Consider the following 111,174-nt stretch of genomic DNA (forward strand, 5'->3'; position numbering starts at 1 on the left):
TCGATCCGGCCGCCCCTCGTCGCCCTACGGGCGGCGCCTTACCGCTCGAGCGCTACGGCTTGGGCGTGGCGTGCGGTGCGCAGGTCACGTCCGACCGGTCCAGCTTGCCGGTGAGGAGGTAGGCGTCGACACGGCTGTTGATGCAGGTGTTCACCAGGCTGGTGACACCGTGCGAGCCCGCGCCCTTCTCGGTGATCAGGCGGGAGCCCTGGAAACGCTTGTGCAGCTCCACGGCGCCCTCGTACGGGGTGGCCGCGTCGTTCGTGGACTGCACGATCAGCACCTGCGGCAGCCCCTTGTGCGTGGTGACGTGCACCGGAGTCTGCTGCTTGACCGGCCAGGTGGCGCAGGGCAGGTTCATCCAGGCGTTGGCCCACGTCATGAACGGGTGGTTCTTGTGCAGCGCCGTGTTGTCCCGGTCCCACTTCTTCCAGCTGGTGGGCCACTTGGCGTCGGTGCACTCGACGGCCGTGTAGACGGCGTTGCCGTTCTCCGAGGAGATGTTGCCGGCGGTGTCCGTCAGGTCGGGGGACGCAGCGTCGACGAGGGCCTTGGTGTCCCCGGCGAAGTACGCGCTGAAGACGGTGGCGACCGGCACCCACGAGGAGTCGTAGTACGGGGCGCTCTGGAAGAAGGAGATGAGCTCGGCGGGGCCGACGACGCCGCCGATGGGACTCTTCTTCGCGGTGGCGCGCAGCTCGAGCCACTTCGCCTGGACGGCGGCGCGGGTGGTGCCGAGGTGGAAGGTCGCGTCGTTGGCGGCGACCCAGTCCTGCCAGTCCTTCCAACGGCCCTCGAACGCGACGTCCTGGTCGAGGTTGGCCTCGTACCAGACCTTCTCGCGGGAGGGGTTGACGACGCTGTCGACGACCATGCGGCGCAGGTGCCCCGGGAACATCGTGCCGTACACGGCGCCGAGGTAGGTGCCGTAGGAGACGCCGAGGAAGTTGAGCCCCCGCTCGCCGAGCGCGGCGCGGATGACGTCCAGGTCGCGCACGGTGTTCGGCGTGGTCATCTGCTGGAGCATGGCCTTGCCGGTGCGCTCGGCGCAGCCCTGCGCGTACTCACGGGCGAGCTTGCGCTGGGCGTACTTGTCGGCCGTGGTGTCCGGGACCGGGTCGGCCTTGGGCGCCTTGACGAACTCCTGCGGGTCCATGCAGGAGATGGGCGCGGAGTGGCCCACGCCGCGCGGGTCGAAGCCGACGAAGTCGTAGGCCTTGGCCACGTTGGCCCAGACGGGCGCCTTGGTGGTGACGCGGCGGGGGAAGCGCAGGCCGGAGCCGCCGGGGCCGCCGGGGTTGTAGACGAGCGCGCCCTGGCGCTCCTTGGCCGTGCCCGTGTTGCCGATGCGGTCGACGGCGAGCTTGATCTGCTTGCCGTTCGGCCTGGCGTAGTCGACCGGAACAGTGACCCAGCCGCACTTGATCGGCTTCTCCAGGCCCCAGTCGGCCGGGCAGTCCTGCCAGTCGATGCCGGCCTTCGCGGCGCGCTCGGCGGCGATCGCCGCGCCCCGCGCCTCACGGTCCTGTCCCGGACGACTGCTGGTCGCGCTCGCCGTGGGCGCCGTGACGGCGCCGGCGAGCAGAGTCGCGGTGACGAGTATGCCCGCCGAGCCCAGCGCTGCGACGCGCTTGTTCGGTCGTATGTCCTTCAAGTGGGAACTCCCCTAGCTGGTTATGGCGGCAGGGGGGATCCTCGCTGCTGTGAGGCGTCTGAGAAAAGGTGTCGTTGACCTTCTTTGCCAATCCGATAACCGGAGAGGAAGGTACCGTTCACCGGATGCGCAGGTCGGCGAGGGCTTCGTCCAGTACGCGGCGCAGCCGCAGCCCGTCGGGCGCGAGGGCCGTGACGAGCGCGGCGGGCCCGGCCAACGGCATGACGCAGGCCTGTTCGCCGAACGTCCGGGCCGTCGCCGGCCGCTCCGCGAACTCCGGGCGCACGACGACGAGTTGTCCGACCGCGCGGTGTCCTGCGAGAACGGCGGGACCGTCCCAGCCGCCGGGCGCGCCCGGTCCGCACGCCAGCTCCTGATCGAGGACGGTCCGCCCGGCGACCTTCACGACCAGCCGGCTGGTCAGCCGGCCCGGCTCCTCCCCCACCCGCCCGAGCACCTGCTCCTCGCGCAGCACCAGACGGGCGCCGGCGCCGAGGTCGACGCGTGTGGAGACGGACAGGTCGCTGCCGCCGGCCGAGATCAACTGCTCGGGCAGCCAGTGCAGTTCGCCGTCGTCGGCAACGGTGAGCCGGACGTCGTAACGTGCCTCGTCCTTCGTCTGGCCGGGCAGGGCGATGGTGGCGGCGGCCGAGCCGACCCGCAGCCGGGCCCCCCTGCCCACGTCCGCCTCCACGGCGAACCGGTCACCGCCGAGGGGGCCGCTCATCGCCCCGACGAGCAGGACGCGCGCCTCGTCGCCGACGGCCCGGGTGCGCCGCAGGGCGAGCGGCCCGTCGCTTTCCAGCACGGGCAGGGAGGTGCCGCCGCGCCCGTCGGCGCTCGCCCTGATCCGTGCGGTGGCGCACACCCCGCTCATGTCACACCGTCCAGGCGGCGAGCAGCGAACGCACCCACTCGGCGACGTCCGCGACGCCGCTTCCGCCGCGCAGGGACTGGAAGACGACGGGCAGTTCGGCCCGTTGCGCCTTCGCGTCGGCGGCCATGCGGGCGAGGTCGGAGCCCACGTACGGCGCGAGATCGGTCTTGTTGACGACGAGCAGATCGGCCGTGGTGACGCCCGGGCCGCCCTTGCGCGGGATGTCGTCCCCACCCGCCACGTCGATGACGAAGATCTGGGCGTCCACGAGCCCCTTGGAGAAGGTGGCGGTGAGGTTGTCCCCGCCCGACTCGACCAGGATGAGATCCAGCGGCCCCACGGCGTCCTCAAGGTCCTCGACCGCTTCGAGGTTGGCGGAGATGTCGTCCCGGATCGCGGTGTGCGGGCAGGCGCCCGTCTCGACGGCCGTGATCCGCTCGGGCGGCAGCACGGCCTCCCGCAGCAGGAACTCGGCGTCCTCCCGCGTGTAGATGTCGTTGGTGACGACGGCCAGGGACAGTTCGTCCCGCAACGCCCGGCACAGCGCCGCGACGGTGGCGGTCTTGCCGGACCCGACGGGTCCGCCGAGCCCGATGCGCAGCGCACGCCGCGAGCCGTCGGGCCGCCGGGCGTCGGCACTCACGGCGGCGGGACCCTCATGGATGTGATCAAGATGCACGACGGCTCCGATTCAGCCGGGCCGGGCATCTCAGCCCGTCCGGCGTTCGAGGACGAGGCCCGTTCAGGGCCGAAGCGGGGGCACGGGGGCGGCAGCCCCCGGGGCCGGGAGGGGAAGGCGCGGCACGGGCGGGGAAACCCAAGAGGCACGAGCGGGGGAAGCAAGCAGGCACGGGCGGGGAGCCTCAGGAGGCGAACAGCCGCATGGGCCAGGCCGCATGCACCTCCGCCCCGATCTCCAGCAGCGGAGCGGACGCGGCGGGCAGCACGTCGACGCCCTCCGTCGGCGCCGCGGTCCCGCAGGCCACGGCCCGGTCGACCACCAGGTCCACTTCCGGCGCCAGCCGGGCCAGCACGGCGGTCGCCCGGAACGGGTCGAGGCTCAGCAACCGCACGACGGCGGTGGCCGGTCCGCTCACACTCTCGTAGACCGCGCAGTACGCCGCGTCCGTCGCCCCCAGTCCGGCCGCCCGCGCCGTCATCCCCCACACCACCGGCTGATGCGCGCCCTTGGGGAACTCCCGGGCCAGCGCGTCCAGTTCGGCGCTGGGCCAGGCCGTGCGGGCGGCCCGCAGCAGCTGCCGGCCGAGTCTGCGCGCGACCGCCCGCAGTGCCGGGGAGGGGGTGCGGGCGTCCGCCGCGGCGTCGAGCTGCGCCGGGTCCGCCCCGGCGGCGGCCGCCGCGGCCAGTGCCGCCGCCACGAGTCCGGCCGTGTGCAGCCTCCCGCGGCAGAAGGCCTCGAGGCTCGCCGCGTCGGTGATCCGTCCCGCCTTGACGGCCTCCTCCGCCCCGCCGGAGTGAGCGTGCCCGCCGGCGGGGAAACGGCCGTCGGCGAGGACGAGCAGTGCCGCTCTGGTCACGGTGTCCGTCCTCCGTCTCAGAACAGGAAGTAGCGCTGCGCCATGGGCAGTTCGGCGGCCGGAGCCGCCTCGACGAGCTCTCCGTCGATGTGCACGGCGAAGCTGTCGGGGTCGACCCGGACGCGCGGCCGGGCGTCGTTCTCCCGCATGTCGGCCTTGGTGACACCGCGCGTGGACTCGATGGCGACGAACCTCTTGCCCAGCTGCAGACGCTCGGGCAGTCCGTCCTCGATCGCCAGCGGCGCCACGAAGTTGAACGAGTTCGAGGCGGGCGCCCGGCCGATCGCGCCGTACATCGGACGCGGCAGGATCGGCTGCGGCGTCGGGATCGAGGCGTTGGCGTCGCCCATCTGGGCGTAGGCGATCTGCCCGCCCTTGATGACGAGGTGCGGCTTGACGCCGAAGAACGCCGGCTCCCACAGCACCAGGTCGGCGAGCTTGCCGCTCTCGACGGACCCGATCTCGCGGGCGAGTCCCTGCGCGAGGGCCGGGTTGATCGTGTACTTGGCGACGTACCGGCGGACGCGGTGGTTGTCCGCCCGTCCGTCCCCGGGGAGCGCGCCGCGCCGTCGCTTCATCACGTGCGCCGTCTGCCAGGTCCGCAGGATCACCTCGCCGACGCGGCCCATGGCCTGCGCGTCGGAGGAGATGATCGAGATCGCCCCGAGGTCGTGCAGGACGTCCTCGGCGCCGATCGTCGAGGGCCGGATCCGCGACTCGGCGAACGCCAGGTCCTCCGGGACGGCCGGGTTGAGGTGGTGACACACCATCAGCATGTCGAGGTGTTCCTCGGCCGTGTTCACCGTGTACGGCCGCGTCGGGTTCGTCGAGCTCGGCAGCACGTGCGGCTCGGAGACGACGGTCATGATGTCCGGCGCATGCCCGCCGCCCGCGCCCTCGGTGTGGTACGCGTGGATGCCGCGTCCGGCGATCGCGGCCAGTGTGTCGCCCACGAACCCGGCCTCGTTGAGCGTGTCGGTGTGGATCGCGACCTGGATGCCGGTGCGGTCGGCGACGGTCAGCGAGGCGTCGATGACGGCCGGGGTCGAGCCCCAGTCCTCGTGCAGCTTCAACCCCAGCGCCCCGCCGCGGATCTGCGAGAGCATCGCGTCCTGCGAGACGGTGTTGCCCTTGCCGAGGAACCCGATGTTCAGCGGGTACTGCTCCATCGCCTCCAGCATCCGCGCGAGGTGCCACGGGCCGGGCGTCACGGTGGTCGCCTTGGAGCCCTCTGCGGGTCCCGTTCCGCCGCCGACCAGCGTGGTGACGCCCGACGCGAGAGCCTCGTCGGCGATCTGCGGGCAGATGAAGTGGACGTGCGCGTCGACCGCGCCGGCCGTCAGGATCCGTCCGTTGCCGGCGATCACCTCGGTCTCCGGGCCGATGACCAGATCCGGGTGGACGCCGTCCATCGTGTCGGGGTTGCCGGCCTTGCCGATGCCGGTGATCCGCCCGTCCCTGATGCCGACGTCGGCCTTCACCACACCCCAGTGGTCCACGATGACCGCGCCCGTGACGACCGTGTCGGGCGTGCCCTCCGCGCGGGTGGCCCGCGACTGTCCCATGGACTCACGGATGACCTTGCCGCCGCCGAAGACCGCCTCGTCACCGGCGAGTCCGGGGCCGCCGCAGCGGTCCTCCTCGATCTCGATCAACAGATCGGTGTCGGCGAGCCGGATGCGGTCGCCGGTCGTCGGACCGAACAGGTCGGCGTACGCGGCACGTGAGATCTCAGGCATCGAGGGCACCTCCGGTCTCCCCGCGCAGGCCGGGCACGATCCGGTCGCCCGCCAGGGGCACGAGTTCGATCTCGACGGGAATCCCCGGCTCGAAGCGCACGGCGGTGCCGGCGGCGACGTTCAGCCGCCTGCCGCGCGCGGCGGCGCGGTCGAACTCCAGGCCCGGGTTGGCCTCGGCGAAGTGGTAGTGGGAACCGACCTGGACGGGCCGGTCGGCGGCGTTGAGCACGGTGAGCCGGGTGACCGCACGGCCCTCGTTGTACACGACCGGCTCGTCGGCGAAGAGGATCTCTCCGGGAATCATGGCGGCCTCCCCCGTCAGACGATTGGGTCGTGGACGGTGACGAGCTTGGTGCCGTCGGGGAAGGTGGCCTCGACCTGGACGTCGTGGATCATCTCGGGGATGCCCTCCATGACGTCGTCGCGGGTGAGCAGTTTGCGGCCCGAGGACATGAGCTCGGCGACCGTACGACCGTCCCGCGCCCCCTCGAGGATGTGCGAGGTGATGAGGGCCACCGCCTCGGGGTGGTTGAGCTTCAGCCCGCGGGCCCGGCGCCGCTCGGCGACGTCGGCCGCCACATGGATCAGCAGCCTCTCCTGCTCGTGCGGGGTCAGTTGCACGTCCCACCTCACATCCTCGCTCCGGACCGTGCGGGGCCCGTTTGCCGCGGCCACGGGGGAACGCCCCTGGTGGCATGGATCGGCAGGCTAGTTGGACCGCATTTCGAGCAAGTTAACCAAGCTGTGATCATTCAGGCCGACGGCGGCGGGGCGACACGCCCAGCGACGCGCGCAGCCCGTCACCGGGCACCTCCGCGGGCGTGGGGCCGGGCAGCGGCTGCCGTGCGACGAAACCCGCGAGGTCGGCGATCCCTCGCTGCGCGGCATCCCTCGCAAGCCTCGCGGACCTGCCCAGGACCTCGCCGACGACGGCGGCGGTGAGCTCCTTCTCTCCGCTGACGCAGCGGTGCACCGCCCGGGCCGACGGCTCGCACGGCACGGGGACGCCTTTGGGATACACCGTGACGACGACGGGACGGCGGCCCGTGACGCGATCGCGGACCGGACCGTATACGGCGCCGTCGTCGTCACCGCCGGCGGGCCCGAGCCGCTGACGGCGTCGGCCGCGGGAGCGGTCGTGGCGCGGCTGCCGCGGCAGGCCGTGGCGCAGCAGGCGGCCGCCGACGGCGCCCGGGTGGAGACGGTGACGTGGTTCCCAGGCCCTACGACGGGCCGGCCCCCCGGTGCTCCGCGGCGATCCCGAACCGCTGCTGTTCACGGGGCGCGGAGGCGACCTCGCGCACGGCGGAGACGGATCGGATCACCGGCTCCTCGGCCGGACGGTCCAGCTCGTCCAGTCGCTCCAGGTCGGCGGCGGAGACGAGGGCGACGAGGGGTTTGCCGTGCCGGGTCACGACGACGCGCTCACCGCCGTACACCACGCGGTTGATCAGGTCGGCGAGTTCAGCCCTGGCTTGCGTCACCGGAATCTCGTAGGCCATGAACCCATTCTAACGTCACGTACGTCCTGTACATTTCTTACAGACGTGCCAGACATAGAAGGAGGGGGCACCCATGCAGCGACCGTCCGCCCGCCATGTCCTGCCCGAGTTCACCGAACGGACGAGCTCGGGGCACCGCACCATGGATCCGTACGCGAAGTTGCTGGAGGAGCGGATCGTCTTCCTGGGCGCCCAGGTCGACGACGTCTCGGCGAACGACGTCATGGCCCAGTTCATGTACCTCGAGCACAAGGACCCGGACCGGGACATCGCGCTGTACATCAACTCCCCCGGCGGCTCGTTCAGCGCGATGACGGCGCTGTACGACACGATCCGGTTCGTCACCTGCGACGTGTCGACGACCTGCCTGGGGCAGGCGGGCTCGTCGGCGGCGGTCCTGCTGGCGGCGGGCACGCCGGGCAAGCGGTTCACCCTGCCGGGGGCGCGGATGACGATCCGCCAGCCCTCGCTGCCCGAGCCCGTCGAGGGGCAGGCCGGCGACCTGGCCATTCAGGCCGAGGAGCTGGCGCGCACCCGCGCCCGCCTGGAGGAGATGCTCGTGCGGCACACCGGGCGGACGCCGGAGCAGGTGACCGCGGACATCGAGCGGGACACGTTCCTCTCCGCCCCGCAGGCGGTGGAGTACGGCCTGGTGGACGGCATCGTCCCGAGCCGCAAGGCTTCCTCCGGGGCGCAGGGCGGGAGGTGAGCCGGCGATGGTGCCCGAACTGCCGCCGCTGCCCGCGTTGACCCGCGCGGAGGCCGAGCTGATCGACGGATACCTCGACGTGGTCGACATGCTCGGCCGCATCAATCCCGCCCACCACGGGGACACCTACCGCGGACTGCGCGCGGCCCAGGCGCTGGTGAGCAAGGCGACCGCGCTGCGCGACGCGCTGACGCTGATGCACCAGCGGGGTGAGAGCGAGCTGCACGCGCCGACGCTCGCGCGGGCGCTGCGCGTCCTGGACGGGGAGCGCCGCACCGCGCGCGTCACGCTGCCGCCGCTCTCCGAGAGTTGACCCGGGGCGGCTGCGGTCCGGACGGCTCGCGGCTCGGACGTGACGTCCGGACCGGAGTCGAAACGACCCAGAAGGCGTACCCCCGTTCGGCAGAACGTCTACTGTTCCCCCGGACGCCCAGAACTTGCGCACAAGGGCGCTCTTCGAGCGGAACGAGGGGCGTCGTCGCTGGTGGGAGCCCCTCAGGTGGTACGGCACCTGATCACCCGTCAGAGTGTTCACCCGAACGGGTGAGTGGTGAGTAACCCCACAAATCCCCGGTTCCGTTGGGATTTTCGGACATCCGTGAGCCAAGATCCCTGTCTGACGACAAGCCCCCGCCACAAGCGGCGGGGCGGTCCGGGTGGACGCCGAGTCCTGCCGCCTCCCGGATGACCGGTCGACAGGAGTGCATCGGCAGGAGTGGAGGACCCAAGCACGACGGGTCGCCGGAACGGTCACGCCATGGCCGGGCCGAGCAGCCCTTGGGGTGAAGCCGCTGACGCGGCCGGGCAACTTCGCCAGCCCGAATCCGACAGGTCATCCTTCACAGGCGGCTGACGAAGGGTTGCGCATGACTGCGCTCAATCGTGTCCCGTCGCTCATGGTCCGGGCCGGTACGGCCTCGGCGTTCGCCATCGCCGCCGTCGGCGGCACGGTCGTGGTCCCGGGGCTCGCTCCGGACGCCGCGGCCGCCACACCGGCGACGAAGGCGCTTCAGGTCGCGGCCTCCAAGAAGGGGGCGCCGTACAAGTACGGGGCCACCGGACCGAAGAGGTTCGACTGCTCGGGGCTCACGCTGTACTCGTTCAAGAAGGCGGGCAAGAGTCTGCCGCGGACGGCGGCCCAGCAGTACAACAAGACGAAGCACATTTCGGCGTCCAGCCGCAAGGCGGGCGACCTGGTGTTCTTCCACTCGGGGTCGAACGTGTACCACGTCGGGATCTACGCGGGTAAGGGCAAGATCTGGCACTCGCCGAAGACCGGGGACGTGGTGAAGCTGCAGAAGATCTGGACCAAGAGCGTCTGGTACGGCCGGGTCCGCTAGCGCCCGGAAGCCGATCCGCCGGGTCCTGCGGGGCCCGACGCCGATCTGCCGGGTCCGCCGAGCTTGTCGGGCCCGCTGGGACCTCCCGGGGCCGTGTACGGCGTCCTGACACGCCCTCATCGCCCCGGGAGCTCGCCTTCCGCCGGGACCGCCAGGACCGCGCCGGCCGGCTCCGCCGCCGGGACGGTCCACGGGAGCTCGACGATGACCGTCTTGCCGCCCTCCCGGGTGGGCCGCACTCTGAGTCTGCCGCCGGCCTCCGCGGTCAGCCAGCGAATGATCACCATGCCTCGGCCGTTGTCCTGCTGGACGGCGGCCGGCAGTCGTTGCGGGAAGCGCGGGTGACTGTCGGTGACGCCGATGCTCAGGCGTTCGTCGCGGTCGAGGACGAGGTCCACCGTGAAGGTCGGCGACTGGCCGAAGGTGTGCTGCACGGCGTTGGTGGCGAGCTCCGAGACGATCAGGCGGACGGTGTCGGCCGCCTCGACGTCCGCCGGCAGGCCCCACTCGCCGAGAATGCCGGCCACGAAGGCACGGGCCGTGGAGACCGAGGCGGGATCGCTCGGCAGAGTGACGGTTGCTTCCAGGTGATCTGCCATGGCGACGTCGTACCTTTCCCACGGGACCGGAGCCCGACACGGCGCGGATGGATTCGAGTACGGTCCCGGACTGGTGCTTCTTCGCCAGACTGCCATCACCACGCCGGTCACGGGTGGCGATCCACCAAGATGTGCATATATCTGTCGCCCGATGCGGTGAACTCTGCCACGACGGAGCGTATTTGGCCGGCCTGTCAGGAGTAAGGAGGAGCCCATGCAGCACGGACCGGCGGTGCGCCGCCGCAAGCTGGGCGCCGAACTGCGCACTTTACGCGCCCAGGCGGGCCTCACCAGTGGTGAGGCGGCCCGGCTCGTGGGGTGGCACCAGTCCAAGGTGAGCCGTATCGAGACCGGTACCAGTGGATCGAAACCGGCCGATGTGCGGTTACTCCTCGACGCGTACGGTGTGGCCGATCCGCAACTGCGGGAGCTGATGCTGGCGTTGGCCGGCGACGACACGGACGGCGGCCGGGACCACTGGTGGCACGCCTACCGCGGGGTGCTGCCGCCGGCCTACCGGGACTTCATCAGCCTGGAGTCCCAGGCCAGCGCGATGCGCACCCTGGAGACGACCGTGGTGCCGGGCCTGCTGCAGACGCCCGAGTACGCGCGCGCCGTGACCTGCGCGGCCGTCGAGGGCCTCGACGAGGAGCAGTTGGACACCCTGGTGGAGGTGCGGCTGGCCCGCCAGGACGTACTGCGTGCGCAGCCGCCGCTGGAGCTGAGCGCGGTGCTGGACGAGGCGGTGCTGCGCCGCGAGGTGGGCGGCCCCGAGGTGATGGCGCGCCAGCTGCGACGGCTGGCGGATGCCTCACGCATGCCGCAAGTGAGCCTTCAGGTACTGCCGTTTACCGCGGGTGCGCATATCGGGGTAACCGGCCCTTTCGTTATCTTTTCATTTGCGCGCACTTCTGATCTGGATGTGGTTGTTCTCGACCACTTGACGAGTAGCCTCTATCTCGAACGGAAAGAAGACCTCCAGGCCTACGCCCAGGCCTTCAACGCCCTTCGGGCGCACGCCCTTTCGCCCGGGGAATCATCGGATTACCTCGCCGCCATTGCCGGCGACACGTAAGGAGGCACCATGTCCGCAGTACCGCGGAACGTACCTTCCCGTACCGATCCCGACCGGCTCCCGCAGATGCGGTGGCTGCGCAGCAGCTACAGCACGGGAGCCAACAACTGCGTCGAGACCGCCCGGCCGGACCACGGCCCCTTGGCCGGTCTGCTCGCCGTACGGGACTCCAAGGTCCCGGCCGGTCCCGCCCTGCTCTTCTCCCCCGAGAGCTGGACGGGCTTCACCGCCGCGCTCAGCCGGCCACGCCGCACCTGACTGCGCCTCCAGGCGCCCCCGTCACCGCACCCGTCACAGGCGTCCCACGGCCGTGTCCCGCCGACTCATGGCCGTGTCCCGCCGATCACCCGCACAGCGCGTTCCAGCTCCGCCCCGGAGAGGTCCGCACGGGCGGTGAGCCTCAGGCGTGAGATTCCATCGGGAACGGAAGGAGGACGGAAGCAGCCCACGGCCAGGCCTGCCGTCCGGCAGTCCGCCGCCCAGTGCAGCGCCTCCTCCGGGGACGGCGCACGCACCGAGACGACCGCCGCGTCCGGACGCACCGCCTCCAGGCCCGCGGCCGTCAGCCGGGCGTGCAGTTGGCCCGCCACCGCACGCGCGCGTGCCGCGCGCTCCGGCTCCCTGCGCAGCAGTCGCAGGGCCGCCAGCGCGGCGCCCGCCGCCGCCGGGGCCAGACCCGTGTCGAAGATGAAGGTGCGGGCCGCGTTCACGAGATGCTCGATCACCCGCGCGGGCCCCAGCACGGCGCCCCCCTGGCTGCCGAGCGACTTGGACAGCGTGAGCGTCACGACGACGTCGGCGGCCCCGGCCAGACCGGCCGCGTGCGCGGTCCCCCGGCCGCCGTCCCCGAGCACGCCCAGTCCGTGGGCGTCGTCGACGACGAGTCCGGCGCCGCGCTCCCGGCAGGCGGCGGCGAGGCCGGCCAGCGGGGCCGCGTCGCCGTCGACCGAGAAGACCGCGTCGGAGACGGCCACGGCCGGGCCGTCGTGGGCGTCGAGCGCCTTGCGCACGGCTTCCGGGTCGGCGTGGCCGACGACCTGGACGGCGCCGCGGGCCAGCCGGCAGCCGTCGATGAGCGAGGCGTGGTTGCCCGCGTCGGAGACGATCAGCGAGCCGTGCGGGGCCAGCGCGGTGACGGCGGCGAGGTTGGCCGCGTAACCGGAGGAGAAGACCAGGGCCGCCTCGAAGCCGCAGAAGTCCGCCAGCTCCCGCTCCAGGTCGCCGTGCAGCTCGGTGGTGCCGGTGACGAGGCGGGAGCCGGTGGCGCCGCCGCCCCAGGTGCGGGCGGCGGCCGCGGCGCCCTCGACGACCTCGGGATGGCGGGCCAGACCCAGGTAGTCGTTGCTCGCGAGGTCGAGCAGCGGCGAGTCGGCCGGACGCGGCCGCAGCGTCCGTACGAGTCCGGCCCGGCGGCGCAGCTCCGCCTGCTCGTCGATCCAGCCGAACGCCATGGGTCCTCCGGGGCTTTTGTAGGTAGCGGACAGACACTAGCGGCAGGGCCGCCCACCCACGGTGTGGCAATACCCACACGTCGAACCGGGTGTGTTGTGTGATCCCTACCTTGGCCCGGGGCGGGTGCGTAGGACAGGATCGGCTCTCATGGACCTGCTGAACACGCTGGTGGACAAGGGGCTTCGGCGCGAGCTGCCGACCCGCGAGGAGGCTCTGGCCGTCCTCGCCACTTCCGACGACGACGTGATGGACGTGGTGGCCGCGGCCGGGAAGGTGCGCCGGCGCTGGTTCGGGCGACGGGTGAAGCTCAACTACCTCGTCAACCTCAAGTCGGGCCTGTGCCCCGAGGACTGTTCGTACTGCTCCCAGCGGCTGGGCTCGACGGCCGGCATCCTGAAGTACACCTGGCTCAAGCCCGACGAGGCCTCGCAGGCCGCCGCCGCCGGTCTGGCGGGCGGCGCCAAGCGGGTCTGCCTGGTGGCGTCCGGGCGAGGGCCGACGGACCGGGACGTCGACCGGGTCTCCGACACCATCAAGGCGATCAAGGAACAGAACGAGGGCGTCGAGGTGTGCGCCTGTCTGGGCCTGCTCTCCGACGGCCAGGCCGAGCGGCTGCGCGAGGCGGGCGCCGACGCCTACAACCACAACCTCAACACGTCGGAGTCCACGTACGGGGACATCACGACCACGCACACCTACGCCGACCGGGTGGACACCGTCACCAAGGCGCACGCGGCGGGCCTGTCGGCCTGCTCGGGTCTGATCGCCGGCATGGGCGAGACGGACGAGGACCTGGTGGACGTCGTCTACTCGCTGCGCGAGCTGGACCCGGACTCGGTGCCGGTCAACTTCCTCATCCCGGTCGAGGGCACCCCGCTGGCCAAGGAGTGGAACCTCACCCCGCAGCGCTGTCTGCGGATCCTGGCCATGGTGCGGTTCGTCTGCCCGGACGTCGAGGTCCGCATCGCGGGCGGGCGCGAGGTCCATCTGCGCACGATGCAGCCGCTCGCGCTGCACCTGGCCAACTCGATCTTCCTCGGCGACTACCTCACGACCGAGGGCCAGGCAGGCAAGGCCGACCTGGAGATGATCGCGGACGCCGGGTTCGAGGTGGAGGGCGCGGAGCAGGTCACCCTGCCCGAGCACCGGGCGACGGCGGGCGGCGGCTGCGGGTCCCACGCGGGCGGCGGCTGCGCCTCCGAGGAGTCCGCGGGGTGCGGCGCCCACGAGGGCTCCGGGTGCGGCTCGCACGAGGGCGGCGGCGTCTGCGGCTCCGGCCCTGCGGCGACTGCCGCCTCGGCTGCCCCCGCTGCCGCGGCGTCGGCCGGCGAGGCCCGCACCGACCTGGTCGCCGTGCGCCGCCGCGGCGCCGGCACCGATCTCGCGCCCAATGCCTGAGCCGTCCCCGCTCGCGGTGCCCGAGCTGCTGGAGCTCGACCGGCGGCATGTGTGGCATCCCTACGGTCCGATGCCCGGCCGGGCCGAACCGCTCGTCGTGGAGTCGGCGAGCGGGGTCCGGCTGCGGATGGCGGACGGCTCGGGCGAGCTGGTCGACGGCATGTCGTCCTGGTGGTCGGCGATCCACGGCTACCGCCACCCGGTGCTCGACGAGGCCGTGCGCGAGCAGCTGGGCCGGATGAGCCACGTGATGTTCGGCGGGCTCACCCACGAGCCCGCCGTTCGACTGGCGAAGCATCTTGTCGACATGTCGCCCGATGGTCTCGAGCATGTCTTCCTCGCCGACTCGGGTTCGGTGTCGGTCGAGGTCGCCGTGAAGATGTGCCTCCAGTACTGGCGTTCGCTGGGCCGTCCGGCGAAGCGCCGCCTGCTGACCTGGCGCGGGGGCTACCACGGCGACACCTGGCAGCCCATGTCGGTGTGCGACCCCGACGGCGGGATGCACGACCTGTGGACCGGGGTGCTGCCCCGGCAGGTCTTCGTGGACGCGCCCCCGGCGGAGTACGACGAGGCGTACGCGGATGAGCTGCGCGCGGCCGTCGAACGGCACGCCGACGAGCTGGCCGCGGTCATCGTGGAGCCGGTGGTGCAGGGCGCGGGCGGGATGCGGTTCCACTCCCCCGGCTATCTGCGGGTGCTGCGCGAGGCGTGCGACGCACACGACGTGCTGCTGGTGTTCGACGAGATCGCGACCGGATTCGGCCGTACGGGCGCGCTGTTCGCGGCGGAGCACGCCGCGGTCACGCCGGATGTGATGTGCGTCGGCAAGGCTCTGACCGGCGGCTATCTGACGATGGCGGCGACGCTGTGCACCTCCCGGGTGGCCGACGGGATCTCGCGGGGCGAGGTGCCGGTGCTGGCCCACGGCCCGACGTTCATGGGCAACCCCCTCGCCGCGGCCGTGGCCTGCGCCTCGATCGAGCTGCTGCTCGGACAGGACTGGCTCGCGGAGGTCAAGCGGATCGAGTCCGGGCTGCGGGAGGGCCTCGCGCCGGCCTCGCGGCTCCCGGGCGTGCGGGACGTGCGGGTTCTCGGCGCCATCGGCGTGGTCCAGCTCGATCATGAGGTGGACATGCGGGCCGCCACCGCGGCGGCCGTGCGCGAGGGCGTCTGGCTGCGTCCGTTCCGCGACCTCGTCTACACGATGCCGCCGTACGTCACCGCGGACGCGGACGTGGCACGGATCGCGCGCGCGGTGTGCGCCGCGGCGCGGGAGGGGTGAGCATGCCGATCCTGGTGATCACGGGGACGGGCACGGAGGTCGGCAAGACGGTCACGACGGCGGCGGTCGCCGCGACGGCGCTGGCGGCGGGCCGGTCGGTGGCCGTGCTGAAGGCGGCGCAGACCGGTGTGGCGCCGGACGAGCGGGGGGACGCCGAGGAGGTCGCACGGCTGGCGGGCGCGCTCACCGCGGTCGAAGTCGCCCGCTTCCCGGAGCCGTTGGCTCCCGCGACGGCGGCGCGGCGGGCGGGTCTCGCGCCCGTGCGCCCGAACGACGTGGCGGAGGCGGCGCGGAAACTGGCGGCGGAGCACGACCTGGTGCTGGTCGAGGGGGCGGGCGGGCTGCTCGTGCGGTTCGACGAGGCGGGCGGAACGCTGGCCGACGCCGCTCGGTTGCTGCGGGCGCCGGTGCTGGTGGTGTCCTCGGCGGGGCTGGGCACGCTGAACACGACGGAGCTGACGGCTCGTGAACTGCGCTTGCGCGAGCTGGAGTTGCTGGGCGTGGTCATCGGCGACTGGCCGGACTCGCCCGATCTGGCGATGCGTTGCAACGTCACCGACCTGCCGGATGTCGCCGGCGCACCGCTGCTGGGGGCGCTGCCGACGGGCGTGGGGGCGCTGGCGCCCGCCGCCTTCCGCGCGGCGGCACCGGGTTGGCTGGCGCCCCGCCTCGACGGGACGTGGGACGCCGACGCGTTCCGGGTGCGGGCCGCGGACTGAGTCAGGTCCACGAGGCTGCGCAGACCGTCTGCGGCGCGGGGCTCGATGGCATGACGGGGACTCGGCGCGAGCGTCGTCGGCCCGGGCGGTCGTGCGCGCGAGCTTGCGCCCCGCGCGGTCCTGCGCTCGTGCCTCGGGCACGGAGGTGGCGGCGCCCGTGCCCCGGGCACGGAGGTGGCGGCACCCGTGCCCCGGGCACGGGCGGGCCGGTGCCTCGGGCACGGGCGGGCCGGGCGACTCGAACCGGTGGGACTTCAGGGACCCCAGGGGTGGACGTCGTCCGGGACGCCTCGGTCCTGCGGTGGACCGGACGACGTCCCCGTCCCCTGGGCGTCGGCCTCGGCGATCAGCCGGACGAGTTCGATGCGGGAGCGGATTCCCAACCGGTTGAAGACACCGCGCAGATGATGGTCGATCGTGCGATGGCTGAGGGCCAGCCGGACGGCGATCTCCCGGTTCGTCGCGCCCTCGGCGGCCATCCGGGCGATCAGGAACTGCTGGGCCGTCAGCAGGACGGCCGGGCTGTCCGCACCGCGGGCCGGGGTCGCGGGGGCGCCGAGAGCGCGGAGTTCGGCCCGGGCCGCTTCGGCGCAGTGCGGGGCGCCGAAGGATTCGAACGCCTCCCGGGCGCTGTGCAGCCGGTCGCGGGCCTCCGCGCGGTGGCGGAGTCGGCGCAGTGCGCTGCCGAACAGCAGCTCCGTGCGGGCGTGCTCGAAGGGTCGGGCGCCCTCGGCGTGCAGCTCGAGCGCGGTGCGGTAGTGGTCCAGGGCGTCGGCTCCCGGGGTCAGCAGGGCGCGGCAGCGCGCGCTGAGGGCCAGTTCGTCGGCGCTGCGGACGGCGCGGGCCCACCGGTCGTAGTCGGCGTGCGCGGCGCGGGCGACGCGTGTGTCGCCGGTGCGCACGGCGGCCTCGACGTAGTGCGGGGTCGCCGAGTGGCGGACTGCGCGGTGGCCGTGTCCGGGTCCGAAGGCGGCGAGGGCGCGCAGCCGGGCCGCGGCGGGTCCGTAGCGTCCGGTGCCGAGGTCGAGGAAGGCGAGCGCCCATTGGGCGAGCGCGGCGGGCAGGCCCAGGCCGTGGGCGAGGGCGTGGGCCCTGGCCTCTGCGGCGCGCCTGCGGCACAGATCGCCGTCGCCGGTGAGCGCGGCGAACATGGCGAGGGCGGCCTGCAGATGACAGGCGCCGTTGTCCTGCCCGGTGGCGTGCGCCTGCCGTAGCGCGTCCAGCGCGGCGGCTTCGGCGGCGCGCGGTCGGCCGGTCCAGAAGTCGGCGTAGGCGCGGAACTCCAGCGCCTGCGGGACGAGGGAGGTGAGACCGCGCGTCCGGGCCGCGGCCGCCGCCCTGACAGTGGCGGTCGCGGCCCGGGGATGGTCGCCGAGCATCAGGGCGGCGACGCCGGCGTGCAGCAGATCGGTGGGGTCTCCGCCGGGGCCGCATCTGCCCGCGGTCGCCTCCAGCAGGTCACGGGCGTCCTCGTAGCGTCCGTCGACGGCGGCGGCGATCCCGCCCAGCACCCCCGGTGGCGCGACGCCCAGCTGCCGTGCCGCCGCCACCGCCTCCCGGCAGCGCCGAAGGTCGCCGGTGTAGACGGCGGCCTCGGTGGCGCGGGCCAGCAGGGGCGCCGGGTCCGCGCCTGCCGCGGCGCCCGTCAGCAGCGCGTCGAACGCCTCGGCGGCGTGGCCGGTGCGCAGGGCGAGGACGCCGGTGAGTGCGTCGGCGTCGGTGCGGGCGGCCAAGGTGCGGGAGCGGTCGGCGTCGCCGGCGTTCCAGGCGTCGGCCGCCGCGTGGGCGAGCAGACGCGAGCGTTCCCGGGGGGCCGGGCACAGCACGGCGGCGCGTTCGGCGAGGGCGGCGGCCAGGGCGGGGTCGGCGGCGGCGCGGGCCCGGTCGGCCGCGGTGGCCAGTTCCGCGGCGAGCCGTCCGGAGGGGCCCAGCGCGGCGGCTCCCCGGTGCCAGGAGCGGCGGGGCAGTTCGGCGTCGTCGTGCAGGACGCGGGCCAGCAGCCGGTGCACGTCGCGCCGGTCGTCCGGGGCGGCCGTCTCGTAGGCGGCGATACGGGTCCAGGCGTCGCGGAAGCCGACGCCGCCCGCCGTGGCGTACGCCAGGCCGGCCGTCTCGGCGGCCTCCAGCGGCCGGGTGTCGAGCCGGGCGGCGGCGACGGCGCGCAGGAAGGCGTGGGTGGCCACCGGGTACTGGTCGGCGGCGGCGAGCAGGAGCAGCAGCCGGGTGTCGTCGGGCAGGGCGCGGACCTCCCGGCGGTGGGCGCGCAGGACGTCCGGGGCCTGCTCGGCCGGGTCGGTGGGCAGGGGGTCGAGGCCGGCCGCCTGGCGCTCGGTGAGCCGGGCCGCGAGTTCGGCGGCGGCGCGCGGGTCGCCGTGCACGAGGCGCAGGGCACGCACCCGGACGCCTTCGGGCAGCGCGGCGACCGGGCGCGGACCCGCGTCCGGCGGCCTCGGTGGCGAAGTGCGGTCCAGAGGTGGGGGGTTCACCGGAGTCACCACACACATGACGTTACTGGCGGGTTACTTGAACCGTAAAGACCGGCGATATCACCGATGCGGCGCGCGTAGACCCGACCGGACACTCCTGGCAACCCCACCCGTTTCAGGAGGCATCATGCAGCGCCACAAGCGTCGCATCGCCGCGGTCCTCTCGGCCGCGGCCACTTCGCTCCTTCTGTCACTGTCCCTCTCCGCCCCCACCGCCCACGCGGCGACCCACGACCCGATCGTCTTCGTGCACGGCATCAGCAGCTCCTCGAGCAGCTGGGACGACTGGGTCGCCTACTTCAAGGCCGACGGCTACACGGCCGCCGAGCTCGACGCGTGGACGTACAGCTGGTCCCAGTCGAACGTCACCACAGCCGCGCAGCTGGCCACGGAGATCAAGAACGTGCGCGCCCGGACCGGCGCGAGCAAGGTCGACGTGGTCGTCCACTCCATGGGCGCGCTCAGCTCCCGCTACTACCTCAAGAACCTGGGGGGGACGGCTTTCGTGGACGACTTCGTCTCCGTCGCCGGCACCAACCACGGCACGTCGGTCGCCTCGCTGTGCAGCTGGCTGTACAAGTCCTGCGCCGAGATGGTCACCGGCAGCTCGTTCGTGACCGCCCTCAACTCCGGCGACGAGACGCCGGGCAGTGTCGACTACGCCGCCTACTGGTCGAACTGCGACGCGGCCGTGGACCCGGACTCCTCGGCGCTGCTGAGCGGGGCGACCAACGTGGGCGTCGGCTGCATCTCGCACGACGAGATGAACAACGACCACGGTGTCTACGCACAGGTGCGCGCCTTCGTCGAGTGACCGTCGCGGGCGGACCGGCGGGGGTGCGGCGGACCGGTACGGGGAAGGATCCGGGTAGGCCCGTCCTGCCCGGGAGGTCCCCATGCCGATACGGTCCACGGGTTCCGGCAAGATGTCCGGTGACCTGGTCCACCACCCGCTGTTCGCCCGCTGGTATCCCGCGGTCAGTTCGGCCGCGGAGACCCGTGGCGGTCTGGCGGCGGTACGTGAGCGGCTGCTGGCCGGGCTGTCCGGCCGGGTCGTCGAGATCGGCGCGGGCAACGGGCTGAACTTCGCCCACTATCCGCGCACCGTCTCGGAGGTCGTCGCGATCGAGCCGGAACGCCGCATGCGGACCCTGGCGCTGGAGGAGGCGCTGCGCGCCGGCACGCCCGTCGACGTGGTCCCGGGAACGGCGGAGGCGCTGCCGGTCAAGAGCGAGGCCTTCGACGGGGCGGTGGTGTCGCTGGTGCTGTGCAGCGTGCGGGACGTGCCGCGGGCCCTGGCCGAGCTGCGGCGGGTGCTGCGGCCCGGCGGAGAGGTGCGGTTCCTCGAGCACGGGCCGGGCGGCGGCCAGGTCATGCGGTTCACGCAGCGCGCGCTGGACCGCACCGTGTGGCCGCACCTGGCCGGCGGCTGCCGCCTCACCCGGGACACGGTCGGCGCGCTGCGGGAGGCCGGCTTCGAGCTGGGCCCCTACCGGCGCGTGCGGCTGCCCGAGAACGGGCCCCCGATGCCGTTCTCCTACTGTGTGACCGGGACCGCGTGGCGGCCCGGAACGCCCGGCTGAGGCCCCGGCCGCGCGATCGCCTCGTGGGTGACCGGTTGCGTCACCCGCTCCACTCCCGCAGCTCCCGTGCGATGTCGGCGACGGACGCCTCCCCGTTCTTCACCAGCCGGGCCAGGTCACGGACCTGTTCGGGCGAGGTGACGACCTTCAGGCCGCTGGCCACCAGATAGGCGTAGGCGACCGCGCACGCGAAGAGCGCGTTGGAGCGCTCCAGGGCGGGGACGTGGATGAGGAGCTGGAGCAGTGCGGCGGCGCGGGCCGGCGGGTCGTCGTAGACGGGGACGTCGAATATCTCCGCCTGATGGCGTGCCACGGCCGCGACCAGCGCACCCCAGTCGGTGACCTGCGGGTCCCCCGGGGTCTTCTGTTCGGCGAGCATGAGGAGCCAGGCGAGGTCGATGCGGAGGTCGCTCAAGGGTTCAGCGGCGACCTTCGCGCGTGCCGCCCTCGCGATCCGCGCCGAACTCCTCGGCGAAGAGCGCCTCGTACTGCTTCATGAAGTCGCCGGCGGCCTCGACGAAGGTGTGGCCGATCTCCCCGGCGTCCTGTCTGACCAGCTCTTCTATATAGCGGTTGACGCTCATGCCGCGGGCGGTGGCGCGCTCGCGGGCGACCTGGGCCGTGCCTTCGTCGACGCGCACGTTCAGCTGGGTCTTCGCCATACCTCGAAGCTAGCGCGGATGTGCTAGCAAGGGCAAGGGCGGGCCGGAATCGAAAAGTGATACCGGCTGTGCGGCGCATCACACTACGCTCGGCCGGGCGGTTCACCGACGAGCACCACCACCGAGCGAGGAGGCAGCCTTGTCCACCCCTGCTGCGCAGCACGCCCCCGGTCCGGCCTCGGCCGACGGGGTCGCGGCCCGCGCCCGAGGTCTGACCAAGGCGTACGGCTCCGGCGAGACGGCGGTGATCGCCCTCGACTCGGTCGACGTCGACATCGCGAGCGGCCGCTTCACCGCCGTGATGGGACCGTCCGGCTCCGGGAAGTCCACCCTCATGCACTGTCTGGCCGGCCTCGACACCGTCTCGGCCGGTCAGGTGTGGCTCGGCGGCACCGAGATCACCGGGCTGAAGGAACGGGAGCTGACCCGGCTCAGGCGGGACCGGATCGGGTTCATGTTCCAGTCGTTCAACCTGATCCCGACGCTGAACGCGGTCGAGAACATCACCCTGCCCATGGACATCGCGGGCCACAAGCCCGACCAGAAGTGGCTGGACCAGGTGATCGACACCCTCGGCCTGCGGGACCGGCTCAAGCACCGGCCCGCCCAGCTCTCCGGCGGACAGCAGCAGCGGGTGGCCTGCGCCCGGGCGCTCGCCTCCCGTCCCGAGCTGATCTTCGCGGACGAGCCCACCGGCAACCTCGACTCCCGGGCCGGGCTCGAGGTCCTCGCGTTCCTGCGGCAAGCCGTCGACGACCTCGGCCAGACGGTCGTCATGGTGACCCACGACCCGGGCGCCGCAGCCCACTCCGACCTGGTGCTCTTCCTCGCCGACGGCCGGCTGGTGGACCGGATGGAACAGCCCTCGGCTGACGCCGTGCTGGAACGCATGAAGCGCTTCGACGTGGGCCGCGCCCCACGGGCCGGCGGCGCCCTCGACGGCACTGCCGACGACCCGCCCGAGGGCAGGGCCGACGGCCTGCTCGACAGCGCCCTCGGGGAGGACTGACCCCGGTGCTGAAGGCGACCCTCAGAAGTTTCCTGGCGCACAAGGGGCGGCTGCTGCTGTCCGCGCTCGCCGTCGTCCTGTCGGTGGCGTTCGTGGCCGGCAGCCTGATCTTCTCCGACACGGTGACGCGCACCTTCGACCGGCTCTTCGCGTCCACGTCGGCGGACGTGACGGTGGAACCCGCCGACGACCTGAACTCCTCCGTGCCCACCGGCGCGGTCCAGACCCTCCCCGGGGCCCTCGCCGGTCGGCTGGCCCGGGTCGAGGGGGTCGCGTCCGCCCACGCGGACGTGAGCGTCCAGAACATCACCGTCGTCGACGGCGACAACGAGTCGGTCGGGCCGACCACCGGCGCGCCCACCGTCGCCACCGACTGGTACGTCACCGACCGCAGTCCGGTGAAGCTGACCTCCGGCCACGCCCCGCGCGGCGCCGGCGAGGCCATGCTCGACGCCGACACCGCCGACAAGAAGCACGTGCGGATCGGCGACACCCTGACGGTGATGGCCCAGCCGGGCTCGTTCAAGGTGAAGGTGGTCGGCATCGCCACCTTCACCACCACCAACCCCGGCGCGGCCCTGGTCTACCTCGACCCCGGCACCGCCGCCGCCCAGCTCCTCGGATCGGCGGACAAGGCGACCGGCATCTCCGTCGACGCGGCGCCGGGGGTGAGCGACGCGGTGCTCGAGCGGCGCGTCGTCGCCGCGCTCGGCGACGGACGGTACGAGGTGCAGACCGCCGAGGAACGGGCCAAGTCGTCGGCCGAGTCGCTGGGCGGGTTCCTCGACGTCATCAAGTACGTGATGCTCGGCTTCGCCGGGATCGCCGTCCTGGTCGGCGTGTTCCTCATCGTCAACACGTTCTCGATGCTGATCGCGCAGCGCACCCGTGAGCTGGGCCTGCTGCGCGCCCTGGGCGCGGACCGCCGCCAGGTACGGCGCTCGGTGCTCACCGAGGCGGTGCTGCTCGGGCTGGTCGGCTCCACCCTCGGGCTGGCGGCCGGCATCGGCCTCGCGGCCGGGCTGATCAAGCTCATGGGCACGTTCGGCATGAACCTCAAGACCACCGAGATGGTCGTCGGCTGGGCGACTCCGGTGTCGGCGTACGTCGTGGGCGTCGGCGTCACCTTCGTCGCCGCCTACCTTCCGGCCCGCCGCGCGGCCGGCGTCTCCCCGATGGCGGCCCTCGCGGACGCGGACATCGCGGGGGTGGGCCGCCCGCTGAAGACGCGCGCCGTGGTCGGCTCGGTCGTCGGTGCGCTGGGCGTGGCCGCGCTCGCCGGCTGCGCGGCCTCGTCGACGACGTCGTCCGCGGCGTCCCTGCTGGGCCTGGGCGTCGTCCTCACGCTGGTCGCCACGGTCATCGCCGGCCCGCTCCTGGTCCGTCCGGTGATCCGGGTCCTCGGCGGCGTCTTCCCCGCGCTGTTCGGCTCCGTCGGCCGTATGAGCCAGCGCAACGCGCTGCGCAACCCGCGCCGCACCGGGGCCACCGCCGCCGCGCTGATGGTGGGCCTCGCACTGGTGGGCGGCATGTCCGTGGCGAGCGCCTCGATGTCCAAGTCCTTCGACCAGCAGATCGACAAAACGCTCGGCGCCGACTTCGTCGTGCAGAACGCCAACTTCACACCGTTCCCCCAGGAGGTCACGGACGCCGTGCGCGGCACCGAGGGCGTCGGCCTCGTGGTGCGGCAGCGGTTCGCCCCGCTCGCCGTGCGGCTGCCCGACGGCAAGCGCGTGGAGACCACCGCCGCCGGCTACGACGACCGGGTCGACGACGTGGCGCACATCCCGTACGCCGAGGGGAACACCGCGGCCGCGCTGGCCGACGGCGCACTCGGCATGGACGTCGACTTCGCGAAGGAGCACGGCGTGCGGCTCGGCAGCGTGCTGCCGGTGGAGTTCCCCGGCGGCCGGACGACGTCGCTGAAGGTCGGCGCGCTCACCGACCAGGAGACGGGTGACGGCTTCGGCATGCAGGGCGGACTGTTCCTCGGCATCGCCGCCGTCGAGAAGTTCGTGCCCGGCGGGCAGGACTCCGCCCTGTACGTGAACGCCGGCTCCGGCACGAACGGCGAGCAGCTGCGCCCCCGGCTGGAGAAGACGCTGGACGCGTATCCGCAGGTCCAGGCGCGCGACCAGGCCGACTACAAGAAGCTGGTGCACGACCAGATCGCCGTGCTGCTGTACCTGGTCTACGCGCTGCTCGGGCTGGCGATCGTCATCGCGGTGCTCGGCGTGGTCAACACGCTGGCGCTGTCGGTGGTGGAGCGCACCCGGGAGATCGGGCTGCTGCGCGCCATCGGGCTGGGCCGGCGGCAGCTGCGCCGGATGATCCGGCTGGAGTCGGTGGTGATCGCGGTGTTCGGCGCGGTGCTGGGGCTCGCGCTCGGACTGGTCTGGGGCGTGTGCATCCAGCAGGTGCTGGAGCTGCAGGGGATGAAGGCCTTCGCCGTTCCGTGGGGCACGATCGTCGCGGTGGTCGTCGGCTCGGCGGTCGTCGGCGTCGTGGCGGCGATGCTGCCGGCCCTGCGGGCGTCCCGGATGAACGTGCTGGCGGCGATCGCGCACGAGTGACGCCGCAGACCGCCGGGGAGCGCGTCCGGATCCTGGAATTCCAGGTCCGGGCGCGTCGCCCGTGATGGGATCGCCGTATGTCTGATCTGCATATACGGGCGGCAACGCCCGAGGACCTGGACGCCGTGCTGGCCTTCTGGAAGGCCGCCGCCGAGGGCACGAGCATCAGCGACGACCGCGGCGGGGTGGAACGGCTGGTCGCCCGCGATCCCGAGGCGCTGATCCTCGCCGAGCAGGGCGGCGCGCAGGGCGTGGAGCTCGTCGGCACGGTGATCGCCGGATTCGACGGGTGGCGGTGTCATCTGTACCGGCTGGCGGTGCACCCGGAGCGCCGCCGTCAGGGCATCGGCACGGCGCTGCTCGCCGCCGCGGAGGAGCGGTTCGTGCGGCTCGGCGGTCGGCGCGGGGACGCGATGGTGCTCACCCGCAACGAGACGGCGCATCATGCCTGGCGCGCCGCGGGGTACGCGCCCGAAGAGAAGTGGCGGCGCTGGGTCAAGCCGCTCACCGGCTGACCCGGAGCCCGACCGGACCGCTTTGCCGATCCTTTACCCTTAGGGGTCGTGCGGATCACCCGCACGCCCCCCGACGACCTCATGAAAGGTGTGAGCGTCCGCCCATGGGCGAGCCTCCCCGCACACGTTCCCGTGCACGCTCCGCAACCCGCACGCGTTCCCGCGCCCGTTGTCGCGCGCTCCGTCCCGCACTGCCCGATCCTGGGACGGAGGAGACCCGATGACCGAAGTGCTGCTGCTCCTGGTGGCGATCCTGCTGTCGTTCGCGTGCGGCGCCTTCGTCGCCGCCGAGTTCTCGTTGACCACGGTCGAGCGCAGCGAGCTGGAGCGGGCGGTGGAGCGCGGCGAACGCGGCGCGGCCGGAGCGCTCAAGGCGGTGCGCAACCTCACCTTCCAGCTCTCCGGCGCCCAGCTCGGCATCACCGTCACCAACCTGGTGGTCGGCATGCTGTCCGAGCCGTCGATCGCCAAGCTGATCGCAGGACCACTGGAATCGCTCGGCATGTCCGCCTCCACGTCGAGCTCCGTCGCGCTGGTGCTGGGCACGGCCCTGTCGACCGTGTTCCTGATGGTCGTCGGCGAGCTGGTGCCGAAGAACTGGGCGATCTCCTCACCGCTCGCGGTGGCCAAGAGCGTGGGCAACGCACAGCGCTGGTTCAGCGCCGCCTTCCGGCCCTTCATCAGCCATCTCAACGACACCGCGAACCTCATCGTGCGCCGCTTCGGCGTGGAGCCCACCGAGGAGCTCGTCGCCGCCCGAGGTCCCCAGGAGCTCGCGGCCCTGGCCCGGCACTCCGCCCGGGAGGGCGCTCTGGAGGCGGACACCGCGGAGCTGTTCGTGCGCACGCTGAACCTGGCCGACCTCATGGCGGAGAACGTGATGACCCCGCGCGTACAGGTCATCGCCCTCGACGCGACGGCGACCTGCGAGGACGTGGCCAACGCGACCCGGGCGACGGGTCTGTCCCGCTTCCCCGTCTACCGCGGGAACCTCGACTCGGTGGTGGGGACCGCGCACATCAAGGACGCGCTGGCGGTGCCCGCCGGGCGACGCGCGCGCGTGCCCGTCGCCGAGATCATGCGCGACCCCTTCCTCGTCCCCGAGTCGCTCACCGTGGACAGGCTGCTGGACCGGCTGTCCGGCAAGCGGACGATGGCCGTCGTCATCGACGAGTACGGCGGGACCGCGGGCGTGGCGACGCTGGAGGACATCGTCGAGGAGGTCGTCGGCGAGGTCCGCGACGAACACGACCCGCACGAGACGTCCGAACTGGCGCACGCGGGCACCGACGACGACGGCCGCGCCCTGTACTCGGCCGACGGCGCCGCCCGCACCGACCAGCTCGCGCGCGTCGGCCTGCACGCGCCCGAGGGACCGTACGAGACGCTGGCCGGGCTCGTGGCCACCGAGCTGGGCCGGATACCGGCCGTCGGCGACACCGTCGAGATCGCCGGCTGGCGGATGGACGTGGTGGACGCCTCCGGCCGCCGGGCCGCGCGCGTGCTGCTGCACGCCCCGCTCGCCGACACCCACGTGGAAGGGGCCGGGCAGTGACCGCCGTCCAGTTGCTCATCGGGCTGGCGACCCTCGTCGTCAACGCGTTCTTCGTCGGGGCCGAGTTCGCGCTGATCTCGGTCCGCCGCTCCCAGATCGAGCCGTACGCCGAACAGGGCGACCGGCGCGGGCGCAGCGTGCTGTGGGGTCTGGAGCACGTGTCCGCGCTGATGGCCGCGGCACAGCTCGGCATCACGCTGTGCACGCTGGTCCTCGGCGTGGTCGCCGAGCCGGCCATCGCGCACCTGCTGGAGCCGGTGTTCCACGCTGTCGGCGTGCCCGAGGGCGCCGGACACGCGGTGTCCTTCGTGATCGCGCTGGCGGCCGCCACCTATCTGCACATGCTGCTCGGCGAGATGGTGCCGAAGAACATCGCGCTCGCCGAGCCGGTGCGCAGCGCCCTGCTGCTGGGACCGCCGCTGGTCACGCTCGCCCGGGCGCTGCGGCCTGTCATCTTCGCCGTCAACGCCTTCGCCAACGGGCTGCTGAAGCTGCTGCGGATCGAGACGAAGAACGAGGTCACCGCGACCTTCTCGGACGCGGAGCTGGCGCAGATCGTCCGGGACGCCGGCGAGGCGGGCCTCATCGACGACCGTGCCCAGGAGCGCCTGCACGACGCCCTGGAACTGGGCCGCCGCCCGGTGCGGGACGTCGTCCTGCCGCTGGAACGCGTCGTCTACGCGCGCGTGGGCGTCACTCCGGAGGGGCTGGAGGAGCTGGCGGCGGCGTCCGGGTTCTCCCGTTTCCCGGTGGTGGACGAGGGCCGCCGGATCGTCGGCTACCTGCACGTGAAGGACGCGCTGGACGCCTCACCGCGGGACCAGGCGTTCCGGCTGCAGGACATGCGGGCCATCGCGCGCGTGCGGGAGACGACCCCGCTGGACGACGTCCTCACCGCGATGCGGGGCAGCCGGACGCATCTGGCGGCCGTGCTCGGCTCCGACGGCAGGCTGGCCGGCCTGGTCACCATGGAGGACGTGCTCCAGGAGCTGTTCGGACAACGGGCGTAGTCGTCCTCTCGCTCACGGGCACGGAGGCCGGCCTCCCCAGGGAGGCCGAGCCCCGGGAAAGCCCGCGCCGCCGGGCCGGAGGTGGAGGCTAACCGTCCGATCGACGACCTGCCCCCGGCGGACCGACCTCCGGGCGCCCGACCGCCGGGGACAGGGGGCCGGGGACCGGGGGCCGGCGTCCCGGGACGGCATCCGACCGACCGACGGGTATGAGACTCGGGCTACCATCGGTGTCGCCATGCAGACGAACACCATTCCCCCGTACTCCAGCCTGGTCGCCGTCGGCGACTCCTTCACCGAGGGCATGTCGGACCTGCTGCCCGACGGCTCCTACCGAGGCTGGGCAGACCTCCTCGCCGCGCGGATGGCCGTCCGCGCCCCCGGCTTCCGGTACGCCAACCTCGCGGTGCGCGGCAAGCTGATCGGACAGATCGTCGACGAACAGGTGCCGGTGGCCGCCGCGATGGGCGCGGACGTGATCACCCTGGTCGGCGGTCTCAACGACACCCTGCGCCCCACATGCGACATGGGCCGGGTCAAGGGCCTGCTGACCGAGGCCGTGGAGCGGCTGGCCCCGTCCTGCAAGCAGCTCGTGCTGATGCGCAGCCCGGGCCGGCAGGGACCCGTCCTGGAGCGCTTCCGGCCGCGTATGGAGGAGCTGTTCGTGTGCGTCGAAGAGCTGGCGGAGCGGCACGGCGCGCTCGTCGCCGACCTGTACGGCGCTCCCTCGCTCAGCGACCCGCGCATGTGGGACGTCGACCGGCTGCACCTGACGTCGGAGGGCCACCGCCGGGTCGCCGAGGCGGTCTGGCAGACCCTCGGGCACGAGGCCGAGGACGCCGACTGGCATCTGCCGATGCCGGCCACCCTGCCCCCGGGCTGGGCCGCCCGGCGCGTCGCGGACGCACAATTCGCCCGGCAGTACCTGCTGCCGTGGATAGGCCGCCGGCTGACGGGCCGGTCCTCCGGGGACGGCCTGCCGCCCAAGCGCCCCGATCTCCTGCCGTACGAGAGCCAGGCGTAGGCGGACGATGCCCGTCCGCGCGCGGGCGTGAGTCGGCCCCATGCGCGGGCGCGACGCCTGTCCGCGCGGAGGGTGACGTCCGTCCGCGCGGCGGGAGTGACGCCGGTCTCGTAGGTTCCGCTGAACCGGACCGCTGCGCCGACCTGCACGAAGCGCCAGTAGAATCCCTCCACGTGACTTCCGCTGCCGCCGCCAAGCCCCGCATCCCCAACGTCCTCGCCGGACGCTACGCCTCCGCCGAGCTCGCCACGCTCTGGTCCCCCGAGCACAAGGTGAGGCTGGAGCGTCAGCTCTGGCTCGCCGTGCTGAAGGCCCAGAGGGACCTCGGGATCGAGGTGCCGGACACCGCGATCGCCGACTACGAGCGTGTCCTCGACACCGTCGACCTCGCCTCGATCGCCGAACGCGAGAAGGTCACGCGCCACGACGTGAAGGCCCGCATCGAGGAGTTCAACGACCTCGCCGGGCACGAGCAGGTCCACAAGGGCATGACGTCCCGCGACCTCACGGAGAACGTCGAGCAGCTGCAGATCCGTCTGTCGCTGGAGCTGGTCCGCGACCGCGCGGTGGCCGTCCTCGCCCGGCTGGGCAAGCTGGCCGGCGAGTACGGCGAGCTGGTCGTGGCCGGCCGCTCCCACAACGTGGCCGCCCAGGCCACCACGCTCGGCAAGCGGTTCGCCACTGCCGCAGACGAGCTGCTCGTGGCGTACGGCCGGGTCGAGGAGCTGCTGGAGCGCTACCCGCTGCGCGGCATCAAGGGCCCGGTCGGCACCGCGCAGGACATGCTGGACCTGCTGGGCGGCGACGCCGCGAAGCTGGCCGAGCTGGAGGACCGGATCGCCGGTCATCTGGGCTTCGCGCAGGCCTTCACCTCCGTCGGCCAGGTCTACCCGCGCTCGCTGGACTACGAGGTCGTGACCGCGCTGGTGCAGCTCGCGGCGGCTCCCTCCTCGCTGGCGAAGACGATCCGGCTGATGGCCGGGCACGAGCTGGTGACCGAGGGCTTCAAGCCCGGCCAGGTCGGCTCCTCCGCCATGCCGCACAAGATGAACACCCGCTCCTGCGAGCGCGTCAACGGCCTGATGGTCATTCTGCGCGGCTACGCGTCGATGACCGGCGAGCTGGCGGGCGACCAGTGGAACGAGGGCGACGTGTCCTGCTCGGTGGTGCGCCGGGTCGCGCTGCCGGACGCGTTCTTCGCACTGGACGGCCTGCTGGAGACCTTCCTGACGGTGCTCGACGAGTTCGGGGCGTTCCCGGCCGTCGTCGCACGGGAGCTCGACCGCTACCTGCCGTTCCTCGCCACCACGAAGGTGCTGATGGGCGCCGTGCGCGGGGGCGTCGGCCGTGAGGTGGCGCACGAGGCGATCAAGGAGAACGCCGTGGCCTCGGCGCTGGCGATGCGGGAGCAGGGCACCGAGCGCAACGAGCTGCTGGACAAGCTGGCCGCCGACGAGCGCCTGCCGCTGGACCGCGCCCAGCTGGACGCGCTCATGGCCGACAAGCTGTCGTTCACGGGCGCCGCGGCAGCCCAGGTGGCCGCGGTCGTGGGCCGGGTCGAGGAGATCGTGAAGCAGCGCCCCGAGGCGGCCGGATACACGCCCGGAGCGATCCTCTGACGCGCTTCACCCAGGCCGAGCTGGAGGCCGCCCGCGACCGTCTCGTTCCGGACGTCGTCGCGGACGGTCTCCGCGTGCTGTTCTGCGGCATCAACCCGGGCCTGATGACGGCGGCCACCGGCCACCACTTCGCCCGCCCGGGCAACCGCTTCTGGCCGGTGCTGCACCTGTCAGGCTTCACTCCGCGGCTGCTGAAGCCCGCGGAGCAGGAGGAGCTGCTCGCCTTCGGGCTGGGCATCACCAACGTGGTGGCCCGGGCGACCGCACGGGCGGACGAGCTCACGGCGCAGGAGTACCGGGACGGCGGGCGGCTGCTCGCGGACAAGGTGGCACTGCGGGAACCCCGGTGGTTGGCCGTGGTGGGCGTGACCGCGTACCGGGCGGCGTTCGAGGACCGCAAGGCCGTGGTGGGCCCGCAGGAGCGGCGCATCGGCGACACCCGCGTGTGGGTGCTGCCCAACCCCAGCGGGCTGAACGCGCATTGGACCACCGCGACGATGGCGCAGGAGTTCGCACGGCTGCGGCTGGCGGCGGCGGAAGACTGACGGCCTTCAGAGCCGGCCGGGCACTCGCCGGGGTGCGCCGCGCCGAGTACGATCCGCCCAACACGCGCACGAGCTGGGAGGACGGACGTTGGGGCGGCTGACCGGCGGGGACCCCTCGCTGCTGCGAAGGATCAATTCCGCGGTGGTGCTGCACGCACTGCGTGCCGCGGACTGCGCGACGCTCACCGAGATCACCCGCGTCACCGGGCTGTCCCGGCCGACGGTGGAGGGGGTCGTCGAGGATCTGATCGCGGCGGGGCTCGTCGTCGAGAAGGCCGCTGACGAGAGCGTCGCCCGCCGACAGGGGCGGCCCGCGCGACGGTTCCGGTTCCGGGCGGAGGCGGGGCATCTGCTGGGTCTGGAGATCGGGTCCCACCGGGTGGCCGCGCTGCTGTCCGACCTGGACGGCCGTGTGCTGGGCGCCCAGGCCAGGGACGTCGACGAGGCGGCTCCGGCCGACGAGCGGCTGGAACGGCTGCGCACGGCGGTGGCGGAACTGCTGCGCCGGGCCGGCGTCCCGCGCAGTTCGCTGCGGGCGGTCGGGGTCGGCACGCCCGGGATCGTGGAGGCGGACGGCACGATCCGGCTGGGCACCGCGCTGCCCGAGTGGACGGGGCTGCGCCTCGGCGAGCGGCTGAGCCGTTCGTTCAAATGCCCGGTGCTGGTGGAGAACGACGCCAACGCCGCCGCCGTGGCCGAGCACTGGAAGGGTTCGGCCACCGAGTCCGACGACGTCGTCTTCGTGCTGGCCGGGCTGAGCCCCGGGGCCGGCGCGCTGATCGGGGGGCGGCTGCACCGCGGGTACGGCGGCGCGGCCGGGGAGATCGGCGCGCTGCATCTGCTGGGCCGCGAGGTGACCCCGGAGACGCTGTTGTCCACGACGGACGAGCCGCTCCATCCGCTGGACGAACAGGCCGTCGCGAAGGTGTTCGCGCAGGCCCGGGGAGGCGACCTGCGGGCCCGGGCGGCGGTGGACCGCTTCATCCAGCGGCTGGTGCACGACGTGGCCGCGCTGGTGCTGGCGCTGGACCCGGAGCTGGTCGTGGTCGGCGGCTGGGCGGCCGGCCTGGACGGCGTGCTGGAGCCACTGCGCGCCGAGTTGGCACGCTACTGTCTGCGGCCGCCGAGCGTGGCCCTGTCGATGCTCGGGGAGGCGGCGGTGGCGACGGGGGCGCTGCGGCTCGCCCTCGATCACGTGGAGGAGCAGTTGTTCGCCGTGGAGGGCACGGTCACGGCGCGGCGGTGAGCCTCAGCTCGGTGGGCCTTCACCCGGCGCGGCGGGGGGTGCCTTCACCCGGCGCGGCGGCGGGCCTTCACCCGGCGTGCCGTCCGTGACGGGTGGAACGCCGAGCGCCCCGGAGGAGTTCCGGGGCGCCGGGCTTCGCGGCTGCGCGACCGCCGTACGGCTTTCGCGGGCGGACGGTGGCTTGCACAGGCGACCGGTCGCTCTTGCGGGCGGCCGGTGGCGTTCGCGCGGTGGTCGGGGCGGGCGCGCCGCAGGCTGTTCAGGGAGCCTGCGGCACGCGGCCCGCGGTGCACGCGGCGCTCAGGAGGCCTCCTGCTCCGGACCGTGGTGTATCTCCACGCCGCCGGACGCGCCGAACGTCAGCCGGCAGGTGTCCGCGCGGTACGTGGCCACGGAGAGCGCGGCGGTACGGCCCTCGGCGAAGTAGCGGGTCGTGACGACGAGGACGGGCGCGCCGGGTAGCCGGTCGAGTTCCCTCGCGTCGTCCGCGCGCGCCGAGCCCAGTTCCACGGCGCTGTCCTGGCCCTGCAGTTCGAGGCGGTGCAGCTCGCGCAGCACCGCACGCGCGCGTGCGGCCTCGGACGGGCCGTCGATCGCACTGAGGTCGGGCGCCGACGTCTGCGGGACGTACAGCAGCTCGGCGGCGACGGGCTGACCGTGCGACACGCGCGAGCGGCGCACGATGTGCACGCTCTGCTCGCGCGGGGTCTCCAGGGCGGCGGCGACGGCCGCGGGCGGCACCGCGAGCGTGCAGCCGACGGCCTGCCAGGCGTCCTCCCCCGCGCCCGGCCAGACCCGCTGCTCCGTTCCGACGGCGACGCCCATCCGGGGCGGCGCGACGGTGGTGCCGACACCTCGGCGGCGCTGCAGCCGGCCCTCCAGCTCGAGCTGCTCCAGGGCCTGACGGAGTGTCGCGCGGGCGACGCCGAAGCGGGCGGCCAGCTCACGTTCGTTGGGCAGGATCTCGCCCACGGCGAACTCGGAGTCGAGCGCTTCGCTGAGCACGGTCTTGAGATGCCAGTATTTCGGTTCCGGCACCGATTCCAGTTGCGTGGTCCCCACCCTGTCCTCCGCAATCGCCGTGGTCCTGCGGCGTTTTCGCGCCCTTGTTTATTAAAGGTTGTTTTACTTCTCTCGCGACCATAGGACGGGCCCCACCCTTGGTCAATACCAATCCTCCAACCCTGTCGCCACTAAGGGGAAAGCGCTCGCTACACGTCCGGAATGACAGGGTTCGCTCAAAGGGCTACCCGCCGGTAGCAATTGCTGACAAGCTGTCTACGGCGTCCGACGGCCCGCTGCCAGAACGAGGAGCTCCCATGACCGCCACCGTCTCCTTCACGGTCCCCTCCCCCGAGGGGCCACTGCCCGTCACGGTCTCCTACGCGCGCGTGGGCCGCGGCGAGCCGCTCCTCCTGCTGCACGGCATCGGGCATCACCGCCAGGCCTGGGACCCGGTCGTGGACATCCTGGCCGCCGAACGCGATGTGATCGCCGTGGACCTGCCCGGCTTCGGCGTCTCCCCCGCCCTGCCGGACGGGCTCGCCTACGACCTGCCCACCACGGCCGCCGTGTTCGGCGCCTTCTGCGAGGCGCTGGAACTGGACCGCCCCCATGTGGCGGGGAACTCGCTCGGCGGACTGCTCGCCCTGGAACTCGGCCGCGAGAAACTCGTACGGTCCGTCACGGCGCTGTCCCCGGCCGGGTTCTGGTCGGAGGCCGAGCGGCGCTACGCCTTCGGCGTCCTGGTCACGATGCGGCAGATCTCCCGTCGGCTGCCGCTGCCCCTCGTCGAGCGCCTGGCACGCACGGCCGCCGGCCGCACGGCCCTCACCAGCACCATCTACGCCCGCCCCGGCCGCCGCTCACCCGAGGCCGTGGTCGCCGAGACGCTGGCCCTGGCCCAGGCCACCGGGTTCGACCAGACGCTGCGCGCCGGCACCACCGTCCGGTTCACCGACGACCTGCCCGGCATCCCGGTCACCGTCGGCTGGGGCGCCCGCGACTGGCTGCTCGTGCGCCGGCAGGGCGTCCGCGCCAAGCAGGTCATCCCGGCCGCCCGCCTCGTGCGGCTGCCCGGCTGCGGCCACTGCCCGATGAACGACGACCCGGCACTCGTCGCGCGCGTGATCCTCGACGGCAGCCGCTGAACCTCCGCGGGCGCGCGACAGGGCGCCCGCGCCCACCGTGACGCCGGCCCCGACCAGGGCGCTCCCCACAGCCTGGACGGGCCCGTACGAGCCGGTTCCCACGAGCGGGGCGGTGCAGGCGGCCGCCACCGGGATGAGACCCGAGAAGAGCGTGGCGCGCTCCGCGCCGATCCGCTGGATGCCCATGTACCAGCACACGAAGCCGACGACGGTGACGGCCGCCGACTGCCACAGCAGCGCGGCGGCCTCCCCGCCGTCCGGCCGTCGCAGCCACCCGCCGCCGTCGAGCACCAGTCCGACGGCCGTCGACTCGACCGTGGCGAGAGCGCACACCGTGGCGGACAACAGCCTGGGTCCCAGCAACCGCAGACCGGGCACGGCGAGCACCGCGAAGCCGACCTCCCCGGCCAGCGCGCACACCGACCAGCCGAGCCCCGCGGCGTCCGTCCGGCCCCAGCCCTGCACCGTGAACGCGCCGACGGCGACCAGCGTCGCCCCGTACAGCACCTCGCGCCGGGGCCGACGCCCCTCCACCACCGGCGCCACGACGGCCACCACGAGCGGTGCGCAGCCCACGAGGACGCCGGGCACGGCCGGTTCCGCGGAGCGTTCGGCGGCCAGCACGGCGAGGTTGAAGCCGACCGCCCCGACGGCCGCGAGCAGCGCGAGCCGCACCCACAGGCGCGGGGAGAGCGTGCGCAGCCGGGCTCCCGCGCCCGCCCCGGAAAGAGGCACGAGCAGCAGACAGGCGAGGCCGTAGCGCAGGGCCTGGCCGCCCGCGTAGGGATAGGCGCCGAGGACGCTGTTGGCGGTGAAGGATCCTCCGACGAGGACGCAGGCGAGCGCCGCGAGCAGCGACCCGCGCAGAGCGGTGACGTTCATGGAATCCGACGCTAGGAGCGGCGGCGGCACGGTTTAAGGTCCACTTCCATGACGTCATCGGGGACCGATCCCGAAGGGCCCTCGCCGTCGGCGGCCTGGGAGGTGCTGCTGCCGGCCGCTTCCGCCCCGGCCCGCGCGCGTGGCCGCGCCCTCCAAGCCGCGCTGCGGGACGCGGTGCGCTCCGGGCTGCTCGCGCAGGGCGCCCGCCTGCCGTCCAGCCGGGACCTGGCCGCCGATCTCGGGGTCTCGCGCGGGCTCGTCACGGAGGCGTACGAACAGCTGACGGCCGAGGGGTACCTGCGCAGCGGGCGCGGAGCGGGCACCTGGGTGGGCGGCGCCGTCCGGGCCGCCCGGCCGCGCGCGCGTGACCTCGCTCCGCGCCCACCGGGCGCACGCGCCGACTTCGTGCCGGGGACGCCGGACCTGTCGCTGTTCCCGCGCGCCGCGTGGGGCGCCGCACATCGGGCCGTCCTGGCCGACCTGCCGCACCACCAGCTGGGCTATCCGGACCCGCGCGGGCTGCCCCGGCTGCGCCTCGCGCTCGCCGAACTCCTCGCCCGCCGCCGGGGCGTGGTCGCCGACCCCGAGCGCCTCGTGATCGTCTCCGGCGTCGCGCAGGCGAGCGCGCTGCTCGGCCTCGCCCTGCACGCGCGCGGGACGGCCGCCGTCGGCGTGGAGGACCCCGGCAGTCCCCAGCACAGCGCCCTGTACGCGGGGGCGGGCGTCCGGGCCGTCCCCCTGCCGCTGGACGACGAGGGTCTGGCCATGGACCCGCTCCGGTCGTCGGGCGTACGGGCCGTGGTGACGACGCCGGCGCACCAGTTCCCCACCGGGATCGCGTACTCCGCGCGGCGGCGCGCCGAGCTGCTGGACTGGGCGAGGTCGGTGGACGGCTTCGTCCTCGAGGACGACTACGACGGCGACTTCCGCTACGACCGCGCCCCCGTGGGCGCCCTGCAGGGCCTGGACCCCGAGCGCGTGGCCTACGCCGGGTCGGTTAGCAAGTCCCTCGCGCCGGGACTGCGCCTCGGCTGGCTGCTGGTGCCCGAGGCGCTGGCCGAGGCGGTCGTCGAGCGCAAGCGGACGACGGATCTGGGCCATCCCGCGCTCGACCAGGCGCTGTTCGCCCGGTTCGTGGAGCGCGGTGACTACGACCGCCAGTTGCGCCGCTGCCAACGCGCCTACCGCGAGCGGCGGGACGCCGTCGTGAACGCGCTCCGTGAGCACTTCCCCGGGGCGCGGGTGTCGGGCGTCGCGGCGGGGCTGCACGCCATCGCCGAACTCCCGCAGCGCTACGGACCGCAGGAGCGGTTCCTCGCACGGGCGGCCGCCGCGGGCGTCTACGTCCGCGCCCTGGACCAGTACGCCCACACGCGCGTGCCGCACGACGGGTCGCTACGCCTCGTGCTGGGCTACGCACACCTGTCGCCCTCGCGCATCCTGGACGGCGTACGCCTCATGGCGCAGGCCGTCGCCGACGGGTGACGCGCGGGAGCGCGCGGACCGCGGCCTTGCGCGCGCGTCCCGCTGTTCATCCGCGGTTTCCGTGTGCGCTGCGGGGCCCGCGTAGGTCTGTCGGTGCACCGGCCGGTTCCCGTCCCAGGAGGCCCTTCATGTCGCACCGTCCATTTCCGGGTCGCCGCAGCGTCCTGCGCGGTTCGCTCGCCGCGTCCGCGGCCCTGACCCTGCCCGCCGCGGTCGGCGCGGCGCCCGCACTCGCGTTGTCCGGGCGGCCCAGGGCGGCCTGGGGCGTGCAGAGCGGGGATGTGACGTCCGACTCCGGGCTGGTGTGGGTGCGGTCCGACCGTCCGGCGCGGATGATCGTCGAGACCGCGGCCACCGAGTCGTTCCGCGGCGCCCGCCGCCTGCACGGTCCGCTGCTCGGCGCGGGCACGGACTTCACCGGCGCCGTCCGGCTGCACGGGCTGCCGGCCGGCGAGCAGATCCACTACCGCGTGCTGCTCGCCGACCCGGACGACCCGCGCCGCACCGGTGAGCCGGTGACCGGCGCCTTCCGCACCGTGCCCCAGCGGCGCCGGCGCGGGGTGCGCTTCCTGTGGTCCGGGGATCTCGCCGGCCAGGGCTGGGGCATCAACCCCGACCTCGGCGGCTACCGCATCTTCGACGCGATGGCACGGCTCGACCCCGACTTCTTCCTGTGCAGCGGCGACAACATCTACGCCGACGGCCCGCTGACGGCGACGCAGGCGCTGCCCGACGGCACTCTGTGGCGCAACGTCACCACCGAGGAGAAGTCGAAGGTCGCCGAGACCCTCGCCGAGTTCCGCGGGAACTTCCGCTACAACCTGCTCGACGAGAACCTGCGCCGCTTCAACTCCCAGGTGCCGTCCATCGTCCAGTGGGACGACCACGAGGTCCGCAACAACTGGTACCCGGGCGAGGTCGTCGCCGACTCCGACCCCCGCTACACGCAGAAGAGCGTCGACGTGCTCGCCGGGCGCGCGCGGCGGGCGTTCAGCGAGTACTTCCCGATCTCGACGCTGCGTCCGGGCGCCCGGGAGGGCCGGGTCCACCGGGTCGTGCGCCACGGGCCCCTCCTCGACGTGTTCGTGCTGGACATGCGGACGTACCGCAACGCCAACTCGCCCGACAACCAGACCACGGACCCGCAGGGCATCCTGGGCGCCGAACAACTGGCCTGGCTCAAGCGTGAGTTGTCGCGGTCGCGCGCGGTGTGGAAGGTGATCGCCGCCGACATGCCGCTGGGCCTGGTCGTGCCGGACACCACCGAGGGCCGGCCGAACATCGAGGCCGTGGCGCAGGGCGACCCGGGCGCGCCGCTGGGCCGTGAGCTGCAGATCGCCGAACTTCTGCGGTACGTCAAGCACCGGCGGATCACCGGGACGGTGTGGCTGACGGCCGACGTGCACCACACCTCGGCGCAGCACTACCAGCCGTCGCGGGCCGCGTTCACCGACTTCGAGCCGTTCTGGGAGTTCGTCTCCGGGCCCCTCAACGCGGGCGCCTTCCCCGCCGCCGCGCTGGACGGCACGTTCGGACCGGAGCGGGTGTTCGTGAAGGCGCCGACCGCGGCGAACGTGTCCCCCGCGGGCGGCTACCAGTTCTTCGGCGAGGTCGACATCGACGGCGACAGCGCGGAGTTGACCGTGCGGCTTCGCGAGCAGGACGGCTCCGTTCTCTTCACGAAGGTGCTGCGGCCGGGGCTGGTCGGGCAGTAGCCCACCGTCCCGTAGCCTCGGACCTGTGCCGCGCATCGGCGTCATCCCCCGGTGCGCGGTCTCTCGTCGCGGCCGGCCCCGGCGCCGGGCGTGCCGCCGGCGTCGTCGGGCAGGCGGCGGGCTTCCCGCCCGCCGCCTGCGTGCCGCGGATTGCACGCCCAGGAGTGATGCAAGGCTCAACAAAACGGGCATTAGCATCCTTTACCCGTCAGTCACACACCGTTCGTGATCACGCAACACAGTTCCTCCACAGTGGCTGCATGACTCGAGACCTGACTGATGTGATGCGCGCGCGGCGCGGACGCCCGGTGCACCACTGGCGGCGGGACGTGGTGGAACTCGCCGCGCTCTTCACCGCCGTAGCGGTGGCCGACGGAGTGGCGAACATGGTGGGCCACGGTCCGGACGGCCCGGTGCTGCTGTCGGTGTCGGCGGCCGCGCTCGTCGCCACGGCCGGGTTCCACACCTGGTGGGCACGCCGCCACGGCCATGCGCCGCCCGCCGGCGATACCGGTGCCCGGCCGCGCTCCGAGGAGCCGCAGGCCGGGCCGTCCGCGCTCCCCTCGCCGGTCGACGAGGAGAGCACCCTGTGGCGGATGCGGACGACGGTGCAGGACGCCCCGGGGTCACTGGCCGCGCTCTGCGCGGCGCTCGCGGGGCGCCGGGTGGACATTCTGAGCCTGCAGACGCACCCGCTGGGCGAGGACACCGTGGACGAGTTCCTGCTGCGGGCCCCCGGCGGGCTCGCGGCGGGCGAGATCAGCCGTGCCGTGGCGCTGGGGGGCGGCCGCGACACGTGGATCGAGCGGGCCGACGCCCACGATCTGGTGGACGCGCCGACGCGGGTCCTCGGGCTGGCCACCCGTACCGCCCTCGATGCCGCAGAACTGCCGCTCGCGCTGCGGCAGTTGCTCGGCCGCTGCACGATCCGCTCGCTGCCCGCGGCGGCGGGCGGAGCCGGGGCCGCGGACGTGCCGCCGGAAGGCGCGCTGGAGGACACCGTGATGCGTCTGCCCGCGCCGGACGGCGGTGTGATCACGGTGGAGCGGCCGTATCTGCCGTTCACCCCGACCGAGTTCGCCCGCGCGCGTGCGCTGGTGGAGCTGGACGCCCGGCTCGGTCCGCGGATCCCGCACGGCCAGGACGTCCTGACGCTGTCCGAGGGCGAGGACATCACCGTGCGCAGGGCGGACACCGGTGACGTCGCGGCGGCGAAGGAGATGCACGAGCGATGCTCGGCGCGCACGCTCGGAATGCGCTACCACGGGCCGGTCGGCGACGCGGACCGCTACCTCAACCATCTGCTCAGCCCGCGCTTCGGCCGCACCCTCGCCGTGCAGACGCGGTCGGGCCGCATCGTCGGCCTCGGCCACCTGCTGTGGGACGGTGACGAGACGGAGGTCGCGCTGCTCGTCGAGGACGGCTGGCAGCGGCGCGGCATCGGCGCCGAACTGCTCGGCCGGCTGGTCGCGATGGCCCGGGAGGCGGACTGCGGGAGCGTGTACGCCGTGACGCAGGCCTCCAACACCGGCATGGTCGCCGCGATGCGCGGCCTCGGACTGCCCCTCGACTACCAGATCGAGGAGGGCACCCTGGTCGTCACCGCCCGGCTGGAGAAGGCCGCAGCGGCACGGGGGACGTCGGAGCAGCGCTACGAGGAACGCGTCCGACGCGACTGAACGTCCGTCCGCGAGCGATGAACGACGGGAGCCCGACGCCGGACAGCGATGAACGACGGGAGCCCGACGCCGGACACGGACGCCTGACGCGGACACCTGACTGCGGACACCTGACACAGACGCCGGACGGTGACGCCGGACACGACAAGGCAGCACGTATGACGAGCGGCCCGGGGGTGCATGCCGCCGGGCCGCTCTCACACGGTCACACCGCGGCCGTGCCCCGCAGGGGCCGGGGAGCCGGCGCCCCCAGCCGTTCGTCCCGGCCCTCCGCTTCCCCTTCGCGGACCGGGCCGCTTCCGTCGAGCGCCGCGTCCAGATCCCCCCACAGGTCCTCGACGTCCTCGAGACCGACCGACAGCCGCAGCAGCCGGTCGCTCACGCCCGCGCCCCGGCGTTCCGCCGCGTCGACGATCCGGTGGCTGATCGACGCCGGGTGCTGGATGAGCGTGTCCACGCTCCCGAGGCTCACCGCCGGGGTGATCAGACGGACGCCGGCGATCACCGCGTGCGGGTCGCCGTCGACCTCGAAGGCGACCATCGCGCCGCCGATCCGCGGATAGTGCACGCGGGCGACCCGCGGGTCCGCCGCCAGCCGGCGGGCAAGCTCGGCGGCGGTCGCGGAGGCCGCCCGCACCCGCACCGGAAGCGTCGCCAGGCCGCGCAGCAGCAGATACCCGGCCAACGGATGCAGCACGCCGCCGGTGGCGAAACGTATCTGCCGCAGCTGCCCCGCGAACTCCTCGTCGCAGGCGACGACACCGCCGAGCACGTCCCCGTGGCCGCCGAGGTACTTGGTGGCGCTGTGCAGGACCAGTCGCGCGCCCTGCTCCGCCGGCCGCTGGAGCACCGGCGTGGCGAAGGTGTTGTCGGCGAGCAGCGGAACCGAGCCGCAGGCGTGCGCGACCGCCCGCAGATCGACCTCGGCGAGCGTCGGGTTGGCGGGCGACTCGACCATGACCAGCCCGGTGTCGGGGCGCAGCGCGTCCGCGATCCCCGCGGGGTCGGTCCAGGTGACCTCCGATCCGAGCAGCCCTGCCGTCAGCAGATGGTCGCTGCACCCGTAGAGCGGGCGCACGGCCACGACGTGCCGCAGCCCGGCCGAGGCGCGCGCGAGCAGCACCGCGGTCAGCGCCGCCATCCCGCTGGCGAAGGCGACCGCGCTTTCGGCGCCTTCGAGGCGGGCCAGCGCCGTCTCGAAGCGGGCCACCGTCGGATTGCCCAGCCGTCCGTAGACGGGCGGGCCGTCCGGCTCCGCCCCGGTCGCGGCGAACGCGTCGATGCGGGCGGCCTCGGCGCGGCTGTCGTAGGAGGGGTAGGTGGTGGACAGGTCGATCGGCGGGGCGTGCAGGCCCTGCCCGGCCAGGTCGTCCCGTCCGGCGTGCACGGCCTCGGTGGCCAGTGCCCGGGCGCGTGCGCGGGGCGCTCCGTACGTGCGTACTCCGTCGTACGCGTGCGTGCTCGCAACGGTTGAGTCCATGGACGGCAGAGTGAACATCGGACGGGTGATCGGATCCAGACTCCGTGCTACGTTCGGCCGATGGCCGAATCCGTCGTACTGGACCCGGTCGATCTCCAGCTGCTGCGGCTGCTGCAGAACGACGCCCGGACCACCTACCGCGACCTCGCCGCGCAGGTCGGCGTCGCGCCGTCGACGTGCCTGGACCGGGTGACGCGGCTGCGCCGCTCGGGCGTGATCCTCGGGCATCAGCTGCGGCTCGATCCGGCCAAGTTGGGACGCGGCCTGCAGGCGCTGCTGTCGGTGCAGGTCCGCCCGCATCGGCGGGAGCTGGTCGGGCCGTTCGTGGAACGGATCCGGGCGATGCCGGAGGCGCTGACCGTCTTCCACCTCACCGGGCCCGACGACTATCTCGTCCATGTGGCCGTCGCGGACATGGCGGATCTGCAACGTCTCGTGCTCGACGAGTTCACCTCGCGGCGCGAGGTGGCCCGTGTCGAGACGCGGCTGATCTTCCAGCAGTGGGAGTGCGGACCGCTGCTGCCGCCGACGGGTTCGGGACAGATGCCGTGACGCCTGCCGCCCCGTCGTACGAGGATGGAGCGCATGTCAGACACCACCAACCCGCTTCCCCGCGAGATCGCCGACGCCTACGTCGACGACCTCATCGCCCTCGACCCGGTGACCGGCACCTACCTCGGCGTGCAGGAGAGTTCGAGCCGACTGCCCGACTTCTCGCCCGCGGGCCAGGAGGCGCTCGCGCGGCTCTCGCGCGACACCCTGGCGAAGCTCGACGAGGCGGAGCTCAGGCCCGGCGCGGACAGTGACATCGAGCGCCGGTGCGCACGCCTGCTGCGTGAGCGGCTGACCGCACAGCTCGCCGTGCACGACGCCGACGAGGGGCTCCGCACCGTCGGCAACATGGCCACGCCCGCACACCATGTGCGCGAGGTGTTCACCGTCACGCCCAGCCGGACCGACGAGGACTGGACGGCGATCGCCGAGCGGCTGCGGGCCGTGCCGACGGCGCTCGCGGGCTACCGCGAGTCGCTCGCGCTGGGCCTGGAGCGCAAGCTCCACGCCGCTCCGCGGCCGACCGCCACCTTCGTCGAGCAGCTCACGCAGTGGTCGGACGCGGACGGCGAGGGCCCAGGCTGGTTCGAGGAGTTCGTGGCCGCCGGCGCCGAGTCGCGGCCCGACGCCCTGCGCGCCGAGCTGGACGAGGCGGCGCGCGCGGCCACCGCGGCGGTCGTGCAGCTGCGCGACTGGGTCCGCGACGTGTACGCGCCGACGATCGAGGGCGTGCCGGACACCGTCGGCCGGGAGCGCTACGCCCGCTGGTCGCGCTACTACAACGGCACCGACCTGGATCTCGACGAGGCCTACGCGTACGGCTGGGCGGAGTACCACCGGCTGTTCGCCGAGATGAAGAAGGAGGCGGAGAAGATCCTGCCGGGCGCTGAGACGCCCTGGGCGGCGCTGGCCCACCTCGACGAGCACGGCCGGCACATCGAGGGCGTGGACGAGGTCCGCGACTGGCTGCAGGGCCTGATGGACCAGGCGATCGAAGCCCTCGACGGCACCCACTTCGAACTCGCCGAGCGGGTGCGGAAGGTGGAGTCGCGGATCGCCCCGGCGGGAAGCGCCGCCGCCCCCTACTACACGCCTCCCTCGGAGGACTTCTCACGGCCGGGCCGCACCTGGCTGCCGACCATGGGACAGACCCGCTTCCCGGCCTACGACCTCGTCTCCACCTGGTACCACGAGGGCGTTCCCGGCCATCACCTCCAGCTCGCGCAGTGGGCGCACGTCGCCGGGGACCTCTCCCGCTACCAGGCGTCCGTCGGGATCGTCAGCGCCAACGCCGAGGGCTGGGCGCTGTACGCGGAGCGGCTCATGGACGAGCTGGGCTTCCTCACGGACGCGGAGCAGCGGCTCGGCTATCTGGACGCGCAGATGATGCGGGCGGTGCGGGTCATCATCGACATCGGCATGCACCTGGAGCTGTCGATCCCGGCCGACTCGCCCTTCCACCCGGGCGAGCGCTGGACGCCGGAGCTGGCGCAGGAGTTCTTCGGCGCGCACAGCAGCCGCCCCGCGGACTTCGTCGAGAGCGAGCTCACCCGCTATCTGACGATCCCCGGCCAGGCCATCGGCTACAAGCTGGGCGAGCGGGCCTGGCTGCTCGGACGGGAGAAGGCCCGCGAGCGCCGGGGCGACGCCTTCGACCTCAAGTCCTGGCACATGGCGGCCCTTTCGCAGGGCTCGCTGGGCCTCGACGACCTGGTCGACGAACTGGCGCGACTCTGACCCTCCGCGTCGCGGACCGCCCCGGCCCCGGACACGGCCGGTTCCCGGCCCCCGACCCCAACCAGCCCGCCGGGGACGGACCCGGCCGGGGAGCGGACCGGGCCGGGGACCGCCTGAGGCGAGGGGCCGTCTGAGGCGAGGGGCCGTCTGCGGTCGGGGCAGGCCCCGGTGCTCTGGCCTGGGTCAGGGGCTCGGGGCCGAGGCCCAGGACAGCGATGGGTTGCCGGGGCCGGCGGGGGCGGTGCAGGGGGCGGCGGGCCGGGTCGGGGGCGGTGGCGGTGGCCGGGTCGGGGGCGGTGGCGGTGGCGGGGGCGGGGGAAAATCGGTGTTCTCCGAGGCGCCGGTGGGCCACGCTCGTCGCATGACCGGCTCCCGCACCCTGTTCCTCTCCCCTCGCCTCACCCCTACCGGCCACGCCCTCGCGGACGCGGCACGGCGGCGCGGTATGCAAGTCGAGACGTTGCGGGAACGGCGGGTGCCCGCACCCTGGCGTCGAGCCCCGGGAGCCTCCCTGTACGCCGGACCGCTGTTCGCGGACGCGGTGGCACGGGAGCTGGGCGTCGGGCTGCTCGAGGCCCCGGGGGACTGGCTGGCCCGGCTGCCTCATGAACTCACCTCGCGGGACATCGGGTTCGCCACGATCGCGGAGGCGTGGCGGCTGCGGCGTCCGGCGTTCGTGAAGCCGCCGAACGACAAGAGCTTCCCGGCCCGGGTCTACCCGGACGGCAGCGGGCTGCCGGGCCCGGATGCCGTCGACGGCACGGAACCGGTGCTGATCAGCGACATCGTCGCCTTCACCGTCGAGTACCGGCTGTTCCTGCGGGACGGCGAGGTGCGCACCGGCAGCCGGTACGCGACCCGGGGCGACCTCGATGTGGCGCCGCTGGCACGGGACCCGCGGCGCGGCGAGGTGCTCGCGTTCGCCCGGCGCCTCGCCGGGACGGGGCTGCCGAGCGCGGTCGTGGTCGACGTCGGCCTGGTCGACGGCTGCGGATGGGCTGTGGTGGAGACCAACGCCGCCTGGGCCAGCGGGCATTACGCGTGCGACGCGGACGCCGCTCTCAACGTCGTGCTGCACGGGGCCCGGCCCGAGGGCGAGTTCGCGGCGGCGGACCGTCGATTCCTGCGCCCGTGGCCGGAGATCGTGCGGGACTGAACGGGCGGGACCGAACGGGCGGCCGCGTACGGGCGGGACCGAACCGGCCTTGCCGAGCGGGCAGTTCGCGCCGTCGCGGAGGGAGGGGTCGTCGCGCCCGCATGCGTGTCAGCAGCCGCAGTTCGGCGCGTCGACCGGGGCGGTGAGCGGGTCGGCGGCGCGCTGCCCGCCGCCCTCCCAGGTCTCGTACGCGAAGCCCTCCCGCACCCAGTACTCGAATCCGCCGAGCATCTCCTTGACGCGGTAGCCGCGTTCGGCGAGCGCGAGGGCGGCCCGGGCGGCCCCGTTGCAGCCGGGGCCCCAGCAGTACGTCACCACCGGCACCTCCCGGTCGAGGAGCCGCTCGGCCTGTTCGGCGATGAGCGCGGTGGGCAGGTGGACGGCGCCCGGGATGTGGCCCTGGTCCCAGGACTCGGTGGAGCGGGAGTCCAGGACGACGAAGCCGGGTTCGCCGGCCGCGAGGGCGGCGGCCACGTCGGAGACGTCGGCGTGGAAGGCGAGGCTCGCCCGGAAGTGGGCGGCGGCCTCGGCCGGGGCGGCGGGGGCGACGCGCAGTACCGGGTCTACGGGGGTCGTGGCAGTCATCTCAGGGGCCTTTCCGCGGGGTGCCGACGGGTTCGCTACAACCGAAAACCTACGGCGGCGATCACCGCGAGCGAAGGGGTGTTCCACGGCGTCGGCCTTGCTTCGCCGGGGATTTCCCTGCAGTCTTCCGCTCATGACCGCGTATTCCCCGGACGCCACCGACTGGCGCATCCTCGAGGTCCTCCAGCGGGACGGCCGGGCCAGTTTCGCCGACCTGGCACGTGCGGTGGCGATGTCGGCGAGCGCCGTCACCGAGCGGGTGCGCAGGCTGGAGGAGGCGGGCGTCATCCAGGGCTATACGGCCGTCGTGGACCCGGAGCGGCTGGGCCTGGGCATCCTGGCGTTCGTGCGACTGCGCTACCCCAACGGCAACTACAAGCCGTTCCACGATCTGGTGTCCGTCACGCCCGAGATCCTCGAGGCGCACCATGTGACGGGCGACGACTGCTTCGTGATCAAGGTCGCCGCCCGCTCGATGCGTCATCTGGAGGAGGTGTCGGGGAAGATCGGCGCGCTCGGGTCGGTCACGACGAGCGTCGTCTACTCCTCGCCGCTCCCCCGGCGCCCGCTCGGCAGAGTGCCCCGCTGCCGCACCACCGATCCCGACCTGCCCTTCACCACCTCCAGCTGAGCGTGGACACGCCGCCGCAGGTCGGCGACGTGGCTGACGATGCCGACGCTGCGGTCGCGTTCGCGCAGCGAGTCGAGGACGTCGAGGACCTCGTCGAGGGTCTGGTCGTCGAGGCTGCCGAACCCCTCGTCGATGAAGAGGGTGTCGAGCCGGACGCCGCCCGCCTCGTCGGTGACGACGTCGGCGAGGCCGAGCGCCAGGGCGAGCGAGGCGAAGAAGGTCTCGCCGCCGGACAGCGTGGACGTGTCCCGCTCCCGCCCGGTCCAGGCGTCGACCACGTGCAGCCCGAGCCCGCTGCGACCGCGGCCCGCCCGGTCGTCGGAGTGCACGAGGGTGTAGCGGCCGGACGACATCCGCTGCAGCCGTACGGTCGCGGCGGCCGCCACCTGTTCGAGGCGGGCCGCCAGCACGTATGCCTCCAGCCGCATCTTGCGCTCGTTGTCGGCCGAGGTGCCCGCGGTGAGGCCGGCCAGGCGGGCCACCCGGTCGTACTCCTCACGCACCGGCGCGAGCCGGCGCACGCCGGTGGCCGCACGCGCGGAGAGCTGGTCGAGCTCGGCGCAGCGGCGGGCTGCGGCGTCCTGCGCGGAGGCGGCGGCGCGGAGGCGTTCGGCTGCGGCGGCCGCAGCCGCCTGCGCGGCCGCGAGGTCGGCGGGCGGCTGCCCGGCCGCGGCCATGGTGTCGGGCTCGGCGAGCACGGCCCGGACGGCGGCCTCCTCGACCTGTCGGACGTCCAGCACGCGTTGCAGTTCACGGTGTCCGGCCGCGTCGAGCAGGGCGTCGGCGGCGGCCCGCGGGGTGTCGAAGCCGGCCCGGAACGCGGCCTCGTCGAGGCGGCCGTCGGCCGCCTTGAGGCGGGCGGCGCTCTCCTCCACGGCGCGCGCGGCCTCGGCCGCCTCGGTGAACCGGGCCGCGTGCCGCTCCAGCTGGGCGGCCCGCGCGGCGACGCTCTCCGCCGCGCCCCGGGCCTGCGTCAGCTCCGCCTCCAGGGCGGCGCGCTCCCGCTCCAGGCGGTCCCGGTGGCCCACCCGGGACGCGGCCCGCACCGCGGCCTCGCGCTGGGCCGCCGTGCGCCGTTCGTGTTCCTGCTCGGCCTGCCGCAGTTCCTCGCGCGCGGGGTGCAGCGCCGAGGCCTCCCGGCGGGCCAGGGCGTAGGCCTGCTCCACCTCCTGCGCCTCGGCGAGGAGCCGGTCCGTGGGTGCGTCGCCGGCCTCGGCGCTCGCGCCGGCGAGCGCCTCGCGCACGTGGCCGAGACGGCGTTCGTCCGCCGCGTGGTCCTCCTCGGCGACCCGGCACGCGGCGAGCGCCTGCTCCTCGGCCTCCCGGTCGACGTGACCGGCGACCTTGCGGGCGGGCGCGGGGTGTTCGGTGGCGCCGCACACGGCGCACGGTGCGCCGTCGGCGAGGGTGGCGGCCAGCTCGGCGGCGATGCCGTCGAGGCGCTGCTCCTTGAGGGCGAGCCAGTGCGCGCGGGCGGCCTGCGCGTGCTCCCCGGAGGCGAGGGACCTGCGCCGGCCGGCCTCCAGGTCACGGGTCAGCTCGTCGCGCCGCCGGGCCGCTTCGAGGCGGCGGCGTGCGGGCTCCCGCCGGCCGTCGAGCTGTTCGGCGCGGGTGGCGGCCTCCTGGGCGGTTTCGACGGCGGCCCGCAGTCCGTCGCGGACGGCCTCCCATCCGGCGAGCCAGGTCTCGGTCTCCGCCAGGACCTCGTCGTCGTCCCGCTCCCGCCGGTCCAGTTCGGTCCGCTCGGCGACGAGGTCGGCAAGCCGCCGCTCGCCGCGGCGGGCGGACTCCAGCCCGCCCAGCTCCTCGGCGGCCCGGCGGGCGGCGGCGGCCAGTCCCGCGGCGCCGGCCTCCTCGAACCCCTCGGGGAGCAGGGCACGCGCGCGTGCGGCACGGGCGGACGCGTCGCCGTGCTCGGCGTCGGCGGACTCACGCAGTTCCAGGGCCGGCGCGACCGTCTCCGCCTTGCGCGCCCGTTCCATCCGCGCCTGCGCCTCCCGGTGGGCGCCGGCCCGTTCCTCGAGGGCGTCGGCGCGCTCACGGGCGTCGGCGAACCGCTGCTGCAGCCGGGCCCGTTCGCGCACGTCCGCCAGGGTGCGTTCGGCGGCGGCCTGGGCGGACTCGGCGGCGAGCCGGCCGCAGTGGGCGGCGGTCAGCCGCTCGCGTGCGGTGCTGCGGGCGACGGCGGCGGCGGCCAGCACCGCCTCGGTGAGACCCGGTTCTCCTGGGGCGGCCTCGGGCAGCTCCATGGCGTCACCCGCCACCTGCTGCATCCGGTGGGCGTCGGCGAGCAGCGCGGAGTCGCCCTCGCGCACGCGTGCCTCGGTGGCGCGGCGGCGCTCGGCGAGTCGTTTCTCGACCTCGGCGAAGCGCCGCGTGTCGAAGAGGCGGCCCAGCAGCCGCCCCCGCGCCTCGGCGTCGGCGCGCAGGAACCGGGCGAAGTCGCCCTGGGGCAGCAGCACGACCTGGCAGAACTGTTCGCGGCTCATGCCGAGCAGCTGGGTGATCTCCTCGCCGATCTCCTGGTGGGAGCGGCTGAGGTCCTTCCAGGCGCCGGCGGCCGCGTCGTGCTCGCGCAGCCCGCTCTGGGCCTTCTCCACCGTCGTGCCGACGCCGCGTTTCTTGGGCCGCTCCCAGGGCGGCTGCCGGGTGATCTCCAGCCGGCGTCCGGCGACGGTGAGTTCGAGGGCGACCTCGGTGCGGGTGCCGGCGGCGGCGTGGTCGCTGCGCAGGGTCAGACCCTGGCCGCTCTGGCGGGCGCCGGGCACGGAGCCGTACAGCGCGTAGCAGACGGCGTCCAGGATCGAGGTCTTGCCGGCGCCGGTCGGCCCGTGCAGCAGGAAGAGCCCGGCGGCGGACAGCTCGTCGAAGTCGACGCTCTGGGTGCCGCCGAAGGGGCCGAAGGCGGTCAGGACGAGCCGGTGCAGCCTCATCGGGCCACCTCCCGTGCCGTGTCGTCCGCGCGCACCGCGTCGAAGGCGTCCCGCAGCACGCCCTGTTCGCGGGCGTCGGGCCCCGCGCCGCGCACATGCGTCACGAAGTCCTCGGCGATCTCCTGGTCGCTGCGGTCCGCCAGCCGCCGCGCGTACGACACGTCCGGGTCGTCGGGGGCGCGCTCGGGGGCGAAGACGAGGCTGAGGGCGTGCGGGAAGCGGTCGGTGAGCCGGGCCATGGGGTCGGCCGGGCGGACGGCGTCGGTGAGCGTCGCCTCGACCCAGGCGTCCTCGTGGCGGGCGAGCGCGGGGTCGGCGAGCAGGTCCTCCAGGGGGCCGCGGAGGCGGGCCAGCGGGCGCGGGACCGGACAGTCGATCCGTTCGGCCGCGATCTCGCCCTCGGGGCCGAGGTCGACGAGCCACATGGTCTTGCGGTGCTCGGCCTCGGAGAAGGAGTACGGCAGCGGGGAGCCCGAGTAGCGCACGCGCTCGGTGAGGGTCTGGCTGCCGTGCAGATGGCCGAGGGCGGTGTAGTCGACGCCGTCGAAGACACCGGCGGGCACCGACGCGACCCCGCCGACGGTGATGTCGCGCTCGCTGTCGCTGGGCTCGCCGCCGGTGACGAAGGCATGGGCGAGGACGACGGAGCGGGTGCCTCGGGCGCGTGCGGCGAGGTCGGCGCGGACACGCTCCATGGCGGCGGCGAGCACGGCCTCGTGGCTCGCCTTCTCCACGCCGAACTCCTCTTTCACCAGGGCGGGTTCGAGGTAGGGCAGGCCGTAGAAGGCGACGTCCCCGTGGGCGTCCTGGAGGACGACCGGGGTGGCGGCCGCCGTCGGGTCCGTGCGCAGGTGGATGCCGGCCCGGCCGATGAGTCCGGCGCCGACGCCGAGCCGGCGGGCCGAGTCGTGGTTGCCGGAGATCATCACCGTGGGCACGCCGACGTCGGCCAGCCGGTGCAGGGCGTCGTCGAACAGCTCGACCGCCGCGAGCGGGGGCACCGCACGGTCGTACACGTCCCCCGACACGACCACCGCGTCGACCGCGCGTTCGCGCACGGTGGCGACCAGGTGACCGATGAACTCGGACTGGGCGCCGAGCAGGTTCACCCGGTGGAACGCCCGGCCGAGGTGCCAGTCGGAAGTGTGCAGGAGCCTCATGATCCCCGAGACTAACGGCCGGGTCCGACAGCACGGGCGGTTACTCCCGTATCGCACCGTCATGACAGGCGGCGAAAAGGTTGGTTACGGACATTGCGCCCATGCGGGCGTCGGGCACGTCACGCGTCCCCGTACGACTCCCCGCCCAGCTCGAACCCGGCCGTGCCCGCCGTCGCGTCCGCCAGCCAGGCCCGGAAGGCCTCCACCTCGGCCTCCGGAAGACCGATCTCGATGGTGACGGCCTCGCCGTAGGCGACCTCGCGTACGTCGCGTCCGGTCGAGTGGAGGTCGTTGTGGACCTTGCCGGCCCGCTGGTGGTCGACGGTCACCGTGGCCAGGCGGAACCGGCGACGGGTGCGCACGGGAAGGACGTCCAGCGCCTCGCCGACCGCGCCGCCGTACGCCCGGATGAGGCCGCCCGCGCCGAGCTTCACGCCGCCGTAGTAGCGGGTCACGACGGCGACGACGTACCGCATCTCGCGGCGCAGCAGCATCTGGAGCATCGGCACGCCCGCGGTGCCGCCGGGCTCGCCGTCGTCGCTCGCCTTCTGCACACCGGCGTCGGCGCCGATGACGTACGCCCAGCAGTTGTGGCTGGCGTCGGCGTGCTCCTTGCGCACGGACGCGATGAAGTCCTGGGCCTCCTGCTCGGTTGCCGCCGGGGCCAGGGCGCACAGGAAGCGGGAGCGGTTGACCTCGGTCTCGTGCACGCCCGCGCGGGCGACGGTGCGGTACTCCTCCTGCATCCGGCCAGCCTATGCGGTGCGCCCCCGTTCGCCGTCGGCGCGGGCACGGACGGGGGCGCCCACGCGCCCGCGGGCCGACGGCACCGACGTGACCTCGCCGCCGCAGCGGCCGACCGGGCGGGCTACGGCGTGCGGTCGCCTCGCGGCACGGTCGCCGACGCCAGCAGGGCCGCGCCGGGGACCAGAAACCGCCAGTCGGTTCCGTGCCAGGCCAGGACGGCCAGCGCCGAGGTCGGGAACTTCAGCCGCACCGCGTCCAGGGCGGCGGGCTCCCCGTCCCCGGCCAGGTCGAGCACCAGTTCCTCCAGGCCGGGATTGTGCCCGACCAGCAGCAGCGTCCCGACGTCGGCGGGCGTCTCGCGGACGATGTCCAGCAGCTCGGGCGCGCCGGCCCCGTAGAGCCGGGGGTCGAGGCGGACCGGCGCGGGTGCGTCCCACTGCGCGGACGCCAGTTCCCAGGTCCCGCGGGCGCGCAGGGCGGTGGAGCACAGCGCGAGGTCGGGGACGCAGCCGGCCTCGGCGATCGCCCGGCCCGCGGCCGGGGCGTCCCTCCGGCCGCGCGGGCCGAGCGGCCGCTCATGGTCGGGGACCCCGGCCGGCCAGGCCGACTTGGCGTGCCGCAGCACGACCAGGCGACGCGGCGCGACGCCGTCCGGCCCGCTCATTCCGGGGCTCCCACGTCGCGGGTGAGTTCCAGGCCGAGGAGCCGGTCCGCGTAGGCGTACGTCTCGAAACGGGCGCCGTCCGGCAGCTCCGGCCCGGCGTCCTCCGTCCAGCGCAGCACTCGCAGCACCTCGGGCACGTTCAGATCGTCCTCCCACGCGGCGCGCAGCCGCCCGCGCACCTCGTCGGGGACCGGCCGCGAGGGCCGTCGCGCCCAGTCGGCGACGACTCGCCGCCAGCGCGCGAGGGCGTCGCGGGCCTCGTCCAGCGCGGCCGTGTCGAGCCGGAGGGGTTCGGTGCGCTCGACCGAGAGCAGGGCGAGGCGCAGGACGGCGGGGTCGAGGTCCGGCGCCGCGCCGCCCGCGGCCGGTTCGCCGCGGGCTCCGGTCGTGCCCCGCCAGTGGGGCACGGCCCCCTCCGCCGGAGCGACGGCGACCCGTACGCCGTCCGTGGCCGGGCCGTCCGTCCCGACCACGTGCACCACCTGCGCCGCGCCTGTCCCCGCGGTGGCGTCACGGCCGTCCTCGAAGGGGTGCATGCCCAGGGCGGCGGCGCCGGCGCGCAGTTCCGCACGGTCGCTCGTCCCGTCGCCCAGCAGGGCCCACGCGGGCGTGCCGCCCATCTCCAGGGCGCGGACGAGCAGGTCCGCGACCAGCAGGACGCGGAGCGACGCCGCCCCGTACCCGCGGGCATGCGCCTCGACCCGGGTCGGGCCCCGCCGGGCGGAGGCGGCGGCGACGGGTTCGCCGGTTCGGGCGTCGATGATGCTCAGCACAGGGCGAGCCTAGGCGGGCGGAGCGCGGTACGCAGGCAGGAGCCGGAATCAAGGTGCGCCGTGCGGTGTTGCAGCGAGGGCCAGGCTGTGGACGACCCTGACCCAGAGGAGGCCGCCGGTGTACGGCGACGAGGCAACGATCCGCGAGATCCTCACCGGACTCGGTGACACCTGGGCCGTGGTCGGCCTGTCGACGAACCGCAGCCGCGCGGCCTACGGCGTCGCCGAGGTGCTGCAGCGCTTCGGCAAGCGGGTGGTGCCCGTCCATCCGAAGGCGGAGACGGTGCACGGGGAGCAGGGGTACGCGTCCCTGGCGGACATCCCCTTCGCCGTGGACGTCGTCGACGTCTTCGTCAACAGCGAGCTCGCGGGCGCCGTCGCCGACGAGGCGGTGGCCAAGGGCGCGAGGGCGGTGTGGTTCCAGCTCGACGTCGTCGACGAGGCGGCCTACGAGCGCACGCGGGCGGCGGGTCTGCAGATGGTCATGGACCGCTGCCCGGCCATCGAGATCCCCCGGCTGGGGGCCCGCCCATAATGGGCGGGTGACCACTGACTCCCCCTCCGCTCAGCACACTTCGGTCGTCGTCGTGGGCGCGGGACCCGCGGGTCTGACGGTCGGGAACGTCCTGCGCGCCGCGTCCGTCGACTGCGTCGTCCTGGAGGCGGAGAGCCGCGCGTCCATCGAGCGACGGCCGCGCGCCGGAGTCATCGAGGAGTGGGCCGTCCGCGGACTGCGGGAACGGGGCCTGGCCCATGGCCTGACGGAGCGGGCGCAGCGGCACTCGGCGTGCGAGTTCCGCTTCGGCGGCGAGCGCCACCGTCTGCCCTACGCCGAACTGACGGGTCATCACCACTGGGTGTATCCACAGCCGTTGCTGGTCACCGACCTGGTCCGCGAGTACGTCGACGTGCGCGGCGGCGACGCCCGCTTCTCGGTCCGCGACGTCGAGCTGCACGACCTCGACTCGGCTCGCCCCTCGGTGTCGTACACCTGCCCGGAGTCGGGCGAACGGCGGCTGCTGACCTGTGACTTCGTGGTCGGCGCGGACGGCGCGCGCGGGGTGAGCCGGGCCGCGATCCCGGCCGGCCACGCGCGGATCGCACGACACGACTACGGCATCGGCTGGCTGGCCCTGCTCGCCGAGGCGCCGCCGTCCTCCGACTGCGTCCTGTTCGGCGTGCATCCGAACGGTTTCGCCGGGCACATGGCCCGCAGTCCCGAGGTGACCCGGTACTACCTCCAGTGCCCGCCCGGCGACGACCCGGGGAACTGGCCGCACGACCGGATCTGGTCCGAGCTGCACCAGCGGCTCGAGGCGGCCGGCGCCCCGCCGCTCACCGAGGGCCCGCTGGTCGAGAAGCGGGTGCTGGACATGCACGACTACGTGGTCGAGCCGATGACGTACGGACGGCTTTTCCTTGCCGGGGACTCGGCGCACCTCGTCGCGCCCATCGCCGCGAAGGGCATGAACCTCGCCCTGCACGACGCGTTCCTGCTCGGCGACGCGCTGGTCGCCGCCGTGGACGCGGGCGACGGGGACGGCCTGGACGGCTACTCGGAGGCCTGTCTGCGCCGGGTGTGGGACTACCAGGAGTTCTCTCAGTGGCTGTCCGAGGTCTACCACGGGGCGGCGGCCGGCGATCCGTTCCGGGCGGGCGCCACGTCCGCCCGGCTGCGCCGGCTGTTCACCTCGCCGGCTGCCGCTGCCGCCTTCGCGGAGCAGTACCTCGGGACGGCCGAGCGCTACTGAACCGGCGGGTCAGTCGTGCGGCGGCTCGTCGCCGAGCCGGTGGTCCGCCACGTTCAGCGCCTCGTCCACCAGGCGGCGCAGATGCCCGTCGGAGAGCGAGTAGACCACGCGGCGGCCCTCCTTGCGGGTGCTGACGAGTCCGGCCAGCCGTAGCCGCGCGAGGTGCTGACTGACCGCAGGCCGGGCCGCGCCGCAGACCTCGGTCAGCGTCGTCACGTCGGCCTCGCCCGAGGTCAGTGCGTGCAGCAGGGCGAGACGGGTGCGATCGCCGAGGAGGGCGAGCAGCTCGGCGGCGAGGGCGAACTGCTCCTCGCCGGGGGTGCGCGGATGCGCATGGTGTGCAGATGACAGGTGCATGCGTGCGCTCATACGCACATAATGAAGGGGTGGGCGCGCACCCGTCCACCCCGGCGCACCGGAAGGGGATCGACGTGAGCGAGCGGCACGACCGAGGACACCGGAACGACGACGAGCACCACCCCGCACACGATCACGCACACCACCACTCCGCCCACCGGACCCGCGGCCACGCGCACCACGGGTCCCACGATCACGCCCACGACCACCCGCACCACCCGCACCACCCGCACCACCCAGCCGACCCCCCTGCGCCCTCCGCCGCCTCCGCCGTCTCCTCCCCCGCCGCCTCCTCCCGCGCCCGCGCTCTGCGCCACCGCCTCACGCATCTCCTCACACCCCACTCCCACGAGACCGCCGACAAGCTGGACCCGGCCCTGGAGAGTTCGGCCCGCGGCATGCGAGCGCTCTGGGTCTCCCTCGCGGTGCTCGGCGCGACGGCCGCCGCACAGGCGGTCGTGGTCGCGCTCTCCGGTTCGGTGGCCCTGCTCGGCGACACGGTGCACAACGCGGCGGACGCGCTGACGGCCGTCCCCCTCGCGATCGCCTTCGTCCTGGGCCGGCGGGCGGCCACCCGCCGCTTCACCTACGGCTACGGCCGGGCGGAGGATCTGGCGGGCATCGCGATCGTCCTGACCATCGCCGCCTCTGCGGCCTTCGCGGGCTGGACGGCGGTGGAGCGGCTGCTGGACCCGCGACCCGTCGACCACCTCGGGGCCGTCGCCCTGGCCGCGCTGGCGGGATTCGCGGGCAACGAGTGGGTCGCGCGGTACCGCATCCGGGTCGGCCGCTCGATCGGCTCGGCCGCGCTGGTCGCGGACGGACTGCACGCCCGCACGGACGGGTTCACCTCGCTCGCCGTGCTGCTGGGCGCGGGCGGCTCGGCGCTCGGATGGCGTCCGGCCGACCCGGTCGTGGGGCTGGCGATCACTGCGGCGATCGCCCTGGTGCTGCGGGACGCCGCCCGGGAGGTGTTCCGGCGGGTGATGGACGCCGTCGACCCGGCACTGGTCGACCGGGCCGAGCGTGCACTGCGGGAGGTCGAAGGGGTGCGCGGGGTGGGCGAGTTGCGGCTGCGCTGGATCGGACACCGGCTGCGCGCGGAGGTGGCGGTCGTCGTGGACGGCGACATGACGGTACGTCAGGCGCACGGGGTCGCCGTGGCGGCCGAACACGCCCTGCTGCACGCGGTTCCGCGGCTGACCGCGGCCCTGGTGCACGCCGACCCCGCGGCGGCACCCGGCGAGGAGGATCCGCATCGGGCCCTCGCCCACCACGCCGCCGCCGCGAGCACGCCTTAGGCCACCGGCACTCCCAGCCCCTCGATCACCGCCGCGCCCGGCAGTTCGGCGAAGGCCTTGCCCGGCACCAGGAGCTTCCCGCGCCGGCGCCCGCTGCCCACCAGCACATAGGGCAGGTCGACGACCGCGGCGTCCACCAGCACCGGCCAGGAGGACGGGAGTCCGATCGGCGTGATTCCGCCGTACTCCATGCCGGTCTCGCCCACCGCCAGGTCCATCGGGGCGAACGAGGCCTTGCGCGCCCCGAGTCGACGGCGCACGACACCGTTGACGTCGACCCGCGTCGCGGACAGGACCACGCACGCGGCGAGCGTCGTCCCACCGCCCCGCTTGCCGGCCACCACGACGCAGTTCGCGGACTGCTCCAGCAGCTCGCGGCCGTAGTGCTCGACGAAGACGGCGGTGTCCGCCCACGCGGGATCGGTGTCGACGTGCACGATCCGGCCCACGGGCACGCTGCCGCTCCAGTGACGGACGGCGTCGGCGACCGGGCCGGGCAGCTCGTCGAGGCGGTCGGGGGCCGGGGCGGCGGTGTCGAAGTGTCCGATGGGTGCACGCATGGCCGCACGCTACAGCCCGTTCCCGGCCGTTCGTCCACCCTCTCAGTGCGCGGGCGGGGGCACCGACACGGTCAGCACCATCTCCGTCGGCGCCTCGCCGCGGTTGGCGTAGGAGTGCGCGGCGTTGGCCTCGAACGTGACGCTCGCCCCCGCCTCGACGCGGTACTCGGCGCCGTCGACGGTCAGCGTCAGCTCGCCGGCGGTGACATGGGCGATCTCGACCGTGCCGGCCGGGTGCGGGTCGGAGCCGCTGCTCTCGCCGGGCATGAGTCGCCAGTCCCACATCTCCAGCGGGCCCGGCGCCTCCGCGCCCGCGAGCAGGCGGCTGTAGCTGCCCGCGTCGGTGTGCCACAGCCGTACCGCCTGATCGGCGGGGACGATGCGGACCTTCGGGCCCCGTTCGTAGTCCAGCAGCGTGGTGACGCTGATCCCGAGGGCGTCGCCGATCTTGACGACCGTGCCGATGCTGGGGTTCGTGCGGGCCTGTTCGATCTGGATCAGCATGCCGCGGCTGACGCCGGCGCGGGCCGCGAGCGCGTCGAGCGTGAATCCGCGCTCGGTGCGCCATCGCTTGACGTTGCGCGCCAGGGACTGGGTCAGCAGGTCGAGGTCCGACACATTCCATCCAGGAGACGAGAGCAATATGGTGAATGACAGGGTGCACTATATTGCACTACGGTGTGGTGTACCCGATCGTCCACCGAACTGTACTGCGAGGGACCCGTGACAGCACTCTTCGCCCTCGCCACCAGCCTGTTGTGGGGGCTGGCCGACTTCGGCGGCGGTCTGCTGACCCGGCGCACCCCGGCGCTGACGGTGGTCGTCGTCTCGCAGGCGATCGCGGCGGCGGTCCTCGGTGCGATCATGGTCGCCACCGGCGGCTGGAGCGAGGCCGGTCCCCTGCTGTGGTTCGCGGTCGCAGCCGGCACGGTGGGCCCGGTGGCCCTGCTCTGCTTCTACAAGGCGCTCGCGCTCGGCCCCATGGGGGTGGTCTCCCCGCTCGGCACGGTGGGTGTGGTCGTCCCCGTCGGCGTGGGCCTCTTCCTCGGCGAGCGGCCCGGACTGCTGCAGATCGCGGGGATCGCGGTCGCCGTGCTCGGGGTCGTCCTCGCGGGTGGACCGCAGCTGCGGGGCGCGCCCGTGCAACGGCGGGCCATCCTGCTCACACTCGTCGCGGCCTTCGGCTTCGGCACGGTGTTCGCCCTGATCGCGGAGGCGTCGACCACGGTGACGGGCCTGTTCCTCGCCCTCTTCGTCCAGCGCGCGGTCAGCGTTGCGGTCGGCGGTCTCGCGCTGCACGTCTCCGCGCGGCGGGGCGCCGCCGCCCTCCCGGACGGCGGTCTCCCGTGGCGCTCGCTGCCGGCCCTGGCCTTCGTCGGCCTCGCCGACGTTGCCGCGAACGGCACCTACGTCGTCGCCGCCCAGCACGGACCGGTCACGGTGGCCGCCGTGCTCGCCTCCCTCTACCCCGTCGTCACGGCCCTCGCCGCACGCGGCCTGCTGCGCGAACGGCTCCGCGGGCTCCAGGCGGCCGGCGCGGGGCTCGCCCTGGTGGGCACGCTTCTGCTGGCGACCGGCTGAGCGACCCACGCCGGCCGTCCCCCCGCACTCCGGTTCAGCCCTCGGGCTCCAGCTGAGCCAGGCGCTCCACCGTCTCCTCGTCCAGCTCCGACAGCGCGACCAGCTGGTCCGGGGTGACGCCGTCCGGTATCGGCACCGGGGGCGGGGTGCGCAGCGGCGGCTGCCAGCCGTCGGCGGGCGTCCAGCGCCGTACGACCCGGGCGGGCGCACCCGCGACCACCGAGTGGTCGGGAACCGGGCCGCGCACCACCGCCCCGGCCGCCACCACGACGTTGCGGCCGATCCGCGCACCCGGCAGGATCACCGCGCCCGTGCCGATCCAGCAGCCGGGGCCGATCTCCACGGGCTCCATCCGCGGCCACTGCTTGCCGATCGGCTCGTGCGGGTCGTCATAGGAGTGGTTCGTGGACGTGACGTACACGTACGGGCCGAAGTAGCAGTCGCTGCCGATGGTGACGGTGGTGTCGGCGATGACATGACTGCCCCGGCCGAGGACCACGCCGTCGCCGAGACGCAGGATCGGATCGGGTCCGAGGTCGAGGTCGGGCATCAGACCGGCGGTCAGGGTGACCTGCTCGCCGACGACGCAGTGCGACCCCAGGTGGATCCACGGCTCCCCGAACACCGTGCCGAGCGGGAAGGCGAGCCGGGTGCCCGCGCCCATGGAGCCGAAGCGGAAGCGTCCTGGGCGCTCGGCGGTGACGGAGCCCGTGCGCTGCACCCAGGCCCAGCCCGCGTGGACGGCACGCTGCACGAGGCGGCGCCGCCATGATGAGAACGTGTTCTTGCGCTTCGGCACCCGCTCACCGTACTCAGCGGGCGCCGGGGCCACGGAACCGCAGCCCTGTGATCTTCGCCCCACCGGGTGGCGTACGGTGCGCGGAGACGACGGACGCGAGGAGACGGTGATGACGCACAGGGCGCTGATCGTGGGCATCGGCGGCAGGGAACCCCGGGTCGACCCGGAGGCGTTCGTGGCGCCGACGGCATCGGTGATCGGCGACGTGACGCTGGAGGCGGGCGCGAGCGTCTGGTACGGGGCGGTGGTGCGCGGCGACGTCGAGCGGATCACCGTGCGCCGGGACGCGAACGTCCAGGACAACGTGACACTGCACGCCGACCCCGGATTTCCCGTGACCATCGGCGAGCGGGTCTCGGTAGGCCACAACGCCGTCGTGCACGGGGCGACCGTCGGGGACGACTGCCTCGTCGGGATGGGCGCGACGGTGCTCAACGGGGCCGTGATCGGGGCGGGTTCGCTGGTCGCCGCGCAGGCGCTGGTGCCGCAGGGCATGCAGGTCCCGCCGGGTTCGCTGGTGGCGGGCGTGCCGGCCAAGGTGAAGCGGGAGTTGACGCAGGAGGAGCGTCAAGGGGTCACCCTGAACGGCACGTTGTACGCGGACCTGGCCAAGGCGCACGACGCGATCCACGAGTAGTCCGCGGACCCGTCGGCACGGCCCGCGGGCCGTGCGAGGGGGGCGTCACTCCCCGGCGGTCACCGGCTCCGGCTCGGCCGCGGACTCGGGCCGCGCTGCCTGCATCTTCCTGGCCTTGCGCTTGAGCACCAGCATCGAGGTCAGGCCGATCAGCACCGCGAGCACCAGCCCCAGCCAGGAGAACCGCTTCAGCCAGGACTCCGCGACGACGCCCACGTAGTAGATGACCGCGGTCGTGCCGCCCGCCCAGGCGATGCCGCCGAGCACGTTGGCGACGAGGAACTTCCAGTACGGCATGTGCAGGACGCCGGCGAGCGGTCCGGCGAAGATGCGCAGCAGGGCGACGAAGCGACCGAAGAAGACCGCCCACATGCCCCACTTCTCGAAGGACCGCTCGGCGGTGGCGATGTGCCCCTCGCCGAAGTGCCGGGGGAACTTCCCGCCGAGCCAGGCCAGCAGCGGACGTCCGCCCTTGCGGCCGATGGCGTAGCCGATGGAGTCGCCGATGACGGCCCCGGCGGTGGCGCACGCGCCGAGCACGACGGGGTTGATGCCGCCGTGCTGGGAGGACAGCAGCGCGGCCGAGACCAGGATGATCTCGCCGGGCAGCGGGATGCCGAGGCTCTCGAGCCCGATGACCAGGCCCACCATCGCGTAGACGGCTATCGCGGGCACCGAGTCGAGCCATTCCTGCACGTGCACCGCGAGTTCCTCCCGTTCGACGTCCCTGGGCTTGCGCGTCCCCGCGAAGCCTACCGGGTCGGCCGGGTCCAAAGCCGTCCGGTGGTGCGCCGCAGCGCCCCCGCGTATCCGGGACGCGGAATGCGGTCGACAGGCCTGCTGCCGCGGTCGAGGACGGCGGTCGAGGACGTCACCCGGGGCCGTGCGGGCGGCCGGCCGGACTCCGCCCCGGTCGACGCGGCGGAGTCCGTGCTGCTGTACGGCGTGCTCTCCGCTGCCCGTCCGCGGACGGCTTCCGTCCCTCGCCGTCTCCACGTCCGGACGGCTTCCGTCCCTCACGGTCCTCGCGTCCGCGTCCGCTTCCACGTCCGCTCAGTGGTCCACGGCCCTCGCCACGACGGAGACGGCAATGGCAACGGCAACGCCCGGCGCCCGCTTCGCGCCGTGATGGACGGGAAGAGCCTTGAGCGGCACGGCGGGGGCAGGCCGGCCGCTGGGGTTCTCCGGGGCGCCTGGGACGGCCGGGGTACCAGGAGTGCCTGGGGTACCAGGAGTGCCCGGAGTGCCCGGAGTGCCCGGAGCATCCGAACCGTTCGCGGCGTCCGAACCGTTCGCGGCGTCCGAACCGTTCGCGGTGCCCGAACCGTTCGCGGTGCCCGGGTCGCCCGGGTCGCCGGTCGAGTCGCAGCAGTCCGCCTGGACGATCTTCGTGTGGAACTGCGGCGCCGACGGGGTCGGTTCGGCAGGCGTCGGAGCGCCGCCGGGGGCGACGGGTACGGCGTCGCGCGGGGCGGGCGCGGCCGGCGGCACCGCGGCCTTCGGGTCGGGCGGCTCCGCCGAGCCGCGGACCTGCGGGCCGGGCTGCCCCGCCGCCGGGGCGGCCGTGTCGAACAGCCAGCGCTGCCCCGCGGAACCGTCCCGTGGGGCGACGGCGAGGGTGCGGCCCGAGCCGTCGGCGTCGCGGGCGACCAAGAGAGCGTCGTTCCGGCGCAGCAGAAGCTCGCCGCGGACGGTCAGGTCGAAGAACGTCTCGCCGGAGTGCACCAGACAGCCGGCGAGGGCGGTCGTGCGGCGGTGCGGGTCGGCGGCCAGGCAGAGCGTCGGGTCGGCCGAGCTGCGCAGCAGACCGTCCTCTTCGTACGACCACTGCTGGGTCGCGGCCGGCGAGCACGACGTGACGACGATCGCCGCTCCTGGCGCCGCCCTGCCGCCCTGGACGTCGAGGCAGAGTTCCGTGTCCGGGCTGCGCAGCCTGCCGCGGGCGATCTCGGTGGACCGGGAGGCGGACGCGGCCGACGGAAAGGCGGAGGACGAGCGGCTGCCCGAACCGCTCGATCCGCCCTGCGCGACGGTCCCCGGGGCGCTGATGCCGCCTGCCGGTGCGCCCCAGGTGGCCCCGGGGGCGGGCACGCCGGTGTCGTCCGTCCAGCCTTTGGCCACGAAGACGGTCGCGACCAGCGCGAGGGCGGTGAGTCCGGCGCCCACGAGCGCGGCCGTGGGCCGCCTGCCCGGCAGGGCGAGCAGGCCGGCCGAGGTGGTCCGGTGGCGGCCGGTGCCGGCGTGGGGACGCGCGGGGGCGGGCCGGGAAGCGGCGCCTGCGTCGGCCGTACGGGCGGGGCGCGACTCGAGGTAGCGCAGCGCGCCCCAGCCGAGCACGGTCTCGGCGAGCAGGACGTCCAGTCCGCCGTCGAAGTGGCTGAGCTGCTCGGCGGCGTGCCGACAGAAACGGCAGTGCGCGAGATGCTGCCGGACATCCGGCAGCAGGGTTCCGCCGCGGCGCAGGGGAACGTCGAGGAGACGGTTGTAGAACCGGCATTCGCTGGTCGGCGCGAGTTCCCGGTGGGCGCGTACGCAGGCCGCCCGGAATTGTTCCCGCGCCTGTTCCAGGACGGCCGCCGCGGTCACGGCATCCATGCCCGACAGACCAGCTGGTACGGTTATGGGTTCCGACTCGACCTCCGTGTGCCACAACAGGCATTGGGAGGCTGACGGGAGCAACTGGAAAGCACGTTCGGCGAGTTGCCGCCTTTCCGCGGTCCCCGGTCGCGCGGCGCGCAGTCCACGGCCGCCGACGGTTTTCCGCAGCTCCGGCAGAACGGCGGAAACCCCTTCGGCGCCGGCCCATTCCCTGACCGTCTCCCGGACGGCGACGAGGAGCTGGGGACGCAGTGCGCCTCCGGTGCTCCCGCCCGCGAGGCGGCCGAGCACCTCGTGGAACGCGGCGGCCGCCACCAGGCGTGCCGTGTCCTCGGTGCCGGCCAGACAGACGGTCGCGTAGTCGTGAGCGGCCCGCCAGTGACGGGCGAAGAGCAGGGCGATCGCCCGGTGCCGCCCCTCGTCGCCGCCGGTCAGTCGAGCGACGAGTTGGGGGTCGGAATCCCCGGGGGTCCAGCCGGGTCGGGGCGGGTGAGGCGGGCGTGGGGGGTTGGGGGATTGCACGGAACCAATTCCTTCCAAGCCGACGAACGGCACGGAATAGGACGTCGTCGGAAAGCAGGTGCCTGATTGGTGCGTACCTTTGGCCTGACCAGGCGCGTTGGCCGGATCCGACCCTTCCGTAAGGGGAGGCTCACCTTCGCACACGCGCATCACAGGAAACAAGGAGTTCGAGTGACCCAAGTTCAAAGTGTGGGAATTTCAGATAAGTTACCGGCGGTATCCGCACCCGTTTTCGAAACCGCACCGGACGGCCGGGCTCAACTTGTGCCCACGAAAAGCAGGATGGCGCACGAAATCTTCAACCTCGGGCCCCTCGCGGCGACGCTGCGCACCGGTCGCGCAGCCGGAGCGGCCGGTCCACAGGAATCTCCGAGGCGGCTCTCGGCGTACTCCCATCACCGTCGGTCAGCATGACCGGCATGAGCGCCCCCCGCCCCGCACCCGGCGTCCGCAAAGCGGTCGTCCCCGCCGCCGGTCTCGGCACCCGATTCCTTCCCGCCACGAAGGCGACCCCGAAGGAGATGCTGCCGGTCGTCGACAAGCCGGCCATCCAGTACGTCGTCGAAGAGGCTGCCGCCGCCGGTCTGGACGACGTGCTGATGGTCACGGGACGGCACAAGCGGGCCATCGAGGACCACTTCGACCACGCCTTCGAACTGGAGCAGGCGCTCGCCGCGAAGGGCGACACCGTGCGCCTGGACGCCGTGCGCGACCCGGCCCGGCTCGCCGACGTCCACCACATCCGGCAGGGCGACCCGCTGGGCCTGGGCCACGCGGTGCTCTGCGCCCGCAACCACGTGGGCGACCAGCCGTTCGCCGTACTGCTGGGCGACGACCTCATCGACCCGCGCGAGACCCTGCTCAGCAGGATGCTCGAGGTCCGCGACCGGTACGCCGGCAGCGTGGTCGCCCTCATGAAGGTCCCGGCGGAGCAGATCCACCTCTACGGCTGCGCGGCGGTGGAGCCCTCCGGCGAGGACGGGGTCGTACGCGTCACCGGGCTGGTGGAGAAACCCGCACGCGAGGACGCGCCGAGCCGGTACGCGGTGATCGGGCGGTACGTCCTCGACCCGGCCGTGTTCGAGGTCCTGGAGCGCACCGAGCCCGGCCGCGGCGGTGAGATCCAGCTGACCGACGCCCTCCAGGAACTCGCGGCGGGCGGCACGGTGCACGGCGTGGTCTTCTCGGGCCGCCGTTACGACACCGGAGACAAGGCCGACTATCTGCGCACGGTGGTCCGCCTCGCCTGCGACCGGCCCGACCTGGGACCGGAGTTCACGGCCTGGCTGCGGGAGTTCGTGGCGAGTCTGGACTCCGGCGACACCGCACGGGAGCGCGAGCAGGAGCGGGCACAGGGGCCGGAGCGCGAGCGGGAGCGGGCACAGGAACCGGAGCAGGGGCGGGAACGGGGGCAGGGGCGGGAGCCGGCACAGCGGGAGCCTGCGCGACCGGACGCGGCACAGCGGTCGGCGGCTTGACGTCGTCGCTCACGGCGCCGCACCCGCAGGACGCGGCGCCGACCGCCGCCGCCGGTGCGCGAAGCCGGCTCAGCTGTTGGGGCGCAGGGTCCAGACAACGGTCATCTCGCCGGTGACGGCCCCGTCGGCACGCCGGATCTCGATGGCGACCGGGAACTCGGGACGCTCCCCGGCGTCGAGTTCCGCGACCACGTCGGCGGCCGGACGGCCCAGCGTGGCGGTGGCGGTGACCGGGCCCATGGCGAGCTTGCGGTAGGCGATCTGCGCGCCGACGGCGAGCGGCACCGCACGGGAGAGCTGGTCGCCGAACGCGGCCAGGACGATCGCACCGCTGGCGGACTCGCCGAGCGTGAACATCGCCCCGGCGTGCGGGCCGCCCACGTGGTTGTGGAACTCACCCTGGTCCGGCAGGGCGACCACGGCCTTCTCCGGACCGGCCTCCAGGAACTCGAGGTGGAGGGTCCGGGCCATCGGCACGGTGGCGGCGAGCATCTCGCCGACGGACATCTGGTCTGCGCTCATACCCGGAGGTTACCTGCGGGTAGCTTCGGCTGGCCAGACCGGTGTGACGAGCCCCGCACCCCGATCCCCGGTGATGTGGACTACATCCGCGCGCTGCCGGGACACGAGCGGCCGTGGCCGCAATCCGGGACTTCACGGACGCTGTTCGTGTGTTCCGGGCAACGGCGCCCCGATTCGGTACATCCCTGACAGGGGGCGGTGACCGAATCGTGTCCTGCACGGCACTAGGGTTTCTGGCCATGTGGCCAGGACAGCAGCCCCCCGGGGGAGAGCAGAACCCGCAGGCGCAGAACAATCCGTACCAGCAGCCGGGATACCAGCAACCGGGATACCAGCAGCCGAATCCGTATCAGCAGCCCGGCTACCAGCAGCAGCCCAACCCCTATGTCCAGCAGACCCAGTGGGGGTCCCCGTCGCCCGCGGGCGCGCCCACGCCGCCTCCCGGCAGCGGCGGGCCCGGGGGCGGAGGCAACCGGACGAAGCTGGTCGCGATCGTCGCGGCCTCCGCCGTCGTCGTCGCCGCCGGAGTCACCGGCTTCCTCGTGCTGGGCGGCGGTGACGACGAGAAGACCGACGTGAGCAAGGAGAGCCCGAGCCCCACGGCCTCCGTGACCGCCTCCGCCTCGTCCGGCACGGACGACGACCCGCGGAGCAACGAGACCGAGAAGCCGACCGTCGCCGGCTGGAAGGTCGTCGTGAACCCCAAGTGGGGCCTCGCCTACGACGTGCCGGGGGACTGGGAGGTCCAGTCGCCGGGCCTGAGCCAGGGCTTCGAGTGGGAGGACAAGAAGAAGTCCGACGGCTACGACCGGATCCTTCAGGGGGGCACGGCCGAGCTCAAGTCGAAGTGGTGCTCCACGGACTCCGACAAGGACGGCAAGACGGAGGACACCGCGCTGGCCGTGGTCGGCTCCAAGGGCGCCGAGGGCGCCAAGACCACCGACGAGATCGCGATCAACACGCCCGCCTGGTGGGTGTTCGGCGGCTACACCGAGCCGGACAAGAAGAGCCTCACCTTCGACAAGAAGGCGACCGCCTTCACCACCGCCTCGGGCATCAAGGGCAGTTACGCCTGGGCCCGGTCGACCAACACGCCCCAGAAGGGCAAGTGCGACAGCGACGGCAAGGCGATCACGTTCGGCTTCAAGAACTCCACCGGCGACTTCGTGTCGGTGAACCTCTACGGAGCCAAAGGCGTGAAGGACGAGCTCCCGACGGCCACGATCATGCAGATCCTCAGCACCGTACGCCTCCACGGGACACCCACGCACAACTAGTTGCGGGGGCGACCGTGGACGGTGGGGGCGCGGCGCGGTCGGCGGGCGGGGTCGGGCGACGGGCGCCGGTCAGCCGATGCCGAACGCGCCCTCGGGCGGCTCGGGCGAGGGGACGGCGTCCTCGTCCCGCACCGGGTGCGCGTCCCCGATGAAGCGGCGCAGGCCCGAGCCGTGCTCGACCCTCGCCGGGAACGCGTCGGAGGCCGTGCGGCGGGCCAGGGCGCTCACGTCGAGGGGGCGGTGCGCGGCGGCGAGGACCACGTTGCCGAACCGGCGGCCGCGCAGCACGGCCGGCTCGGCGATGAGCACCAGCTCCTCGAACACCGCTGCCAGGTTGGCGAGTTGGGAGCGCAGAAAGCCGAACGGCGCCGAGTCCGCGAGGTTCGCGAGGTAGACGCCGTCACCGCGCAGGACCCGTCCGGCCTGTCGGGCGTAGCTGAGGGACGTGAGTGCGGCGGGAACCCGCGAGCCGCCGAAGACGTCGGCGACGAGTACGTCGGCGGAGTCGTCCGGCGCCGTCTCCAGCCAGGCCCGCGCGTCCGCGGCGTGCAGGGCGACGCCTGCCCCGGCCGGCAGGGGCAGGCACTCGGCGACCAGGTCCAGCAGCCGGTGGTCGAACTCGACGACGTCCTGCCGGGAGCCCGGCCGGGTCGCGGCCAGGTACCGGGGCAGGGTGAGCGCGCCGCCGCCCAGATGCAGCGCGTCCAGCGGCAGCCCCGGCTCGGCGACGGTGTCCAGGACGTGGCCGAGACGGCGCGCGTACTCGAACTCCAGGTGGGTCGGCTCGTCGAGGTCGACGTACGACTGCGGGGCGCCGTCGACCGTCAGCAGCCATGCCCGGTCCCGGTCGACGTCGGGCATCAGCTTGGCGACGCCGTGGTCGACGGCTCGGGACACGGGTACGGGGTCGTCTTTCGCCTGCCGGCTCACCTGGTCGTTCACGCTCTCATTGTGCCGGGGGGACCGCGGCGCGCGTCCGCGGTCCCCCCGCCGTGCCTGCCGGACCGCGGCGCGAGTCCGCGGCTCGTCCACGAGGCGCGGGCCGGCTCAAGGCGCGGGCCGGCTCACAGGACGGCTGTCACCGTGCCCGCCGCGACCGTCCGGCCGCCCTCCCGGACGGCGAACCCGAGTCCCGGCTCCAACGGGACCTCCCGGCCCAGTTCGACGGTCATGGCGACCCGCTCACCGGGCCGCGCCACGGCGGTCTCCCCCAGGTCCACGTCCCCGACGACGTCCGCCGTGCGGATGTAGAACTGCGGCCGGTAGCCGGTCGAGACGGGCGTGGCACGGCCGCCCTCCCGCGTCGACAGCACGTACACCTCGGCGGAGAACCTGCGTCGGGGCGTCACACTGCCGGGGGCGGCCACCACGTGACCGCGGCGCACCGCGTCGCGCGGCACTCCGCGCAGCAGCAACGCGACGCTGTCGCCGGCCTGTGCCTCGTCCATGGGCTTGCCGAACGTCTCCAGACCCGTCACCACGCTGTCGACGCCCGCGCCGAGCACCTCGACCCGGTCGCCCACCCGCACCGTGCCCCGCTCCACGGCCCCGGTGACGACGGTCCCGCGGCCGGTGATGGTGAGCACGTTCTCCACGGGCAGCAGGAACGGCGCGTCGAGATACCGCTCGGGCAGCGGCACATAGGTGTCCACCGCGTCGAGCAGCGCGTCGACCGACGCCGTCCATCGCGGGTCGCCCGCCAGCGCCTTCAGCCCCGACACCCGGACGACGGGCGCGGCGTCGCCGCCGTAGCCGTGCTCGGTGAGCAGGTCGCGGACCTCCAGTTCGACGAGGTCGATGAGCTCCTCGTCCCCCGCGTCGGCCTTGTTGAGCGCGACCACGATGTGGTCCACCCCCACCTGCCGGGCCAGCAGGACGTGTTCGGCGGTCTGCGGCATGATCCCGTCGAGCGCGGAGACGACCAGGATCGCCCCGTCGAGCTGCGCGGCGCCGGTGACCATGTTCTTGACGTAGTCGGCGTGGCCCGGCATGTCGACGTGCGCGTAGTGCCGGGTGTCGGTCTCGTACTCGACGTGCGCGATGTTGATGGTGATGCCGCGCGCGGCCTCCTCCGGGGCGCGGTCGATGCGGTCGAACGGCACGAAGGCGCCGGTCCCGCGGTCGGCGAGGACCTTCGTGATGGCCGCGGTCAGGGTGGTCTTGCCGTGGTCGACGTGACCCATGGTGCCGATGTTGAGGTGCGGCTTGGTGCGCACGTAGGCGGTCTTGGGCATGGCTGTACCTCGAAGCGTGTCCGTAGGAGTTCCAGAGGAACGCGGGCCCCGTGTCACTGCCCGACCCTCCCCCTGCGGGGTCCGCCGGACGATCCGGAGAGGGTCAGCTTCGGGCGCCGTCGACAGCGGCCGGGAGAGGCGGGACGGCAGCCTTCGGGGCATCCGCGACTGCGGATGCGGCGAGGAGGAAGGCGTACCGGAACATGTCGTCGATCATCGCGCCCCGTTCGTCCGGTGTCGAAGGGTTTTCTGCGACCCGGCCGGCAGCCGACCGCCGCCGTCTCGAGGTCGGGCGTCCTGTGTCCGGGGTCCGCTCGTCCGGGGCCTGTGCGTCCGGGGCCTGTGCGTCCAGGGTCCGCGTGGCCGGGTGCCGGCCGGCGGTTGTCGTGCCGTCCGTCACCCGGCCCTCACCCGGCCCGGACGCCGCCGATGTTCTTCAGGGCCTCGCGCACGCTCAGCGGCGCGAACCTGCCCCGCTCGCGGGCGAGGAAGGCGCGCACGGCCTCCGGGTCGGTCTTGGCGTACTCGCGCAGGCTCCAGCCGATGGCCTTGCGCACGAAGAAGTCGGGGTGCCCGGACTGGCGCAGACAGTACGCGAACAGACGATCCGCGTCCGTGCGGTCCTTGTAGGTCAGTTGGTGGAGCAGGGCGGTGCGGGCGACCCACAGATCCTCGTCGACGATCCAGGCGTCCATGTCGGCGGTGAGCCGGGGATCGGCCGCGACGAGGGCTCCGACCACATGGGCGGCGAGCAGGTCCACCGTGTCCCACCAGGACGTCGTGGCGACGAGCAGGCGGGCCGTCGGCAGGAAGGCGGAGGACAGGCGTCCCGCGTGCCGGCGCAGGTAGTCGACGGCGAAGTAGTGGTACTCGCGCTGCGGCAGCGCCCAGCAGCGCAGCGCGATCGCCGTGCAGTCGTCCTCGCCGGGGCGCGGGACGCCCGCCAGCACCGTGCGGGAAAGGGCCCGGCGGTCAGGTGTGGGCAGGCCCAGGAACGGGGCGACGTCCTTCATGTACGCGCGCATCGCCGCCGCCCGGCCGGGGTCGGCCGCGGCGCCGTACACGGTCGTCAGCCGCTCCAGCACGGTGTCGGCGAGAACACTGTCCGGCACGCCGGGAGCGCCCGCACTTGTGACGGTCATGAGACGCACCATACGGCGATCACACATCTCCTTCGGTTACTGTCGCTGGATGCTCGATGCCACCACCCGCTCTGGCGGCACCGCCACGGCCCCTCCCCGGGCCATTGCCACGGAGCTCGTCGTCCCCGCCGTCCTCCCACTCGTCACAGGCGTCGTCACGCCCGCCGTGCCACCCGTCGTCGCCCGCGCCACGGCTCCGGTCCCCGCGAGCGGCGGGCTCGCCGCGCGATGCACCGCGGTGCTGCTCTCGCCCTGGTCCCGCCTGGCTCTGCTGGTCGCGCTGCTCGTCGCGGCCGCCACGAGCGTGCTGCTCTTCGAGCCGCAGAAACTGCTCGCGGACGGCTGGCCACCGCAGTTGGGCGGTCCTTCGGCGGCCGTGGTCTTCGCGCTGGCGTACGGGCTGTGCACGGTGGCGTTCGTACCGAGACCGCTGCTGAACCTGGCCGCGGGCGCGTTGTTCGGCTCGCAGTGGGGCATCGCGGCGGCGCTGGCGGGCACCGTGCTGGGGGCCGGCACGGCCTTCGGGCTGGGCCGTCTCCTCGGTCAGGAAGCCCTGCGGCCGCTGCTGCGCGGACGGCTGCTCACGGCGGCGGACGGGCAGCTCAGCCGGCACGGCCTGCGCTCGATGCTGGCGGCCCGGCTGTTTCCCGGCGTTCCGTTCGCGGCCGCTAACTACTGCGCCGCCGTCTCACGGATGAGCTGGCCGTCCTTCCTGATCGCGACCGCGCTCGGCTCGGTCCCGAACACGGCCGCGTACGTCGTCGCCGGGGCCCGCGCCTCCTCCCCCACCTCGCCGGCCTTCCTGATCGCCCTCGGCTGCATCGCCCTGCCGGCGCTCGGCGGCGCGGCGGTCGCCTGGCGCAAACGCCACCACCTGCGCCGCGCGTGACGCGGTGACCGGCCAGGACGGCTGCTACGCCCGGTACACGTCCAGCCGACCGCACATCCCGAACCTCCCGCGCTCCGACGGCTCTTCCGCGCGTACGACCGCCTCGGCGAGGTGGGAGACGTCCCCGTCCGCGAGCCGGTCCAGCTGCTCCGCCGTGGTCTGCGCCGCCGCCCGCGCACCGCGGAGCCAGCGCTCACGCCATGCGGAGAGCCGGGGCCGTACGAGCGCGGCGGCGGCCCGGTGGAAGGCGGCCAGGGCGGCCGCCGGGTCCGGCGCCTCGCGCAACGCCCGGTAGCCCTCCATCGCGAGGTCCCGCCGCGCCCGCGCGATCCGGGCCTGCTCCGCCTCCGGGGCGTCGGCCGGGATCGCCGTCGCGGCGGCGTACGTCTGCGGGTCGGCGAGGTACCGCGGGGGCAGGGTGAGCACCGCGTCGCCCGCTTCGGGCAGCCCGCTGTTCTGCATCAGCACCGCGATGCGCAGGTCGTCCTCGTTGACCAGCCGGTGGATCGTGCCGGGCGTGAACCAGACGACCGTGCCGGGCGTGAGCGGCGTGACCCGGTGGCCGGCCGCAGTCAGGGTCTGCACCGCGCCTCGGCCGCCCGTGACGACGTACCCCTCCGTACAGGCCAGGTGCATGTGCGGGGTTCCGCCGCGCAACCCGTCGGACGCGGGCCAGTCGTACACGCACAGCTGCGACACGGCGACGCCGCCGGGCAGCCCCGCGTACCCGCTCACCAGGGATGCTCCTCGAGGTACTTGGCGATCTCCGGCCGCTCCCAGGCGCCGTCGGCCACGACGACGCGGTAGCGGCGCGTGAGCGTCTCGCCGGGGGCCAGCTCCAGTTCCTCGAAGAAGGCCCAGGACGGGGCGATGCCGGCGAAGGGCTCGTTGCGGACGAACCAGTGGGCGGGGTGCGCGCCCCGGGCGCCGTCGTGGTCGTTCTCGGGCGCGTGCGCGAAGACGACGGTGGCATGGCCGTCGACGCCGTCGTGTTCGCCGGACAGGGCGAGCCAGGGGCTCTGCGACGCCATCAGCCCCGGTCCCTCCCCGTCCGGGCCGATGATCCGGCCGTCCCGGAAGGCCCGCGGGCCGCGCCAGAACAGACCCGTGTAGCCGGCCATCTCCCGCCCGGCGGTGGTCGGGCTGCCGAAACGCAGCGGCTCCTCCCGGCGGTTGACGACGGCGCTGGTCCAGGTCAGCGCCCAGGAAGCGGAGGCGTGGTCGACGTCGTGCACCTCGATCCGGCGCGACTCCCGCGCCCACAGCTCCCCGCTGTGCGGCCGCCAGTCGAGACGCTCGGCGATGACGACCCGGCCGTCCTTCGCGGCGACCTCGTCGAAACCCGTGTGCGTCATGGAGCCGACCCGCTCGGGCAGCTCGCGATAACCGTCGCCGTGGACGTAGGAGTTGCCGCCCCACAGGTTGGCCCCCGAGAGGTGGGAGGCGGTCAGCGACAGACCCTTGTGCCAGCGGTGGTCGTTCGGGCGGTAGTCGGTGACGACGTCGCCGGCCAGGGTCCGCATCGGGTGGATGTACGGCTTCGGCGCCTCCCACGCGGCCTCCGGCCGGTAGACGTAGGCGAGCAGCTCCACGCCGGTGGCCGGGTCGGTGACCGTGACGCGATCGCCGTGGGCGTGGACGAGCCGCAGCTCCCCGGTCACGCGGGCACCTCCGCCTGCCCGGGATCCGCGACGACGCCCGTGCGCGTGCCGCTGCCTGCGTCTGCCCCTGCCTCTGTTCCTGCGCCTGCGCCTGCGAAGCCCGTGCTCGTGCCCGTGCCCGTGCCGGGAGCCCAGCCCGGGGCGCCGCCGTGCAGCGCCGTGTAGTAGGGATCGCCGGGCCTTATCTCGCCCCGCCGCACCGTCGTGTCGGTGAACGCCGACTTGTACAGCGCGGTGACCAGTTCCAGGCTGGTGCGTCCGTCGGCGCCGCTGCTGCGCGGCCTGCGGCCGGCCCGCATGCTCGCGACCAGCTCCCGCAGCTGCGCGAGGTGCGAACTGGGGACGTCCGTGCCGAAGTCCTGCCAGCCCGCCGCCTCGTCGCCCGGCACACCGGGGGCGGGGGTGACACGCCAGTCGGCGTTGGAATGGCCGTAAAGATGGGTGAGCTCGACGGTGGCGCGCTCGCAGTCGATGCGGATGCGGCTGACCTCGTCGGGACTCAGGACGCTGTTGACGATCGTGGCCAGGGCGCCGCTCTCGAAGCGGACCAGCGCGGTGGAGACGTCCTCGGTCTCCACGTCGTGCACGAGCCGGCCGGCCATCGCGCGCACCTCGCTCCAGGGGCCGAGGAGGTCGAGCATGAGGTCCATCTGGTGAATGCCGTGGCCCATGGCCGGGCCGCCGCCCTCCGTCTCCCAGCGGCCGCGCCACGGCACGGCGTAGTACGCGGTGTCGCGGTACCAGGTGGTCTGGCAGTGCGCGACGAGCGGCCGCCCGAGGGCCTGCTCGGCGAGCAGCCTCCGCACGTGCCGCGTCCCCGAGCCGAAGCGGTGCTGGAAGACGATCGCCGAGTACGGGCCGCCCTGCGTGCCCTCCTCCGCCTCCACGGCCGCGTAGTCGGCCAGGGTCGGCACGGGCGGCTTCTCGCACCACACCCAGGCGCCCGCCCGCAGCGCGGCCACGCTCTGCTCGCGGTGCAGGGTCGGCGGGGTGCAGATGGTCACGAGGTCGGGCCGCTGCTCCGCCAGCATCCGCTCCAGATCGGTGTAGGCGTGCGGGACGCCGCCGTCCGCGCAGAACTCCCGGACGGCGGTGGCATCGATGTCAACGGCCGCCACGACCTCGGTCTCGCCCTCGGCGGCGAGCTGCTGGAGAGCGGGCAGATGGGACCCACGGCCGATGGCGCCGGCGCCGATGACGGCGGCCCGGATGCGGCGGCCTTCGAGCGGTATCCGGGGCGGAGTGGAGGGGGACATGGACGTGATCAGCACTCCTGTGACGTGCGGCCGTTCAGCCGGGCGGTCCAGCGACGAGCGGGAAGCGTGCAGTACATGCCTACAGCAAGCGCTTTCCCGTCGGCAGCAACGTATGCGGCGGCCCTGCGGCCGGTCAACCATGCGTGCCCGCGCCGCCGCCCTGCGGCAGGCCACACGAGGGCGCACCGGGAGGACGAACCGGAGGGGGGCCGGAGGACGGGCCGGGGCGGGCCAGGGGGCGGGCCGGAGGCCGGCCGCGGCGTCCGCGAAACCCCTGTGAACGAGGCGGCACACGAGACCGCTACGCTTCCTTTGCACAGTCTTGAATCAACGGTCGCGGCGGCCCGCCGTCGACGTCGCCCCGCTCCGATCGGCACTTGGACTCCGTAACCTCATGTCTTGGTTTGAATCCCTCATCCTCGGACTCGTCCAGGGGCTGACCGAGTTCCTCCCCGTCTCCTCCAGTGCGCACCTGCGGCTGACCGCTGCGTTCTCCGGGTGGGAGGACCCCGGCGCCGCGTTCACGGCGATCACTCAGATCGGCACGGAGGCCGCGGTCCTCATCTACTTCCGCAAGGACATCGGCCGGATCATCGCGGCGTGGAGCCGGTCGCTGTTCGACAAGACGATGCGCAAGGACCACGACGCCCAGATGGGCTGGCTGGTGATCGTCGGCTCGATCCCGATCGGCCTGCTGGGCGTGACCCTGAAGGACCAGATCGAGGGACCGTTCCGCGACCTGCGGATCACTGCCACCATGCTCGTCGTGGTCGGCATCGTGATCGGCGTCGCCGACCGTCTCGCGGCCCGCGACGAGACGGGCGGGAAGCACCGCGCGCCCAAGCAGCGCAAGACGCTGGAGAACCTGGGCGTCAAGGACGGCCTGATCTTCGGCCTCTGCCAGGCCTGCGCGCTGATCCCCGGCGTCTCGCGTTCCGGCGCCACCATCAGCGGCGGCCTGTTCATGGGCTACAAGCGCGAGGCCGCGGCGCGCTACTCGTTCCTGCTGGCCATCCCGGCCGTGCTGGCCTCCGGGGTCTTCGAGACGAAGGACGCGCTGGAGGGCGGCCATGTGGCCTGGGGGCCGACGCTGTTCGCGACAGTGATCGCCTTCGCGTCGGGTTACGCGGTCATCGCCTGGTTCATGAAGTTCATCAGCACCAAGTCGTTCATGCCGTTCGTCTACTACCGCGTCGTCCTCGGCATCGTCATCATCGCCCTGGTCGCGACGGGCGCGCTGAGCCCGCACGCGGCGGAGTCGGCGGGCTGACGCACCCGCCAGGCGGGTCGAATCGGGCCTCCGCCGGGCCGGGTCGGTGGGGTCGGATCGAGCTGGTCCGGGCCGGGCCGGGCCGGATCAGGTGGGGCCGGGTGGGTCGAGGCGTGGGACATGGAACGGCGGGGTCGGGTGAACTCGCCGCAGCAAGGGCCCGGTTGATCGATCAGCCGTGATGAAGCCCATATCGGCGGGCGTAGCCGTCCGGTAGCGCAGTGTCAGTGCTTGCGCCTAGGCTTGGCGCATGTCCCCCACTTCTGTCTCCCCTGGTTCCGTGCGGTCCGCTGCCGAGGTGAACGAGCGGATCCGGGCGCTCTGGATGCGCGCCGGCGGGTCGCTGTCGACCCAGGAGCGGGCGGAGTACGAGCTGTTGGTGGTGGAGTGGGCCTCGGCGATCCGCGGTGAAGTGGTCAAGGCGGCCTGAGTCCCTTCCCCTCTCGAGATTCCCACGCCGAATCCGTGAGACTGATCAGCGGCGCCGGGTACGGCGAAGTGATCCTCTCCGCATCTGCGGAGGAGCTGCAACGACTGGCGGGTGCGGTGGCGCAGGGCGAGGGAATCCTCCGCTCCGCGTCATCGCTGACAAGGACGCTCCCCGGGCAGCAGCGCAACCGGTCGAGCCCCCGACCAACGACCCTCTGAGCCTTCTCTGATCCGCCCTCGCCGGATCAGAGAAGGCTCTCGTCGCGAACCGTCCATCCTGCGCCCAGCTCGCCCCGCAGAGCCGCCAGGGCCGCCTGCGCCTGCTGCTTGAAGAGCTGACGTTCCTCGTCCGACCACGGCGACGGATCCGGCGGATAGGCCCAGTCGATCGACGACTGGTACCACTCGGACAGCCTGGCCAGCTCCGTCCTGAGCGCGGGACTTATCGGCAGCCGCTGCAGGTCGACGGGGTAGCCGTACTCGCTGTGCATGTCCACCGGCCACAGCGGGGTGTCCACGCCGGCCTCGAAGAAGAATCGCAGGGAGGAGGTCACACGCCATCCTCCCTCATCCGGTAGGCGTCCTCGTCGGGGCGGGGCTCCCGGGGATCTCGTCGACGTCGCCGGTGAACGTCCATACGGCATGGCTGCCGGGGCCGACGGTCAGGGTGGAGTGGCCGATCCGCTCGATGTGCCGGTCGGGCACGGGCCGGTTGAGCGCCATGTCGACCTGCCGCAAGCCCGCTTGGTCACGCGGGACGGCGTCGAGCCGAATGGTGGTGCCACCCCGTTCCGCGACCACGCCGCCGCCCGTAACCGTCCGGACGGCGAACCCGCCGGCCCGGAGCAGCGGCACGGTGTCGGCGAGATCGGCCTCGGTGACCGCAATCCGTACGGAGGTCACGTCACGCATCAGGTGCGTGCGGTAGCCGTCGGAGAGGTAGCGCTCCCTGCCGACGTCACCGGGAAAGCTCGCCGGCTCTGTGTGGCCGCGGGGATCGGCGAAGTACTCCGGCCGGTACTCCATCGCCCAGGCCCCGAAGGCGTCGTACTCGGTGGTGGTGAGGACGGCGTCGAACCACGGCACGGGCACACCGTCACCGAAGTCCCGCGTCTGGAGGAAGGCGATGGGATCGGCGACCCCCTCGCTCCGCAGACGCTCGGTGACCGTCTTAAGGTCTCCCGCTCGTTCGGTCGACAGCCCGAGCCCGGCGGAGCCGAGGGTGCCGTCCTGTCCGGCGACGTCACCGACTCCGAACAGTTCCAGGTAGGTCTCACGGCCCATCAGATAACGGCCGGTCCAGGTCTGTCCGCCGGTCCCGGTCGTGGTGCGGACCTGGAAGTCGGCGAAGTCCGCGAGGTAGCCGGAGTGTTCGATGGCGTCGGCGGTCTCCCGGTCGAGGACGCCGTAGGAGTGGTTGTAGAACAACAGCTGCCGGTCGTACGTGGACCGGCTCCCCTCGGCCTGTGCCGTCCCCACGCCACCCCCGATCGCTCCGGCGAGGGTCACAGCGAGTACGACGATCATCCGTAAGGTCCGAGGCATCAGCATGCGAGCGATCGTAGGCCGGAGAGGACTGTGCCGTGGTTCCTTTCCCCGGCGCTGTCACGGTGCCGCGTCATGAGCACGGACGTCCACGGCGGCATCGAGTTTCGCCGTCCCGGCGTCCACACCGGCAACGACGACGGTGAGCCGTGGGTGAGGGCCATGGGTCTCTGACCGCTGTACGACGAGACTGATTAGGCTGTACGACAAGACTGATCACGCGGCCCTCGGCTGTCTCTTCGGCGTGCGCAATCACGCGGGTTGTCCACCCGCTCGCACCAGACCGCGGCCTTCCGGTCCACCTCTCGATTACTGCGCGCCGCACGGCAGGGGCTGCTCTCCGGTCTCTCCGGTCTCTCCGGTCACGTTGACCTGCGGGGACGGACCGAGCAGGCGACCTCTGACGAGTGGATGTGCGAGACACCGATTGCTGGATAGAGTCGTCTCGTGACAACCGGTTGCGGGGACAACCAATGCACCTTGCGGCTGCCCCCATCCTGGGGAGGGCCTACAGCACATGAGTCGTCGCTCTACTGGTTCTGTCGGTGTCTGGGCTGAGATGCAACGGCAGCAACAGCGCCAGCAGGAAGCCGAAGCCAGACGGCGGAGACAGCAAGAACAGCAAGCGCGGGCCTACCAGCGGCGAGCAGCCCAGAGCCACCGCGAGTACCGACAGGCAGAGGCTCTACGCCGCACGGAGGAACTGGACGCACAGGTTGCGTCGTTACAACGTCTGCTCGCCTCGGGTTGCCAGGCTCAGGCCTTCAGGGCTTCCTCTCTCCTGCGACGTGAAGAGGTGCAGCCCTTCGCTCCAGGGCCCCTGGCGCAGCCGGTGCCCATGCCGGATTTCCATCACTACCAGACGCAGAGCGGCTGGACGGCGAGTCGCAGGGCCCAGGCGCAGGCCGAGGCACGAGCGCGCTTCGAGCGTGACTGGCAGACGGCCCAGGCCGCGGAAGTCCAGCGACAGCGACAACTGGCCTCGTATCAGCGGGAGTACCAGCAGTGGGTCGATACCCAGCTGGCGGATGTGCGGCGGCACAACGCCGGGGTCGGCGCCATGACCGAAGGCGTGAGGCGCCAGGATCCCGACTCCGTGATCGAGTACTTCTCTGCCGCCCTGTACGCCTCGACGGTATGGCCGGAGGACTTCCCACGTCAGGTGGCTGCCGCGTACGACCCCGCAGCCCGGCAACTGGTGCTGGACTGGGAGTTGCCCGCTTACGGCATCGTGCCGGAGGTCAAGGCCGTCCGGTACATGTCCGGGGTCGACCAGGACAAGGAGACCCCCCGCCCGGTGGGCCAGCGCCGTGCTCTGTACAGGGAGGTTCTGGCTCAGTGCATGCTGCTGGTTCTGCATGAGCTGTTCGGCGCGGATGAGCTGGGCGCCCTCGAGTCGGTGGTCCTGAACGGGTTCGTCGACGGGCATGACCCGACGACGGGCCGAGCGGGTCATATCTTCCTGGCGACCGTCATGGCCCCGCGCTCCTCGTTCCGTGATCTGCACCTGGCGCAGGTCGACGCCGGCAGTTGCCTGGCCGACGCACTGCGCGGGCAGCTCTCCATGCGACCGGACCAACTCACACCGGTGCGGCCGAGCAGACGGCCGCAGGAGGTCGGGAACCGCGTCGTCGCCCACGGCGGCGATGAGGAACCGGACCTGTTCGCCATGGACCCGGTCGCCTTCGAGGATCTCGTCGCCGATCTCTTCCGCGCCATGGGGATGCAGGCGGTGACCACCCAGCGCTCAGGCGATGGCGGTGTGGACGTCGACGCCCTGGATCCGACACCGATCCGCGGCGGCAAGATCGTCGTGCAGGTGAAGCGCTACCGCAACACGGTGCCGCCCACCGCCGTGCGCGACTTGTACGGAACCGTGCAGGACGCCGGCGCCAACAAGGGTGTCCTCGTGACGACATCAGGGTTCGGCCCCGGCTCGCACACCTTCGCCAACGGCAAGCCACTGGAACTCGTCTCGGGCCCTGAACTGGTCGATCTGCTCCATCGTCATGGGCTGCGTGGGCGGCTGGGCGACGGAGACCGCCAAGCCGCCGCACAAAGAGCGCCCTCGAGGCGGGACTCCCGGCTGCCCGACGACTACAACGTCCTCGGCATGTCGTGGACCGGAAACGTCGCCCTGGACGTGTGCGCTCTCGTCTGCCGCGGCAGCCGGGTTCTCAGTGACGATCACTTCGTCTTCTTCAACAACCCGCAGACGCCGGACGGCTCAGTGCGTGCGCTTCCCGCCACCGCACCCGACAGGGCCGCGATCTGTGTGTCCTTCGACCAGTTGCCCGATGACGCCGACCGGTTCGTCCTCGTGGCGGCCGTCGACCCAGAGGTCGACCCGAACGCCGACCTCTCCGGTTTCACGGACGCCCGGATCCGACTGCTCGACCCGGGGCTCGCCGAGCTGGGACAACTCGAGGTCTCCGACGGCCGGCCGCGCGAAACCGCCCTGGTACTCGGTTCCTTCCGCCGGAGGCCGAGCGGGGACTGGGACTTCGTCCTGGGCGGCAAGGGCTACACGGGCGGCCTGGAGGAACTCGTGCAGGACTTCGGCATCGAGGTGGAGTAGAGACCGTCCAGCGCCAGTCCCGGGGCCGCCCCGCCGTGAAGGCCGTGACGCGGCTCGACGATCCCTGTCGAGCCGCGTCCGGAGCCTCTTCACGTTTGATGCGGGCCGGACAGCAGAAGATCCCGATGCCGCAGAGCCAGCTGGAGCAGACCGGCGGCGGGAGACGACATACGGCTCGAAGGGAGATCGTTCACGCTGGCATCGTCGAGCGGCAGGCCGGTGATGGCCCCGTTCGAACGTGGTCCGCTGACGACAAGACCTTCGTCGTTCCTCTCGACCGCCTCGGCGAAGATCGTGTCGAAGGCGTCCGCTTCGAACACCGCCACCGTCAGGACACAGACAGCGAGGTTCAAAGGCTCCAACGCCATTCCCAGGCACCAGACACGCAACGAGCCGTCGGTCAGAGCAGCGTTGAGTGAGCTGTACGGCGGTTGCCCGTAGTCGACTTCAGTGCCCGAGTCTCCTTTGGCCTCTGGCGCTCCGAGCAACTCCTCGTTGTATTCGCGCATGATGGTCCGCCACAGATCCAGGTCCTTACGGTGCGCGAGAGGCGAGAACGACGCAGGCTGAATCATGCCGGCGGGTAAGGGCCCGTAGGTGCCCTCTCCCGTGGCGACTTGCCCGGCCTCTCGGTAGAGGAGAAAGAACGTGCCCTGCCCATCAGGTGTACGACGCACAGTCAGTGTGGCGACGGCGGGCAGAACGATCCGTTTCGCGAGCGACAGCGGATCGAGAGCCAGGAGCCTGCGCATGGGCACCGCACGCCAGGGCGGGCTCGCTTCGGGCGCCTGTCGCGTGGCCACAGCCAGTTCGTGAGCCACAGCCTCGTTCTGGTCGATGAGATCGAAGTACTGGCCGCTGCCGAACACCAGAAGAGGCTCTCCCGGACGAGACCAGTCGGTCCGCACAAGACGAAAGGAGGGACGATCCTCGAAGAGGGTGGGACGTGCCAGGGCCCCCATCGCCGAGGAATACCGTTCGTAACGGTGCGCCTTCGACTCCCTCGGGAGGCAACGGCGTGCCGCCCGCAGCAACGGCAGGTTGGCCGGTGGCGCTGTGTCTTGCCATTCCAGCCGCACCGCCGACAGGGGAACGGGAGCCGGTGGGCGCATGCTCTCCTCCCACAGCAAGGAGGAGCCGCCGATCCGCTCCAGTGAAGGGCGGGCGAGAACATGCATGTCAGCGGCTATGTCACACAGTCGGCCGAACCGTTGACGGAGGTCCGTCCGTTCCTTGACGAAGGATGCTCGAGACTCTCGGACGACAGCCTGATCAAGTGCACGCCACGCGTAGTACAACCCTGCGACAGCTACCAGTGCGCCCAACAGACCAAGCAACAATTGCGCGTCCACATACACCCCCGGCCATCGGCACGTCCGGATGGAGCTCTACCCTCCTGGCCGGTCCGACACGCGAACGCGCTTTGCTTTCACACACGTACGACGCGGTCGGATGCGCACCACCTGGTCGGCCGCCCCCTGGGACCGTCACCACGATTCAGTGAGCTCCCGGTCACAGGCGCAGGCGGGCCAGCACATCGTCCCCGGCTGCGTAGGGGCGCTCCTCGGGCAGCAGCCGGACCGCGGAGTCCAGGTCGCCGCTGCTCACGAGTCCGTGGATTTCGTGGGCGAGGGAAGTCACGTCACTGATCGCGACGATCCACTCATCCGCATAGCGTCGTGCGGCCTCACCGGAGAGCCCCAACTGCAGTGACCGGTGTGGCAAGGGCTGCATGCGCAGGTCCCGCTCCGGATCCCACTGCACCCGCGCCTGCGACCGCTGCAGCTGCCGCTTCCACTCCGCCTGGTCGGCGTGCAGCCCGGGCACGTAGTGCGAGAGGCACGCATGACGCAGGGCCCACTCGAAGCCGTCCCGCTGGATCTCCACGGCCAGGACGGTCTCCTGCCCCTCCTTCAGACCCCACCCACAGCGGTACATCATCCACAGGAAGCTGGGCTTGATCCATGTCATGCGCTCCCGGCTCCAGGCCGCCGGGAAACGGCCGTCGCAAGCTGCCGGGACGCCGATGGCTGGCCGGTAGGCCTGGTAGACGGTGACGGTCGCCTCGGTGTGGAGGGCACGGATGCGGAACTTCGGTTCCTGCTGCGCGGGTCGGTCATCGCCGTGGTTCCGGTCGTGCGTCTTCCTCGTTTTGATCTCTTCGTTCACGGGAGCAGACTGACCGCCCGCTCGTCCGTCGGGCCACCGAATTACGCCCCCGCCCGCACCGATCCCGGCACACACCTTGGCTGAGCAGCCCGCATGCCGAACACTCGGGCTCATGACGCAGCGTGTGGAACTCGCCGCCGTGATGGACCGGCTGGCCGTCGACGGCTTGGTCACCGACTACGCGGTGGCGGTCGACGACGGGGACTGGACGGCCTACCGCGACCTGTTCACCCCGGACGGTCGGGCGGACTACCGCTCGGCCGGGGGCATCGAGGGGGATGCCGGGAGCGTCGCCTCCTGGCTCGCGGACAATCTGCGGGTCTTCGCGATGCGGCAGCATCTCATCGTCAACCGCCGGGTGCGCTTCGGGATCCTGGAGCAGGACACGGGCGACACCGCGCGCGTGCAGGCCGACTACGTCAACCCGATGCGGTTCGCGGCCGGAGAGAACGGGTCGCCGCCCGGCGCGCCGGACTTCGTGTGCGGGGGCCGGTACGCGTTCGGTCTGCTGCGCACGCACGACGGCTGGCGGGTGCGGGAAGTGGCCGTACAGGAGAAGTGGCGCCGCATGTCCGATTGAGTCGCGACGAGCCGCGACGAGTTGAGCCGAGCCGAGGTGAGCCGCGACGAGTTGAGCTGAGCGTACGGCCGATGCCGGCGCACTGCGAGCCGAGGCGCACCATCGAGCCGGGACGTCGTCGCGAGCCGAGGTGCACCATCGAGCCGGGACGTCGTCGCGAGCCGAGGCGCACCATCGAGCCGGGACGTCGTCGCGAGCCGAGGCGTCACGTCGCGCCGCGCTGAGGCCCCGCGTCGGCGCGGGGCGTGCAGCCGATGCCGGCCGTGCGTCGACGTCGGACGTCCGGTCGATGCGGGGCGTCGGGTTCGGCCAAGTCCGGAACACGCCCTGTCCGAGATCGTTCGTGGAGCGCACACTGAAGCTCAGCGCGGGTAGGGAGGTGCGATGAAGACGCTCGGACACTGGCTCACCTCCCCCCTGCGGCGTACGGCCGTGGCCGCCCTCGCAGGCGCGCTGCCCGTGGCGGCCTTCCCGGGGCCGGCCCTGTGGTGGTGGGCGTATCTCGCGCTCGTCCCCTGGATTCTGCTCATCCGCTCCGCGCCGACGTTCCGGCGGGCCGCGTACGACGGCTGGAGCGGCGGGTTCGGATTCATGCTGGCCATGCACCACTGGCTGCTGCCGGACCTGCATGTGTTCACGCTCGTCATCGCCGCGCTGCTGGGCGGCCTGTGGGCGCCGTGGGGCTGGCTGGTGCGCCGGTTCCTGTCGGACGACGGCGTCCCCGCCCGGGGCCGGGTGCTGTGCGCGCTCCTCGTCCTGCCCTCCGGCTGGCTGGCCGTCGAACTCGTCCGTTCCTGGCAGGCGCTCGGCGGGCCGTGGGGCATGCTCGGGGCCAGCCAGTGGCAGGTGGAGCCGGCCTTGCGGCTCGCCTCGGTCGGCGGGGTGTGGCTGCTCAGCTTCCTGGTGGTGGCGGTCAACGTGGCGGCGGCCGTGCTGGTCGCACTGCCCGCGTCCCGGGCCCCGGCCGTCGCCGGGCTCGTGGCCACCGCCGCCACCGCCTCGGCCGCGTGGGTGTGGGCGCCGCACCCCGACGGCGAGGGGCAGGCCCGGATCGCGGTCGTGCAACCGGGGGTGATCGACGGGCCCGACCTTCGTTTCGACCGCGAGGAGCAGTTGACCCGCCGGTTGATCGGGCAGGACGTCGATCTGATCGTCTGGGGCGAGAGCAGTGTCGGGTACGACCTCGTCGAACGGCCCGATCTCGCCGAGCGGCTCGCGACGCTGTCCCGGGCCACCGGCGCGGACATCCTCGTCAACGTGGACGCCCGCCGCTCCGACCGGCCCGGCATCTACAAGAGCTCGATCCTCGTCGGCCCGGCCGGTCCCACCGGCGACCGGTACGACAAGATGCGGCTGGTGCCGTTCGGCGAGTACATACCGGCCCGTTCCCTGCTGGGCTGGGCCACGTCCGTCGGCGAGGCCGCCGGTGAGGACCGGCGGCGCGGCGCCGGACAGGTCGTGATGCACGCCGGCCCCGGGCTGCGCGTGGGGCCGATGGTGTGCTTCGAGACGGCGTTCCCCGATATGAGCCGTCGCCTCGCCGAGGACGGCGCGGACGTCGTCGTCGCCCAGTCGTCGACCTCGTCGTTCCAGCACAGTTGGGCGCCCGCGCAGCACGCCTCGCTGGGCGCGCTGCGCGCCGCCGAGACGGGGCGGCCCTTCGTCCATGCGACCCTCACCGGCGTTTCGGCGGTGTACGACGCGAGCGGTCGGCGCGTCGGCTCCTGGCTGGGCACGGGGGCGAGCACGACGGCCGTCTACGAGGTCCCGCTCGCCGGCGGCGTCACCCCGTACGTGCGGTACGGGGACTGGCCGGTCCATCTGGCCCTGCTGGTGCTCGCGGCCATGGCGCTCTCGGAGGGCGCGCGCAGGGTCAGGCTGCGGCGGACCGCTGCTGCACCGCTCGGACCACCCGCTCGCACAGCTCATGAGTCGCCAGCGCGTCCCGGGCGCTGAGCACCCTGCCCGCGCGCACGGCGTCGAGGAACGCGTACACCGCCTGCTCGATGCCGCGCTGGCGGGCCACCGGGACCCAGTCGCCGCGGCGGCGCACGGTCGGCTGCCCCTTGTGGTCGACGACCTCGGCGAGATTGACCACCTGCCGCTTGGTGTCCTGCCCGGACACCTCCAGGATCTCCTCGTTCGAACCGCTGAGCCGGTTCATCACGCCCAGCGCGGTGAAGCCCTCGCCGGCCAGCTGGAGGACCACGTGGTGCAGCAGTCCGCCCTCGGCGCGGGCGCGAACGGTCACGTCGTCGACCGCGCCGGGCACCAGGAAGCGCAGTGTGTCGACGACGTGGATGAAGTCGTCGAGGACCATCGTGCGCGGCTCCTCGGGCAGCCCGATCCGGTTCTTCTGCATGAGGATCAGCTCACGCGGATGGTCGGCGCACTGTGCGTAGCCGGGCGCGAATCGCCGGTTGAAGCCGACGGCGAGAGACGTGCCGCGCTCCTCCGCGAGTTCCACGAGCCTTTCGGAGTCGGCGAGTTCGTAGGCGAGGGGCTTGTCGACGTATGTCGCGACGCCCGCCTCCAGCAGCCGGGCGACGATCTCGGGGTGGGCGGCGGTCGGCGCGTGCACGAAGGCCGCGTCCAGGCCGGCGGCGAGGAGCGTGTCGAGGTCGCGGTGACGTTGCTCGTGGGGCACGCGGAGGGTGTCGGCGACCCGGTCGAGGGTGGCCGGGGTGCGGGTCTGCAGGTGGAGCTCGATCCCCGGCGTCGCGCCCAGCACCGGCAGATACGCCTTCTGCGCGATGTCTCCGAGTCCGATGCAGCCGACCTTCACGGGAGCTCCTTCACTGCTTGCCTGCCTGCACGGCAGCATACGACCCCGCCTCGGACGCCTGGCCGCAGGTCGGTGAACGGGGTGACTTGGCCGACCGAGGTGAGGTGGACGACCATACGTGGATGACGACGCAGCGCACCGAACCCGCCCAGAACGCCGACGAACGCACCATGCTGGAAGGCTGGCTCGACTACCACCGGCAGACGCTCGCGTGGAAGTGCGAGGGCCTCAGCGACGCACAGCTGCGCACCGCGTCGGCGCCGCCGTCCGAACTGTCCCTCATGGGTCTCGTGCGGCACATGGCCGAGGTGGAGCGCGGCTGGTTCCGCAAGGTCCTGGTGGGCGACGACCCCGGTCCTGTCTACTACAGCGAGGACGATCCCGACGGCGAGTTCCACCTCACCGAGCAGGACACCTGGGACCGGGCCCACGCCGTCTGGCAGGCCGAGATCGAGGTGGCGCGGCAGAACGCGGCCGGCGTCGCGCTCGACGACCTCTCCCGCGGGAAGAGCAGGTCCACCGACGAGCCGTTCAGCCTGCGATGGATCTACACGCACATGATCGAGGAGTACGCCCGGCACAACGGCCACGCCGACCTGCTCCGCGAGCGGCTCGACGGCGCCACGGGGGAATGACCGTCAGCACGGGCGGCCGAGCTCCCTCTCAAGGGGCGCGAGATCACCCGTGCGGGGCAACCTGCGCCCGTCCGCTGTCGCCCGGGCGGCCGGAACGACCAGAGTTGCGCGGGTGCATCGATCGACGACGACCACCGCGACGCTTCTGGCCGCCATGGCCTTCTCGGCGCTGTCCGGATGCGTGAGCGTCCAGCATCCGGCCGCGCCCGGTCCGGCGGCGGCCCCGTCCCGGCCGCCCGTGCCCGAGCCGGACGGCCGGGCCGGGACGCAGGTCGTGCAGGCGCCTGCCCGTGAGGCTCTGGAGATGGCCGGGCCGCCCCGCGAACCGGAGTCGTCCGCCCCGTCGGCCGCGCGACCGCGCACGGCTGCGGGCGGACCGGCGGCCGGCTCCCTTTCCCGCCCGCACGCGCGGCCGGACCGACCGGAGCGTCCGCGGCGCGCACAGCCTCGCGTCGAGATCCCGGACGTGGCGGCCGAGGTGCGCGGCAACGCCGAAGTCTGCGCACTCGGCGAGACGTACGGAGGCTGGCGGGGAGACAGTCCCGAGGCGGTGATCTGCGAGGAGGCCTACGGCCGGTGACCCGGGAGGGCCGGTTCCGGCGGGCGACCGAGGTGGGCCGGTCACGGGGGCGACCGAGGTGAGCCGCTACGGGGGCGACTGAAATGAGCCCACCCTCCGGAGGAGGGTCAGGGGGCGGTGATGTCCCAGTCGCCCCGCCCCTCCCCCAGCCTCAGCTCCATTCTGCTGATCGCCGCCCGCACGCCGTCCCCGTAGCTGTCGTCGGCCAGGGCCACGGCCGCCCTGCGCGCCCTGCGGACATGGGTGCGGGCGGCCTCGGCGCGGCCCAGCTTGACGTAGTCCGCCGCAAGGTTGAGATGCAGCGACGGGTACAGCGCGCGGGCTCCGGCCGACCCCGCGTGCTCCTCCGCCGCCGTGAGCGCCCTCAGATCCCAGGCGAGTTCGTCCAACGGGTCGTCGTGGGTGTCGGCCAGGTAGTGGGCGAGGGTGCAGCGGTGCAGCGGATCGCCGCCCTCACCGAGCTCCGTCCACAGGTCGAGCAGCCGGCTGCGGGCCTCCTCGCGGTCTCCCCCGTGGTGCAGCATCACGACCTGCCCGATCCGTGTCAGCACGGCATCCGGCGCCGTCTGCCCCTGTCGCTCCGCCACCACGGCCTCCTTGCGTCGTTGCGACGACGCTAGCCGCAGGGTGCGGCAAACCCGGTCAGGCGGCACCGGGCCGGTCCTTGGAGGAACCGGCCCGGCGGCCGACGGGCATCTTGGCGGCCGGCGGGGCGGTCAGGCCGGGCGGGTGGTCAGGCCGGGCAGGTGGTCAGGCCGGGCGGGTGGTCAGGCCAGGTTCGGGATCGTCCAGTCGATCGGTTCGTGGCCCTGCTGGGCCACCGCCTCGTTGATCTGGGTGAACGGGCTGGAACCGAAGAACTTCTTGGCCGAGAGCGGCGAGGGGTGCGCGCCCTTGACGACGATGTGCCGCGTCTCGTCGATGAGCGGGAGCTTCTTCTGCGCGTAGTTGCCCCACAGCACGAAGACGGCCGGGTCGGGCCGGTCGGCCACAGCGCGGATCACCGCGTCGGTGAACTTCTCCCAACCCTTGCCCTTGTGCGAGTTCGCCTCGCCGGAGCGGACCGTGAGGACCGCGTTGAGCAGCAGGACGCCCTGCTGCGCCCACGGCATCAGATAGCCGTTGTCGGGGATCGGCGTGCCGAGCTCCTGCTGCATCTCCTTGTAGATGTTCCGCAGGGACGGCGGGGTCTTCACCCCGGGACGCACCGAGAAGCACAGGCCGTGCCCCTGGCCCTCGCCGTGGTACGGGTCCTGGCCGAGGACGAGCACCTTCACGCTGTCGTACGGCGTCGCCTCGAGCGCGGCGAAAACCTCCTCGCGCGGCGGGTAGACGGGGCCGTTCGCCCGCTCCTCCTCGACGAACTCCGTCAGCTCCTTGAAGTAGGGCTTCTGCAGTTCGTCGCCCAGAACCCCGCGCCAGGACCCGGGCAGCATGGCGGTGTCGGTCACGTCAACGTCCTTCGTCGTGCGGTCATTTCCTCAGACCACAGAACCTACAGGCGACCACTGACAGCGTGACCGGAGCCGTCCCGACGGTGCGGCCTACCAGCTGGTCTTCCGCGACAGCTCCCACACCATCATGATCGTCGACGGGTCGAGGGCCCGCTCGCCGCCCGAGACGTCCTCGGACGAGGCGATGTACTGCTTGCCCTGCCACAGCGGCAGCAGCCGGGCGTCCCTGACGAGGATCTGCTGGGCCTCCTCGAAGTCCTTCGTCACGTTGGCACGGTCGCTCACCTCGCGGGAGCGGGGCAGCAGCACCTGGGTGATCTCCCTCGCCGGGTAGGGCGTGCCGAGCGCGTTCTGCTCGCCGACGAAGGGGGCGATGAAGTTGTCGGCGTCCGGGAAGTCCGGGGCCCAGCCTCGCCCGAAGACCGGGTACTCGCCCTTCTGGTAGCCGAGCACATAGCTGTTCCAGGGGCGGTTCTTCAGGGTGACGGAGAACAGGCCGGAGGCGTCCAGCTGGCTCTTGAGCTCCTTGAACTCCAGGGCGGTGTCGGAGCCGTAGCGGTCGGAGGTGTACCAGAACGTGAGCGGGACGGTCTCGTTGATCCCCGCTTCCTTGAGGATCTGGCGCGCCTTCTTGGCGTCGGGGTCGCCGAAGGAGTCGAAGAAGCCGGTGGTGTGGCCGGTCAGACCGGCCGGGACCATGGAGTACAGCGGGTCGACGGTGTCCTTGTAGACCTTGTGCGCGATGGCGGCCCGGTCGACGACCTGGGCGATCGCACGGCGCACGGCCAGCTTGTTCGACCAGGGGTCCTTGGGGTTGAACACCAGGTAGTTGATGTTGCTGCCGGCGGCCTCGATGAGCTGCAGGCCCTCGTTGACGTCGCCCTTGCGCCCGAGGTCGATGATGTCGTCGGCGGCGAGACCCTGGTAGGTGATGTCGATGTCCTTGGCGCGCAGGGCCTTGACCATCTTCCCGGAGTCCTGGAAGTAGCGGATGGTCACCGCGTCGTTCTTGCGCTCGGCGAAGCCCTTGTAGTTGTCGTTGCGCACCAGCACGGCCTGCTTGCCCTCTTCGTAGGACTGCAGCCGGTACGGCCCGGAGCCGACGATGCCGTCGTCCTTGCGCAGGGACTTCGCGGGGTAGTCGTCGGGGTCGACGATCGACATGCCGGGGGTGGCGAGCACGAAGGGGAAGGTGGCGTCGGCCTTGTTCAGCCGGAAGAGCACCTCGCGCTCGCCGTTCGCCTGGACGCTATCCAGGGTGCCGAGCAGCCCGTTGGGCCCGGTGCTCGCGTTGATCGCCCTGATCCGGTCGATCGAGTACTTGACGGCCTTCGCATCGAGCGTGTCGCCGTTGGAGAACTTGAGGCCCTCGCGCAGCTCGCACTTGTAGGTGCGGTTCGTGCTGTCCGTGAAGGCGCACTCGGCGGCGTCCGTCTGGGGCGTCGTCGCTCCGGTGGGATAGCTCAGCAGCGTCTGGTAGATGTTGCGGAACAGCTCCCAGGAGCCGTCCCAGGCCGCGGCAGGGTCCAGCGTGCTGGGCGCGCTGGTGGTGCCCACGACGATCGGTCCGGCATCGTCGGAGCTCTCCTCTCCCAGGAGGCTGCACCCGGCCACCAGGGATATGGACACGATTGCCGCCATTTGCTGCACGGATCGGTTCCGGTTGAACACGCGCACGCTCCTCGATCTGCCATGCCAAGGGTTGGCAGACCATACCGCAGCGCCGGACGGCCTGAACCCGCGGCGGTGGAGCGTTCTTGATCACTCCGGGTATGACTACGTTGTCATTCCCGTGTGCGGCGTCTCTGCGTGGACACGGGCGCCGTTTCCGTAAGGGGAAATCGGCGCCCGTGGCGATGCCGGTCCGGCCCACGCCGGCCGGCGGACCGGCCTGGTCAGCCCACGCCGGCGTTGAGGAAGATGCCCCCGTCGACGACGAGTGTCTGGCCGGTGATCCAGTCCGACTGGTCGGAGGTGAGGAACGCGGCAGTGCCGCCGATGTCGGAGGGCACTCCGAGCCGGGCCAGCGGATAGGCGGCCGCCGCCTCCGCCTCGCGGCCCTCGTACAGGGCCTGGGCGAACTTGGTCTTCACCACGGCCGGGGCGATCGCGTTGACCCGCACACGCGGCGCGTACTCGTGCGCCAGCTGGACGGTCAGGTTGATCATGGCGGCCTTGCTGATGCCGTAGGCGCCGATGAAGGGCGAGGCCGAGAGCCCGGCGACGGAGGCGATGTTGACGATCGCGCCGCCGTTGTCCTTCTGCCAGGCGTGCCAGGTCCGCTGGGCGAAGCCGAGGGCGGAGACCACGTTGGTCTCGAAGACCTTGCGGGCCACGTTCAGGTCGAGGTCGGCGATCGGCCCGAACACCGGGTTCGTGCCGGCGTTGTTGACCAGGAAGTCGATCCGGCCGAAGGCGGCCATGGTGCGCTCGACGGCGGCCGCCTGGTGCTCCTCGTCGTGCGCCTTGCCGGCGACGGCGATGACCCGGTCGGCGCCGAGCTGCTCGACGGCCTCCTTGAGGGCGTCCTCGCCCCGGCCGGTGATGCAGACCCGGTCGCCGCGGGCGACGAGCGCCTCGGCGACGCCGTAGCCGATGCCGCGGCTGGCGCCGGTGACGAGGGCGACCTTGCCGGAGAGTGCGGGCAGTTCAGTCATGTCGGTGATCCCCAGGTGTCCCTAGTGGGCGTTAGTCGAGCGGTCCGCCGGCGACGTACAGCACCTGGCCGGAGACGAAGCCCGCGGCCTCGTTCGTGAAGAAGGCGATCGCGTTGGCGATGTCGTCGGGCTCGCCGACGCGCGCGACCGGGATCTGGGTGGCGGCCGCGGCCTTGAACTCCTCGAAGCCCATGCCGACGCGCGCGGCCGTCGCGGCCGTCATGTCGGTGGCGATGAAGCCGGGGGCGACGGCGTTGGCGGTGATGCCGAACTTGCCGAGCTCGATGGCGAGGGTCTTGGTGAAGCCCTGCAGACCGGCCTTGGCGGCGGAGTAGTTGGCCTGGCCGCGATTGCCGAGCGCCGAGGACGACGACAGGTTGACGACACGGCCGAAGCCCGCGTCGACCATGTGCTTCTGAACGGCCTTCGTCATCAGGAACGAGCCGCGCAGGTGCACGTTCAGGACGGTGTCCCAGTCGGCGACGCTCATCTTGAACAGCAGGTTGTCGCGGAGCACGCCCGCGTTGTTGACGAGGATCGTGGGCGCGCCGAGCTCGTCGACGATCCGCGCGATCGCCGCTTCGACCTGGGCCTCGTCGGAGACGTCGGCGCCGATCGCGACGGCCTTGCCGCCCGCCGCGGTGATCTTCTCCACGGTGTCCTTGCAGGCGGCCTCGTCGAGATCGACGACGGCGACCGCGCGGCCCTCGGCGGCCAGCCGTACGGCGGTGGCGGCTCCGATGCCGCGCGCCGCGCCCGTGACCACAGCGACCCGCTGCTCAGTGGTGGACATTGCTGGTTCTCCTCGCCCTTGAGAAAGCCTGATGCGCCCGGGTGCCGGGCGCCGGATGCGCCCTGATGGTGAGCGACCGCTTAGTACCTTCGGCAGACGTGACGCTAGAAGCCCTGGCACCCGGTGTCAACGCCACACGACGCCGGTGTGATCCATTACCTCACCAGCAGCTCCAGGAGCCGCTCCGTCTCGGCGGCCGGATCGGCCGTGAGCCCGGTGTGCACGGGGCCCGGCTGGACGATCGTCGAGCGCGGCGCGATCAGCCAGCGAAAGCGCCGCCCGGCGTCGTCGCCGGCCGCCTGCCCGGCCGACGCGCCGCCGGCGCAGACGCCCTCGACGGCCCGCAGCGCGGCCCGCACGCCGGGCACGTCCGCGCCGGGGTCCAGGGCCAGCAGCCTGGCCTCGTCCAGATGGGTGCGGGCGCCCACGTAGTCCCGGCCGCGGCAGTAGACCAGCACGCCCGCGTTGATGCACTCGCCGCGCTCGACGCGCGGCACGACCCGCAGCAGCGCGTACTCGAAGACGTCCCGGTCGCCGCCCTGGCCGGGCCGGATGATGTGGCGGTCGGTCACTTGATCCCCTCGATGCGTTCGTGGACGTCGGCGGCGCGCGCGAGGAGGGGCGCCGCATAGGCGCGCCGGAGCGCGTCCGGAGTGTCGAAGCCGGGCTCGTCCGTCAGCCAGACCTCCGGGATCTGCGCGGTGACCTCGGCGAGGAGGTCGGCGGTGACCAGGGGCGCGAGCTCTGCCGCCGCGGCCCGGACGTCCGGGCCGAACGGGGCGAGAACGTGGTCGCCGGCGTCGTAGGGGCGGGCCGCGGAGGTCTCGGCGGTGGGCCAGTTGTGCTGCCAGATCATGGTGGCCCCGTGGTCGACGAGCCACAGGTCGCCGCGGTGCATCAGGAGGTTGGGGTTGCGCCACGACCGGTCGACGTTGTTCACGAGCGCGTCGAACCAGACGACACGGCCGGCCTCCTCGGCGCTCACCGCGAAGGCGAGGGGGTCGAAGCCGAGGGCTCCGGAGAGGAAGTCCATGCCGAGGTTGGTCCCGCCGCTGGACTTCAGCAACTCCTGTACCTGCTGGTCGGGTTCGCCGAGCCCGAGCAGCACGTCGAGGGCGACCGTCACCAGGCGGGGGGCCCGCAGGCCCAGGCGGCGGGCCAGCTCCCCGCAGACGACCTCGGCGACGAGCGTCTTGCGGCCCTGGCCGGCGCCGGTGAACTTCATGACGTACAGGCCGAGGTCGTCGGCCTCGACGAGTCCCGGCAGGGAGCCGCCCTCCCGCAGGGGCGTGACATAGCGGGTCGCGGTGACTTCCTTGAGCATCGCCCCAGGTTACTGGGCCTGGCACGTTCCGCGGCCGACAGCTGGACGACAGCTCTGGCTTACGCCGTACTCATGTCGAACGGGTCAATATCTCGACACTGTCCGGACTTGGCGGGGGCACTGAACAAGGGGCGTCCGCCGCTCGTACCTCTCGGCAGATCCACGCACCCCTCTGGAAGGGACCCCCCAGCATGACCAGCGCATCGATCAAGTCCGCGTCGGGGCCTGCCCGCCGTGCCGTCGTGGCCGCCGCGGGAGCCGCGGGGCTCTCCGTCGCGCTGACCGCGTGCGGAGGCTCCGACGACGACTCGTCGAGCACGTCGTCGTCCGGCACGTCGGGTTCCACCGGTTCCACCGGTTCCACCGGCAGCAGCGAGGCCGCGAGCACGGGCGGCACCGGCGGCGGGGACAACGCCGGGGCCGGCGCGGCGCTCGCGAAGACCGCCGACATACCCGAGGGCGGCGGGAAGGTCTTCGAGTCCGAGAAGGTGGTCGTCACCCAGCCGGCGGCGGGCACGTACAAGGCCTTCTCCGCCGTGTGCACCCACGCGGGCTGCGCGGTGAAGTCCATCTCCGACGGCGTCATCAACTGCCCCTGCCACAACAGCAACTTCTCGATCACGGACGGCAGCGTGAAGAGCGGTCCCGCGCAGAAGCCGCTGCCCGAGGTGTCGATCAGCGTCAGCGGCGACTCGATCAGTTTGGCCTGAGTCCCGGCCCCGCCGTGGAGTTTCGCCGGAGGCAGACCAGCACCTCGGCCGTGGTCGCGACCGTGGCGACCAGGGCGAGCGTGTGACGGATCATCGCGGGGGTGTAGTCGGCAGGCACTCCCGCGATGGCGTCCGACGGCACGACGGCCGTGTAACCGCGGTTGACTGCGTCGAACACGGTGTTCGGGATCGCGACGTTGGCGGAGACCCCGGTGACGACCAGGGTGCGGCAGCCAAGGTTGCGCAGCAGTGCGTCGAGGTCGGTGCCCTGGACGGGCGAGAGCCCGTGCAGCCGCCGTACGACGAGGTCCTGTTCGGCGACCTCGATCTCCGGCGCGAGGCGGGTCGCGTCGGTGCCGGTCAGCTGCTGGACCGGGAGGCGTTCGGCCGCGCGGAACAGCCGGGCGTTGCGGTTGGCGCCCCGCCCGTCGGGGCGGCGCTCGGCGACGGCGTGCACGACCTGGACACCGCTCGCCCGGGCCGCCGCCACCAGCCGGGCGATGTTGCCGAGGGCCCCCGACTCCCTTACCGCACGGGCGAGTTGGGGCAGTGCGGCGGCCGGTCCTACGACGCCCTGCTGACACTCCACCGTGATCAGGACGGTGCTCGCGGGGTCGAGGAGGTCGCTGAGCTCTTCGTGCGACGGCATGGGCTCCCCCTGACGTCGGTGTGGGGCGGGCGACAGTAACCGCCATTGCGTGGAGAAGGAAGAAGACCCATCCTTTTCTGACGGAGTTTCAGAAAAGGCAGCACAGGTACGCACAAGAGCAGAATGAGGGGGCCGGATGACCGTCACACAGCGCCGTGGCCGGAAGATCATGATGTCGCCGGGCGAGCTGGACGCGTTCCTCACCGTCCAGCGCACCTGCCGGGTGGCGACCGTGTCCGTCGACGGCGCGCCCCATGTCAGCGCCCTGTGGTTCCTCTGGGACGGCGCCGCACTGTGGCTGTACTCGGTCGTGCGCAGCAAGCGCTGGGCGGACCTGCGCCGCGATCCCCGGGTGGCGATCGTGATCGACACGGGCGAGGAGTACGACGCGCTGCGCGGCGTCGAGCTGTCCGGCGCCGTCGAGTTCGTGGGTGAGATTCCGCGCACCGGCGAGCTGTGCGCCGAACTCGACGCGGTGGAGACGCTGTTCGCGCGCAAGAACTTCGGCCTGGACGCGATGCCGCACGACGGCCGGCACGCGTGGGTGCGCCTGAAGCCGGAGAAGATCGTCTCCTGGGACTTCCGCAAACTGGGCGGCGCGTAGCCGCGTTCGCGCGTTCCCGCCGGCCTGCGACGTCGGGCACGAGCCGGCGGGCCCGGCACGGCCCGTAGCAGCCCGGCGGAGCCCGGCTCTCAGCCGACGGCTTCGCCCGCGGACTTGAGGGCCCGGACCGCCGCTCTGATCGACGGGCGGCGGTCCGCGTCCGCCCGCCAGACCACGTACACATGGCGGCGCACCCGCTGCCGCAACGGGACCGTCACGACGCCCTCGGGCACGGGCCGGCGGCCGAGCACGGGGGCGATGCACACTCCCAGTCCGGCGGCCACCAACCCGAGCTGGGTGTGCGTCTCGGCCGCCCGGTGGCCCACGATCGGCTCGATGCCCCGCGAGCGCAGGGTGAACATCAGCCACTCGTGACAGAACTCGCCCTCGTTCCAGGTGATCCACTCGTCCTCGGCGAACTCACCGAGATCCACCTCGTCCCGGCCGGCGAGGCGGTGGTCGGCCGGCATCGCGACGTCCGCGGGATCGTCCAGGATCGGCGCCTTGACCAGTCCGTCCGGGATCGGCATCGGCTTGTTGTACCAGTCCAGGACGACAGCGAGGTCGAGGTCGCCGCGCACCACGCCGGCGACGCCGCGCTCCGGCTCCAGTTCGCTCGAGCGCAGACGCAGGGCGGGGTGCGCCTTGCGCAGCTCGGCGAGCGCGACGGGGAAGAGTCCACGGGCCGCGGTCGGGAAGGCGGACAACCGCAACTCCCCCGCCACCTGGCCGCGTTGGGCCTCCAGGTCGGACTGGGCGAGCTCCACCTGGGACAGGATCCGGGAGGCGTGGTCGGCGAGCAGCCGGCCCGCGTCCGTCAGCCGCACGCCCCGTCCGTGCTTGGCGAGGAGCTGCTGACCGACCTCGCGCTCGAGTTTGGCCAGCTGCTGGGAGACGGCCGAGGTGGTGATGTGCAGGCCCGTCGCGGCGCCGCTGACCGAGCCGTGCCGGGCGAGGGCGTCGAGGGTCCGCAGGCGCTCCAGGTTCAACATGTAAGCGATGCTACGAGGTATTGCTGGAAAATTCTCGATTGTGCTACGAGATGGCGTCGACGATCGTGGATGCCATGACCACCGCGCCCACCGCATCGACCCCGCCGCCACTCCCTGCACGGACCACCTCGCCGCCGGCCCCCGCGGCGCCCTCTCCCGGGCTGTCCGCCCAAAGCCGCTCCTCGGCCCCCGTCCCGGCCCCCGCTCCGACCCCTGGCCGCCGCGCCCTCGACTGGCGATTGCGGTTCGGCGCGCTGTCCCTGATCTGGGGCTTCAGCTTCCTGCTGATCAAGGTGGGCACCGGGGGCTACGCGCCGTTCCAGGTCACCCTCGGCAGGCTGGCGTTCGGCACGGCGGTGCTGGCGGTCGCGATGGCGGTGAAGCGCGAACGGCTCCCTCGCGGGGCCCGCACCTGGGGGCATCTGACGGTGGCCGCGCTCCTCCTCAACGCGGCGCCCTTCTCCCTCTTCGCGTTCGCGGAGCTGACCATCCCCTCCACCCTGGCCGGCATCTGCAACGCCACGTCGCCGCTGTGGGGGATGGCGCTCTCACTGGTCGCACTGTCGGAGGACCGGCCGACCCGGCTGCGCGTCGCAGGCCTCGGCCTCGGGTTCCTGGGCGTCCTCACGGTGCTGGGCGCCTGGCAGGGATTCGACGGCCTCGACGCCCGCGGCACGGCCCTCGCGCTGCTGGCTTCGCTGAGCTACCCGGTCGGCTGGATCTACCTCCGTCGCACCCTGGCGCACACCGGCTCCTCGGCCCTGTCGATGACCGGGGCCCAGCTGTTCCTGGCCACCCTGCAACTGGCCGTCGTCACACCGCTGTTCACCGATCTCCCGAGCAGCCTCCCGCTCGTCCCGCTGCTCGCGATCGCGGCCCTCGGCGCGCTCGGCACCGGCCTGGCCCTCCTCATCCAGTACGGCCTGGTGACGGAGGTCGGCCCGACGACGGCCCAGATGGTCACCTACTTCATCCCGGTCATCGCCACCGCGGCGGGCGTCTCACTGCTGGGCGAGCCCCTGAGCTGGTCGACGCCGGTGGGCGCGGCGATCGTCCTGGCGGGCGCGGCACTGACCCAGGCGCGGCGGTCCGGTTCCTAGCCGGAGCGGCCGGGCGAGTCGGTGGCGCGCAGCGGCCAGACGCGTCAACAGGGCGCGCCGGCCGGGCAATCGAACGGTCGGGCCGCAGGCTGCCGCAGGCTGCCGCAGGCCCGCGGGGCCGCGGATCCGCGGGCTACCGGAGGGCCGCCAGGCCGCTGGGCCGAGGGCTGCCGGAGGGCTGCGGGACCGCGGGCTGCCGGAGGGCTGCCAGGCCGCTGGGCCGAGGGCTGGCGCAGGGCCGAGGGCTGCGGGCCGCGGGCTACCGGAGGACTGCCAGGCCGCAGGGCCGCGGGCCGCGGGCCGCGGGCTGCTGGAGGACTGCGGGGCCGCGGGCTGCCGCAGGACCGAGGGCTGCCGGATGGCTGCGGGGCCGAGGGCTGCCGGAGGGCCGCAGGGCCGCGGGCTGCCGGAGGGCCCTTTCCGGTCTGCTCGCCTAGACGTAGTTCCGCGTCGCGGAGGGTCCGACCGCCCCGGCGACCAGATCGGCCAGCGTCTCGATCTCCCGCGCGTCCAGCGTCGACACCGTGATGCGGATCCCCGGCGCGGACCCGATCCGGAACCGCGCCCCCGGTGCGACCGCCCACCCGGCGTGCAGCAACCGGGCGACCGCCCCCGTCTCGTCCGGCACAGGGACCCACACGTTCATCCCGCTGCGCCCGCGCGCCTCGACGCCCCGCGCGGTCAGCGCGGCGATCAGCGCGTCGCGCCTGACGCCGTACGCCCGGGCCACCGCGCTCACGTCCACCGCGCCGTCGGCCCACAGGCGCAGTACCGCCCGCTGCGTGATCCGGCTGACCCAGCCAGGCCCGAGCCGCTGCCGTCCGCGCATCCGGTCCAGGGTGACGTCGTCCCCGGTGAGGACGGCGAATCGCAGGTCCGGGCCGTAGGCCTTGGCGGACGAGCGCACGAAGGCCCAGTGCCGGGTGACGCCCGCCAGGGGGTGCAGGGGGAGGTCGACGATCCGGTGACCGTGATCGTCCTCGATCAGCAGGGTGTCCGGGTGGTCCCGCAGCACGGTGCGCAGGGCACGCGCGCGTGCGGCGCCGATCGCCGCGCCGGTCGGGTTCTGCGCCCGGTCGGTGACGACCAGGGCGCGCGCCCCGGCCCCGAGTGCGCGGCGCACGTCGTCGGGCAGCGGTCCGTCGTCGTCGAGGCCGACCGGGACCGTGCGCAGCCCGAGCGCGGGCACGAGGTCGAGGAGGGAGCCCCAGCCGGGATCCTCGACGGCCACGCTGTCGCCCGGCCTGAGGTGCGCGGCCAGAACGCGTTCGATCGCGTCCAGCGAGCCGGAGGTCACGGCCACCGGACCGGCCGCCACTCCGTCCGCGTCGAGATCGGTGCGGGCCAGCCTCTCCAGCTCGGGTTCGACCGGCGCATGCCCGTACAGGACAGGCTCCCGGTCGCCCTGCGCGGCGGCCCAGGCGAACGCCGGCGCCAGCGGCGGCAGCAGCGTCGTGTCGGGATTGCCCGCCGCCGCGTCCCGCACTCCCGACGGCACCTCCAGCCGGACGAACTCGCGGCCGGTGGTGGCGGGCTTCGACCGCACCCGGCTGCCCCGGCGCCCGTCCGTCTCGATCACCCCGCGCTCCCGCAAGGTGCGATAGGCGGCTGCGACGGTGTTCGGGTTCACTCCCAGCTCTGATGCCAACTCCCTCATCGGAGGCAACAGTTGCCCCGGCGGGAGCTCACCCGTGCGCACCGCCGCCTCGACGCTCGCGGAAATCTCGGCTGCACGCCGGCCTTTGATCCGATACTCTCCTAGCACAAACATCATTATGCACTAGTGCAATGGAGAGCGCCATGCAGGGGACCCCGCAGACGACGACACCGGCCGCCGCCTACACCCCCACCGACCGCACGGTCCCCACCCGGTCCGCACAGAAGGCCTCCTACGACAAGGACCTGGTGCACGCGATACTCGACGAGGGCTACGTCTGCCATCTCGGCTTCGTCCGCGACGGCGCGCCCGTCGTGCTGCCGACGCTCTACGGCCGGGTCGGCGAGACGCTCTACGTGCACGGTTCGACGGGTTCGCGCCCCCTGCGGATGACCGGACAGGCGGACCCGGGGCTGCCGGTGTGCCTGACGGTGACGCACGTCGACGGGCTGGTCCTGGCCCGCTCCGCCTTCCACCACTCGATCAACTACCGCTCGGTCGTGGTGCACGGCGTCGCCCACGACGTGACGGACCCGGCGGAGAAGCTGGCCGCGCTCGACGCCCTCGTCGACCACGTCGTCCCGGGCCGGGCCGCCGACTCCCGTCCCGCCGACCGGAAGGAACTGGCGGCGACCGCGGTGATCCGGCTCGACCTGAACGAGGTCTCGGCCAAGACCCGCACCGGCGGGGTGAACGACGAGCCGGAGGACCTCGCCCTCCCCCACTGGGCCGGCGTGCTGCCGCTGCGCAAGGGCTACGACGCGCCCGTCCCGGAGGCCGACCTGGCGCCCGGCACCGCGTTCCCCGACTACCTCGCGACCCGGTGATGCTCGTCCACCCCTGGGACGCGCCCCACGACGACGCCGAGTGGCAGGACTGGCTGTCCGCCCACGACTTCGGGCAGCTCGCCGTCAACGGCCCGCCGGGCGAACCCCCCTTCGTGCAACCCCTGCACTTCGCCTACGACCCGGCCGAGGGCGACGTCGTCGCCCACCTCGCCCGGCCAACCCCCTCTGGCCCGCCCTGGAGGCGAACCCGACGGTGACCCTGAGCGTGGTGGACGACTACGTGTTCGTGCCCGGCCCGTGGCAGGCCCCGCCGGGCGCCCCCGCCGAGCACGGCACCCCGACGAGCTTCTACGCGGCGGTGCAACTGCGGTGCACGGCGGACATCGTGGACGAACCCGCCGCGAAGGCGGACCTGCTCGCCCGTCAGGTGGCGCACTTCCAGCCCGAGGGCGGCTCCGCGCGACCCACCGTGGGCGAGGCCCCGTACGGCCGTCTGCTCCCGGGCATCCGCGGGATCCGGCTCCACGTCACCGACGTCCGGGCGAAGTTCAAGTACGCGGCGCACCGCCCGCCCGAGACCCAGGACCGCATCGTCGAGGGGCTGACCGCCCGTGACGCCCCCGGCGACGCCGCGGCCCGCGCCCACCTGCTGCGCCGCCGGGGGTGACACCGTCGCGCCGCCCGCACCTCAGCCGCGCGCCCCCCGCACCTCGGCCAGGGCGAGGCCGGTGACGGAGGCCAGCATCAGCAGGGTGCCGGCGAGCGTTGTGGCCGTGAGGCGTTCGCCGAGGAGCACGACGGCCAGCACCGCCGCGCTCACCGGCTCGAGCAGCATGATCACGGAGACCGTGGCGGAGCGTACGACGGCCGCGCCCGCGAAATAGAGGGCGTAGGCGAGGGCCGTGGGAACCGCCGCGATGTACGCCAGCAGAAGCAGCACCCCGACGGGGTCGGCGCTGTGCGGCAGCAGCCCTTCGGCCAGGGCGAACGGCAACAGGCACACAGCGGTGACCGCGAACGCCCCCACGGCGCCGGCGAAGGCGTCCGCGCCGCCGTCTCGCCCCCACCGGCGGGTGAGCAGCGTCATCGCGCTGTACCCGGCCGCGGACACCAGCGCGAACCCGACGCCGCGCGGGTCCACGGACGTGCCGCCGCCGCCCGCGAACAGCACGCCGAGCCCGGCGAGCGCCCCCGTGACGGCGAGCGCTCCGCCGCGGCCGAGTCGCTCCCCCAGCGTCAGCCGTGCGCCGAGCGCGATGAGGACGGGCCCCGCCCCGAGGGTGACGACGGTGGCCACGGCCAGTCCGGTGGCGGAGACGGCCGCGAAGTACGCCGTCTGGAAGACCGCGAGGCCGACCCCTGTGACCGCCGTCCGCAGGGCCTTGCGGCGCACCGGCTCGGGCATCGGCACGCTACCGCTGAGAGCCGGGGCCGCCGGGGCGGACACGAGGGCCTTGGCCACCCGGGCGGGCACGAAGGACTCGGTCACCGGGGCGGACCGGGCGCGCCGCCGCAGCAGCGGGCGGGCGACCGACAGCAGGGCCAGCCCGGCGGCGCAGCGCCAGAACGACAGCGCGACGGCGCCCAGATCGCTGATCCGGTAGACCAGGGACGCGGCAGCGCCGGCCGTGCCCCAGGCCGCGCCCGCGACGATCAGATAGAGCAGCGCCCGTGCGACGGGCAGGGAGACGACGGCGGAGCCGCCGGAAGAAGACACAGAGGAAGACACACTCGAGGAGGACACGCGTTCTCTCCGCACAGAAGTTCGGGAAAGGGCCGCCGCAGGGCAGCGGACCTCGGACTTCGTCTGCGGGCAGCACCGTTCCGCCCGGCAGCGCGTGCCGGGCGTGGTTCACCGGAGGGCCCGCGTCAGCAGGCCGGAGGCGGAAGAACGCGCGCGTCGAGAGGCATGATCGAAACCCTAGGTCGCCGTCCCCCGGGCGGACAACTCCCTTTCCGGACCGCCGGAGGCCACCGGCTCCGCGGAACCCTTCGCGGGCGCGGACGACTGCGCGATGAACGCCCCGAGCAGCACCACCGCCCCGCCGACGATCTGCGGCGCCGAGAGGTGCTCGCCGAGCAGTACCCACGCCAGCACGGTGGCGATGACCGCCTCGAGGCAGGCCACGACCCCGGCGACCTGCGGGGACAGCCGGCGCACCGAGACCACGCCGGTGACGTACGCGACGACGGTCGCGATGAGCACGATCCAGCCGAGCAGCAGCCAGGCGGGGACCTCGGCGCCGTTCATGCCGGCGGACTGTCCGAGCACGGACCAGTCCATGCCCCACGGCCTGGTGACGACGGTGAGCACGACGGCGCCGACGAGGAGTCCGTAGGCGATGACGCCCAGCGGGTCGGGAGCGTCGTCGCCCGAGTCGCCGCCCTGGTCGGACAGGACGAAGTAGCCGACCTGGCAGCAGGCGGCCGCGAGGGCGAGCAGCAGTCCGAGGGCGTCGAAGCCCAGACCGGACCAGACCTCGACGACGCAGGCCAGGCCGCCGACCGCGAGGACCACCCCGAGCGCCGCGGCGCGCGTCACCGGCCGCCGCTGCACGAACCGCACCCAGCCCAGCACGAGGGCGGGCGCGAGGTACTCGACGAGCAGCGCGACGCCGACGGGGATGCGCGATATCGCGGCGAAGTAGAACGCCTGCACTCCGGCCACACCGAGCAGTCCGAACCCGGCGAGCAACGCGGGCCGGCTGCGCAGCAGCGCACGATGGCGCACGGCCAGGGGCAGCATGACGAGGGCCGCGCCGGTCACCCGCAGCCACACCACGTGCAGCGGGTCGAGGCCCGCCTCGATCAACGGCTTGGCCGCCACCCCGGACCCGCCGAAGGCGATGGCCGACGCGACCGCCAGACCGAGCCCGACGCCCTTGCCGCGGTCGCCCTGATTGCTCACAGAGGTACGCACCGGCCCATGATGACAGGGGACGACATGACCGTCATCCCCGATGACTCCTGTCTCGACCGTCGGACGAGCACTGCTCCACGCCGCGAGGGGGCGACCGGGCGACGGCGAAACGGTAACCGGGCGTCACGGTTACCGGGCGTCACGGTTACCGGGCGGGGCCGGTCGACCGTCGGAACGGTTGCCGACCGAGCCCGTCAGCGGGCGAGCCGGTCAGCGGGTGGGGTCGCCGCCCCCGGCGCATGTCCCGCACCCTCGGGGGCCCGCCGCCTTGCGCCGTCCTCCCAGAGGACAGCGTGCCCGGGGACAGCGTGCCCGGGGACAGCGTGCTCAGGGAGAGCGTCCGCGATCCGCTTCCGCAGCTCATAGGCGTCGACGCCGGCGTGGGTCAGGACCTCGACGGCTCGCGCCTTCGGGTCCGCGACGATCGCCGCGAGCAGATCGACGCCGCGGGCAGGCTCGCCGTCACGCCCGGCCGCCCCCGCGCGCGCGTGCTCCAGCGCGGCCGCAGCGAGCGGGGAGAGGCCGTCGGCGGGGGCGAGGTCCGGCGCCTCATCGGAGTCCTCGACGGCCGACGGGCCGGACGGCCCTCCTCCAGGCCCACCTGCGGCGGTCAGGACCGGGACGGCGGGCAGCGCGCCGGAGTCCTCGACGCCGCCCTGCCACCGCAGGCCGTAGCCGATGCTGCGCTGGACGAGGTAGCCGAGCAGCCGGGCGAGCTGAGGTCCGCCGTCGAAGGCGGCGCGCACCTCGGGGTCGTGTTCCAGGAGAGAGTGCAGCAGATGAGCGGTGTCGATCTGCCGGTCTCCGTCGCGCAGCGCCCGGCGGCGAGCGGACGCCAGCGCCGCGGCGGGCTCAGCGCCCAGCCCGGGTTCGCCGCCCGTGGCGTGCGCCGTCAGATCGCGCGAGGACTGCCGTGGGATACGGGGTTGCACACCCCCCACCCCATCAGTCCCGCCCGGGTGCCGTCATCCCCGAGGGGAACCATCTTCCCCTCCCACACAGAGCGGAGCAGAGCCGTCGGCATCTCCTCCCTACGGATGAGATCAGGCCGGCCCTCCGCCGGGAGCGCGCGCCGCCTTGCCGACCGAGCCGGACGGCGACGACGACGAGGACGGACCACCCCGCTCCCCCATTTCTGACAGTTCGTCAGTATTGAATGTTGGCGGCCGTGGAGTTACGTTCCGCGCACCGCAGCTCGAGTCGCCGGCCGGCCCGAGTCGCCCGACACGAAGAGGTGGTCGCATGGCCGAAGTCAGCGCGGAGGCACGCATCCAGGCACCGGCGGAGAAGGTGTGGGCCCAGCTCACCGACTGGCCGGCGTACGGGGAGTGGAACGCGACCCACACCAACTTCCCCGAGGGCGGCCCGGCAGCCCTCGAACTGGGCGCGACCTTCCAGGAGAACATGAAGCTCATGGGCTTTCCGGCCGAGGTCGAGTGGACCGTGGCGGAGCTGGAGCCGGCGCGGGTGCTCGCCATCCGCGGCAAGGGCCCGATGGCCGTGTCGGTGGCCACCCGCTACACCCTCACCCCGGACGGGGACGCGACGACGGTCCGTATCGACGGGGAGTTCACGGGCGCGGCCGTGTCGCTGATGGCGGGCAGGCTCAAGGACTCGGGGACGGCCGCCCTCAACGAGTCGCTGCGCAAGCTGGGCGGCCTGGTGACCTGACCTCCGCGGGATGGGAGGAACCGACGGCCCGCACGGACAGATCCGTTCAGTGAGGCCCCGCACAGGGAGCCGCACGGCGCACGAAGGCGCCCCGCGGACGGTTCCGCGGGGCGCCCTCCCGTGCCGGGTGCCGCTCAGTCCTCGTCGGCGAGGATCAGGTACAGCTTCTTGCGGGCGTCGTTGATGACGGCGAGCGCCTTCTCCCGCTGCTCCTTGCTGCCGGTCTTCCAGACCTGACCGAAGGCCTCCATCAGCCCGAAGCCGGCCTGACGGATCTCGCCGAGGGCTTCCCAGTCGACCCCACGCGTAGCCTCCTCCCAGGGAGCCTCCGGACCCTCCTCGGCCGCCGTGCGGCCTTCCTCGGTGAGCGAGAACAGCTTTTTGCCGCCGTCGCTCTGACTGCTGATCAGGCCTTCGTCCTCCAGCAGCTGCAGGGTCGGGTACACCGAGCCGGGGCTGGGCTTCCACGCGCCGCCGCTGCGTTCGGCGATCTCCTGGATCATCTCGTAGCCGTGCATGGGCCGGTCCTTGAGCAGGGCCAGGATCGAGGCCCGTACGTCACCTCGCCGCGCCCGGCCCCTGGGGCCGCCCCGCCCTCGTCCACCCCAGGGGCCGCCGAAGCCCGGGCCGAAGCCGGGACCGCCGGGACCGAAGCCCGGGCCGCCGGGGCCACCCGGACCGAAGGGCCCGAAGGCCGCTCGCTCTCCGCCGAAACCACCGCGGCCGCGCCGGGGGCCCTGACCATGTCCACGCTCGAATCCGTGGGTACGCATCGCAAACCACTCCTTCATTCCATCGTTGATCTGTCGCGATGCTTCAACGATATATCGGAATAGCTCGCCTGACAAGACCCGCCCGGGTGATCGACCTCGACCCGCCTCGCCTCGCCTCAGATGGTTCGTCGCGGGGCGCCCGCCGCCAGGAGCGGCTCTCGCAGGCCCTCACGCCGTGGACGCCAAGCGGCCCGACCGGGCCGAACGCCGCCGCGTCGGGCACCCCCCACCCGCCCGCCTCACCCACGCCCACCGGGGCGACCGAGTGGCCGAAAATCTTGATTTCTCTGGACCCTCGCGCAGTTGATCTGGTCTGCTGCCGGGGCTTCGAACGGGACCAGCGGAAGAGCCTGCGAGAGATGACCATGCACGATGATCAAGTGGACGTGACCAGCGAAATCGTCGCGACCTTGATTCAGGACCAGTTCCCCGAGTGGAGCGGCCAGGCGATCCGACTCCTGCCGTCGGCGGGGACGGTCAACGCCGTCTTCCGCATCGGCGACGACCTCTCAGCGCGTTTCCCGCTGCGTCTGGCCGATGCCACCGAGGCGCTGGCGACTCTGGAACAGGAAACCCGGGCGAGCGCGGAGCTGGCACAGGTGTCCCGGTTCCCGGTCCCGCAACCCGTCGCCCTGGGAGAGCCTGGAGCGGGCTACCCCATGCCGTGGTCGGTCCAGACATGGCTGCCGGGAACGGTCGCCTCTGATGCCGACCCGAGTGGCTCGGACGCTTTTGCCGAGGACCTCGCGGTCTTCATAGCGGCCCTCCGGAGCGCCGATACGCGGGGGCGGCTCTTCAGCGGCGAAAACCGAGGCGGCGTCCTCGCTCACCATGACGACTGGATGGCCAAGTGCTTCGAGGAGAGTGAGGGGCTGCTCGATGTGCCCCGGCTGCGCCAGGTGTGGAGCCGCTTTCGGGAGTTGCCGCGCACGGAGGCCGATGTGATGAGCCACAGCGACCTGATTCCCGGCAATGTCCTGGTAGCGGGAGACCGGCTCGGCGGCGTACTCGACACCGGCGGCTTCGGGCCTGCCGACCCCGCGCTGGATCTCGTCAGTGCCTGGCACCTGTTGCGGCCAGGCCCGCGGAGAGTGCTCCGACAAGCACTGGACTGTGACGATCTGGAGTGGGAGCGCGGCAAGGCATGGGCGTTCGAACAGGCCATGGGTCTTGTCTGGTACTACGTCGAGAGCAATCCGACGATGAGCGCACTGGGACGCCGGACGCTCGATCGCATTCTGGGGTCGGCGGAGTGAGCCCCCGTGGCAGGTCGTGATGGCGTCGATATGAGACAGGACAGGCCCCTAGGCTGCGGACATGACATCCCCGAGCAGCCCGCACGGCGCCGCGTCCGCCGCCCCGCCCACCGCCGCACCCGACGCCCCGGACGGCACCCCGCCCGGTGCCGCCGTCACCCTCGGGACGTCGAACGCCTATCTGGACGAGCTGTTCTCGCTGGAGGGCCGGGTGGCCGTGGTGACCGGCGGCAGCTCAGGAATCGGGCGGGGCATCGCGGGGGCTCTGGCGCGTGCGGGGGCGCGCGTGGTGATCGTGGCGCGCAGGGAGGCGGAGCTGGCCGCGACGGTCGACGAGCTGGCGGCGGCCGGCTGCCGGGCGGCCTGGGTGAGCGGTGATCTCAGCACCCGCGACGGGGTCCGCACCGCGGCGGAGCAGGCGACGCGGGCCTTCGGGGAACCCGACATCCTCGTCAACAGCGCCGGGATCAACCTTCGGCCGCCGATGGGGGAGCTGGACGAGGACGTCTGGGACACCACGATGGCGGTGAACCTCGAGGCCCCGTACCTCCTGGGCCGGCGCTTCGGGCCCGGGATGGCGGAGCGGGGTTTCGGACGGATCATCCACATCACCTCGCAGCAGGCGCACCGGGCGTTCGTCCAGAGCGGCGCCTACGGGGTGTCCAAGGGAGCGCTGGAGTCACTCGCCCGGTCGCAGGCGGAGGCCTGGTCGCCGCACGGCGTCACCTGCAACACGCTGGTGCCCGGGTTCGTGATGACGGCGCTCAACGCGCGGCTGTCGTCCGACCCGGAGCGGGTGGCGGCGCTGGCCGCGCGCACGATGGTCGGACGCAACGGACTGGCCGAGGACTTCGCGGGAGCGGCGGTCTTCCTCGCGAGCCGCGCCTCCGGCTACGTCACCGGGCAGTCGATCTTCGTCGACGGCGGCTTCTCCGTCCACTGAGCGACCGTCCACTGTGAGCGACGGTCCAATGTTGGGCGACGGTCCGTCGCCGAGCGAGCGTCCGCCGCCGAGCGAGCGTCCGCCGCCGAGCGAGCGTCCGCCGCCGAGCGAGCGTCCGCCGCCGAGCGAGCGTCCGCCGTGCGCGGCGGGGTCGGGCCCCGGCCGCGCACGGCGGACGTCACTCGTCACGCCGCCAGCGGGGTGAAGGGGATGATCTCGTCCTGCCCCGGCTGCACCACGCCGTAGGTGCTCTCCGGAACCTTGTTCCAGGCGCCCGGCAGATCACCCAGCGGCTCGGAGACGATCAACCGGGTCTCGTCGGAGACCTCGCGCAGGAACGCCATGTCGGGGTGGAGCGACCGGAGCGTCTCGACCCGGGTGCTGTAGAAGAGCGACCGGGAGGCTCCCTGGCTGGAGTACCGGAAGGCCCACAGCCGTTCGCCGTCGGTCACGGCGACCGTCATCTGCAGCGGATACTCCACGCCGTGCGCGTGGCCGACCCGCTCGACCAGGCCCGCCATCCGCGCCACGGCGCCCGGCGGATCCTCTTCCAGGCCGAGGGTGAGCGCCAGGAAGAACATCAGCTCCGAGTCCGTCGACCCCTCGATGTCGAGGAAGAGGCGCGGATCGACGGCGAGCGCGAGATCACGGCGGAGCCGGTGGAACTCGGCGATCGCCCCGTTGTGCATCCACATCCAGCGGCCGTGCCGGAACGGGTGGGAGTTGGTCTGCTGCACCGCCGTGCCCGTCGAGGCCCGGATGTGGGCGAAGAACAGCGGTGAGCGGACGTGGCCGGCGATCTCCCGCAGGTTGCGGTTGCTCCACGCCGGACCGATCTCCCGGACGACGGCTGGATTCCCGTCGTCCGCCTCGAGCCCGTACCAGCCGACGCCGAAGCCGTCGCCGTTCGTCGTCTCCACTCCCATCCGGGCGTGCAGACTCTGGTCGATCAGCGAGTGCGCCGGCCGGTAGAGGATCGCTTCCAGCAGCACGGGGGTGCCCGAGTAGGCGAGCCAACGGCACATCGTCTACCGCCTTCCTGGAAGTGCCGAGCGGTACTCCGTCACCTCGGCGACCGGTCCGGCTTCGCCACGCACAGCGCCCAGATGACGAACGCGGAGAACGCGATCATCACGACGGACCAGACCGGGTAGTACGGCAGGGACAGGAAGTTGGCGATGACGATCAGGGCGGCGATGCCCACGCCCAGGACGCGCGCCCACGTCGCTCCCGTGAACAGTCCCAGACTGACGATCACCGCGACCGCGCCCAGCGCGAGGTGGATCCAGCCCCAGCCGGTGAGGTCGAACGCGAACACGTAGTTGCGGGTCGTCACGAAGATGTCGTCCTCCGCGATCCCCATGATGCCGCGGAAGATGTCGAGCAGTCCGGCGAGCATGAGCGTCACGGCGGCGAAGACCATCAGGCCTTCGGCCCACTGCTGCTTGGCGGTGTGCCGCTCGGCCGACGGCGTGTGGGTGGAGTGAGTCATCCCAGTGCCTCGATTCGTGTCGGAGCTGTTGGTTCGGCGGAGTACGCCGGCTCAGCGGCGGTTGCCGCTCAGGACGAGTTGCTTTGCCTTGTCGAACTCCTCGTCGGTGATGTCGCCCCGGGCACGGATCTCCGACAGGCGGGCGAGTTCGTCGACGCTGCTGGAGGGACGGTCCGCGCCCTTTGCGGTCTCACGGATGTAGCTGTCGAAAGCCTGCTGCTGCTCCTGTGCCTGCCTGATCTCCCTGCGCCCCATGTGCTTGCCGCGGGCGACCACGTACACGAACACGCCCAGGAAGGGCAGGACGACGCAGAACACCAGCCAGCCGCCCTTCGCCCAGCCGCTGAGGTCGTCATCGCGGAAGATGTCCACCACGACCCGGAACAGCAGCACGAACCACATGATCCACAGGAAGAACACCATCATGGTCCAGAAGGCGCTCAGCAGCGGATAGTCGTACGCGAGGTAGGTGTCGCCACTCATCTGTCTCCTCCGTCCCGGGCTTTCGCCCGACACCCGGCAGGCCGTTGCGTGCCGTTCTCAGGGTGCGCGGCCGGGGGTCCGCCGTCCTCACCCGAGGCGGGTGAGGAATGACCGTCGCGGGGCCGCGCGAATCGCTCAGGGATCGCCGGCCGGGCCCTGAGACGTCATGGCCGTGCGGGCCCTGCGCAGCGCCGCCCGCCAGGCGAAGGCGACGACCGCCTCGACCAGTCCGAGCAGGACCAGCCACAGGCCGAGCAGCCGGGTCAGCGCGCGGGCGGACTCGGTGGGCAGCGCGAGCACCACGATCCCCGCGACGACGGCGAACACCGCCGCGCCGATGACGACGCCCCGGTGCGGCAGGTCCTTGGCGGCGAGGGCGGTGTAGAGGGTGAGAATGCCCGACACCAGCCACAGGACGCCGACGATCAGCGAGAGCGCCGCGATGGTCTGCATCGGGTGCCGCAGGCACAGCACCCCGGCCACGACGTAGAGCATGGCGAGGAGGAGCCCGGTCACCCGTTCGCCGTGGTCGCCTCCGCCGAAGGCGGCGACGAACCGGAACACGCCGGTCACCAGCAGGTACAGGCCGATGAGCACGGCGAGGACGTGCAGGGTCTCGTCCGGCCAGACCAGGATCAGGATGCCCGGCACGAACGCCGCGATCGCCGACCCCAGGATCCAGGTCCAGGACCGCCCGAGCACGCCCAGGACATCGGCGGGATCGCCGCCCGCGGGCCCGCGGGCGACCCGGTCCTCGCTCCGGCGGTCGCGGCCGCCGGCCGACCGGTCGGGTTCGGACGGCGGTACGGAACCGTGCGGCACGCTCATGACTTCCTCCTCGCGCCCGGCCGGGACGGCACGCCCCGGCGCCTCATTCGGGCAGTTGGCGCATCTCCATGACCCGCAGCCCCAGGGACTGGCAGCGGGCCAGCAGCCCGTACAGGTGCGCTTCGTCGATCACCCGCCCGAACAGAACCGTCTGGCCGGACATGACCACATGCTCGAGTTCCGGAAACGCCTTGGTCAGCGTGTCCGACATCTGTCCTTCCACACGGATCTCGTAGCGCATGGGCTCTCTCCCCGGGATGGCCTGGGACAGGCGAACCGCGCCCTCTACCGCGATGGTCCGCCCCGGTGAAGCCCTGGGCCTCACCCGGTGCAGGTGAGTCGACGCCGGCCGCACCCCTCGTCACCCGCTGGAACGACGGTGCGTCTGTACGTCGTCTCTGCATCTTGCATCTCTGCATCAACCACTCAGCGCGTCAGCGCCACAGTTCGTCTGTGCGTCAGCGCCACACAGCGCCAGTGCGTCAGTGCGTCAGTGCGTCAGGAACAGCTTGAACGCGATGATCACCAGGCCGAGCACCAGGTTCACCGAGGCGGCGGTGGACACCAGACGCCAGGAGCCGCCGGCCCGTCGTGCCGCCGCGGCCGACCAGCCCACCTGCCCGGCGACGGCGACCGACAGCGCGAACCACAACGTGCCCGACAGGTTGAGGCCGAGGAGAGGGCTGACGGCCACGGCGACGGCCGGCGGTATAGCGGCCTTGACGATCGGCCACTCGTCGCGGCAGACATGCAGCACGACCTCACGGTCCAGGCTCCGCTGCGCCAGCCGTGCCCCGAACAGCTGGGCGTGCACATGCCCGATCCAGAACACGACGCCGGTGAGCAACAGCAGCAGCATGAGCTCCAGACGCGGGAACGACCCCCAGGCGCCGGCCCCGACGACGACCGAGGCGGCCAGCATGGATCCGTAGACGCCGCCGGTGTAGTCGGCGTTGGCCCGGCGCTCGGAGGCACGGGCCCGGGCCGCCTCGTGGTGTCCCGTCTCGGTCATGACGGCCTCCCTTCGGCGATCGGGCGTTGGAGGATGAATCGGGCACGTCGAGCGGTTCGGAGGGTCAACGTGTCGCGTCGACGGGACCGCTCGGCGTGCTGCCCCGTGACTTCCCGGGGCGTCCGGTCTTCGCGGTGGGCAGATGCGACGTGACCAGGAGGCTGGCGAGCGTGATCCCGCCGGCGGCGAGGATCGCCGCCTTCAACCCGTCCAGCTGCGCCGACGCGTAGGAGTCCGTGAGGGCGTCGACCTCGGCGGGCGGCAGTCCGGCGTCCTCGGCGGCGACGCGCACCTGCTCGGTGGGGACGAAGCTGATGCCCGCCTCCAGGGCGACGCCGGCCTGGCGGCTGGTCTCCTTTGACAGCTGGGGGTTGCTCTCCACGCGAGTGGTGAAGGCCTGCGCCAAGGCTCCGACCAGCAGCGACCCGATGAGCGCGGTACCCAGCGCGGAGCCCAGGTTCTGCGCCGTGAACTGCAGTCCGCCCACCTCGCTGCGCTCGTCCTCGTCCACGCTCGACTGGACGACGTTGCCCAGCTGCGAGGCCAACAGGCCCATGCCCACGCCGAGCAGCGCCATCGCGCCGGCGAACTGGGCGTCGTCGATGACCGGGTCGATGGTGGCCAGCAGCCACACGACGGCCCCGGCCAGGGTCAGCAGCGCGAGGCGCACCACCCGCCGCGCTCCGGCCACCCGGCCCAGCCTGGCGGCGCCCATGGACGCGGCGAGCATGGTCACCGACACGGGGAGCAGGCGCAGGCCCGTCTCGAAGGCGTCGAAGCCCTGCACGACCTGCAGATACAGCGGGATCGTGAAGAACAGGCCCAGCAGGATCAGGTTCTGGCTCAGCAGGCACATCAGACCCGATCTCAGCACTGGCCTGTGCAGGAGCGCGAGGTGGACGAGGGGGTCGGCGCCCTTGGCTTCCCTGCGCCGCTCCCAGTGCAGGAAGGCGGCCAGCACGACCACTCCGGCGCCTATGACGAACAGCGTCGGCGCGAAGCCGAGCACGGTGAAGGGCGGGTTGCGGGGCTGCAGCCAGCCCCAGGTGCCGCTCTGCAGGACGCCGAGCACCCCGAGCGCCAGCCCGGCCGCGGACAGCGCGGCGCCGACGCCGTCCAGACGCGGCGGTGTCCCGGTTCGGGGCGCCTCGGTGACCGCCTTGCGGAAGCACAGCATGACCAGCACGACGACGACCTCGCCGACGAAGACCAGACGCCAGGTGAGGTACGTCGTCACCCAGCCGCCCAGCAGCGGGCCGACCGCGATCCCCGCACCGGCCAGCCCGCCGATCACCCCGTAGGCGACGGCCCTGTCCCGCCCCCGGTAGGACTCGGCGACCAGGGCCGCCATGGCGGGCAGGACCATCGCGGCGCCCAGTCCCTCGATGACCGACCAGCCCAGCGTGAGAACCCACAGGGTGGGCGCGGCAGCGGTGAGTGCCGAGCCCGTGGCGTAGACGACGAGGCCGAGGAGAAAGAGCCGGCGCCGGCCGAGGATGTCCCCGAGCCGACCACCGATGATCATGAAGGCCGCCATGACCAGTGCGTACAGGGTGATGACGGCCTGGATGGCCGTCACCTCGGTGTCGAAGTCCTCGACCAGCTGACTGATCGAGACGTTCATGACGGAGGTGTCCAGGACCATCAGGAACTGGGCGGTCCCCAGGACGATCAGAGCGCGCCAGCGGGTCACAGTGTCCACAGGTTCATCGAAGCCGGGTGGCCCCGCCGGCGCCTCACCCGCCACGGGCGAGCCTGAGGTCGAACGGCCCCGGCAACGCCGCGCCGGCCGTGCCGCAACGTCGGCAGTCTCGGAAACGCCGGCGGTCCTGGCGGCGTCAGACGTCAGCGGATCCGGGAACGCCGGCGTCCCCTGGGTGCGGCCGTCGGGC

Annotated in this window: 110 protein-coding genes, 2 pseudogenes and 1 riboswitch; of the genes and pseudogenes, 50 read left to right on the forward strand and 62 right to left on the reverse strand. The window is 72.8% G+C overall.

Annotation, left to right across the window (positions count from 1 at the left end; all coding sequences use genetic code 11):
• Positions 1-52 precede the first annotated feature (52 nt).
• From ACN6LD_RS06440 to ACN6LD_RS06480, 9 genes are all read right to left on the reverse strand, one after another.
• Entirely contained in the window at positions 53-1,654 is a 1,602-nt protein-coding gene (locus ACN6LD_RS06440) for an alpha/beta hydrolase (RefSeq protein WP_319189165.1), read from the reverse strand.
• A 118-nt stretch (positions 1,655-1,772) separates the two neighbouring features.
• Positions 1,773-2,531 carry an urease accessory protein UreD gene (locus ACN6LD_RS06445; RefSeq protein ID WP_319189167.1) on the reverse strand — a complete coding sequence of 253 codons (759 nt, stop codon included), beginning with the start codon at positions 2,529-2,531 and terminating at the stop codon, positions 1,773-1,775.
• Between the two features lies 1 nt (position 2,532).
• A complete protein-coding gene (ureG, locus tag ACN6LD_RS06450) occupies positions 2,533-3,210 on the reverse strand; it encodes an urease accessory protein UreG (RefSeq protein ID WP_319189169.1) in 678 nt (225 codons plus the stop codon).
• A gap of 184 nt (positions 3,211-3,394) precedes the next feature.
• Complete coding sequence (locus ACN6LD_RS06455; RefSeq protein WP_445042655.1) at positions 3,395-4,069, reverse strand: urease accessory protein UreF; 675 nt, start codon at positions 4,067-4,069, stop codon at positions 3,395-3,397.
• Positions 4,070-4,086: 17 nt separating this feature from the next.
• A complete protein-coding gene (locus tag ACN6LD_RS06460; protein ID WP_319189058.1) occupies positions 4,087-5,808 on the reverse strand; it encodes an urease subunit alpha in 1,722 nt (573 codons plus the stop codon).
• Positions 5,801-6,112, reverse strand: a complete 312-nt coding sequence (locus ACN6LD_RS06465) for an urease subunit beta (RefSeq protein ID WP_319189060.1) — start codon at positions 6,110-6,112, stop codon at positions 5,801-5,803. Before ACN6LD_RS06465 ends, ACN6LD_RS06460 begins: the two co-directional genes overlap by 8 nt.
• Before the next feature lie 14 nt (positions 6,113-6,126).
• On the reverse strand, positions 6,127-6,429 hold the full coding sequence (locus ACN6LD_RS06470) for an urease subunit gamma (protein WP_057580927.1): 303 nt from the start codon (positions 6,427-6,429) through the stop codon (positions 6,127-6,129).
• Between the two features lie 127 nt (positions 6,430-6,556).
• Positions 6,557-6,808, reverse strand: coding sequence for a hypothetical protein (locus ACN6LD_RS06475; protein ID WP_445042656.1), 252 nt, complete (start codon positions 6,806-6,808; stop codon positions 6,557-6,559).
• A gap of 223 nt (positions 6,809-7,031) precedes the next feature.
• The gene (locus ACN6LD_RS06480; RefSeq protein WP_319189065.1) at positions 7,032-7,310 is read right to left on the reverse strand and encodes a type II toxin-antitoxin system Phd/YefM family antitoxin; all 279 of its coding nucleotides are present in this window, start codon (positions 7,308-7,310) and stop codon (positions 7,032-7,034) included.
• Positions 7,311-7,383: 73 nt separating this feature from the next.
• On the opposite strand from ACN6LD_RS06480, the gene ACN6LD_RS06485 reads away from it, so the two are divergent.
• The 3 genes from ACN6LD_RS06485 to ACN6LD_RS06495 all read left to right on the forward strand — a co-directional run bounded on the left by ACN6LD_RS06485 (position 7,384) and on the right by ACN6LD_RS06495 (position 9,359).
• Positions 7,384-8,019, forward strand: coding sequence for an ATP-dependent Clp protease proteolytic subunit (locus ACN6LD_RS06485; RefSeq protein WP_445042657.1), 636 nt, complete (start codon positions 7,384-7,386; stop codon positions 8,017-8,019).
• Between the two features lie 7 nt (positions 8,020-8,026).
• Positions 8,027-8,332 carry a hypothetical protein gene (locus ACN6LD_RS06490; RefSeq protein ID WP_266719302.1) on the forward strand — a complete coding sequence of 102 codons (306 nt, stop codon included), beginning with the start codon at positions 8,027-8,029 and terminating at the stop codon, positions 8,330-8,332.
• A 379-nt stretch (positions 8,333-8,711) separates the two neighbouring features.
• A riboswitch (cyclic di-AMP (ydaO/yuaA leader) is annotated at positions 8,712-8,882 on the forward strand.
• Between the two features lie 3 nt (positions 8,883-8,885).
• A complete protein-coding gene (locus tag ACN6LD_RS06495; protein ID WP_319189070.1) occupies positions 8,886-9,359 on the forward strand; it encodes a C40 family peptidase in 474 nt (157 codons plus the stop codon).
• A gap of 116 nt (positions 9,360-9,475) precedes the next feature.
• Here ACN6LD_RS06495 and ACN6LD_RS06500 read toward each other — a convergent pair whose 3' ends face one another.
• Positions 9,476-9,958 (reverse strand): ATP-binding protein, encoded by a 483-nt coding sequence (locus ACN6LD_RS06500; RefSeq protein ID WP_445042658.1) that lies wholly within the window; start codon positions 9,956-9,958, stop codon positions 9,476-9,478.
• A 214-nt stretch (positions 9,959-10,172) separates the two neighbouring features.
• On the opposite strand from ACN6LD_RS06500, the gene ACN6LD_RS06505 reads away from it, so the two are divergent.
• Positions 10,173-11,033 carry a helix-turn-helix domain-containing protein gene (locus ACN6LD_RS06505; protein ID WP_445042659.1) on the forward strand — a complete coding sequence of 287 codons (861 nt, stop codon included), beginning with the start codon at positions 10,173-10,175 and terminating at the stop codon, positions 11,031-11,033.
• A gap of 9 nt (positions 11,034-11,042) precedes the next feature.
• Positions 11,043-11,291 carry a DUF397 domain-containing protein gene (locus tag ACN6LD_RS06510; RefSeq protein WP_319189076.1) on the forward strand — a complete coding sequence of 83 codons (249 nt, stop codon included), beginning with the start codon at positions 11,043-11,045 and terminating at the stop codon, positions 11,289-11,291.
• A 65-nt stretch (positions 11,292-11,356) separates the two neighbouring features.
• Here the strand turns inward: ACN6LD_RS06510 and ACN6LD_RS06515 are convergent, their stop codons facing one another.
• The gene (locus tag ACN6LD_RS06515) at positions 11,357-12,484 is read right to left on the reverse strand and encodes an 8-amino-7-oxononanoate synthase (RefSeq protein WP_319189077.1); all 1,128 of its coding nucleotides are present in this window, start codon (positions 12,482-12,484) and stop codon (positions 11,357-11,359) included.
• A 148-nt stretch (positions 12,485-12,632) separates the two neighbouring features.
• Between ACN6LD_RS06515 and bioB the strand changes: the two genes are divergently transcribed.
• From bioB to bioD, 3 genes are read left to right on the forward strand one after another with little or no spacing between them, the layout of a single operon-like run.
• Positions 12,633-13,883 (forward strand): biotin synthase BioB, encoded by a 1,251-nt coding sequence (gene bioB, locus ACN6LD_RS06520; protein WP_445042660.1) that lies wholly within the window; start codon positions 12,633-12,635, stop codon positions 13,881-13,883.
• Positions 13,876-15,165, forward strand: a complete 1,290-nt coding sequence (locus ACN6LD_RS06525) for an adenosylmethionine--8-amino-7-oxononanoate transaminase (protein ID WP_445042661.1) — start codon at positions 13,876-13,878, stop codon at positions 15,163-15,165. The genes bioB and ACN6LD_RS06525 overlap by 8 nt, the downstream gene beginning before the upstream one ends.
• Before the next feature lie 2 nt (positions 15,166-15,167).
• Positions 15,168-15,884 (forward strand): dethiobiotin synthase, encoded by a 717-nt coding sequence (gene bioD / locus ACN6LD_RS06530; protein WP_445042662.1) that lies wholly within the window; start codon positions 15,168-15,170, stop codon positions 15,882-15,884.
• 254 nt (positions 15,885-16,138) lie between these two features.
• On the opposite strand, the gene ACN6LD_RS06535 is transcribed toward bioD, so the two are convergent.
• Entirely contained in the window at positions 16,139-18,388 is a 2,250-nt protein-coding gene (locus ACN6LD_RS06535; protein WP_319189084.1) for a helix-turn-helix transcriptional regulator, read from the reverse strand.
• Positions 18,389-18,497: 109 nt separating this feature from the next.
• Here ACN6LD_RS06535 and ACN6LD_RS06540 point away from each other — a divergent pair, with 109 nt between their 5' ends.
• Positions 18,498-19,184, forward strand: a complete 687-nt coding sequence (locus ACN6LD_RS06540; RefSeq protein WP_319189086.1) for an esterase/lipase family protein — start codon at positions 18,498-18,500, stop codon at positions 19,182-19,184.
• A gap of 82 nt (positions 19,185-19,266) precedes the next feature.
• Entirely contained in the window at positions 19,267-19,953 is a 687-nt protein-coding gene (locus tag ACN6LD_RS06545; RefSeq protein WP_319189087.1) for a class I SAM-dependent methyltransferase, read from the forward strand.
• 40 nt (positions 19,954-19,993) lie between these two features.
• Here ACN6LD_RS06545 and ACN6LD_RS06550 read toward each other — a convergent pair whose 3' ends face one another.
• Together ACN6LD_RS06550 and ACN6LD_RS06555 are read right to left on the reverse strand one after the other, a co-directional pair.
• Positions 19,994-20,368, reverse strand: a complete 375-nt coding sequence (locus ACN6LD_RS06550) for a fic family toxin-antitoxin system, toxin component (RefSeq protein WP_107445164.1) — start codon at positions 20,366-20,368, stop codon at positions 19,994-19,996.
• 4 nt (positions 20,369-20,372) lie between these two features.
• Complete coding sequence (locus ACN6LD_RS06555; protein WP_057580727.1) at positions 20,373-20,615, reverse strand: hypothetical protein; 243 nt, start codon at positions 20,613-20,615, stop codon at positions 20,373-20,375.
• A gap of 139 nt (positions 20,616-20,754) precedes the next feature.
• Between ACN6LD_RS06555 and ACN6LD_RS06560 the strand changes: the two genes are divergently transcribed.
• The 9 genes from ACN6LD_RS06560 (at position 20,755) to ACN6LD_RS06600 (ending at position 31,711) form a co-directional block, all read left to right on the forward strand.
• Entirely contained in the window at positions 20,755-21,624 is an 870-nt protein-coding gene (locus ACN6LD_RS06560) for an ABC transporter ATP-binding protein (RefSeq protein ID WP_319189090.1), read from the forward strand.
• Positions 21,625-21,629: 5 nt separating this feature from the next.
• On the forward strand, positions 21,630-24,197 hold the full coding sequence (locus ACN6LD_RS06565; protein WP_445042663.1) for an ABC transporter permease: 2,568 nt from the start codon (positions 21,630-21,632) through the stop codon (positions 24,195-24,197).
• 77 nt (positions 24,198-24,274) lie between these two features.
• Positions 24,275-24,712 carry a GNAT family N-acetyltransferase gene (locus tag ACN6LD_RS06570; protein ID WP_319189094.1) on the forward strand — a complete coding sequence of 146 codons (438 nt, stop codon included), beginning with the start codon at positions 24,275-24,277 and terminating at the stop codon, positions 24,710-24,712.
• Between the two features lie 220 nt (positions 24,713-24,932).
• A complete protein-coding gene (locus ACN6LD_RS06575; protein ID WP_319189096.1) occupies positions 24,933-26,267 on the forward strand; it encodes a hemolysin family protein in 1,335 nt (444 codons plus the stop codon).
• The gene (locus ACN6LD_RS06580; RefSeq protein ID WP_445042664.1) at positions 26,264-27,277 is read left to right on the forward strand and encodes a hemolysin family protein; all 1,014 of its coding nucleotides are present in this window, start codon (positions 26,264-26,266) and stop codon (positions 27,275-27,277) included. Before ACN6LD_RS06575 ends, ACN6LD_RS06580 begins: the two co-directional genes overlap by 4 nt.
• Before the next feature lie 238 nt (positions 27,278-27,515).
• Positions 27,516-28,301, forward strand: coding sequence for an SGNH/GDSL hydrolase family protein (locus ACN6LD_RS06585; RefSeq protein ID WP_445042665.1), 786 nt, complete (start codon positions 27,516-27,518; stop codon positions 28,299-28,301).
• 173 nt (positions 28,302-28,474) lie between these two features.
• On the forward strand, positions 28,475-29,920 hold the full coding sequence (gene purB / locus ACN6LD_RS06590) for an adenylosuccinate lyase (protein ID WP_319189101.1): 1,446 nt from the start codon (positions 28,475-28,477) through the stop codon (positions 29,918-29,920).
• Entirely contained in the window at positions 29,917-30,465 is a 549-nt protein-coding gene (mug, locus tag ACN6LD_RS06595) for a G/U mismatch-specific DNA glycosylase (protein WP_319189117.1), read from the forward strand. The genes purB and mug overlap by 4 nt, the downstream gene beginning before the upstream one ends.
• A gap of 88 nt (positions 30,466-30,553) precedes the next feature.
• Positions 30,554-31,711: an ROK family transcriptional regulator gene (locus ACN6LD_RS06600; protein ID WP_319189102.1), complete on the forward strand. Its 1,158-nt coding sequence runs from the start codon at positions 30,554-30,556 to the stop codon at positions 31,709-31,711.
• Between the two features lie 300 nt (positions 31,712-32,011).
• Here the strand turns inward: ACN6LD_RS06600 and ACN6LD_RS06605 are convergent, their stop codons facing one another.
• On the reverse strand, positions 32,012-32,773 hold the full coding sequence (locus ACN6LD_RS06605; RefSeq protein ID WP_445042666.1) for a GntR family transcriptional regulator: 762 nt from the start codon (positions 32,771-32,773) through the stop codon (positions 32,012-32,014).
• Between the two features lie 257 nt (positions 32,774-33,030).
• Here ACN6LD_RS06605 and ACN6LD_RS06610 point away from each other — a divergent pair, with 257 nt between their 5' ends.
• Positions 33,031-33,861: an alpha/beta fold hydrolase gene (locus tag ACN6LD_RS06610; protein ID WP_319189105.1), complete on the forward strand. Its 831-nt coding sequence runs from the start codon at positions 33,031-33,033 to the stop codon at positions 33,859-33,861.
• A 96-nt stretch (positions 33,862-33,957) separates the two neighbouring features.
• Here the strand turns inward: ACN6LD_RS06610 and ACN6LD_RS06615 are convergent.
• Positions 33,958-34,743: pseudogene (locus tag ACN6LD_RS06615) on the reverse strand (EamA family transporter); the annotation flags it as partial.
• A 48-nt stretch (positions 34,744-34,791) separates the two neighbouring features.
• On the opposite strand from ACN6LD_RS06615, the gene pdxR reads away from it, so the two are divergent.
• The 3 genes from pdxR to ACN6LD_RS06630 all read left to right on the forward strand — a co-directional run bounded on the left by pdxR (position 34,792) and on the right by ACN6LD_RS06630 (position 39,622).
• On the forward strand, positions 34,792-36,228 hold the full coding sequence (pdxR, locus tag ACN6LD_RS06620; protein ID WP_445042667.1) for a MocR-like pyridoxine biosynthesis transcription factor PdxR: 1,437 nt from the start codon (positions 34,792-34,794) through the stop codon (positions 36,226-36,228).
• Between the two features lie 128 nt (positions 36,229-36,356).
• Positions 36,357-37,943: an alkaline phosphatase D family protein gene (locus ACN6LD_RS06625; protein ID WP_445042668.1), complete on the forward strand. Its 1,587-nt coding sequence runs from the start codon at positions 36,357-36,359 to the stop codon at positions 37,941-37,943.
• A 260-nt stretch (positions 37,944-38,203) separates the two neighbouring features.
• Entirely contained in the window at positions 38,204-39,622 is a 1,419-nt protein-coding gene (locus ACN6LD_RS06630) for a GNAT family N-acetyltransferase (protein WP_319189111.1), read from the forward strand.
• A gap of 205 nt (positions 39,623-39,827) precedes the next feature.
• On the opposite strand, the gene ACN6LD_RS06635 is transcribed toward ACN6LD_RS06630, so the two are convergent.
• Complete coding sequence (locus ACN6LD_RS06635; RefSeq protein WP_445042669.1) at positions 39,828-41,120, reverse strand: trans-sulfuration enzyme family protein; 1,293 nt, start codon at positions 41,118-41,120, stop codon at positions 39,828-39,830.
• A 42-nt stretch (positions 41,121-41,162) separates the two neighbouring features.
• Here ACN6LD_RS06635 and ACN6LD_RS06640 point away from each other — a divergent pair, with 42 nt between their 5' ends.
• The 3 genes from ACN6LD_RS06640 (at position 41,163) to ACN6LD_RS06650 (ending at position 44,547) form a co-directional block, all read left to right on the forward strand.
• The gene (locus tag ACN6LD_RS06640) at positions 41,163-41,654 is read left to right on the forward strand and encodes an Lrp/AsnC family transcriptional regulator (RefSeq protein ID WP_319189114.1); all 492 of its coding nucleotides are present in this window, start codon (positions 41,163-41,165) and stop codon (positions 41,652-41,654) included.
• Between the two features lie 33 nt (positions 41,655-41,687).
• Positions 41,688-43,391, forward strand: coding sequence for a DUF885 domain-containing protein (locus ACN6LD_RS06645; RefSeq protein ID WP_445042670.1), 1,704 nt, complete (start codon positions 41,688-41,690; stop codon positions 43,389-43,391).
• A 361-nt stretch (positions 43,392-43,752) separates the two neighbouring features.
• Complete coding sequence (locus tag ACN6LD_RS06650) at positions 43,753-44,547, forward strand: ATP-grasp domain-containing protein (protein ID WP_445042671.1); 795 nt, start codon at positions 43,753-43,755, stop codon at positions 44,545-44,547.
• A 108-nt stretch (positions 44,548-44,655) separates the two neighbouring features.
• Here the strand turns inward: ACN6LD_RS06650 and ACN6LD_RS06655 are convergent, their stop codons facing one another.
• Entirely contained in the window at positions 44,656-45,132 is a 477-nt protein-coding gene (locus ACN6LD_RS06655; RefSeq protein ID WP_445042672.1) for a rhodanese-like domain-containing protein, read from the reverse strand.
• 133 nt (positions 45,133-45,265) lie between these two features.
• Here ACN6LD_RS06655 and ACN6LD_RS06660 point away from each other — a divergent pair, with 133 nt between their 5' ends.
• Complete coding sequence (locus tag ACN6LD_RS06660) at positions 45,266-45,763, forward strand: Lrp/AsnC family transcriptional regulator (protein ID WP_319196724.1); 498 nt, start codon at positions 45,266-45,268, stop codon at positions 45,761-45,763.
• Here ACN6LD_RS06660 and ACN6LD_RS06665 read toward each other — a convergent pair.
• The 5 genes from ACN6LD_RS06665 to ACN6LD_RS06685 form a co-directional block, all read right to left on the reverse strand.
• Complete coding sequence (locus ACN6LD_RS06665) at positions 45,673-48,696, reverse strand: AAA family ATPase (RefSeq protein ID WP_445042673.1); 3,024 nt, start codon at positions 48,694-48,696, stop codon at positions 45,673-45,675. The two genes, ACN6LD_RS06660 and ACN6LD_RS06665, sit on opposite strands and share 91 nt — an antisense overlap.
• Positions 48,693-49,856, reverse strand: coding sequence for an exonuclease SbcCD subunit D (locus tag ACN6LD_RS06670; RefSeq protein ID WP_445042674.1), 1,164 nt, complete (start codon positions 49,854-49,856; stop codon positions 48,693-48,695). Before ACN6LD_RS06670 ends, ACN6LD_RS06665 begins: the two co-directional genes overlap by 4 nt.
• Before the next feature lie 119 nt (positions 49,857-49,975).
• Positions 49,976-50,602 carry a YigZ family protein gene (locus ACN6LD_RS06675; protein ID WP_445042675.1) on the reverse strand — a complete coding sequence of 209 codons (627 nt, stop codon included), beginning with the start codon at positions 50,600-50,602 and terminating at the stop codon, positions 49,976-49,978.
• A gap of 122 nt (positions 50,603-50,724) precedes the next feature.
• Positions 50,725-51,267: a SixA phosphatase family protein gene (locus ACN6LD_RS06680; protein ID WP_445042676.1), complete on the reverse strand. Its 543-nt coding sequence runs from the start codon at positions 51,265-51,267 to the stop codon at positions 50,725-50,727.
• On the reverse strand, positions 51,264-52,040 hold the full coding sequence (locus ACN6LD_RS06685; RefSeq protein ID WP_445042677.1) for a hypothetical protein: 777 nt from the start codon (positions 52,038-52,040) through the stop codon (positions 51,264-51,266). The genes ACN6LD_RS06680 and ACN6LD_RS06685 overlap by 4 nt, the downstream gene beginning before the upstream one ends.
• A 118-nt stretch (positions 52,041-52,158) precedes the next feature.
• Here ACN6LD_RS06685 and ACN6LD_RS06690 point away from each other — a divergent pair, with 118 nt between their 5' ends.
• Together ACN6LD_RS06690 and ACN6LD_RS06695 are read left to right on the forward strand one after the other, a co-directional pair.
• A complete protein-coding gene (locus tag ACN6LD_RS06690) occupies positions 52,159-52,575 on the forward strand; it encodes a CoA-binding protein (RefSeq protein WP_319196736.1) in 417 nt (138 codons plus the stop codon).
• A 7-nt stretch (positions 52,576-52,582) separates the two neighbouring features.
• Positions 52,583-53,791 carry a 4-hydroxybenzoate 3-monooxygenase gene (locus ACN6LD_RS06695; protein WP_319196738.1) on the forward strand — a complete coding sequence of 403 codons (1,209 nt, stop codon included), beginning with the start codon at positions 52,583-52,585 and terminating at the stop codon, positions 53,789-53,791.
• Between the two features lie 9 nt (positions 53,792-53,800).
• Here the strand turns inward: ACN6LD_RS06695 and ACN6LD_RS06700 are convergent, their stop codons facing one another.
• Positions 53,801-54,160, reverse strand: a complete 360-nt coding sequence (locus ACN6LD_RS06700; RefSeq protein ID WP_319196740.1) for an ArsR/SmtB family transcription factor — start codon at positions 54,158-54,160, stop codon at positions 53,801-53,803.
• Between the two features lie 62 nt (positions 54,161-54,222).
• On the opposite strand from ACN6LD_RS06700, the gene ACN6LD_RS06705 reads away from it, so the two are divergent.
• A complete protein-coding gene (locus ACN6LD_RS06705) occupies positions 54,223-55,449 on the forward strand; it encodes a cation diffusion facilitator family transporter (protein WP_445042678.1) in 1,227 nt (408 codons plus the stop codon).
• On the opposite strand, the gene ACN6LD_RS06710 is transcribed toward ACN6LD_RS06705, so the two are convergent.
• Positions 55,446-56,009, reverse strand: coding sequence for a YbaK/EbsC family protein (locus ACN6LD_RS06710; RefSeq protein WP_445042679.1), 564 nt, complete (start codon positions 56,007-56,009; stop codon positions 55,446-55,448). The two genes, ACN6LD_RS06705 and ACN6LD_RS06710, sit on opposite strands and share 4 nt — an antisense overlap.
• Before the next feature lie 42 nt (positions 56,010-56,051).
• Positions 56,052-56,627 (reverse strand): helix-turn-helix domain-containing protein, encoded by a 576-nt coding sequence (locus ACN6LD_RS06715; protein WP_319197320.1) that lies wholly within the window; start codon positions 56,625-56,627, stop codon positions 56,052-56,054.
• A 105-nt stretch (positions 56,628-56,732) separates the two neighbouring features.
• Here ACN6LD_RS06715 and ACN6LD_RS06720 point away from each other — a divergent pair, with 105 nt between their 5' ends.
• Positions 56,733-57,590 carry a DMT family transporter gene (locus tag ACN6LD_RS06720; RefSeq protein WP_445042680.1) on the forward strand — a complete coding sequence of 286 codons (858 nt, stop codon included), beginning with the start codon at positions 56,733-56,735 and terminating at the stop codon, positions 57,588-57,590.
• Between the two features lie 34 nt (positions 57,591-57,624).
• Here the strand turns inward: ACN6LD_RS06720 and ACN6LD_RS06725 are convergent, their stop codons facing one another.
• Positions 57,625-58,389 carry an acyltransferase gene (locus tag ACN6LD_RS06725; protein WP_445042681.1) on the reverse strand — a complete coding sequence of 255 codons (765 nt, stop codon included), beginning with the start codon at positions 58,387-58,389 and terminating at the stop codon, positions 57,625-57,627.
• A gap of 109 nt (positions 58,390-58,498) precedes the next feature.
• Between ACN6LD_RS06725 and ACN6LD_RS06730 the strand changes: the two genes are divergently transcribed.
• Positions 58,499-59,026: a gamma carbonic anhydrase family protein gene (locus ACN6LD_RS06730; protein WP_319197323.1), complete on the forward strand. Its 528-nt coding sequence runs from the start codon at positions 58,499-58,501 to the stop codon at positions 59,024-59,026.
• A gap of 45 nt (positions 59,027-59,071) precedes the next feature.
• Here ACN6LD_RS06730 and ACN6LD_RS06735 read toward each other — a convergent pair whose 3' ends face one another.
• The gene (locus tag ACN6LD_RS06735; RefSeq protein ID WP_319197324.1) at positions 59,072-59,728 is read right to left on the reverse strand and encodes a DedA family protein; all 657 of its coding nucleotides are present in this window, start codon (positions 59,726-59,728) and stop codon (positions 59,072-59,074) included.
• 351 nt (positions 59,729-60,079) lie between these two features.
• On the reverse strand, positions 60,080-62,146 hold the full coding sequence (locus ACN6LD_RS06740) for a ricin-type beta-trefoil lectin domain protein (RefSeq protein WP_445042682.1): 2,067 nt from the start codon (positions 62,144-62,146) through the stop codon (positions 60,080-60,082).
• A 419-nt stretch (positions 62,147-62,565) separates the two neighbouring features.
• Between ACN6LD_RS06740 and galU the strand changes: the two genes are divergently transcribed.
• Positions 62,566-63,624 carry a UTP--glucose-1-phosphate uridylyltransferase GalU gene (gene galU / locus ACN6LD_RS06745; RefSeq protein WP_445042683.1) on the forward strand — a complete coding sequence of 353 codons (1,059 nt, stop codon included), beginning with the start codon at positions 62,566-62,568 and terminating at the stop codon, positions 63,622-63,624.
• Between the two features lie 69 nt (positions 63,625-63,693).
• Here the strand turns inward: galU and ACN6LD_RS06750 are convergent, their stop codons facing one another.
• A complete protein-coding gene (locus ACN6LD_RS06750; protein ID WP_319198137.1) occupies positions 63,694-64,131 on the reverse strand; it encodes a DUF4442 domain-containing protein in 438 nt (145 codons plus the stop codon).
• A 254-nt stretch (positions 64,132-64,385) separates the two neighbouring features.
• Between ACN6LD_RS06750 and ACN6LD_RS06755 the strand changes: the two genes are divergently transcribed.
• On the forward strand, positions 64,386-65,423 hold the full coding sequence (locus tag ACN6LD_RS06755) for a hypothetical protein (protein WP_319198134.1): 1,038 nt from the start codon (positions 64,386-64,388) through the stop codon (positions 65,421-65,423).
• 69 nt (positions 65,424-65,492) lie between these two features.
• Here ACN6LD_RS06755 and ACN6LD_RS06760 read toward each other — a convergent pair whose 3' ends face one another.
• From ACN6LD_RS06760 to ACN6LD_RS06770, 3 genes are all read right to left on the reverse strand, one after another.
• Positions 65,493-66,284 (reverse strand): spermidine synthase, encoded by a 792-nt coding sequence (locus ACN6LD_RS06760; protein ID WP_445042706.1) that lies wholly within the window; start codon positions 66,282-66,284, stop codon positions 65,493-65,495.
• Between the two features lie 203 nt (positions 66,285-66,487).
• Positions 66,488-67,657 carry an elongation factor Tu gene (gene tuf / locus ACN6LD_RS06765; protein WP_057580652.1) on the reverse strand — a complete coding sequence of 390 codons (1,170 nt, stop codon included), beginning with the start codon at positions 67,655-67,657 and terminating at the stop codon, positions 66,488-66,490.
• Between the two features lie 407 nt (positions 67,658-68,064).
• On the reverse strand, positions 68,065-68,799 hold the full coding sequence (locus ACN6LD_RS06770; protein WP_319197512.1) for a DNA alkylation repair protein: 735 nt from the start codon (positions 68,797-68,799) through the stop codon (positions 68,065-68,067).
• Positions 68,800-68,848: 49 nt separating this feature from the next.
• Between ACN6LD_RS06770 and ACN6LD_RS06775 the strand changes: the two genes are divergently transcribed.
• On the forward strand, positions 68,849-69,688 hold the full coding sequence (locus tag ACN6LD_RS06775; protein WP_445042684.1) for a TVP38/TMEM64 family protein: 840 nt from the start codon (positions 68,849-68,851) through the stop codon (positions 69,686-69,688).
• Positions 69,689-69,712: 24 nt separating this feature from the next.
• Here the strand turns inward: ACN6LD_RS06775 and ACN6LD_RS06780 are convergent, their stop codons facing one another.
• The 3 genes from ACN6LD_RS06780 to ACN6LD_RS06790 are packed head-to-tail and all read right to left on the reverse strand — an operon-like array spanning position 69,713 to position 72,605.
• Complete coding sequence (locus ACN6LD_RS06780; protein ID WP_445042707.1) at positions 69,713-70,426, reverse strand: cupin domain-containing protein; 714 nt, start codon at positions 70,424-70,426, stop codon at positions 69,713-69,715.
• Positions 70,420-71,349 (reverse strand): PmoA family protein, encoded by a 930-nt coding sequence (locus ACN6LD_RS06785; RefSeq protein ID WP_445042685.1) that lies wholly within the window; start codon positions 71,347-71,349, stop codon positions 70,420-70,422. The genes ACN6LD_RS06780 and ACN6LD_RS06785 overlap by 7 nt, the downstream gene beginning before the upstream one ends.
• Entirely contained in the window at positions 71,346-72,605 is a 1,260-nt protein-coding gene (locus tag ACN6LD_RS06790; protein ID WP_445042686.1) for a Gfo/Idh/MocA family protein, read from the reverse strand. The genes ACN6LD_RS06785 and ACN6LD_RS06790 overlap by 4 nt, the downstream gene beginning before the upstream one ends.
• A gap of 394 nt (positions 72,606-72,999) precedes the next feature.
• Here ACN6LD_RS06790 and ACN6LD_RS06795 point away from each other — a divergent pair, with 394 nt between their 5' ends.
• Positions 73,000-73,875 (forward strand): undecaprenyl-diphosphate phosphatase, encoded by an 876-nt coding sequence (locus ACN6LD_RS06795; protein WP_319198552.1) that lies wholly within the window; start codon positions 73,000-73,002, stop codon positions 73,873-73,875.
• 250 nt (positions 73,876-74,125) lie between these two features.
• Positions 74,126-74,305 carry a hypothetical protein gene (locus ACN6LD_RS06800; protein WP_306954120.1) on the forward strand — a complete coding sequence of 60 codons (180 nt, stop codon included), beginning with the start codon at positions 74,126-74,128 and terminating at the stop codon, positions 74,303-74,305.
• Positions 74,306-74,549: 244 nt separating this feature from the next.
• Here ACN6LD_RS06800 and ACN6LD_RS06805 read toward each other — a convergent pair whose 3' ends face one another.
• Both ACN6LD_RS06805 and ACN6LD_RS06810 read right to left on the reverse strand, forming a co-directional pair.
• On the reverse strand, positions 74,550-74,858 hold the full coding sequence (locus ACN6LD_RS06805; protein ID WP_319193600.1) for a hypothetical protein: 309 nt from the start codon (positions 74,856-74,858) through the stop codon (positions 74,550-74,552).
• 13 nt (positions 74,859-74,871) lie between these two features.
• Positions 74,872-75,831 (reverse strand): DUF5829 family protein, encoded by a 960-nt coding sequence (locus ACN6LD_RS06810; RefSeq protein ID WP_445042708.1) that lies wholly within the window; start codon positions 75,829-75,831, stop codon positions 74,872-74,874.
• Between the two features lie 535 nt (positions 75,832-76,366).
• Between ACN6LD_RS06810 and ACN6LD_RS06815 the strand changes: the two genes are divergently transcribed.
• Positions 76,367-78,427, forward strand: coding sequence for a restriction endonuclease (locus ACN6LD_RS06815; protein WP_445042687.1), 2,061 nt, complete (start codon positions 76,367-76,369; stop codon positions 78,425-78,427).
• Between the two features lie 89 nt (positions 78,428-78,516).
• On the opposite strand, the gene ACN6LD_RS06820 is transcribed toward ACN6LD_RS06815, so the two are convergent.
• Both ACN6LD_RS06820 and ACN6LD_RS06825 read right to left on the reverse strand, forming a co-directional pair.
• On the reverse strand, positions 78,517-79,605 hold the full coding sequence (locus ACN6LD_RS06820) for a transcriptional regulator (RefSeq protein ID WP_445042688.1): 1,089 nt from the start codon (positions 79,603-79,605) through the stop codon (positions 78,517-78,519).
• 334 nt (positions 79,606-79,939) lie between these two features.
• Positions 79,940-80,584, reverse strand: coding sequence for a DUF4291 domain-containing protein (locus tag ACN6LD_RS06825; RefSeq protein WP_445042709.1), 645 nt, complete (start codon positions 80,582-80,584; stop codon positions 79,940-79,942).
• Between the two features lie 124 nt (positions 80,585-80,708).
• Here ACN6LD_RS06825 and ACN6LD_RS06830 point away from each other — a divergent pair, with 124 nt between their 5' ends.
• Positions 80,709-81,176, forward strand: coding sequence for a nuclear transport factor 2 family protein (locus tag ACN6LD_RS06830; RefSeq protein ID WP_319193596.1), 468 nt, complete (start codon positions 80,709-80,711; stop codon positions 81,174-81,176).
• A gap of 384 nt (positions 81,177-81,560) precedes the next feature.
• Entirely contained in the window at positions 81,561-83,132 is a 1,572-nt protein-coding gene (lnt, locus tag ACN6LD_RS06835) for an apolipoprotein N-acyltransferase (protein ID WP_445042689.1), read from the forward strand.
• Here lnt and ACN6LD_RS06840 read toward each other — a convergent pair.
• Positions 83,050-83,961, reverse strand: coding sequence for a Gfo/Idh/MocA family protein (locus ACN6LD_RS06840; protein WP_319193593.1), 912 nt, complete (start codon positions 83,959-83,961; stop codon positions 83,050-83,052). The genes lnt and ACN6LD_RS06840 overlap by 83 nt on opposite strands.
• Positions 83,962-84,083: 122 nt before the next feature.
• On the opposite strand from ACN6LD_RS06840, the gene ACN6LD_RS06845 reads away from it, so the two are divergent.
• Both ACN6LD_RS06845 and ACN6LD_RS06850 read left to right on the forward strand, forming a co-directional pair.
• Positions 84,084-84,596: a DinB family protein gene (locus ACN6LD_RS06845; RefSeq protein WP_445042690.1), complete on the forward strand. Its 513-nt coding sequence runs from the start codon at positions 84,084-84,086 to the stop codon at positions 84,594-84,596.
• Positions 84,597-84,708: 112 nt separating this feature from the next.
• The gene (locus ACN6LD_RS06850; RefSeq protein WP_445042691.1) at positions 84,709-85,176 is read left to right on the forward strand and encodes a hypothetical protein; all 468 of its coding nucleotides are present in this window, start codon (positions 84,709-84,711) and stop codon (positions 85,174-85,176) included.
• 107 nt (positions 85,177-85,283) lie between these two features.
• Here ACN6LD_RS06850 and ACN6LD_RS06855 read toward each other — a convergent pair whose 3' ends face one another.
• The 7 genes from ACN6LD_RS06855 to ACN6LD_RS06885 all read right to left on the reverse strand — a co-directional run bounded on the left by ACN6LD_RS06855 (position 85,284) and on the right by ACN6LD_RS06885 (position 91,404).
• Positions 85,284-85,763 (reverse strand): hypothetical protein, encoded by a 480-nt coding sequence (locus tag ACN6LD_RS06855; protein ID WP_319193590.1) that lies wholly within the window; start codon positions 85,761-85,763, stop codon positions 85,284-85,286.
• A gap of 180 nt (positions 85,764-85,943) precedes the next feature.
• Positions 85,944-86,627, reverse strand: a complete 684-nt coding sequence (locus tag ACN6LD_RS06860) for a uracil-DNA glycosylase (protein WP_319193588.1) — start codon at positions 86,625-86,627, stop codon at positions 85,944-85,946.
• 93 nt (positions 86,628-86,720) lie between these two features.
• Positions 86,721-88,271 carry an ABC transporter substrate-binding protein gene (locus tag ACN6LD_RS06865; RefSeq protein WP_319193586.1) on the reverse strand — a complete coding sequence of 517 codons (1,551 nt, stop codon included), beginning with the start codon at positions 88,269-88,271 and terminating at the stop codon, positions 86,721-86,723.
• 254 nt (positions 88,272-88,525) lie between these two features.
• Positions 88,526-89,287: an SDR family oxidoreductase gene (locus ACN6LD_RS06870; RefSeq protein ID WP_319193585.1), complete on the reverse strand. Its 762-nt coding sequence runs from the start codon at positions 89,285-89,287 to the stop codon at positions 88,526-88,528.
• A 31-nt stretch (positions 89,288-89,318) separates the two neighbouring features.
• Positions 89,319-90,080, reverse strand: a complete 762-nt coding sequence (fabG, locus tag ACN6LD_RS06875; protein WP_319193584.1) for a 3-oxoacyl-ACP reductase FabG — start codon at positions 90,078-90,080, stop codon at positions 89,319-89,321.
• Positions 90,081-90,235: 155 nt separating this feature from the next.
• Complete coding sequence (locus ACN6LD_RS06880) at positions 90,236-90,652, reverse strand: DUF3037 domain-containing protein (RefSeq protein WP_319193582.1); 417 nt, start codon at positions 90,650-90,652, stop codon at positions 90,236-90,238.
• Positions 90,649-91,404: a HipA family kinase gene (locus tag ACN6LD_RS06885; RefSeq protein ID WP_319193581.1), complete on the reverse strand. Its 756-nt coding sequence runs from the start codon at positions 91,402-91,404 to the stop codon at positions 90,649-90,651. Before ACN6LD_RS06885 ends, ACN6LD_RS06880 begins: the two co-directional genes overlap by 4 nt.
• Before the next feature lie 191 nt (positions 91,405-91,595).
• Here ACN6LD_RS06885 and ACN6LD_RS06890 point away from each other — a divergent pair, with 191 nt between their 5' ends.
• Entirely contained in the window at positions 91,596-92,114 is a 519-nt protein-coding gene (locus ACN6LD_RS06890) for a Rieske (2Fe-2S) protein (RefSeq protein ID WP_319193580.1), read from the forward strand.
• On the opposite strand, the gene ACN6LD_RS06895 is transcribed toward ACN6LD_RS06890, so the two are convergent.
• Entirely contained in the window at positions 92,101-92,763 is a 663-nt protein-coding gene (locus tag ACN6LD_RS06895) for a cysteine hydrolase family protein (RefSeq protein ID WP_319193578.1), read from the reverse strand. The genes ACN6LD_RS06890 and ACN6LD_RS06895 overlap by 14 nt on opposite strands.
• Before the next feature lie 136 nt (positions 92,764-92,899).
• Here ACN6LD_RS06895 and ACN6LD_RS06900 point away from each other — a divergent pair, with 136 nt between their 5' ends.
• Positions 92,900-93,367 (forward strand): pyridoxamine 5'-phosphate oxidase family protein, encoded by a 468-nt coding sequence (locus tag ACN6LD_RS06900; RefSeq protein WP_319171401.1) that lies wholly within the window; start codon positions 92,900-92,902, stop codon positions 93,365-93,367.
• 89 nt (positions 93,368-93,456) lie between these two features.
• Here the strand turns inward: ACN6LD_RS06900 and ACN6LD_RS06905 are convergent, their stop codons facing one another.
• On the reverse strand, positions 93,457-94,359 hold the full coding sequence (locus tag ACN6LD_RS06905; protein WP_319193576.1) for a LysR family transcriptional regulator: 903 nt from the start codon (positions 94,357-94,359) through the stop codon (positions 93,457-93,459).
• A gap of 38 nt (positions 94,360-94,397) precedes the next feature.
• Between ACN6LD_RS06905 and ACN6LD_RS06910 the strand changes: the two genes are divergently transcribed.
• A complete protein-coding gene (locus tag ACN6LD_RS06910) occupies positions 94,398-95,459 on the forward strand; it encodes a DMT family transporter (RefSeq protein ID WP_445042692.1) in 1,062 nt (353 codons plus the stop codon).
• Between the two features lie 433 nt (positions 95,460-95,892).
• On the opposite strand, the gene ACN6LD_RS06915 is transcribed toward ACN6LD_RS06910, so the two are convergent.
• The gene (locus ACN6LD_RS06915; protein ID WP_445042693.1) at positions 95,893-97,224 is read right to left on the reverse strand and encodes an aminotransferase class I/II-fold pyridoxal phosphate-dependent enzyme; all 1,332 of its coding nucleotides are present in this window, start codon (positions 97,222-97,224) and stop codon (positions 95,893-95,895) included.
• Between the two features lie 35 nt (positions 97,225-97,259).
• Between ACN6LD_RS06915 and ACN6LD_RS06920 the strand changes: the two genes are divergently transcribed.
• Positions 97,260-97,943 carry a pyridoxamine 5'-phosphate oxidase family protein gene (locus ACN6LD_RS06920; protein WP_319192899.1) on the forward strand — a complete coding sequence of 228 codons (684 nt, stop codon included), beginning with the start codon at positions 97,260-97,262 and terminating at the stop codon, positions 97,941-97,943.
• Positions 97,943-98,571 (forward strand): annotated as a pseudogene (locus tag ACN6LD_RS06925) (FMN-binding negative transcriptional regulator). Before ACN6LD_RS06920 ends, ACN6LD_RS06925 begins: the two are co-directional and overlap by 1 nt.
• Before the next feature lie 21 nt (positions 98,572-98,592).
• Here ACN6LD_RS06925 and ACN6LD_RS06930 read toward each other — a convergent pair.
• From ACN6LD_RS06930 to ACN6LD_RS06940, 3 genes are all read right to left on the reverse strand, one after another.
• Positions 98,593-99,621, reverse strand: a complete 1,029-nt coding sequence (locus ACN6LD_RS06930) for a DMT family transporter (protein WP_445042694.1) — start codon at positions 99,619-99,621, stop codon at positions 98,593-98,595.
• A 204-nt stretch (positions 99,622-99,825) separates the two neighbouring features.
• Entirely contained in the window at positions 99,826-100,824 is a 999-nt protein-coding gene (locus ACN6LD_RS06935; RefSeq protein ID WP_319192902.1) for an EamA family transporter, read from the reverse strand.
• Positions 100,825-101,018: 194 nt separating this feature from the next.
• Entirely contained in the window at positions 101,019-101,756 is a 738-nt protein-coding gene (locus tag ACN6LD_RS06940) for a Clp protease N-terminal domain-containing protein (RefSeq protein ID WP_445042695.1), read from the reverse strand.
• A gap of 310 nt (positions 101,757-102,066) precedes the next feature.
• Here ACN6LD_RS06940 and ACN6LD_RS06945 point away from each other — a divergent pair, with 310 nt between their 5' ends.
• Positions 102,067-102,495, forward strand: a complete 429-nt coding sequence (locus tag ACN6LD_RS06945) for a type II toxin-antitoxin system Rv0910 family toxin (protein WP_057580617.1) — start codon at positions 102,067-102,069, stop codon at positions 102,493-102,495.
• Between the two features lie 134 nt (positions 102,496-102,629).
• Here the strand turns inward: ACN6LD_RS06945 and ACN6LD_RS06950 are convergent, their stop codons facing one another.
• Entirely contained in the window at positions 102,630-103,268 is a 639-nt protein-coding gene (locus ACN6LD_RS06950; protein ID WP_319192907.1) for a PadR family transcriptional regulator, read from the reverse strand.
• 359 nt (positions 103,269-103,627) lie between these two features.
• On the opposite strand from ACN6LD_RS06950, the gene ACN6LD_RS06955 reads away from it, so the two are divergent.
• Both ACN6LD_RS06955 and ACN6LD_RS06960 read left to right on the forward strand, forming a co-directional pair.
• Positions 103,628-104,524 (forward strand): aminoglycoside phosphotransferase family protein, encoded by an 897-nt coding sequence (locus ACN6LD_RS06955; RefSeq protein ID WP_445042696.1) that lies wholly within the window; start codon positions 103,628-103,630, stop codon positions 104,522-104,524.
• A 61-nt stretch (positions 104,525-104,585) separates the two neighbouring features.
• The gene (locus ACN6LD_RS06960) at positions 104,586-105,467 is read left to right on the forward strand and encodes an SDR family NAD(P)-dependent oxidoreductase (RefSeq protein WP_445042697.1); all 882 of its coding nucleotides are present in this window, start codon (positions 104,586-104,588) and stop codon (positions 105,465-105,467) included.
• Between the two features lie 185 nt (positions 105,468-105,652).
• Here ACN6LD_RS06960 and ACN6LD_RS06965 read toward each other — a convergent pair whose 3' ends face one another.
• The 7 genes from ACN6LD_RS06965 to ACN6LD_RS06995 form a co-directional block, all read right to left on the reverse strand.
• Entirely contained in the window at positions 105,653-106,492 is an 840-nt protein-coding gene (locus ACN6LD_RS06965) for a class II glutamine amidotransferase (protein WP_319192911.1), read from the reverse strand.
• Between the two features lie 38 nt (positions 106,493-106,530).
• The gene (locus ACN6LD_RS06970) at positions 106,531-106,959 is read right to left on the reverse strand and encodes a DUF7144 family membrane protein (protein ID WP_319192912.1); all 429 of its coding nucleotides are present in this window, start codon (positions 106,957-106,959) and stop codon (positions 106,531-106,533) included.
• 51 nt (positions 106,960-107,010) lie between these two features.
• On the reverse strand, positions 107,011-107,442 hold the full coding sequence (locus ACN6LD_RS06975; RefSeq protein WP_319192913.1) for an SHOCT domain-containing protein: 432 nt from the start codon (positions 107,440-107,442) through the stop codon (positions 107,011-107,013).
• 135 nt (positions 107,443-107,577) lie between these two features.
• A complete protein-coding gene (locus ACN6LD_RS06980) occupies positions 107,578-108,270 on the reverse strand; it encodes an HdeD family acid-resistance protein (protein WP_319192914.1) in 693 nt (230 codons plus the stop codon).
• Between the two features lie 43 nt (positions 108,271-108,313).
• The gene (locus tag ACN6LD_RS06985; protein WP_319192915.1) at positions 108,314-108,511 is read right to left on the reverse strand and encodes a hypothetical protein; all 198 of its coding nucleotides are present in this window, start codon (positions 108,509-108,511) and stop codon (positions 108,314-108,316) included.
• 249 nt (positions 108,512-108,760) lie between these two features.
• Positions 108,761-109,282 carry a hypothetical protein gene (locus ACN6LD_RS06990; protein WP_319192916.1) on the reverse strand — a complete coding sequence of 174 codons (522 nt, stop codon included), beginning with the start codon at positions 109,280-109,282 and terminating at the stop codon, positions 108,761-108,763.
• Positions 109,283-109,346: 64 nt separating this feature from the next.
• A complete protein-coding gene (locus ACN6LD_RS06995) occupies positions 109,347-110,975 on the reverse strand; it encodes an MFS transporter (protein WP_445042710.1) in 1,629 nt (542 codons plus the stop codon).
• Between the last annotated feature and the right edge of the window lie 199 nt (positions 110,976-111,174).

The sequence above is a fragment of the Streptomyces sp. SAS_272 genome (assembly GCF_052543235.1).

Bases quoted from the DNA above. Each gene is read 5' to 3' on its own strand.
- pdxR (WP_445042667.1), top strand. From the start codon at position 34,792: ATGACGTCATCGGGGACCGATCCCGAAGGGCCCTCGCCGTCGGCGGCC.
- ACN6LD_RS06775 (WP_445042684.1), top strand. From the start codon at position 68,849: ATGCTCGATGCCACCACCCGCTCTGGCGGCACCGCCACGGCCCCTCCC.
- ACN6LD_RS06760 (WP_445042706.1), bottom strand. From the start codon at position 66,284: ATGCCCGACGTCGACCGGGACCGGGCATGGCTGCTGACGGTCGACGGC.
- ACN6LD_RS06610 (WP_319189105.1), top strand. From the start codon at position 33,031: ATGACCGCCACCGTCTCCTTCACGGTCCCCTCCCCCGAGGGGCCACTG.
- ACN6LD_RS06920 (WP_319192899.1), top strand. From the start codon at position 97,260: ATGCAGGGGACCCCGCAGACGACGACACCGGCCGCCGCCTACACCCCC.
- ACN6LD_RS06955 (WP_445042696.1), top strand. From the start codon at position 103,628: ATGACCATGCACGATGATCAAGTGGACGTGACCAGCGAAATCGTCGCG.
- ACN6LD_RS06700 (WP_319196740.1), bottom strand. From the start codon at position 54,160: ATGAGCGCACGCATGCACCTGTCATCTGCACACCATGCGCATCCGCGC.
- ACN6LD_RS06515 (WP_319189077.1), bottom strand. From the start codon at position 12,484: ATGGCGTTCGGCTGGATCGACGAGCAGGCGGAGCTGCGCCGCCGGGCC.
- ACN6LD_RS06865 (WP_319193586.1), bottom strand. From the start codon at position 88,271: ATGGCGGCAATCGTGTCCATATCCCTGGTGGCCGGGTGCAGCCTCCTG.
- ACN6LD_RS06950 (WP_319192907.1), bottom strand. From the start codon at position 103,268: ATGCGTACCCACGGATTCGAGCGTGGACATGGTCAGGGCCCCCGGCGC.
- ACN6LD_RS06750 (WP_319198137.1), bottom strand. From the start codon at position 64,131: ATGTCCGTCGGCGAGATGCTCGCCGCCACCGTGCCGATGGCCCGGACC.
- ACN6LD_RS06540 (WP_319189086.1), top strand. From the start codon at position 18,498: ATGCAGCGCCACAAGCGTCGCATCGCCGCGGTCCTCTCGGCCGCGGCC.
- lnt (WP_445042689.1), top strand. From the start codon at position 81,561: ATGAAGACGCTCGGACACTGGCTCACCTCCCCCCTGCGGCGTACGGCC.
- ACN6LD_RS06645 (WP_445042670.1), top strand. From the start codon at position 41,688: ATGTCAGACACCACCAACCCGCTTCCCCGCGAGATCGCCGACGCCTAC.
- ACN6LD_RS06895 (WP_319193578.1), bottom strand. From the start codon at position 92,763: ATGCCGTCGCACGAAGAGCTCAGCGACCTCCTCGACCCCGCGAGCACC.
- ACN6LD_RS06505 (WP_445042659.1), top strand. From the start codon at position 10,173: ATGCAGCACGGACCGGCGGTGCGCCGCCGCAAGCTGGGCGCCGAACTG.
- ACN6LD_RS06960 (WP_445042697.1), top strand. From the start codon at position 104,586: ATGACATCCCCGAGCAGCCCGCACGGCGCCGCGTCCGCCGCCCCGCCC.
- ACN6LD_RS06545 (WP_319189087.1), top strand. From the start codon at position 19,267: ATGCCGATACGGTCCACGGGTTCCGGCAAGATGTCCGGTGACCTGGTC.
- ACN6LD_RS06845 (WP_445042690.1), top strand. From the start codon at position 84,084: ATGACGACGCAGCGCACCGAACCCGCCCAGAACGCCGACGAACGCACC.
- ACN6LD_RS06885 (WP_319193581.1), bottom strand. From the start codon at position 91,404: ATGCTCAAGGAAGTCACCGCGACCCGCTATGTCACGCCCCTGCGGGAG.
- ACN6LD_RS06800 (WP_306954120.1), top strand. From the start codon at position 74,126: ATGTCCCCCACTTCTGTCTCCCCTGGTTCCGTGCGGTCCGCTGCCGAG.
- ACN6LD_RS06500 (WP_445042658.1), bottom strand. From the start codon at position 9,958: ATGGCAGATCACCTGGAAGCAACCGTCACTCTGCCGAGCGATCCCGCC.
- ACN6LD_RS06665 (WP_445042673.1), bottom strand. From the start codon at position 48,696: ATGAGGCTGCACCGGCTCGTCCTGACCGCCTTCGGCCCCTTCGGCGGC.
- ACN6LD_RS06905 (WP_319193576.1), bottom strand. From the start codon at position 94,359: ATGTTGAACCTGGAGCGCCTGCGGACCCTCGACGCCCTCGCCCGGCAC.
- fabG (WP_319193584.1), bottom strand. From the start codon at position 90,080: ATGTCCACCACTGAGCAGCGGGTCGCTGTGGTCACGGGCGCGGCGCGC.
- ACN6LD_RS06650 (WP_445042671.1), top strand. From the start codon at position 43,753: ATGACCGGCTCCCGCACCCTGTTCCTCTCCCCTCGCCTCACCCCTACC.
- ACN6LD_RS06815 (WP_445042687.1), top strand. From the start codon at position 76,367: ATGAGTCGTCGCTCTACTGGTTCTGTCGGTGTCTGGGCTGAGATGCAA.
- ACN6LD_RS06870 (WP_319193585.1), bottom strand. From the start codon at position 89,287: ATGACTGAACTGCCCGCACTCTCCGGCAAGGTCGCCCTCGTCACCGGC.
- ACN6LD_RS06990 (WP_319192916.1), bottom strand. From the start codon at position 109,282: ATGACCGAGACGGGACACCACGAGGCGGCCCGGGCCCGTGCCTCCGAG.
- galU (WP_445042683.1), top strand. From the start codon at position 62,566: ATGAGCGCCCCCCGCCCCGCACCCGGCGTCCGCAAAGCGGTCGTCCCC.
- ACN6LD_RS06970 (WP_319192912.1), bottom strand. From the start codon at position 106,959: ATGACTCACTCCACCCACACGCCGTCGGCCGAGCGGCACACCGCCAAG.
- bioB (WP_445042660.1), top strand. From the start codon at position 12,633: ATGGACCTGCTGAACACGCTGGTGGACAAGGGGCTTCGGCGCGAGCTG.
- ACN6LD_RS06795 (WP_319198552.1), top strand. From the start codon at position 73,000: ATGTCTTGGTTTGAATCCCTCATCCTCGGACTCGTCCAGGGGCTGACC.
- ACN6LD_RS06770 (WP_319197512.1), bottom strand. From the start codon at position 68,799: ATGACCGTCACAAGTGCGGGCGCTCCCGGCGTGCCGGACAGTGTTCTC.
- ACN6LD_RS06655 (WP_445042672.1), bottom strand. From the start codon at position 45,132: ATGACTGCCACGACCCCCGTAGACCCGGTACTGCGCGTCGCCCCCGCC.
- ACN6LD_RS06660 (WP_319196724.1), top strand. From the start codon at position 45,266: ATGACCGCGTATTCCCCGGACGCCACCGACTGGCGCATCCTCGAGGTC.
- ACN6LD_RS06445 (WP_319189167.1), bottom strand. From the start codon at position 2,531: ATGAGCGGGGTGTGCGCCACCGCACGGATCAGGGCGAGCGCCGACGGG.
- ACN6LD_RS06790 (WP_445042686.1), bottom strand. From the start codon at position 72,605: ATGTCCCCCTCCACTCCGCCCCGGATACCGCTCGAAGGCCGCCGCATC.
- ACN6LD_RS06710 (WP_445042679.1), bottom strand. From the start codon at position 56,009: ATGCGTGCACCCATCGGACACTTCGACACCGCCGCCCCGGCCCCCGAC.
- ACN6LD_RS06640 (WP_319189114.1), top strand. From the start codon at position 41,163: ATGGCCGAATCCGTCGTACTGGACCCGGTCGATCTCCAGCTGCTGCGG.
- ACN6LD_RS06495 (WP_319189070.1), top strand. From the start codon at position 8,886: ATGACTGCGCTCAATCGTGTCCCGTCGCTCATGGTCCGGGCCGGTACG.
- ACN6LD_RS06900 (WP_319171401.1), top strand. From the start codon at position 92,900: ATGACCGTCACACAGCGCCGTGGCCGGAAGATCATGATGTCGCCGGGC.
- ACN6LD_RS06575 (WP_319189096.1), top strand. From the start codon at position 24,933: ATGACCGAAGTGCTGCTGCTCCTGGTGGCGATCCTGCTGTCGTTCGCG.
- ACN6LD_RS06680 (WP_445042676.1), bottom strand. From the start codon at position 51,267: ATGAGCGGGCCGGACGGCGTCGCGCCGCGTCGCCTGGTCGTGCTGCGG.
- ACN6LD_RS06965 (WP_319192911.1), bottom strand. From the start codon at position 106,492: ATGTGCCGTTGGCTCGCCTACTCGGGCACCCCCGTGCTGCTGGAAGCG.
- ACN6LD_RS06670 (WP_445042674.1), bottom strand. From the start codon at position 49,856: ATGAGGCTCCTGCACACTTCCGACTGGCACCTCGGCCGGGCGTTCCAC.
- ACN6LD_RS06480 (WP_319189065.1), bottom strand. From the start codon at position 7,310: ATGGCCTACGAGATTCCGGTGACGCAAGCCAGGGCTGAACTCGCCGAC.
- ACN6LD_RS06585 (WP_445042665.1), top strand. From the start codon at position 27,516: ATGCAGACGAACACCATTCCCCCGTACTCCAGCCTGGTCGCCGTCGGC.
- tuf (WP_057580652.1), bottom strand. From the start codon at position 67,657: ATGCCCAAGACCGCCTACGTGCGCACCAAGCCGCACCTCAACATCGGC.
- ACN6LD_RS06510 (WP_319189076.1), top strand. From the start codon at position 11,043: ATGTCCGCAGTACCGCGGAACGTACCTTCCCGTACCGATCCCGACCGG.
- ACN6LD_RS06890 (WP_319193580.1), top strand. From the start codon at position 91,596: ATGACCAGCGCATCGATCAAGTCCGCGTCGGGGCCTGCCCGCCGTGCC.
- ACN6LD_RS06980 (WP_319192914.1), bottom strand. From the start codon at position 108,270: ATGAGCGTGCCGCACGGTTCCGTACCGCCGTCCGAACCCGACCGGTCG.
- ACN6LD_RS06730 (WP_319197323.1), top strand. From the start codon at position 58,499: ATGACGCACAGGGCGCTGATCGTGGGCATCGGCGGCAGGGAACCCCGG.
- ACN6LD_RS06755 (WP_319198134.1), top strand. From the start codon at position 64,386: ATGTGGCCAGGACAGCAGCCCCCCGGGGGAGAGCAGAACCCGCAGGCG.
- ACN6LD_RS06630 (WP_319189111.1), top strand. From the start codon at position 38,204: ATGACTCGAGACCTGACTGATGTGATGCGCGCGCGGCGCGGACGCCCG.
- ACN6LD_RS06820 (WP_445042688.1), bottom strand. From the start codon at position 79,605: ATGCATGTTCTCGCCCGCCCTTCACTGGAGCGGATCGGCGGCTCCTCC.
- ACN6LD_RS06555 (WP_057580727.1), bottom strand. From the start codon at position 20,615: ATGGCGAAGACCCAGCTGAACGTGCGCGTCGACGAAGGCACGGCCCAG.
- ACN6LD_RS06485 (WP_445042657.1), top strand. From the start codon at position 7,384: ATGCAGCGACCGTCCGCCCGCCATGTCCTGCCCGAGTTCACCGAACGG.
- ACN6LD_RS06810 (WP_445042708.1), bottom strand. From the start codon at position 75,831: ATGATCGTCGTACTCGCTGTGACCCTCGCCGGAGCGATCGGGGGTGGC.
- ACN6LD_RS06945 (WP_057580617.1), top strand. From the start codon at position 102,067: ATGGCCGAAGTCAGCGCGGAGGCACGCATCCAGGCACCGGCGGAGAAG.
- ACN6LD_RS06570 (WP_319189094.1), top strand. From the start codon at position 24,275: ATGTCTGATCTGCATATACGGGCGGCAACGCCCGAGGACCTGGACGCC.
- ACN6LD_RS06465 (WP_319189060.1), bottom strand. From the start codon at position 6,112: ATGATTCCCGGAGAGATCCTCTTCGCCGACGAGCCGGTCGTGTACAAC.
- ACN6LD_RS06985 (WP_319192915.1), bottom strand. From the start codon at position 108,511: ATGCGCTACGAGATCCGTGTGGAAGGACAGATGTCGGACACGCTGACC.
- ACN6LD_RS06490 (WP_266719302.1), top strand. From the start codon at position 8,027: ATGGTGCCCGAACTGCCGCCGCTGCCCGCGTTGACCCGCGCGGAGGCC.
- ACN6LD_RS06830 (WP_319193596.1), top strand. From the start codon at position 80,709: ATGACGCAGCGTGTGGAACTCGCCGCCGTGATGGACCGGCTGGCCGTC.
- bioD (WP_445042662.1), top strand. From the start codon at position 15,168: ATGCCGATCCTGGTGATCACGGGGACGGGCACGGAGGTCGGCAAGACG.
- ACN6LD_RS06460 (WP_319189058.1), bottom strand. From the start codon at position 5,808: ATGCCTGAGATCTCACGTGCCGCGTACGCCGACCTGTTCGGTCCGACG.
- ACN6LD_RS06535 (WP_319189084.1), bottom strand. From the start codon at position 18,388: ATGTGTGTGGTGACTCCGGTGAACCCCCCACCTCTGGACCGCACTTCG.
- ACN6LD_RS06625 (WP_445042668.1), top strand. From the start codon at position 36,357: ATGTCGCACCGTCCATTTCCGGGTCGCCGCAGCGTCCTGCGCGGTTCG.
- ACN6LD_RS06635 (WP_445042669.1), bottom strand. From the start codon at position 41,120: ATGTTCACTCTGCCGTCCATGGACTCAACCGTTGCGAGCACGCACGCG.
- ACN6LD_RS06975 (WP_319192913.1), bottom strand. From the start codon at position 107,442: ATGAGTGGCGACACCTACCTCGCGTACGACTATCCGCTGCTGAGCGCC.
- ACN6LD_RS06525 (WP_445042661.1), top strand. From the start codon at position 13,876: ATGCCTGAGCCGTCCCCGCTCGCGGTGCCCGAGCTGCTGGAGCTCGAC.
- ACN6LD_RS06675 (WP_445042675.1), bottom strand. From the start codon at position 50,602: ATGCAGGAGGAGTACCGCACCGTCGCCCGCGCGGGCGTGCACGAGACC.